Raw genomic sequence first — 113,175 nt, forward strand, 5'->3', positions numbered from 1 at the left:
GGGCGGTCTATGGATGGTTCTTCGGTGTGGCGATCGCGGGCGCGGTTTATTATGTGCTGCGTGTCACGATGTCGAGTCCCGTCGCGAAAGCCGCCTGACAAGTCGAGAATCGACAGCGTTGCTTCCGGCCTGCTCACGGGCAAGGCCGCCATTTGTCGGCATCATGGGTCCGCTCCGCACATTCGCAAGCTCGCATTAACGCTTCCGTCACCCTTTTCGCCAAAATGGCACCGTTCCGGCCGCGCCCTTGCTCGCGGGCCGGCGCCTTGCGTGGTGAAATCGAGCTTTCGGTTCCGAGTGGTGTCATGCGTAACATTATGATCTTCGCGGCCATCATGATCGGCCTGGGCACCTTCATGGCGCAGATGGCGGACAAGATGAGCTCCGCGTCCGCGACATCCGCGCCGCGCACGACGGTTGCCCTTGCAGCCACCCCGCCGGCCAGTAGTCGCAGCCTCACCATCCCCCGCGACGCGCGCGGCCATTTCCAGACCGAAGGGCGGATCGACGGACAGCGTATCGGCTTCATGGTCGATACCGGCGCCTCCGTGGTGGCGCTGAACGAGACTTCGGCCGCCCGCTTCGGTCTGCGGCCTTCACGCAGCGACTACAACGCGACCGTCTCTACTGCCAACGGGACCATCAAGGCCGCGCGTACCCGCATCGCCATGCTCGAAGTCGGCGGCCTCATCGTGCGCGACGTCGATGCCATGGTGCTGCCGGACGAGGCGTTGTCCGAAAACCTGCTCGGGCTCTCCTTCCTGTCCCGCCTCAAGCGCTTCGAATACGCCAACGGACAGATGGTGCTGGAGCAGTAAGCGGGCTTGAACGCCTGCCGTAGCGCGGGGACGTACAAGTCCAGTCAGCGATGTCGACTTGTTGCTCGACGGTGTCGGAGCGCCTAGCAGCCAGAATCGACCCCGGGTAACCTTTTTGCGCGTTACCAAACTGCCGCAATTATAAGCCATAAGCTGGCAATCCCGCCTTTCGCTGCGGCCCGGCATTCGCTAAGGCTGCAGCGATTTTCCTGCCCCGTTCCACGAGACCCGCTCAATGTTTCCCAAGCCGAAGTCCGTATTGTTGCCCAATACCTACGCCTTCGAATCCGAGCCGATGGTGAAGGCCACGGGCTTCCGCGAATACGACGCCCGCTGGCTGTTCAACAAGGAAATCAACCTGATGGGGGTGCAGGCGCTCGGCATGGGGCTGGGCGCGCTGATCGCCGAACTCGGCGTCAGCCAGGAAATCGTCACCGGTCACGACTTCCGCGGCTATTCCGCCTCGATCAAATATGCGCTGATCTCGGGCCTGATGGCTGCGGGGTGCAAGGTGCACGACATCGGGCTCGCGGTGACGCCGATGGCCTATTTCGCGCAGTTCGACCTCGACGTGCCCTGCGTCACGATGGTCACGGCTTCCCACAACGACAATGGCTGGACCGGAGTCAAGATGGGCGCCAACCGTCCGCTGACCTTCGGCCCCGACGAGATGACGCGGCTGAAGCAGATCGTGCTCAATGCCGAATTCAACAACAAGGCCGGCGGCTCCTACCAGTTCCACGAAAACTATCCGGCGCGCTACATCGCCGATCTCACCAACCGTCCGAAGCTGAAGCGCAAGCTCAAGGTGATCGCGGCCTGCGGCAACGGCACCGCCGGCGCGTTCGCGCCGCAGGTGCTGGAAGCGATCGGTTGCGAGGTGATCCCGCTCGACACCGAGCTCGACCACACCTTCCCGAAATACAATCCGAACCCGGAAGATCTCGAGATGCTGCACGCGATCCGCGATGCGGTGCTGCATCACAAGGCCGACGTCGGCCTCGGCTTCGACGGCGACGGCGACCGCTGCGGCGTGGTCGACAACACCGGCGAGGAGATCTTTGCCGACAAGGTCGGCGTGATGTTGGCGCGCGACATGTCGGCGATCCACAAGGACGCGCAATTCGTCGTCGACGTGAAGTCCACCGGCCTCTTCATCACCGATCCGGTGCTGCAGAAGCAGGGCGCGAAGGCAGCCTATTGGAAGACGGGCCATTCCTACATGAAGCGCCACACTAACGAGATGGGCGCGCTCGCCGGCTTCGAGAAGTCCGGCCACTTCTTCTTCAACAAGCCGTTTGGCCGCGGCTATGACGATGGCCTCGTCTCGGCACTTGCGATCTGCGACATGCTCGACCGCGCGCCCGGCAAGTCGATGGCCGATCTGAAGAACGCGCTGCCGAAGACGTGGTCGTCGCCGACGATGTCGCCGCACTGCGCCGACGAGGTCAAATACGGCGTCATCGACGCCGTGGTGAAGCATTTCGAGGCGCTGCAGAAGAAGGGCGAGAAGATCGGGGGACAATCGATCCGCGATCTCGTCACCGTCAACGGCGTTCGCGTCACGGTGCAAGACGGAAGCTGGGGCCTGGTGCGCGCCTCCTCGAACAAGCCCGAGCTCGTGGTCGTCGTCGAGAGCCCGGTCTCCGAGCAGCGCATGCGCGACATGTTCGAGATGGTCGATAGCGTGCTGCGCACCCATCCCGAGGTCGGCGAGTACAATCAGAAGATCTGAGGCGGCTGCGATAGCGGCGAACCGATCACCGGAACGCCGCCGTTGATGCGTTGCGAGGGCGGCTCAGGCCGCCTGGAGCGAGCCGAGAAAAGCGGCGACCTCGGATTTCAGGCGATCGGACTGCGACGAAAGGCCATTCGCGGCATCGAGCAGCCGCGCGGTCGCCTGGCTTGCCTCTTCGGAGGCGTGGCTGACGCTGATGATGTTCTTGTTGACGTCCCTTGTACGGTCGGCCGCCTGTTGCAGGTTTCCGGCGATCTCACGCGTCGCGCCGCCCTGCTGATCTACAGCGGCTGCAATCTCGCCGGAGATCCGATCGATCTCGGCGATCGTGCCGCCGATCGCCGAGATCGCGCTGACGGCCTCGCCGGTCGCGGCCTGAATCTCCTGGATCTGCGCCGAAATTTCCTCGGTCGCCTTTGCCGTTTGATTGGCCAGGGCCTTGACCTCGCTCGCGACGACTGCAAACCCGCGGCCGTGTTCGCCGGCGCGGGCCGCCTCGATGGTCGCATTCAAGGCCAGGAGGTTGGTCTGGCTCGCGATGCTCTGGATCAGCGTCACGACCTCCCCGATCTTCTGCGTGCCGGCAGCAAGCATTTCCACGACGGTGTTCGTGCGACGGGCTTCGTCGGCTGCCTTGGCCGCAATCTGGGCGGAGCGCGTCACTTGCTCGGCGATGCTGTTGATCGAAGCCGTGAGCTCTTCTGTCGCTGCTGCAACGGTGTCCACATTTGCCGAGGCTTGCGTCGAGGCCGCGGTTGCCGCAGTCGTCTGCTGGATTGCTTCGGCATTGCTGCCGTTCATGGACGCCGAGAGTTGCCGCATCTCGCTTGCTGCCAGCGCAACCGCCTCGACGACGTCGCTGATCCTCTGCTCGAAGCCGGCTGCGAGTTTGCGCCTGCCTTCGTCCCGGTTTCGCTTGGCCTGTTCAGCCTCATTTCGCTCGGCGTTGGCGCGGGCCTCGGCAGCGCTTGCGGCTGTAGCTTCCGCTGTCTTCCGTGCTGCCATCTCGAACAGTTGCGTGAGCGTGTGCGCGAGCCAGATCAGGATGCCGGCCTCGATCACGAGAATCACGGCATGGAGGACGACCCGGCCGAAATCGGCGCCGCCCGGGTAGATGGCCGCGGGCAAAAAGAAGTTCAGCGTCAGATGGTGCAATGCAACGGCGACCGTGCCTGCGACGATCGGCCGATAGTCGCAATAGGCGACGAGACATGCGAGCGCCGCGAAGAAATACATGTGCATGTCGACCTGCCACGCATGACCTTCGAACTGGAAGACCAGCATCGACACGCCGGCCATCAGGGCGACGGCAACGATCATGCGGGTCGAAGCCTCGTTCCCCGCGAGATACCATGACGCGGTCGACGCCAGCGCCATCGCGGCCATAAACGCTGCCGGCATGAGCCAGCCGGTCCCGAGCGTCAGGCCGACGACGACGGCGATCGGGACATGCAACCAGAGTACCGCGAACAATATCTTGCTCGCCGTTTCGCGCAGGATTGCCAGCTCATCACCTTCGAAGGTCATTCCCCAATCCCCAATGATTTGTTTTTGAAACAGGCATCGATCGCTTGCGGGTCGAGGGCCAGCCAGGCCCCCGCCTCGCGCAGCTTTTTCAATCCGTCGTGGCCGTCGGGGCGCAGCACCAGGACGGAAGGCACAGCCGTCATTCGCACGAACGCGGCATTCGCCGATGCGGCGGCCAGCAACGCCCGCTGGGTATTCCACCATGGCGGGAATGCCACGGCCACCACCTCGGCGTCCGGTCGCACCTGCAACGAAAATGCTGCGACCGCAACCCAGCTCACCAGCAGCAACGCTGCTGCGGGAAGCCATGCGGGCAGCCATGTCCTTCTGACGACGTTCCCCGACTCCATCAGCGAGGATCATATCGTCACGAAGCTAACCGCGCGTAAATCTCTGGTTGAAGAAAGGTCGAACTCTCGCCGGCCCTGGCGCGCTTACGTCGCCACCACCGCCGGGATCGGCAGCGCGGTGACCGACTTGATCTTCTCCATCGCAAAGCGCGAAGTGACGTTCTTCAGCGGCACGGCACTGATCAGCTTCTTGTAGAAGACGTCGTAGCTCTGCATGTCCGCCACCACGACGCGCAGCATGTAGTCGACGTCGCCGGCCATCCGGTAGAACTCCATCACCTCGGGCATGGCGCTGACAGCCTCGGCGAACTTCTTCAGCCAGGCGTCGGAATGGTCGGAACTCTCGACCGAGACGAATACGGAGATACCGAGCCCGATCTTGTTCTGGTCGACCAGCGCCACCCGCTTCAGGATCACGCCGTCGGCCTCGAGGCGCTGGATGCGCTTCCAGCAGGGCGTCGAGGACAGCCCAACCCGGTCCCCGATCTCGGCAACCGACAAGGAGGCGTCTTCCTGGAGCACCATCAGGATCTTGCGGTCGATGGCGTCGAGGCGGCGGCTGGTCTCGGGGATCGGGACGGCGAAGTCGGTCATCTGAAGAACTTTGTTCCATTTCAAGGGTCAATTTCCCTGATATAGAGAAAATCCTTCTATAGCAAGCCTATATTCTTGGCGACGGGCCGGGGTCGAGTCCCCGCGGTGCGCGCAAAAACTCTTCAACTTCAATACGTTGCGGGGCGGCCAGGCCGCCGCCGAGGCGTGTGCATTTCAGCGCGGCCGCAGCCGCGGCAAATCGCAGCGCTTCGCGCACGTCCTCTCCCTCGGCGAGGCGCAGCGTGAAGGCACCATGGAAGATGTCGCCGGCGCCGAGCGTGTCCACGGCCTGGACGGGAAAGGCCGGTGTCTCCTCCAATGCGCCGGCCTCGTTCAGCCAGACCGTGCCGTGCGGGCCGCGGGTGGCGGCCAGGAAGGCCGGCGTCAGCTTCGCCAAGATCCGCAGTGCCTCCTCGTCGTCGGCAGCGCCTGCAGTCTCCTGCACTTGCTCGCTCGCGAACAGGAGATGTGAGGCGGCCGTGAGCAGGCTGTCGCTCAGCGACATCGCGCGATCGACGCCGACGATGACGGGAATGTCGCGCCGGTGCGCCTCGGTGCAGAGATCGCCGCAGAATGCAGCGCAGCGGCTTTCGACCAGGATCGCGCGACAGTCGGCGAGCAGCTCATCGGCATCGGGCAGTCTCACCGTCCACAGAGCCGGGTCGCGATAGATGACGAGCGTCCGCTCGCCGGAGGGCTCGATCATGATCGCCGAGACCGGCGTGGTCAGGCCCGGCATGCGGATGACGTGTCTGGCGTCGATTCCCTCAACGGCCATCCGCTCGAGAATGAAGCCGCTGGATGTCTCCCGCGTATCGCCCATGGGACCTGCGAAGGCGACGCGGCCGCCGAGCCGCGCGATCGCAATCGCGGCATTGAGCGCGTTGCCGCCGCAGATTTCCGTGAGATCGTTGGCGTTGGCCTTGCTGCCACGCTTGGGCACGCCCTCGACGCGAAAGCTGAGGTCGCGCACGGGAATGCCGACGCAGAGGATGCGCGGCGCGATTCTTGTTGAAGCCATCGACCCGTGCCGCTAGTCGCCGCTGGCGTCGTGCACCCAGCGTCCGAGCAAATGATGCGCGATGGCGAAGGGGTGCGGGCCAGCGAGCCCGTCGGGATGGGTTCGCGCCAGCATCAGGCGTGCTTCGTCGCGCGTGAACCAGCGTGCGTCCTCCAGCTCCGTCCGGTCGACGACGACGTCCTCATTGAGCGCCCGCGCGCTGCAGCCGATCATCAGCGACGAGGGATAGGGCCAGGGCTGGGTCATGTAGTACTGGACGTCGGTGCAGCGGATTCCGGACTCCTCGAGGATTTCGCGGCGCACGGCGTCCTCGATGGTCTCGGCCGCCTCGACGAAGCCGGCGAGGCAGGAATACATGCCCGGCGGAAAGTGCTTCTGGCGGCCGAGCAGGCATTTGTCGCCGGAGGCTACCAGCATGATCACCACCGGATCGGTGCGCGGGAAATGCTCCGCCTTGCAAGCAGGGCAATCGCGCTTCCAGCCACCTTCTTTCATCGCGCTGCGCGTGCCGCAATTGGCGCAATAGCCGTGGCGCTGGTGCCAGCTCACCATCGATTTCGCCATCGCGACCGCTGAGAGTTCATCGGGCGGGATCGCGCCCTGCATCGCCATGCCGCGCAGCTCGGTGACGGTGTAGTCGTCGCGGCCGACCATCTTCTCGGCCGCGGCCTGCGACAGGCCCATGCCGAACACCGCCGCGCCGTCGCGCAGGCCCAAGAAGATCGTGCCGGGGTTGGCGCCGCATTTCAGCGCCTCGTCGATCGACAGCAGCGCGCGCACGCGCTCGCCCTCGCGCTTCACCAGCAGCGAGTCGCGGTAGACGACGTAGGCGCGCGACGACGGCTTCTGCTCCATCGCAAACAGCTTTTCATCATCGCGGCGCAGATGCGCGGCACGATCGAGGACGTTGGTGACGAAGGCCGGTTGCCCCAGCGGAAACGAACTGAATGCTGACATTTCTTGTTCTTTCAACCCAACCAGATCTTGCGGCGAAGCGCGCTGATGAAATTCTGCACCTCGGTGGCGTCATGTGCCAAGGGCGGCATCACGCCCCACACCGGCCGCGGCCAGGCGGCATCGCCGGTTCGTCGCGCTATGATGTGAACATGAAGCTGCGGCACGAGATTGCCCAGCGCTGCGACATTGAGCTTGTCGCATTTGGTGATCTCCTTCAGCGCGCGCGAGACGCGCGAGATCTCCGTCATGAGCTGGGCCTGCTGCACCTCATCGAGATCGATGATCTCGACCGTGTCAGCGCGCCGCGGCACCAGCAGCAGCCAGGGGTAATGAGCGTCCTTGATGACGAGCACCTTCGACAGCGGCAGATCGCCGATATCGATGGTGTCCTCTTTCAAGCGGGAGTGCAGCGACCAGGCGGGTTCGGGCATGAAGGGTTTCCGGATGGCCCGACGGAAGCGGGCGGAGAGGCAAGGCCTCTGATTGGTTGGTCCCGACCATACGATACCGCTTCCGATAGGGGAAGGATCGCGCTCTGCGCAGCCCGCATACTCAATCATCGTCGCGGGCAAGCGTAGCGCTGTCCCGTAGCGAAGCGCCGATCCGGGACCCCCGCGCGAGCGCTTGCGCGCGTCGCGATAACCACAGGATTGAGTTGTCGAGCACGCTGGCGGCCACCAGCCGTCGCAACGACTTCTCGGGGTCTGCGCTTACGCCTGCCCAGGACGACGATTGAGTTTGCGGCAACTCCGGCCGCTATGCCGACACGCCTTTACGCCTCCACCAGATCGGCGGCGAAATCCAGATCGGCGATCGAGAGCGAGAGGGGAATCGTATCACGCACGCGGCCGCCGAGCAGGTCGGCAACCGAAAGCCCGGACGATTTCCCGACGATATCGAGCAGCGCCATCTCGATCGCGACCGCTTTCGGTGAGGCCAGGAAGGCGATGATCTCGGCCACTTCGTCCGGGCGTCCGCGATGGCGCATCGGGATCAGCGCTTCCGTCGCTGCGATCTGCTCGGGCGAAAGTCTGCTCTCGCTCGGCTTGTCCTTGACGATGAGGCCGGGCGCAACCGCGTTGACGGTGATGCCGTCCTTGGCGAGCTCGACCGCGGTGAGGCGCACCAATGCTTCCAGCGCCGAGCGGCGCGGCAGTGACAGCGCGGCATCGACCGGCCGCGTGAAGGTCAGCGCGGATTCGTCCATCGCGCGGCGGAACTCGTCCGGAGGCGTGCCGATGGCGCTGGCGGCGCCGGTGACGAGATAGACGCGATTAATGTCGGGCATCACGATGCCGTTGTGCCCGGCCGCAGCGCGCCGGTGCGGTGGAAATAGCTGAGGAACGCGCGCGTCGCGATCCCGCGCGGCGCGTCAATCACCTGCCGCGACGGACTTTCTCGACCACGACGCCGTCGCACACGCACAACCTATCGGCTGGGCAGACCGGGAATTGCCCGGATGCTGGGCAAGGCGAAAGGCCAAAGCCCTTATCAGGCGATACCCCGCTTGCTTTCCGAGCCTTTTAGCTCCAAATAGGGACCGGGAGATTGGCGGTGGACGAGCCACTCGCCAACCGGGTCAGGTCCGGAAGGAAGCAGCCCTAACGAGGTCTGGATCGGGTCGCTCGTCAGTCTCCTACCTGTTTTTTCGAGCGAATTGCGCTGGCGGCAATAGCCGCCCGCGCGCTCCTTTCCGCAAAAGCCAGCCGAGAGACATTTCATTGCGGATCGACCGATGACCGATGCTGGCGCCCCTCCCAATAACGACAGCGCCGCGCCTTACCGGGTGCTGGCGCGCAAATACCGCCCCTCCAGCTTCGAGGACCTGATCGGCCAGGAGGCGGTGGTCCGTACCGTCTCCAACGCGTTCGAAACCGGCCACATCCCGCAGGCCTGGATCCTCACCGGCGTCCGCGGCGTCGGCAAGACCACCACCGCGCGCATCCTCGCCCGTGCGCTCAACTACGAGATGCCGGACGGCTCGGTGAAGGGCCCGACCATCCATATGCCGACGCTGGGCGTGCATTGCCAGGCGATCATGGAAAGCCGGCACATGGACGTGCTGGAGATGGACGCCGCCTCGCACACCGGCGTCGACGACGTCCGCCAAATCAATGACAGCGTGCGCTATGCGCCGGCCAGCGCCCGCTACAAGGTCTACATTATCGACGAAGTCCACATGCTGTCGACGGCGGCGTTCAACGCGTTCCTGAAGACGCTGGAAGAGCCGCCGGAGCACGCCAAGTTCGTGTTCGCGACCACCGAGATCCGCAAGGTTCCGGTGACCGTGCTGTCGCGCTGCCAGCGTTTCGACCTGCGCCGGGTTGAGGCCGACGTGCTGATGAAGCACCTCGCCAACATCGCGGCGAAAGAGAGCGTCGAGATCGAGCCGGAGGCGCTCGGCATCATCGCGCGCGCGGCGGAAGGTTCCGTGCGCGATTCCTTGTCGCTGCTTGATCAGGCGATCGCGCATGCGGCGGGCCAGGTGAAGGCCGATGCCGTCAGGCAGATGCTGGGGCTCGCCGACCGCACCCGTGTCATCGACCTCTTCGATTCGCTGGTGCGCGGCGACATCGCGGCCGCCTTCAAGGAGTTCCGCGACCAGTACGACACCGGTGCCGATCCGATCGTCGTGCTCTCGGAACTCGCCGAATTCGTCAACTTCGTCACCCGGGTGAAGATCGTGCCGGCGACCGCCGATAACGTCGCCTATGGCGAGACCGAGCGGTTGTGCGCGCGCGATTTCGCCGCGAAGATCTCGATGCGGGTGCTGTCGCGGATGTGGCAGATGCTGCTCAAAGGCATCACCGAGGTGCAGGCCGCGACCCGGCCTGCGGCCGCCGCAGAGATGGTGCTGGTGCGCATCGCCTATGTCGCGGACCTGCCGACCCCGGACGAAGCGATCAAGATGCTGGAGCAGAATGGCGGCGGATCGCTAGGCGCCGGCGGCGGAAGCGCGACGCGCAGTGCGCCGGCAGCGCCGGTGGCCTCCGCTGCTCCGGTCCGCATGCCGACCTCGCCGCCGTCATCGTTCGGCGGCGGTGCCCGGCCGCAGATGGCGGCTCCCGCGCCCGATCCGCAGGGCGCCGCGCCCGCGCTGCGCATCACGAGCTTCACCCAGCTCGTCGCGCTCGCCGGGCAGAAGCGCGATCTCATGACCAAGGGCGCGCTTGAAGGCGATATGCGCCTCGTCCGTTTCGAGGAGGGGCGGCTGGAGGTTGCGCTCGAACCCAACGCCTCCAAGACGACAATCACCGAGCTTGCGCGCAAGTTCGAGCTCTGGACCGGCCGCCGCTGGACAGTGATCGTCTCGAACGAGCAGGGCCAGCCGACGCTGCGTTCGGTCAACCAGGCCGCCAAGCAGGAGCATGCGCGTACCGCCGAGGCCGATCCGCGCGTGCAGGAGGTGCTGTCGCGCTTTCCCGGTGCGAAGGTCGTCGAGGTTCGCAGGCTTGCCCCCGAGGCGCCGGAATCCAATATTAACTCGGACTATGGCAGTGATGATCCGGTCGACGGTTCCGACAGCGACGATCTCTGAGCCAGCTTTCCAAGGACATAACCGATGGCTGATTTTCTCGGCATGATGAAGCAGGCGGCGCAGCTCCAATCCAAGATGCAGGAGATGCAGGAGCAACTCGGCAATGTCGAGGTCGAGGGCATCTCCGGTGGCGGCCTGGTTGCGGTGCGCATGACCGCGAAGATGGACGTGAAGGGCGTCAGGATCGATCCCTCGCTGATGAAGCCGGAAGAGCGCGAGGTGCTCGAGGACTTGCTCGTCACCGCATTCAGCGATGCGCGCCGCAAGGCGGAGACGGCGATGCAGGAAAAGATGCAGTCGCTCACCGGCGGGCTCGGCCTGCCGCCGGGGCTGTTCGGCCAATAAACATGGGCGCAGTTGCAGGTCCCGAGATCGAGCGGCTGGTCCAGCTTCTCGCGCGGCTGCCGGGCCTCGGTCCGCGCTCGGCGCGGCGCGCGGCGCTGCATCTGATCAAGAAGCGCGAGGCGCTGATGATGCCGCTGTCGGGCGCCTTGCAGGTCGCGCTCGACAAGGTCCAGGTCTGCAAGACCTGCGGCAATATCGACACCCAAAATCCCTGCACGGTCTGCACCGATCCGCGGCGCGATCCCTCAATCATCGTCGTCGTCGCCGACGTCGCCGATCTCTGGGCGCTGGAACGGGCCAACGCGACGCAGGGCCGCTATCATGTGCTTGGCGCGACATTGTCGCCGCTCGACGGCGTCGGCCCGCAGGATCTCACCATTGATGCGCTGGTCGCCCGCGCGCATGATGCGCAGGTGCACGAAATCATCCTTGCCCTGAACGCGACGGTCGACGGCCAGACCACCGCGCATTACATCACCGACCTGCTCCAGGACGCCAACGTCAAGGTGACGCGGCTCGCCCATGGCGTGCCGGTCGGCGGCGAGCTTGATTATCTCGATGAAGGTACGCTATCGGCCGCGATGCGGCAGCGCACCCTGTTCTAGCAATCCCACGGAAGTTACGGAACGGACGACATGACGAAACGATTCGCCAAACGGCTGGCCTTGGTCGCGACGATGATGACGCTGGTGACACCCGCCGTCGCCGCGCAGCCCGGCGACGAGGCACCGCCTCCGCCGCCGAAGCCCGGCAAGCCGATCAACACCGGCGACGTGCTCTCTGGCGAGCTGAACGCCATGCGCGTGCGCGACGTCAAGAACGGCGGCAAGAGGGTTGCGACCTACCTGATCACGTCCGAGCCGCGCCGCCTGCCGCCGCCGAGTGGTCTGTGCAATCTCGAGACGGGACCCGAGACCTTCCAACTCGTCACCTCGAGCGACGCGCAGGCCACGCAGTTGAAATCGCTCGTCGGCAAGGAGATCTCGGTCAAGGTCGACGAGATCGCCTGCGCCAGCGATGCCGGCCAGATGAGCGAGGCCGTGATCACGAAGTGGAGCCTGATCAAGAAGCAGTAGGGAGGCAAGGACCTCTCCACGACTTCAGTGTCATCGCCCGGCTCGACCGGGCGATCCAGTACGCCGCGGCCTCTCGGTCAATCACTACTGTCTCTGGAATACTGGATGCCCCCCTTCCGCGGCGCATGACAGCGAGCGGTGATCAAACCCGCACCGGCCCCAGCGTCTCGAAATGCCTGCGCTTCTGCAAGTACGCGAGCAGGATCAGGCTGGGCACCGCGACCACGACGCAGATCATGAAGAACAGCGGCCAGCCCGTCAGCTTCGCGACGAACCCTGCGCCCGAAGACAGATATGTGCGTCCTACGGCGGCGAGCGCGGTGAGCAGTGCATATTGTGTCGCGGTGTGCAGCGGATTCTGGCACAGCGCCGAGAGGTAGGCGACGAAGATCACGGTGCCGATAGCGCTGGTGAAATTCTCGCAGGTGATGGCAAATGCGAGCGCCCATTGGTTGGTGCCGACCAGCGCGAGCCAGGAGAAGGACAGGTTCGCGATCGCCTGCACCACGCCGCCGATCCACAAGCTCGTCGCCAGCGAATAGCGCCGCGCGACGAAACCGCCGGCGAAGCCGCCGATCAGCGTTGCAGCAAGGCCGACACCCTTCACGATCGCCGCATAGTCGTTGCGGGAAAAGCCGAGATCGATCACGAACGGCGCCGTCATGGTGCCTGAGAATGCGTCGGTGAATTTGAACAGTACAACGAAGGCGAGCGCGGCGAGCGCATCCTTGCGCGACAGGAATTCCGAGAAGGCGCCGATCGCGGCATGCAGCACGCGCGCGATCGCGGTTTCGGCTTGCGTCGCGGCTTCGGCCCGCACCGATTGCTCGGGCTCGGTCGCGATAAGCGCCGTGATCGTGCCGATCAGCACCATCGCCGCCATCACCACATAGCCCCACATCCAGGCGGACGACCTCGCAATGCCGGTGCCCTCGAAGCCGGAGACGATGAACAGCGCGCCGGCTGTCGAGACCAGCATGCCGATGCGGTAGGCTGCGACATAGGACGCCATGCCGGCGGCCTGCTCGCTTTCAGGCAGGCTCTCCACGCGAAAAGCGTCGACCACGATGTCCTGCGTCGACGATGTCGTCGCGACGAGCAGCGCGCCGACCGCGACGAAGAATGGCGAGCGCGCCGGATCGGTCAGCGCCAGCAGCAGGATCGAGACGATCAGCAGAAGCTGCGAGAACAAGAGCCAGCCGCGCCGGCGGCCGAAGGCGCGCGTGAATAGCGGCACATGCAGCGCATCCACCAGCGGCGCCCACAGGAACTTCAGCGTGTAGGGCGTGCCGACCAGCGCGAACAGCCCGATGGTCCCGAGATCGACCCCGGATTCCCGCATCCACACCAAAAGCGTCGATCCCGATAGCGCCAGCGGCAGCCCGGAGGAAAAGCCGAGAAATAGCACGATCAGCACCCGCGGTTGCAGGTACACGGCAAGGCTATCGCGCCAGGAGGCGGCGGAGGCCTCAGTGCCGGCGGTCGCCGGGGCAGTTCCGGAAGTCGCGTCGGGTGCGGTCATGGGGAGGTGTTAGCAGATTCTGGCCGCCACAAGCGAGGTGTCGTCGCCCGGCTTGACCGGGCGACCCAGTATTCAAGAGGCCGAAGTTATCGGGGACCCGCTATTCCCGAATAGAGATCGTTCCAGTCTGGGTTGTCCTTCTCGATCAGCGCGATTTTCCACGCGCGCTTCCACTTCTTCAGCCGCTTCTCCCGCTTGATCGCATTCTCGGGATCATCGAACTGCTCGAAGTAGACGAGCCTTACGACGTCGTAGTCCTTCGTGAAGCTCTCAATCAGTTTCAGCTTATGTTCTGCCACCCGGCGGATGAGATCGTTGGTCACGCCGATGTAGAGCGTGCCACCAATCTTGCTGGCGAGAATGTAGACGTAGTAGCTGCGTGCGCCCATCTGCCGTCTCTGGAATACTGGGTCGCCCGGTCAAGCCGGGCGACGACAGCGAAATTGGGGCGACAGCGTACCGGACCTGGGAGGAGAATCACTCCCCCGCCTGGAGCTTGCGCGGGAACAGCTCGGGCGCGCTTGTCACCAATCGCGGCCCCTCAGGCGTGTCGCTCTTGCTGAAATCGAGCTCTTCGATTCTTCCGGCGCGCTTTTCGATCTTGTCGGCGGAGATCAGCACCTGCCGCACGTCCTCGTTCACGTCGGAAAAATGCTTCTGCAGCTTCAGCACGCGGTCGCGCAGGCGGCCGAGATCGTCGCCGAGCTTGATCACTTCGGTGCGGATCTGGTCGGCGGCGTCGCGCATGCGCGCGTCCTTCATGATCTGCTGCATCACCTGGATCGCCAGCATCAAGAGCGAAGGCGACACCAGCACGACGCGGGCGCGATAGGCCTTCTGGATCACGTCGTCAAAGCCGTCATGGATCTCGGCGTAGACCGATTCCGACGGCACGAACATCAGCGCCATCTCCTGGGTCTCGCCGGTGACGAGATATTTTTCGGCGATGTCGCTGACATGCTTCATGACGTCGCCGCGCAGCCTCTGCGTGGCAATTCGCCGCTCTTCATCGCTGCGCGCATCGTGCAGCGCGGTCATGGCTTCCAGCGGAAATTTCGCGTCGATGCAGAGCGGCCGCTGATCCGGCAGGAACACCACGCAGTCCGGCCGCTTTCCGGTCGAGAGCGTGAACTGGAACTCGTAGGAGCCCTTCGGCAGTCCGTCCTGGACGATCGCTTCCATCCGCGCCTGGCCGAACGCACCGCGCGACTGCTTATTGGCGAGCACGTCGCGCAGGGTGGTCACCTGCGTGGTGAGGTCGGTGAGGTTCTTGTGCGCGCTGTCGATGATGCCGAGCCGCTCGTGCAGTGCGCGCAGGCTCTCCATGGTGTTGCGGGTCGAGTGCTCCATCGACTGGCCGACGCGATGGGTCACCGAATCCAGCCGCTCGTTGACCGCGCGCGCCATCTCGGCCTGGCGGCCGGCGAGCGCCTGGGTCATGGCATCGACCCGGCCCGAGGCCTCGCTCTGGGCTCGCAGCATCTCGCTCAGCCGCTCCTCGAGCTCGTCGGCCCGGATGGTCTGGGCCATCGCAAGTTCCGCGCCGCGCCGGGAAGAGCGTGCGATGATGGTGGCGATCGCCACGAGCAGGATGATGACCAGCGCGCCGAAGCCAATCAACGCATCGATGGTGCGCACCGGCCAGTCGCCAGCCATGAAAATGATCTCGTTCATGCAGCCCTTCTAGCCGATTCGCACACAGAGGCGAACGAAGAGGGAACGCGTTCGGTTAACAGTCCGCTAATTTTTTATGGTTAACGAGACCCTAAGTTTTATGGTTACCGGACCGTTAACGGGGTTCCCAGCGCATTGACCGCATCCGGCGCGCGGCTTAAATCGCCGCCATGGCCCTCAGAGAAATCATCATCCTGCCCGACAAGCAGTTGCGTCTGGTCTCCAAGCCGATCGAGAAGGTCACGCCGGAGATCCGCAAGCTTGCCGACGACATGTTCGAGACCATGTATGACGCGCCCGGCATTGGCCTGGCGGCGATCCAGGTCGCGCAACCGCTGCGCCTGATCACCATGGATCTCGCCAAGCGCGACGAGAACGGCGAGACCAAGCACGAGCCGCGCGTCTTCATCAATCCCGAGATCCTTTCCGCGTCCGAGGAGCTCTCGGTCTACGAGGAGGGCTGCCTCTCGATCCCCGAATATTACGAGGAGGTCGAGCGGCCCGCGAAGGTGCGCGTGCGCTTCACCGATCTCGACGGCAAGGTGCACGAGGAGGACGCCGAGGGGCTCTACGCCACCTGCATCCAGCACGAGATCGACCATCTCAACGGCGTGCTGTTCGTCGACTATCTGTCGAAGCTCAAGCGCGACCGCGTGTTCAAGAAGTTCGAGAAAGCCGCCAAGCGCGCCGGAGAGTGAGTTTTCGTGCTGCCCCGTACTTCCTGCACTCCCTCCCCCCTTGCGGGGGAGGGGCGGGGAGGGGGTGGCCCAGGAAATGGTGTATCTGGGGCGAAGAACTAGTTCGCTCTCGAGCCGAGCGTGCATGCCGTGTGGCACCCCCTCCCTAGCCCTCCCCCGCAAGGGGGAGGGAACGTACCGAGTCCTTGTCATGTCCCTCCGCCTGATCTTCATGGGTACGCCCGATTTTTCCGTGCCGACGCTGCTCGAGCTGGTGGCGCATGGCCACGAGATCGCGGCGGTCTATACCCGCGCGCCGAAGCCGGGCGGGCGGCGCGGCCTGCAATTGCAGCCGACGCCGGTCGAGGAAGCGGCGCGAAAGCTCGGCGTGCCCGTGCTGACGCCGAAGACGCTGAAGACACAGGAAGCGCTCGACGCGTTTCGCGCGTTCGACGCGGACGCGGCCGTCGTCGTCGCCTACGGCATGATCCTGCCGCAGGCGATCCTCGATGCGCCAAAGCTCGGCTGCTACAATCTGCATGCCTCGCTGCTGCCGCGCTGGCGCGGGGCGGCGCCGATCAATCGTGCGATCATGGCCGGCGACGCCGAGACCGGCGTCATGGTGATGAAGATGGACGTCGGCCTCGACACCGGCGATGTCGCCATGGCCGAGCGTCTTGCAATTACCGACAACATGACCGCTGCCGATCTGCACGATCGCCTCGCCCGCCTCGGCGCCGATCTGACGGTGCGCGCGATGGCCGCGCTCGACCGCGGCGGCCTCCAGCTCTCAAGGCAGAGCGAGGACGGCGTCACCTACGCCGCCAAGATCGACAAGGCCGAGGCACGCATCGACTGGAGCAAGCCCGCGCGCGCGGTGCTGCGCCACATCCATGGCCTGTCGCCGTTTCCCGGCGCCTGGGCCGAGCTCGCCGGGCTGAACGAGAATGCGCGCGTAAAGATCCTGCGCTGCAAACTGGCGAAGGGCGCGGGCGCGCCGGGCGATGTCCTCGACGACCAGCTCACCATCGCCTGCGGCGAGGGCGCCATCCGCATCATCGAGCTGCAGCGCGAAGGCAAGGCGCGGATGCAGGCCGCGGACTTCTTGCGCGGCGTGCCGCTGAAGGCGGGCACGAGATTCACCTAACACTGTCATACCCCGCGAAGGCGAGGTATCCAGTACGCCGAGACCCCTCGGTTGAACGGATAGGCTGCGGAGTACTGGATCGCCCGCACAAGGCGGACGATGACACCACCCGGATTGAGATGCCCCGCTACAAGCTCACCATCGAATATGACGGCGCGCCGTTCTGCGGCTGGCAGGTGCAGGAGACGCTGCCCTCGGTGCAGGGCGCGCTCGAGAAAGCTGTGAAGGCGATGACCGGCGCGGATGTGCGGGTGCATGGCGCCGGCCGCACCGATGCCGGCGTGCACGCGCTCGGGCAGGTCGCGCATGTCGACATCGAGAAGCCGTTTGCGCCGGACCGCATTCGCGACGGGCTGAATGCGCATCTGCGCCCGAATCCGATCGCCGTGCTCGATGCTGAGATCGTGCCCGAGAGTTTTGAGGCGCGCTTCTCGGCGATCAAGCGCCATTACCGCTACCGCATCGTCAACACCCGCGCCAATCTCGCGCTTGATGTCGGTCACGCCTGGCGCGTGCCGCGCAGGCTCGACACCGATGCGATGCATGGGGCAGCCCAGCGCCTGATCGGCAAGCACGATTTCACGACGTTTCGCGATACCGAATGCCAGGCCAAGTCGCCGGAGAAGACGCTCGATCAGCTCGACGTGCTGCGCGACGGCCGCGAGGTAACGATTCTCACCTCAGCGCGCTCGTTCCTGCACAGCCAGGTTCGTTCGATGGTCGGCTCGCTGGTCTGGGTCGGCGAAGGCCGCTGGACCGCAGACGATCTCTCCGCCGCCCTCGAAGCCCGCAACCGCGCCGCCTGCGGCATCGTCGCCCCGCCGGAGGGGCTGTATCTGGTGCGGGTGGATTACTGACGCGAGGGCGCGCTCTCGCCACACCCACCACTGTCATGCCCCGCGAAGGCGGGGCATCCAGTACGCCGCGGCTTCTCCGTATTCGTCGCAGTCTCTGGAATACTGGATCGCCCGATCAGGTCGGGCGATGACGGCAGAACGTGTGGCGCATCAGAGTTTAAGCGAAATACCGCGCAAGTATCCCGCGATAGACCTTCGTCAGCTTCTCCAGATCCACCACCGGCACGCGCTCGTCGACCTGGTGCATGGTCTGGCCGACCAGGCCGAACTCGATCACCGGGCAGTAGCTCGAGATGAAGCGCGCGTCCGACGTGCCGCCGCTCGTCGATAGCTCGGGCTTGCGCCCCGTCACCTCCTCGATCGCGGCGACGGCGAGGTCGGTGAACGGGCCGGGCTTGGTCACGAACACGTTGGAGTTCGAGGGCTCCCAGACGATGCGGGCGCGGATGCGGTTGCCGCAGGCTTTTGCCAGCCGCGCCTCGACCAGCTCGCGCAGGCTCGCCTGGGTGTGGTTGTCGTTGTAGCGGATGTTGAACTTGGCGCGGGCCTGGCCGGGGATGACGTTGGAGGCGCTGTTCCCGACGTCGACCGAGGTGAATTCGAGATTGGAAGCCTGGAACTGCGCGCTGCCATGGTCGAGCGGCTCGTCGGAGATTGCCACGATCAGCCGCGAGATGTCCGGCACCGGATTGGACGCGCGGTGCGGATAGGCGACATGGCCCTGCACGCCGTCGACGTAGAGCGTGCCGGATTGCGAGCCGCGGCGGCCGACCTTGATGGTGTCGCCGAGCACCTCGACATTGGAGGGTTCGCCGAGCACGCAATGATCGAATTTTTCGCCGCGCTCGGCGGCCCATTTCAACAGCTTGATCGTGCCGTTGATGGAGACGTCTTCCTCGTCGCCGGTGATCAGGAACGAGATCGAGCCCGAGCCTGATTCTTGGCCGTCCGCGCGCGGCTTGCCGCCGTTCGCGGCGAGATGCTCCAGCACCGCGGCAACCGAGCAGGCGATCCCGCCCTTCATGTCGACCGCGCCGCGGCCGTGCAGGAAGCCGTCTTTCACCTCGCCGGAGAACGCACCGACGCTCCAGGCGCTCTCGTCGCCGGGCGGCACCACGTCGGTGTGACCGGCAAAAGTAATGTGCGGACCTTCGGTGCCGATCCGCGCGTAGAGATTGTCGACGTCGGCGGTGCCTGCCTCCGAGAAGGTCACGCGGTGGCAAATGAAGCCGGCCGTCGTGAGCGCTTTTTCAAGAACTCCCAGCGCACCGGCATCGGCCGGGGTTACCGAGGGACAGCGGATGAGATCGCGGGCAATGGAGAGAGCATCGGTCATGTGCTCCGCTTAACATGCATGCTGCCGGGCGGGCTAGAGGCCGCCCGGTGATTGGCGCGATGGAGGGATGGTGGGTTCGATTGAGTGGGCTGGCGCCGCAGTTCACCTCGCCCCGCTTGCTGGGAGAGGTCGGTCGCGAAGCGACCGGGTGAGGGGGACTCTCCGCGAGGGCAACACCCACCGTCTTTGCGGATGTGCCCCTCACCCCAACACTCTCCCCGTAAGAACGGGGAGAGGGAGAGGATCGAGTCTCAATCCCGCAGCAATTCGTTAATGCTGGTCTTGGCGCGGGTGCGCTCGTCGACGCGCTTGACGATCACGGCGCAGGCGGTGCTCGGGCCGATCTGGCCGTTCTTCATCGGCTTGCCGGGAAGGGCGCCAGGCACCACCACCGAATACTCAGGCACTTCGCCAATGAAGACTTCGCCGGTTTCGCGGTCGACGATCTTGGTCGAGGCGCCCAGGAACACGCCCATCGCCAGCACCGCGCCCTTGCGCACGATCACGCCCTCGGCGACCTCCGAGCGCGCGCCGATGAAGCAGTCGTCCTCGACGATGACAGGCTCGGCCTGCAGCGGCTCGAGCACGCCGCCGATGCCGGCGCCGCCGGAGATGTGGACGCGCTTGCCGATCTGCGCGCAGGAGCCGACGGTGGCCCAGGTGTCGACCATGGTGCTCTCATCGACGAAGGCGCCGAGATTGACGAAGGAGGGCATCAGCACGACGTTCTTGGCGATGAAGGCCGAGCGGCGCACCACCGCGCCCGGCACCGCGCGAAAGCCGGCATCGCGAAAGCGGTTCTCGCCCCAGCCTTCGAACTTCGAGGGCACCTTGTCCCACCAGGTCGCCTTGCCCGGGCCGCCGGGAATGACGCCCATGTCGTTGAGGCGGAAGGAGAGCAGCACCGCCTTCTTCAGCCACTGATTGACCTTCCACTTGCCGTCGGTCCCGCGCTCGGCGACGCGCGCCTCGCCCTTGTCCAGGATCTCCAGCGCCTGATCCACGGCCTCGCGGACCTCGCCCTTGGTCGAGGTCGAGATGCCGTCGCGCGCGTCGAAGGCGCTGTTGATGGTGGATTCGAGGGCTTGGAGGGACATCGGGATTTCCTCTCGGGAAGGCAGGGTCTGGCGATGGATTGGGGGGCTTTTTCGGGATTTGGGTGGGAGGAGTCAAGCTTGGTTCGCCGTCATCACCCGCGAAAGCGGGTGATCCAGTACGCCGCGGCGGTCGTGATGAATCGAGACAGCAGTGACTACTGGATACCCCGCCTTCGCGGGGTATGACGCCTCATTGGGGCTTCATCTCCGCTACGGCGTCACCGCGACAGCCTCGCCAAAAACCCCGTCAGGTCGTCGGTGACGTGGTCGACATGGGCGGCGTCCCGGCCCTCCAGTTCCCAGTCTTCGCGCACCACCTCCTGCGTGCCGTCGGGCACCACCAGAACGGTGGTCATGCCGAGCGTGTGCGGGACGGTGAGGTTGCGCGCGAGGTCCTCGAACATCGCGCTGCGGGTCGGATCGACGGCATGGTCTGCGAGAAATTTCCGGTAGGTCTGCGGCGCCGGCTTCGGTTCGAACTCGGCGGCGATGATGTCGAACACGCCGTCGAAATGCGAGACCAGGCCAAGCCGCGCCAGCACCGCGTCGACGTGGTCGACCGAGCCGTTGGTCAGGATCAGCTTGCGTCCCGGCAGCTTCGCGATGGCTTCGCCGAGCGCCGGGTTCGGCTCCAGCGGCGAATGGTCGATCTTGTGGACATAGGCGAGATAGTCGTCGGCGCGCACGCCATGCAGGGTCATCATGCCGCGCATGGTCGTGCCGAAGCGCAGGTAATAGTCCTTCTGGATTTTGCGCGCTTCCTCGGGCGTTACGTTCAGCCAATTGCACACGAACTCCCCAATCCGCGCGTCGACCTGCTGCCATAGGTTGACGTGATGCGGATAGAGCGTGTTGTCGAGATCGAACACCCAGGTGTCGACGTGCGCGAAGGTGCGGGGTTGGTTCATCACAATACTCTATCCGTCTATTGAGGCGGTGGCCCCGCCCTCAATCGTCGTCGCGGCGAAGGCCGGGACCCATAACCCCAGGGAGTGGTTTGGCGAAGACTGACAACCACCATCTCGCATCACAACCAAATCCTGTGGCTATGGGTCCCGGCCTTCGCCGGGACGACGGCGGTGTTTGTGGCGCCAGCGTTCCGATCATTGCAGCAGCGATCATGGCTTCAGCCATCACGGCATCGCAAAGCGCAGCGTCTTGCCGCCGCTCGACATGTCGACCGCAGCAAAGCCCGTGGCAGCAAAGCCGCGTGCGGGACAATCGTTCTGCTCGTGGGTTTCGAACTTGCTGTCGCGCGTGCAGAGCTGCCTGTCGCCGCCCCAGTTGAGCGGGCGGTCCTTCAGCTTGATGGTACGGTTGTCGCCATCGACGGCCTCGGCGAAGCTGAAGAGCTGCTTCGGCTGGCCGGTCACGTCGGGATGCAGGCATTTGCCGGGATCGATGCGATACCAGCCACGGCTCGTCACGGACTTGCCGTCATCGGTGGCGACCGCCGCCATCACCTTGTGGGGCGTGTCATTGCACCAGGTCAGACCGCTTGCCGAGGGCGTCTGCACCGCATCCACCATGGTCTTGAAGAAGTTCGGCGATGACACGATGTCGGACGAAAGCCCGCGGCTCTTCAGGAACGCGGCAAGTGCTCCTTGCGTCTTCGGCCCGTCGACACCGTCGATCGGCGCGGCGTCATAGCCCGCGATCACCAAGAGCCGCTGGATGCCGGCGAGCCGTGCCTGCTCGTCGTCATATTCGGAATCCTCGGCGAGATAGGCGACGAAATTGTCGTCGTCGCCCCGCGTCGGCGTCACTTGCGTGAAGGCGGCCTGGGTCTGACCGCTGCGGCATTGCCGCGCCGCGGCGATGACGAAATTGTCCTGCGCCACGCAGAGCATGTCGCGGCCGTTCTGCGGGATGGGCGAGGTGCCGTAAACGCCGAGGGCGCGGGCGTTGAGCAGGATGCGGTCGGCGGTCAGCGTGCCCTGCACCACCACGCGGCAGGTGGCGGGATCGATTCTGAACCAGCCGCGCGTCGCTGTCGCGGCTTTGTCGTCGATGCCGATCGCGGCCTCCACGACGTAGGACATGCGGTTGCAGATCTTGAGATCGGCGATGGCCGGTGCGGAGGAGAAGAAGAACGAGACGGCTGCGGCCGGTAACGTCATCAGGAAGCGGGTGAAGGCCGAGCGGCGGTGCCGCCTCGCTCTCCGCTCGTCATGGCCGGGCAAAAGCGCGGAGCGCGTCTCAACCGACAAGTCCCGGCCATCCAGGTGCGCCCGCGCGTGCGGAGAGGCGTGGATGCCCGGGTCATTTGAGCGAAGACGCGCTTCGCGCTCTTGCCCGGGCATGACGACCTTTTTCCGCTGCTCGCGTTCCCGCATCACTTATGGATCAGCGTACCCGTGCCCTGATTGGTGAAGAGCTCGAGCAGCACGGCGTGCTGCATCTTGCCGTCGATGATGACGACGCCCTGCACGCCCTGTTCGAGCGCATAGATGCAGGTCTCGACCTTCGGGATCATGCCGCCGGAAATGGTGCCGTCGGCGATCAGCTTGCGCGCGTCCTTCACCGAAAGCTGCGGGATCAGCTTCTTGGACTTGTCGAGCACGCCCGGCACGTCGGTGAGGAGCAGCAGGCGCTTGGCCTTGAGCGCGCCGGCCACGGCACCTGCAAAGGTGTCGGCGTTGACGTTGAAGGTCTGGCCCTCCTTCGAGGTCGCGAGCGGCGCCAGCACCGGGATCAGCTCGTAGCCGATGAGCTGATTGAGCAGCGTCAGGTCGACCTTCTCCGGTTCGCCGACGAAGCCGAGATCGACCACCTTCTCGATGTTGGAGCCGGGATCGATCATGGTGCGCGTCGCCTTGGTGGCGCGAACCATGTTGCCGTCCTTGCCGCAGAGGCCGACGGCCTTGCCGCCGGCTTCGTTGATGTAACCGACGAGCTGCTTGTTGATGGAGCCGGCCAGCACCATCTCGACGATCTCGATGGTCGCGGCATCGGTGATGCGCAGGCCGGCGGCGAACTCCGACTGGATGCCGAGGCGCTTCAGCATGGTCGCGATCTGCGGCCCGCCGCCATGCACCACCACCGGATTGATCGCGGTCTGCTCGAGCAGCACGATGTCGCGGGCAAAGTTCTTCGCAGTCTCCTCGTCGCCCATGGCATGACCGCCATATTTGATGACGATGGTCTCTTCGTCATACTGCTGCATGTGCGGCAGCGCTTCGGACAGGATGCGGGCCTGGTCGAGCGGGGAGATGTCGGTCATGGGCGGATCTCGCTGGCGGGACTGTCGGGCCGCGTTCTATCCGATTGGCGGGGCTGGCGCAAAGCGTTGTGCTCTACCCTCTGGTCTCTAACCGCGGAGACAGACCCCTCATCCGGCGCTGCGCGCCACCTTCTCCCACAAGGGGAGAAGGAAGACGGCGCTAATTCCGCCGCCACACCGCCGCCAGCGTCACCGCCAGCCAGCTCACGATCATCAGCGTCCCGCCCGTCGGCGCGGCGTAGGGAAACAGCGAATGGCCGGCGTATTGGCGCAAGCTGAGGTCGCCGGCGAACAGCGTCGCCGCGATCACGAAGCCGAACGCGGCGGTAAGGCCAATTCCGCCGTGCAGAAGTCCGCGTGCGACCAGTGCGACTGAGGCGAGTATGGCGGTTGCATGAAACAGCAGCATGGCGCTCGCGGAGGCGAGCCGGCCGGCATCGGCGCCGTGGGCGGACGCGGCCGCCAGCGCCACGCCGGCGGCGCCCATCAGGCCGGCAAGCCCGATCAGCACGCGCAAGGCTGCCATCACGAGCCCCGCTCGTCCAGGAGCCGCGCCATCGCGGCACGCAGCTCCGCCATGCCGGCCGAGCTGCGCGAGGAGGTGGCAAGCACGTTCGGGAAGGCGGCCGGGTGTTTGGTCAGCGCGGCTTCGGTCTCGGCGATACGCGCGGCAAGCTCGGAGGCCTTCACCTGGTCGGCCTTGGTCAGCACGATCTGGTAGCTGACGGCCGAGCGGTCGAGCGTCTTCAGGATCTCGAGATCGACGTCTTTCAGCCCGTGCCGCGCATCGATCAGCACGTAGACGCGCGCGAGGCTGGCGCGCCCGAGCAGGAATTTGTGGATCAGGCCGGTCCAGGACGCGACCTGCGTCTTCGGCGCCTTGGCGTAGCCATAGCCGGGCATGTCGACGAGCCGCAGGTCGGACCTTCCCGGGACTTCGAAGAAGATCAGCTCCTGCGTGCGGCCCGGCGTATGCGAGGTGCGCGCGAGGTTGTTGCGGCCGGTCAGCGCGTTGATCAAGCTCGACTTGCCGACATTGGAGCGACCGGCAAAGGCGATCTCCAGCCCCGCCATCGGTGGCAGCGTCGCAATCGAGGGCGAGGCCCAGATGAACTGCCAGTCGCGGGCGAACAGCTTTCGCCCGGCTTCGATCAGCTTCGCATCTTTATCGTCGTTCATGCGAAGGCTCGCTGTTTCCTCACGTCATTGCGAGCGAAGCGAGGCAATCCAGACTCTCTCCGCGGAAACAGTCTGGATTGCTTCGTCGCTTCGCTCCTCGCAATGACGGTTACGTCGCCTTCCTTGCGAACGTCGCCTTGAGATTGTCGAACAGCTCCACCTTCACGCCGTTGCGGCGCATGATGAAGCTCTGCTGGACCACCGAGAGCGTGTTGTTCCAGGCCCAGTAGATCACGAGGCCCGCCGGGAAGCCCGCCAGCATGAAGGTGAAGATCAGCGGCATCCAGTTGAAGATGATCTGCTGCGTCGGATCCGGCGGCGTCGGGTTCAGCTTCATCTGGAACCACATCGTGATGCCCATGATGATCGGCCAGATGCCGAGCGCGAGATAATGGCCGAACACCGGGATCGTGGTCGGATCGAATGGGATCAAGCCGAACAGGGTAAACAGGTTGGTCGGATCGGGCGCCGAGAGATCCTTGATCCAGCCGTAGAACGGCGCGTGCCGCATCTCGATGGTGACGAACAACACCTTGTAGAGCGAGAAGAACACCGGGATCTGGATCACTACGGGAAGACAGCCGGCGACCGGGTTGATCTTCTCCTTGCGGTAGATCTCCATCATCTCCTGCTGCTGCTTCACCTTGTCGTCGGGATAGCGCTCCTTGAGCGCCTGAAGCTGCGGCTGGATCGACTTCATCTTCGCCATCGAGGCGTAGGACTTGTTCGCCAGCGGGAAGAACAGCAGCTTCACGATCACGGTGACAAGCAGGATCGAGATGCCGAAATTGCCGAAGAAGCGGTAGAAGAAGTCGAGGCCGAGGAACATCGGCTTGGTGATGAAGTAGAACCAGCCCCAGTCGATCAAGAGATCGAAGTGGTTGAGGCCGAGCTCCCTGTTGTAGCCGCCGAGGCCCGCCAGTGGGAAGTTGATGCCGACGACACCGGCTTCCTTGGCGCCCGCGAACAGCCGCGCCTTCGCCGTCGCCGTGCCGCCGATCGCAACGGTGACGGGATCGAGCAGATAGTCGGTCTGGTAGGTGTGTACGTTGCCGGTGGGGTTCGACGAGAAGCGCGCCTGAAGCTGCGCGCTGGTGTCGGGCAACAGCGCCGAGGCCCAATACTTGTCGGTGATGCCGAGCCAGCCATTGGTGGCCTTGAAATTCACCTGCTTGGCTTCGTCGATCTTCTTGTAGGCATATTCCTGCAGGCCGTGCTCGCCGAGATAGCCGATCAGGCCTTCATGCAGGATGTAGTAGCCCGAGACCTGCGGCGTGCCGTGGCGCGAGATCAGCGCGAACGGATAGAGCGTGACCGGCGCGTTGCCGACATTGCTCACCTCGTCCTTGACCGTGAAGAGATAGTGGTCGTCGACCGAGATGGTCCGGCGGAAGGTGAGCCCCTCGCCATTGTCCCATTTCAGCGTCACCGGCGTCGACGGCGTCAGGTTGCCGCTGCCGTCCTGCTGCCAGACGGTCTGGGCGTCTGGCATCTTCGCCGTCACGCCCGTCGCTGCTACCCAGCCGAACTCCGCGTAATAGGGTTCGGCCGTGCCGGAAGGAGAATAGAGGATGATCGGCGGCGATTTCGGGTCGACCGTCTCGCGGTACTGCACCAGCGCGAGGTCGTCGATGCGGCCGCCCTTCAGCGAGATCGAGCCGGCAAGCCGCGGTGTGTCGATCTTCACGCGCGGAGCCGCGGCAATCGCGGTCTCGCGGCTGACGGCCGGCTGCGCCTGCTGGCTTGCACCTGGCGTCGCGGCGGGCTGTGGCGCGTTGCCCGACTGCGGCGTGGCGCCCGGCGTCGGAGAGGCCGCCGGCTGGGGCGCGTTCTTCTGCAACTCGGCCTGCACCTGCTGCTGGGCGCGCTGCTTCTCCATCTGCGGCACGTTGTAGAAATACTGCCAGGCGATCAGCACCAGGCCGGACAGAATGACGGCGAGAATGGTGTTGCGGTTGTCGGTCATCTCTTGTGTCTCGTCATCAATCCGGTTTGCGGCTGGTCGCGGAGGACGGGGCGGGCTTCACGCCGCGTCCCTTCGACGGTCCCTTCGGCAGTCCCTTGGGCGCCTGCCGCGCGGGCTTCCTGAACGCGGCGCGGAGGTCGTCGAGCATCGTCGCGAAGTCGCGCGTGAGCGCCTCCCTTCGGCCGACTAGTACATAGTCATGATGGGGGAGCATTGACACCGGCTCGAGCCGCTTCACCAATTCGCGAAGCCTGCGCCGAATGCGATTGCGCTCGGTGGCGGTGCCGTTCTTCTTGGTAACGGTAAAGCCGACCCGGATCGGGCCGCTGTCATCACGGCGACGGCTTTGCAGGATGAACGCGCTGGCGTTCACCCGCGCGCTATTGGCAACGGCGAGGAAATCCGCCCGCTGCCTCAGCCGTTCCATGATGAAATCCCAAAAGGGTCCGGCTCAGGCGCTCAGACGCTTGCGGCCGCGGGCGCGGCGGGCGGCGAGGACCTTGCGGCCGCCGGCGGTGGCGAGACGGGCGCGGAAGCCGTGACGGCGCTTGCGCACCAGTTTGCTGGGTTGATAAGTCCGCTTCACGGGTTGTTCTCCGCTGACCGGGCAATTTGCCTGTAGAATTGATGGTAAAGTCCGGAAGATGCGGCCCAAAGCGGCCCTTTCCGGCCCCAAGAGAGCCGCTCCCGACCAAGCCGGGTCATCGCGGACAATTCGGCGCGGCTTATATGCGAGCGCCTCCTTTTCGTCAACGCCGCAGGTAGGCGCAGGTCGAGTGAATATCGCTGTTTCGGCGGTGTTTTTAACCGAAGAGGTAGCGACTCGCGGCTTCCGGGCTTACATCCGACCCCGGGAGATTAGCGATCCGTAATTTGACCGGGGCTGGCAGCGGACCGCATTCTTCACAAGCGAAGGCAGTGAGGGCGAATTTCGTGGCAGCGACAGACCTCCAGCCGACCCAGGAGATGGATCAGCCGGACCGGCCGGCGCCGCGGCCGCGTGAGCCGCGCCGGCTCGGCTTGTCCGGCAAGCTGCTGGTGCTGACCGTTCCCCTGGTGATGATCGCGGCCAGCCTGCTCTACGTGCCGGCGATCGCGAATTTCTGGGTCAACCGCCTGAACGACCGTGTCGCCGCAGCCAACACCGCAGCTCTCGTGCTCGACGCGGCGCCGCTCGGCATGGTTCCCGATTCGCTGTCGCGGCAGATCCTGAAAAGCATCAATGCGCGCGCGGTCGCGATCAAGATGGGCCAGCAGCGCCGGCTGCTCGCCAGCGACAACCTGCCGGCCGCGATCGAGCACGACATCGACCTGCGCGACATGACGGCGTGGCAGGCGATCACCGGCTCGTTCGAGATGATGCTGGAGACCGGCAACCAGGCCATCCGCATCGTCGGCCCCGGCGTGGGCAATGCCCAGTTCATCGAAATCGTCACCGACGAGCAGCCGCTGCGGCAATCGATGTACCGCTTCTCCCGCAATGTCGTGGTGGTCGCGCTGATCATCGCGGCCCTGACCGCGGGCCTGGTCTACCTCGCGCTCCACTATCTCTTCGTGCGGCCGATGCGGCGGCTCACCGCGAGCCTGGTCGGTTTCCACGAGAATCCCGAGAGCTCGGCGCGCATCATCGTGCCGAGTCAGCGCGGCGACGAGATCGGGGTGGCCGAGCGCGAGCTGTCGGACATGCAGCGCGACCTGATGTCGATGCTGCATCAGAAGAGCCGGCTCGCGGCCCTCGGCCTTGCCGTCTCCAAGATCAACCACGACCTGCGCAATCTGCTCGCTTCGGCGCAGCTTTTGTCGGACCAGCTCGCCAGCGTGCCCGATCCGCGGGTGCAACGCTTTGCGCCGAAGCTCGTGCGCTCGCTCGAGCGCGCCATCGCCTTCTGCCAGTCGACGCTGTCCTACGGCCGCGCTCAGGAGGCCGCGCCCGACCGCCGCATGATCCTGATCGAGCCGGTGGTCGCCGAGGTGCGCGAGACCGCGGGCCTCGTCACTGACGCATCAATCGCCTGGGTTGCCGCGATCGAGCGTGGGCTCGCGATCGATGCCGATCCCGATCAGCTCTTCCGCGTGCTGCTGAATCTCGTGCGCAATGCCGCCCAGGCACTGGAGACCCATTCGTCCGGCGACGGTGGCGTGCAGCAGATCCGGATCACCGGCAAGCGCGAAGGCGCGGTCGCGATCCTGGAAGTCTCCGACACCGGCCCGGGCGTGCCCGAAAAGACCCGGGAGCACCTGTTCGAGGCGTTCCAGACGTCGGGGCGCCCCGGCGGCAGCGGTCTCGGTCTTGCGATCGCCGCCGAGCTCGTCCGCGCCCATGGCGGCGACATTCATCTGGTCGAAGGCACCATCGGCGCCACCTTCCGGATCGTCATCCCCGACCGCCCCGTGGAACTCCTCTCCATCCGCAACGAGCGGGCGAGGGCGTAAGGCTAGGCCAGCGGCCGAGTGCTTTCCCAGTTGTCATTTTGGAGTTCGCATACTCCACACGTGTCATTCCGGGGCGCGACGAAGTCGCGAGCCCGGAGCCTGCCATCGGGCCGGCCGAAGGCCGGACCCGATGGGGCCATCCCGGAATGACCAGGAGGAGGCGGAAAATGCCCCAAATACCCTCATCCCGGACCTTGCCAACCGAGGAAAGAGCGGTTAGTCAGAGCGCTCTTTCGCACCGCTTCCGGCTCCGTCCGGAAGATGCGGGCCATGCCCGCAATCGCTGTTTGCGAAACACGCGCCCGTAGCTCAGCTGGATAGAGCATCAGACTACGAATCTGAGGGTCGGACGTTCGAATCGTTCCGGGCGCGCCATTTCGTCAGAGCACGCATTCATAGCCGCAAGCCACCAATAATACGGCACAATACGACAGACGCCGCCGTGCACAGGGCGACCCGAGTATGCGTCGGGTCTCAGGCGGCGCGTTCGATCCTGTAGGGCCGGACCGGCAGGTTGGCCGGAATTTTCCACGCCTCGCCGATCTTGTGAATCAGATCTACCGTAAGCGCGCGCCGACGCGAAAGAATCTCCGAAGCGCGAGAGCGCGAACCTAAAAGCTCAGCCAGCTCGGCCCTGAGTATGTCCGAGCTCCTCGATTGCATAGCTGAGCACGTCGATCGGATCAAAACGCTTGCCGCTCTCGATCGGCCATCGCTTCGCCTCGTATATTTCGACGAGCGCGAGGAGGTCATCGAGCCGGTCACCCTTCTCGGTGCCTTCAGCAGCCCCCCAATATGCATCGATCTCGGCGAGCGCCGCATGATGATCTTTATCGCTCTTGATCGGTCGGATTTCCATGGATCGTTCGCTTTAAAACTGCGGGACGGTCAGCGCATCGATGCTGTCGTATTCGGCATGGGTTCCGACGACCTTTACAAAGGCCACTTGTCGGCGGAAATCGAAAGCCACCTTCCCGCAACTTCGAACCTGACGCGCTCGCGGTTCAGAACCTTCGATTTCGGAGCTGCCCTCTGGACCTCATCCGTCGAAGCCCAGTGTGCCGCCTTAACCGGCGTGGCGCCGGATGTCGTGTCTACCACGAGTAGCGCGCGCCGAAGTCGCCCCTGACGCCGTCACGCCTGCTGCCATCGGTGCCGCTCACTGCGAACTGATAGCCTGCCTGGGCATAGAGGGTGAGGCCGGGCAGCAGCTTCGCGCTCAGGCCGCCGGCAAACTCCAGCCGCGTCGCCTGCTCGGCCAAGAGCACCGACTCGGGGCCGAACATCGTGTTCACGTCGGCACCCCAATCGTGCCAGACGTTGGCGAGCACGTAAGGCTGCCACACTCGTCCGGCCGGGTCGTCGATAGTCCACTTGCCACGCAGGCCAAGCCGCCCGCTGGCGCCGGACGTGGTGCCGAGAGCGACCGGGCCCAAGCCGTCGTCGGCGTCGCCGAAGGAAACCCGCTGCCAGATGATCTGGCCCTCCGGCTCCAGCACGAAACCGGGCCCGAACCATGGTAGCGGAATCGGATAGCCCGCCTCCAACGACGAGGTGAAGCCCGTGCCATTGGTTGGCAGGTTGGCGAACTGGGTCGCCGCATTGCCGTTGTAGAACGAGCCCTGCAGCACCGCGTCGATGTACCAGCCGGCGGGACCATAGTGGGTCCAGTAGCCGCCAAACGAATAAGCATTGAGGTTCAACGAGCCGGTGTGTTGCAGGATATAGGCGGTCGCGGCCGCGTTGGTGACGAGGCCATCCACGCTCACATTGCCATTGCCATAGGCGAAGTAGACGCCGGCGGTGTCGCGGTGGCCCGGAATCAAGCTGCCGCGCCAGACATCGATGCCGGTCTGGATGCCGGCCACCTGGCCGGTCGCGCGCGGGTCGGCGAAGGCCTGGTAGTGATTGTTGATCTGCTGACCGAACAGGCGGCCCCATACGGCCGGCCGACAGTTGGCTTCCGGAGCGGCTGGGGTCTTGGTGATGGCTACGCTGTCGTACGTGGCGTTCAAGCACGCGGCATCCGCCGCTGCATCGCCGACGCGCTCATGCAACGTGCCGAGTGTGGTGAGCCCCATCTGCCGGGCAATCGGCTGCACAACACCATAGGTCGCGATCTCCGGCCCGATGATCGGCCAGATGCCCGGAGGCGGCGGCTGTCCGTTGTCGGGTGCAGGCACATCGGGCAGCTCGCCCGGCGGCGTGACCGGGCCGTTGCCGCCGTTCCCACCATTGCCGAGGAAGTCCGAACGCAGGAACCAGTTATCGGGGCTGCTACCGTCGGGGGCGCCACGGAAAAGACGGTAATCAAAGAAGCCGGCGCGCACCTCGCCCGCGAGCGTGAACGCACCGAGGTCCGTCGTGCCGCCGGGTGTTGTCACGACCACCGGGATGCCAATCGTCGTATAGTCGCCTGGGCCCGTCGTGTTGTGGATTGTGAGCGTGGTCGAGCCGATCGCACTGCCATTGATGATGAGCTGGTCGGATGGGGAATTATCGCCACCGAGAAAGGTGTTAAGCGTGATCCCGCCACCCAAGCCAGTGTAGTTCGCAACGGTCAGCGTTTTATAACTGCTCAGTAGCGTTGGATCGCCGGAGGGCGACGTGAAAGTGATTTGGCTGGCATCGTTAACGAGCGTCGTCAGATTCGAATTGCCAGTCATCCTCCAGATTGTGCCGTTCTGCAGCGTCACACTGGACGTGGCGCCGGCTTCCGTGATCGCCGCGCCGGTGAGCTTGGAAAAGTCGGCAGTCAAATTGAGGAGGCCCGAATTGGTTGGAGCCGGCCCCCTGACGTCGAGCCAGACACCGCTCTCGGATGACACGGCAGTGTTTTGGCGCAGCATGACATCGGCCGTGCCGCTGAGAACGGAGATCGCCGGCGCTGCTGTGCTAGTCAGCGTACTTCCGGACACGTTGGCCGTCTGCAATGTGCCCGCAGCACCTGCCATAAACAGGGCGCTCGCGCCAGCTCCGGTCGCAGTCACGGAGACACTCGTGGCCATAACCGTGCCCCCGTTTTCGACGTCCACGCCATGCGCCCCGATACCGGCGGTCGTGATGAAAACGTCCGTGGCCGCAAAATTGGCGGCCGCTCCGGATGCGAACAGGCCGCGCGAAGAATTGCCGGACGTCGTGATACTGCCTCCGGTCATTGTCAGGAGGCCATCTCCGTGAACGCCATCCGCGTTGCTTCCGGTCGTCGTTATGCGGACATCACTGGCAACGAGAGGAGCCGTCGGCGAGTCCGCGTCCAGGCCGGTTGTACCCGCCGCGAAGACCTGAACGCGCTTGAGGGTCATCGGATTTACGGCACTGGCGGTGAGCCGTATTGCCGCGTCGCCTGAAACGCCTGCTGCCCGGACTACGGTATCCGTCGCCGTGAGCAGCCCTAGGCCCTGCTGCTGGAGGGCGGCAGTACCACCGCTGCCGCTCGTGGCAACAACCGTTCCGCCGTTCAGGACGATCGTGCCGGGTAGCGTTGCGGCGCCCGCTATCACGGTGTTCGTGGTCGCGGTGAACGTAATGCCGGTAGCCGTAACGCTGGCACCAGCGCCTCGCGCCACCAGGGCTTGGGTGCCAGCGGTATAGGACAGCGACGGGTTCGCCACACTCGGCAAGGCCAGCACTTCGCCCGGTCCGGCGGTACAACTGACTCCAGGGTTACAGCCCGCTTCGGCGTAATTTGTACCCAGGGTTACCGTAGTGGGCAACGCGGCCAGCGCGATCGCCGATCGCGCCCCAATCCTCGAAAATGCGTCTGACAAGAGCGTCCGCAATCGGCCGACCGCCCGCAGTTTGCCGCACCTACGTTGGACTACCGGCTGCCCGAGCTGAGCGTCTCGGGCCAGCTTCTCCGCCTTAGCAACTTTGATCATGAGAACCTGCTCCGCCGTCAGCCAATGGATGACACGGTGAAAGATGGGCAGCAATCTCAGCTTGTATGTAAGAAAAAATACTCGCAGATTGCGCCACAATCATGGCGCGCATGGCGCACCGAAATCAGACGGTTCAAGTTTCTCAATGCTTGTGGCTAACGAGCTACGCAGTGGACGGCGAGGCTGACTAATTGCGAAATTTCGATCGCCTCTCGGCTCGGCGAGCGCGTTCCAGCCATACCCACCTCCAATGCAGTAGAGCCGGTAATTCGTCCGGACGGGACCTGCCCGAATTGATCAAGCGCAATGCTATGTACCCGGGCTACTACGTTTCCCGCATGCAGCCCTGAAGCGCGCCCGAACCCGCATTCCGCCGGCCGGGGTGCGTACCTCAACTCAATCGCGCACCGCGACGAGGGGCTTCTTTGCTTGGATTAACCCAATTGGGTCATGCCCGATCAGAGCCGAAAGATTATGAGCAGCAAGGTATCGGGGTGCATACTTTTGGGGTTTTAAATGATGTTGCGCGGCCTGGGGGCTCTGAGTCTGGGATTGATCATCGCCGGTTCCGCATCGGCACAGACCTTCAATCAGCTAGTTGGATTTGGCGATAGTTCGCTCGATAGCGGATATTTTCGATACACCAGCACCGGCTGGTCGAATGAAGCCCGATTTGTAACAGCGCGGGCCAACGGTGCGTCGATTACGCCGTCCGCTGGACTCATGAACACTGATTTCCTGGCCGCCTCCTTCGGGCTGACGCTGGCGCCGAGCAATGCGCCAGGCGGAGGAACGAATTTTGCGGTCTCCGGCGCGGAGAACAATTCGCCCAACATCGGAGGAGGTACCAGCCCTTCCACCGTGCAGCAGATTGGCAATTATCTTGCGTCGACGGGCGGGCAGGCCAATCCAGACGCCCTCTACATCATCCGCTCCGGTGGTAATGACCGCACCGCCTTCGTCAACGCTTATAAGGCCACCCACGGCGGCGCCTCACCGCCGGCCGGCTTGTTCAACGTTGCCGTGCAGCCCAGCTTGGCCGCTCTGGAGGCATCGATCAGGCAACTGAGCGCAGCCGGCGCGCGCTACATCATTTTGCCGACCTACTTCACGACCAATTCTGATCTCGTGGCCTACCACCAGCAGCTTTGGGGAGACCTCTCGGCCGCCGGCGTCAAATTCATTCCCGCGGATTCGGGCGCGCTTCGACGATTCGTCGTTGCGAACCCGGCGGCGTTCGGCCTTACATCGGTTTTGCCGACAGCAAGCGGCGGCGTTTCCGCCTGTAACACGCCAATTGGCGCGCCCGGCGCGCAAGGCTACGGACTAATCTGCGTTCCTTCGACCACGCCAGCCGGTGCCGGTATCAACGGCACGGCGTACCTCAACTCGCAGAATTCCTTGCTGACGAGTTTGTTCTCGGATGACCAGCATCTTTCACCGACCGGATATAAAATCGAAGCGGACTATTTCTACGGCCTGATTGTCGCGCCAAGCCAGATATCGTACCTGGCCGAGGCGCCGGTGAAAACGCGAACCGCTGTGGTCAACGCGATCACCAACCAGATCCCGCTGTCCTTCAGCACCCCGGGCGCGTTCCACGGCTGGGTCAGCGGCGACGTCTCCTGGCTGAAGATAACGAACAGCTCTCCAGGTTTTCCGGACGATCCCGGAACGCCGGTGGCGGCGACGGCCGGATTTGACTACGCAGTCACGCGCGACTGGCTGGTCGGCGCGGCCTTCTCCGGCGGCACCACCAAGCAGAGCTTCAGCCTTGGCGGCGATTACCGGCAGACCGAATACGCGATCAGCGTCTACAGCGCCTATCGCAAGGATGCGTTCTGGCTGAACGGCATCGCGACTTGGGGCGCGTTAAGCGATGGGATCAATCGCGTGGTCCCGCTCGGCATCACGACGCAGTCCAATGGAGGAAGCACCAGCGGTACCAACATCTCGGTTGCGGCCGAGACGGGTTATCACTTCCGGACCGCTGTCGGACCTCTTCCCGATGGAGCTGGCAGGGCTCTTAAGGCACCGGCGGCCACGCCGGTCTATCTCACACATGGGCCCATCGTCGGAATCATCGCCCAGCAGGTTCACATCAACCCGTTTGCGGAAACCAATGCGAGTGGCGCTCCGACCAACCTGGCGTTCGCAAGCCAGCTTCGCAATTCGGCGGTGAGCGAGCTTGGCTATCAGGCGAGCTTGAACCTCGGCATCTGGGAGCCTTACGCCAGGGCGGTGTGGAATCACGAACTCGCGGGCAGCGGCCGGCTCGTTACGGCCTCACTGCTCAGCATCACGGCCCCGAGCTATTCGCTGCCGGCAGTGTTGCTTGGAAAGGACTGGGGCTCGGGTACGGTTGGCACGCGCGTCAAGTTCGCGCCGAATACGACCGCCTTCGCGGCGCTCTACTCTCAATTCGGCCAGAACAATGTCGCCACCTATGGCGCGCAGTTCGGACTGAACGTTGCGTTCGAATCCTCTGCAGTTCGTGCCAAGTACTGAGATTGGCACGAACTGCTGATGCGATCCGGTTTGGTCATGCCAGCTGCGATACCAGGCTGACCAATTCTGCCTGGCGGTGCGTACCCGTCTTGGAGAACGCTGATTTCAGCTGATTCCGTGCTGTCTCTCGCGCAATCCGTAGCTGTTGTGCCGCTTCCTCCAGAGACCTGCCGCTCGCCAACAGCGATACCAGCCGGGATTCAGCCGAGGTGAGATCGAACGCCTGCGAAATCAACGCGGGCTCGGGCGTGCGTGGAGTCAGGTTGGACAAGACAAGCATCACCCGCGCTCCGAGAAAGACGGTGCGGGCCGCACCATCGACGGGCAACATGCGGATGACGACCGGTGGCTTTGCCGTGCGACGGACCACCACCGGGGCGGCAGGCAGTGCGGCGGTATCAGGCGTCGATCGGATCATGTCGATAAGTTGATCAAGCTCGGCGGCCGCCTTCTTGTCACGTACGACCAGTTGTCGATCTCTAATCCGGATTTCCTCGTCAAATCCGGCATCGGCCGCAGCGTTCGTGCTCAGCACCATGCCCTGCCGATCGATGACCAGTGCAGGCTGGCGGACCCTGCTCAGCACGTCCGTCATGGAGGTGAGGGCGACCCGGCCTACTGCGGTTGAAAGGGTGGCCGTCTCCGTCAATCGCGGCGCAAGCCGTGCAAGCAAGCGCTTGTCCCGCGCCTCGAACGGACCCTCGCGCCCGGTCCGCTGGATGGCCAGCGCCCAGGCGGCGGACCCGGCCCAAAAGCCGACACCCGCGAACCATTGCAACCCGAACGGATAAAGGACCTCGTTGTACATGGGGTCGGAGCGAATCTGCTCCGGTGTCAGGATATCGTGGTCGGTGACGATCTCGCCGGACATCATGCGCGGAAATCCAGCGGCTCGCGGATCACTCAGGTGCCAACCTTCCTTGAAATAGACCTGGGTACCCTCATCCATCGATTGCGTCCGCGGGACGTCCGGCGTCCGAACGTCGCTCTGGAGAAGGACGGCAGCCGATGCGCCGACCGCCCTGCAGATGTCGTCCATGATGGCGGGCCAAGCGGCGGGATCCACCGCAGCTTCCCCAAATCGATCGATGACTTTCGACAATTGATCGTTATCAATTCCATTTGTCCCCAAGAGCGGGCCCCTTTCCGCTTATTCCTGTGGCGTCCGTTTCCTCCAACGGCTGCACAGACATTTCGTTTTCCGACGCAGCAAGCCCCACCAGACATAAGAGCCTGCGTGCCGGCCCGGCTCATACCCTGCTCCAAAAGGTGGGCCGGCAACTTGGAAATCTCTCGCGAGAGCACGGCGAATTGCAAGCGTCTTAGGAGATCTTGCGGGAGAATCTGGAAGGGCCAGTTCGCAACGGTTTTTGTATTTTACAAGCGCCGGCCGTCAGCGGTCGCGCCAAGCCTTGGCCGAAATTATAACGAGATTTCAATCATATACGAGTTCGCGGTTTTATTCCGAATGGCGCGCCAGTTTCCGTCGTTCACAACTGAACTGCGACGTGCGCTTTCTGTCTTGTGCGCGTTCTTGGCACGCCCCTGGCGGTCGCCCACGCTATTCGCCGCCGCCGCTGCTCATCGAGCCGGGCGGTGCTTGCTCAGGTTCGCGACGGCGCTCGATATTCGGCCGCGAGAGTCTCGTCGGCCGAAGCGCCGCTCATGAGATTGAACAGCGGCGTGAGGACGAGTGTCAGAACGAGGTTGAGCACCACTGCGTATAGCGCCGAATAGCCTGGAAAAGTGAAGGCGCCGACCGCGAGAGCATAGGTCGGGGTGAGGTTCGCGGCGACGAACATTGCGGTGCCGGCGACGATTCCCGCGGCCCATCCGGTGAGTAGCGCCCAATCGTTGAACCAGCGCGTGTAGACGCCGAGCATCACGGCGGGCAGCGTCTGGATGATCCAGATCCCGCCAAGGAGCTGAAGGTAGATCGCATATTTCGATGGCACGAAGACGATGAAGGCAAGTGCGCCGAACTTCACGATGAGCGACACCCACTTTGCCATCTGCGCTTCCTGCCTGTCGGTGGGCGCGCCGTTGATGAACTCGCGGTGAATGTTGCGTGTGTAGAGATTGGCGGCGGCGATCGACATGATCGCGGCCGGCACCAGCGCTCCGATGCCGACGGCGGCAAAGGCGATGCCGACAAACCATGACGGGAAGCTGTGAAGGAACAGGGCCGGCACCGCAAAATTGTTGCCGAACTGTTTGAAGCCGGCCGCATATTCGGGAAGGTTGCCGACGCCTGCAGCAATGGCGAAGAAGCCGACGAGCGCGAGCAGCCCAAGCATGAATGAATAGGCCGGCAGAAGCGCCGCGTTGCGTCGAACGGCGTGTCCGCTGCTGGCGCTCAGGATGCCCGTGATCGAATGGGGGTAGAGGAAGAGCGCAAGCGCCGATCCGAGCGCCAACGTTGCGTAGGATCCGTACGCCCCGGTCGTGTTGGCGCCGGGAGCGGCCAGCAGGAGTTTCTGGGCCGGTACGGCGGCGAAGATATTTGCAAAGCCGTCAAGCTGTATTGGAACGACGATGACGGCGGCGAACGCCGTGATGTAGATCAGGATGTCCTTGACGATGGCGATCGAGGCTGGGGCCCGCAGTCCGCTCGAATAGGTGAAGGCGGCGAGAATGATGAACGCGAAGAGCAGCGGCAGGTCGCCAGCGTAGCCTTCGCCGGAAACGCCCATCCCGCCGATCACGACCTGAAGTCCGACAAGCTGGAGCGCGATATAGGGCAACGTCGCGACGATGCCGGTGACCGCCATCGCCAGGGCGAGCCAGCGATTGCCGAAACGCCCGCGGACGAAGTCGGCGGCCGTGATGTAGTTGTGCCGGTGGCAAACGTACCAAAGCCGCGGAAAAACCAGGAAGAGAATAGGATAAGCGACGATCGTATACGGTACCGCGAAGAAGGCGACCGCACCGGCCCCGAACGCCAGCGCCGGAACGGCAATGAATGTGTAGGCCGTGTAGAGGTCGCCGCCGATCAGGAACCAGGTGATGACGGTGCCGAAACGGCGTCCGCCAAGCCCCCATTCATGCAACAGGTCGAGGTCGCCTTTGCGCCAGTGCGCCGCGGCGAAGCCGAGCCATGTTATCAATGCAAACAGCACCAGGAAGATGATCAAGGCAGTCCAGTTTACATCCTGCACGGCACTCCTCCCGATTGGCCCTCCCTTGCTATCGTCTCCTCTTGCGTGATCGTGCGCCGCCGGCGGGCTAGTCCTCCGTCGCGAAATAGACCACTGCGGTCAGCATGGCTCCAATGATGACCCAGAGAAGCTGGTACCAGTAGAAGAATGGGATGCCGATGAGATCAGGCTCGGCCATGTTGTAGAACGGCGGCCAGAGAACGGCGATGAATTGAATGAGGAAGAGCAGGTACCACCAGCTCCATCCGGCGCGTTTTTCGTTCTGCCGGCCGGTGGCTGCTTCCTGAATGCTGTATCTCGAACCGACGTCATTTGACATGGAGACCTCTTTCACCGAGGTGCGCCAGTGCCGGTCAATGATGCGGAGGGTAGCAGAGCTACTTTCGATGATCCGGCGGCGAAAGCTGGGGCTCGTCACCTTCCCACCCAGCTTTCTCATTCGCGCCGTGGTCGCAACGCGGCACCTGTTCCCGGGTTCCATGCGCCTTTCGGCTAGGGGGCCGGCGGCGCAGCCCGAGATCCGGCGCAGTGAAAGCAGTGACTTGTCACAAGCACTGCGCGCCATAGGACGCATCGAAGCCGGGACGGTATGGGTCAATCGCTACGGGCGCTCCCGCGATCACATTCTGCCGACGGGAGGCTATAAGAGTTCGGGTATCGGCAAGGATCTGGGGAAAGAGGCGTTCGAGGCGAACCGCCGGCGGAAGAGCGTTCTCATTGAGCTGTGAGAGGAGCTTAAGCGGTCGTGCCGTCGATCGAGCGGCGGATCACGCGCTGCACTTCCGCATTCGATAGAAACAGATCGTGATTGATGATGCCCCAGCCTTCCTGGGACGCATCGACCACGCGCACGCCGAGCCGCTCGATGACGGCCTTCTCGGCGGCGCCGACCCTGGTCATTCCGCCTGCGATTTGCCCCGACAGCGCCAGCGCGCGATCGTTCGTCGCGGCGATCACGGTGATCTTGCCGGCAAGCGGACCGATGCGGTGGATCGCCGACGAGAACACGTCCATGTCGATATCGGGCGCGGCAAACACCACCGCCCCGATCTTGCTCGTGACGGTGTCGCCGTATCGCGCATAGAGCTGACGCAGGCTTTCGAGCGTCAGCATGGTTCCCATGCTGTGCGCAACGACGTGCACACGGCCGCCGCCTGGAGCCGACACCAGGGACGAGAGCACGCGTTCGAAATCGTCGCGGGACCACATCGCGCTGTCGCGGTCATAGGCGTAGTCGAACAGGCCGGCCTTGGAGGGCCAGGAGAACACCATGGTCCGGCCGCGGAACCTGATCCCGTCGGAGAGATGGGCGGCATCGAGTGCCGCCGTTTCGAATGTCTGCTTGAAGCCGTGCACATAGATCAGCACGTCTCCTCCCGCGCCGCCCTGTGCAACGAGATCGCCAATGTCGCCCGGCACCGGTTCGACCCGATCAAGGCGCCAATCGCCAAGTCCGACCGAGGCGAGAGAAAGTCGGCTCTCGTCCGGCGCCACCAGCTTTGCCCGCGCGACCGTCATTGCGGTCGCGCGCTCCGGCCCGAACCAGGGTTTCGCGCGACCGCCGTTCACGGGCTTGCGCGTGGTGGCGACAAGCAATGTGGGGTCAACGGAGAGGGACGACGCGTCGAAGCGCGCGCCGGTCGCGCCCAAGCCGGCACATCCGCCGAGCGCGAGGGCACTGCCCGCCGACGCAAGCCCGCCCAGGAGCGCGCGGCGCGAAAGAGAATGATGAGGGTCGCGTTGCAGAAGACGTCGGACGATCACACGGAACCTTTGGGAACTTTGCCCAGCCTAGCGCCGCCCCGCCTAGCTCCCTGAATGACAATGGGGGCGAGAAGACGGCGGAGCGGCGGCAGGTTGCGTGATCATTGCGTCCGCGTTCGCCGCAGCCGACAAAGTTCCGGAACCGGCCGGCGTTTGCCCTCAATGATGATGGGCCGACACACCCTTGACGCACTGGGTCAACAGATCAGCGGTGGCGGATCGGCCGACATCACCCAGGCTGATCATGCCGACCATCCGCTTGCTCTTGTTGATCACAGGCAACCTGCGAATTTTCAGCGTCTCCATGTGATGTACGGCCTTCGCCAGATCGTCGTCTTCCCGGCAGCAATGGATGCCTTCGGTCATCACGTCCCGCGCCGTCGTGCGCGCGGCGTTGAAGCCGTTACTCGCAAGGCCTTTGCAAACGATGTCGCGATCCGTCACCATCCCGATCAAATGGTCGTCTTCGCCGATCGGAATGCAGCCGATGTCGTGCCCTTGCATCAACTTCGCGATCTCGGTGATCGGGGTGTCGGGGCTGACCCAATCGACGCCCTTGTGCATCACGTCCTTGACTTTCATGGAGGACCTCCGTTGCGAACGCAGCCCCCGCGACGTGACTATACAACGAACCGGGCGCGACCGCACGCGTCGCCGGAACGAAGGGGCACTGGAAATTATCCCGCCGTCATGCCGCGTCAGTCATGCATACTGAAGCGTCCATGCGGTGCGTTGGCCGTCAGGCGCGCGAACTGTGCTTGGGTGAGCTGAAGCAGCGTCTCGTGATCGCCGGCTTCGATATAGACTTCGGGTTGGGCCCGGATGCTCTCATCGACGATGAGATCGAGCCCGTAGCACCGGCCGACCGCCGGAACTGCTCCGTGCGCACAGTCCGCGAACAGCCGGTTGATCTCGGTTTCGTTGGCCATGACGAGATCCTCGCCAAGCCTTTCCTTCAAGTCCGGCAGGTTGAGATGGTGCGATGCCGGCACGACCGCGAGCATATAGCCGCCGTCATGCCGCAGCACGACGGCCTTGGCGAGACGATCGCCCGAGACGTGGCAGGCCTGCGCCGTGCGCGTTGATGACATGGTGAGATCGTGCGGGATCTCGGCACACTCGATGTTCTCGGCAGCCAGATATCGCTGCAGGGTGGGGGCAATAGACATGGCGTGGCCTCCGGATGGGTATGCGAGCCATCCACCGTAGGGCTGCCCCCGCCGCACGATGAGCGGCCGCGTGATTGCCGGACTTCAGCATAGGCCTTGCTCTCGAATGCCGCAATTGGGTCGGACGTTCGAATCGCTCCGGGCGCGCCACTCAGAGAGCTTCTGCCATGGCGTTGGCACGAGCACGCGGCAGCGCTTTCACTGCTTCGTCAACAGCATAGCGATCAAACCCCGCGTTCCTTCGTCCACGACCTCGAACTGTTGCTGCACGGATTTTTGGGTTGGCGACGTCCGGTCGCAAACTGTAATGACATCGGCCCGGAACCAGGCGCGGGATAACCGTATTAGTCTTGCAGTGGAATCAGTTACTTATCAGGCCCAGCGATGCTGCACGCGACACCAATCGCAGGGGCGGGATCGCCATATGTCATCGTCATCGGCAACGAGAAGGGTGGCTCAGGGAAGACGACGATAGCCATGCATCTGGCCGTCGCACTCCTCAAAGAGGGCCACCGGGTCGGGACGATCGATCTCGATAGTAATCAGGGAGCTCTGACGCGCTACATCGAAAACCGGCGCATCTGGGCCTGGCATCGGCGGATCGAACTAGAACTGCCGCCGCATCGCCTGGTCCGGCGCGCCGAGGGCGCGAACCTCGAGGACAACGAAGTCGAGGAACTCGTCGCCTTTCAGGCGGCTGTTTCCGACATCAAAAAGTCCGTCGATCTCGTCGTGATCGACACCCCCTCGACGGATACTTATCTGATGCGCCTTGCACACTTGGTGGCCGATACGCTCGTGACGCCCGTAACTGATAGCTTTCTTGATTTCGGCACGCTGGCCTCGGTCGACCCCATCACGCACGAGGTGACGGGGATCGGCCACTACGCCGAGATGGTGTGCGAAGCTCGCAGGCATCGGCGCGAGTTCGACCAATGCCAGACCGATTGGGTCGTCCTCCGTAATCGCTCAGCGCGGGGCCGGCTGCTGCATCCCAACATTGCCGAACTCGGTATAAGGCTGGGGCTCAGAGATATCCGAGGCTGTGCCGAGCGAAGCGTGTATCGCCAGCTTTTTCCCTCCGGCCTCACTGCCCTCGATGCGCTGGACGAAGCGACCTTCGGCGCCAGACCAGGTCAGTCACACCGGTTGGCTCAACAAGAGATGCGCGATCTGGTCGGCCTTCTGAACCTGCCGATCACGGAGCGCGCCTGCCGCAGGGCTGCCGCCCGAAAAGAGTGGTTTGCGTCGGCGCGCGCGCCACTCGGCACCAATGAAGTGTTGCTTGATTGAGCAGTCGTCCGGCGGGAATGCCTCGGAGCGCGAACCGAAGCACCCCGCTCACGCGAGCGAGGTCGCACGCTTGGTTGGCGCAAAAGCGGTGAGCCTTCACGCGACACTTAGCCCGCAGCGTGTTTGATCGCCGTTTCGAAGGCCTTTGCGTCGAAGGCCGGCATAGTTTGAATCCGCCCTAGACCGTGGGTCGCATACCAGACGGAGAACGCGAGCATCGCCTCCGGGTTCGGGGCATCGACGACGTCGACGAAATCGTAGTAGCCCTGCGTGTAGTGGATCGACTCGATCTTGATGCCCAGCTTGTCGAGCTTTGCCTTGGCCTTGCCGACCCTATCCGCCTGCTTACCCGCCCACTCCGGGTTCAGATTGCCAAGCAGCACATATTTCATGGCCACCTCCACGGGATATTGATCGTTCTGCACCAATGGAATTATACGCCTTCCGGTGACGCGCAGCAACGCAGGCCAGTGCCGCGATCGGATGTAGCGGCCAAAGAGCGCGACCAGCTTACGAGCCTGCATACCAATCGTAACCTCGGTCTTCCCAATAGCCACCGTTGCCGCCGGCGATCTTGGCGAAGCTGTCGACGATTTCGATTGCTCGGATGTACTTAGCCATCTTGTAGCCGAGCTGCTGCTCGATGCGTACACGCAATGGCGCGCCGTTGGCAATCGGCAGCGTCTGCCCGTTAAGTCCGTAGGCGAGGATCGTCTGCGGATGATAGGCACTGATGAGATCGATGCTCTCGTAGTAAAGAGTCGAGTCGTCGCCGAGCGTGTCGTCCATCGAATCATAGCAGTGGAAGACGACGTAGCGCGCGGCCGGCTTGATCCCCGCCCGGTCGAGGACGCGCGATAGCTGCACGCCCGTCCATTGGGCGATGCAGCTCCAACCCTCGACGCAATCGTGCCGTGTGATCTGGGTGCGCGACGGCATTTGCCGCAATTCGTTGAGGCTGAGCGACAACGGCTTGTCGACAAGCCCCGTGACTTGCAGCCGGTAGCCGGCGAAATCGTCTTTCTGGACGGCGAGATAATCGTCAGTCTGCGGATCGGTCGAGCCGTTCGGGCGCTGGTCTTGCCGGATGGCGCTGGGTGGATATTCGCGCGCCATCGTCGCCGGTCCTTGAATCGCGCGTTGCGCTCCCATGGTAAGAGCGTTCGCCTTTCGCAGAAAGCCGAGCGCAGGATGGCCAAGTCCGAGCACGCCGTCGAAAGCATCACAGCCGCCGAGCGTCACCAACGACGCACCAGCGCCGAGCTGGCCAAGAAACCGGCGGCGGTTGGACATGATCTTGATCTTGCTCATATCAAGCTTCCCCGCTGGTCGGCTCGGGCTGGTCGCTGCGATACCAGCCCGTGATCATCGAGCGCATCTCGTTGATCGGTCCTGCGGCGATCACCATGATGATGTGAACGACGAAGAATAGGACGATGACCAGCATGCCGCAGAAATGCAGCAGACGCGCCGTCTGGCGGCCGCCGAAAACGTCGAGCAGCCAGGGCCAGGCCGAATCGACACCGGGCGACATCGTGAGGCCGGTGGCGATCATGCCCGGGATGACGAGGATGAGAATCACGGCGTAGCTGAGCTTCTGTAAGACGTTGTAGGAGCGCCGGTGCGGAAATTTGAGGCGCAGATGGCTGACGATGTCGCGTGGCAGAAGCCGAAAATCGCGCAGCCTGGGGACGATGTCGTGCCAGAAATGACCGTTGATCAGGCTGGCGAACAACCAGACAAACCACGTCGGGACGAGGATCCAGGCGAAAAAGAAATGGATCACCCGCCCGGTCGCGAGGTCGTAGTAGGAGGGGATCGTCGCCCACTCGGGGAAGGCCTGGTAGACCGGCTGGTCCTTCGATCCGCTCTTGCCCAATAGTCCGGTGGTATCGAAGTCATGACCCAAAATGCTTGTTACGCCGACGATCCTGCCGTCGTGCATTTCCGCATGAATGTCGAGGACCGTATTGTCGAATTGCTTGCTGCCGTATCCTGCCTGCGGACCCAGATATTGCTTGTCGCCGAAGCCTGACTGTCGCCCAAGATAGAGGATCGGATGTGCGTTGAAGATCTGCAGCCCGCTCGTCACCATGAAAAACAGCGTCACGGCCCATACCCAATGAGTCACGCGCGTCCAGACCGATTGACGATAGAGAAGCTGTGTCTCCTTTGTATCTTTCAAGTCGGCCATCACTTATCCCTGTCGTCGCGAAAAATGGGCGACGCACGATGATAAAGTGTCAGTCCCTGGCGCAGGGTGCGATCAGAACTCTGTCTGCGCGTGGCGCAAGCCATCGACTGCGCTGTGGTCCGTTCGATACGTCGCTAAAAGTCGCTGCACGCGGTCTATCGGCAGATTGGGAACTTACAGAACCGCCTCTGTTCGACGCCCATCGACGAAGCGATAACCAATGATCGAACGCGCGCGCCGAATCGAGGTTCCGAATGAAGGCAAGGCGCGGCGCAAATCTTACGGCGTCCGTGCCCAGCGCGTCGGCCGCGGGCCCGGATATTGCGCGGGCGCGAACTGGAAATCGAAACCTAACTCCTATTTCAGAAATTGGCTCATTTGTAATTGGCGTGGGCAATCATCGTTGGGAACGCGTGATTGGTGACCTGCGTTCGACCTTCGACCACCGTCCCTCGCGGGCCTAGCAGAGAGCCAGGCGAAGGCAGACGAGGAAGAAGGAGTAACGCGATGCAACGCTTGACCAGGAATATGCTTGCTCTGATGGCAATGCTGGGCGCTGCAGCACTTGCTGGCCCTCATGCTTCGGCGCAAATGAGGGGTGGCATGGGCGGAGCACCTAGCGCCGGTGCTGCAGGTGGCGGCCACGCCGCTGGGGCTCCTGTCGGCGGGACAGCAGCTCCGGCAAGGAGCGGGATGAGCGGAGCGACGGGGCCCGGCGTCACCGGTGGCAGGGTCCATCCGCAGTTCAACACCGCGTTCCGAGACCGTGACGACCGATTCGCCTTCCGAAGTCGCTCCGCGTTTCGAGCTCGTGATGACCGATTCGCATTCCGGAATCGCTTCGCGTTTCGAGACCGTGATGACTTCGCATTCCGTCACCGCTTCTTCAGGCACCGCTTCGCGTTCGCGGCGATCGGAGACAACGGATGCTTCCGCGTGAGACACGTCTGGACCCCGGTTGGCTGGAGGTGGCGCCGGATCTGGGTTTGCGGCTGACGCTAGTTGACATCCGCGGAAATTCGGACAGCGACGGCGAGCGAAGAGTAAACCAAAGGACCGAACAATGAGCAGAATGAGCAGTCTCTCAGCGGCACCGCTCGCCGGCGCAGCCATTATTGGAGTGGTGGCCGCCGCGGTCGCGGCCGAGCAACCGGCACGCATTCGCGGGGAAATTCAATCGCTGAGCGGTAACACGCTAAATGTCAGGTCATATGACGGGAAGCCGCTAGAGCTGATGCTGGATTCCCAAACGCAGTACAAGATGGTCGTTCCGGCCCACCTGTCCGATATCAAGCAGGGAGATTTTGTCGGGGTCGGCGCTACAGGACCAGAAGACGGTCTCGAAGCGCTAGAGGTCGTCATATTTCCCGCTTCAATGCGCGGCACTGGTGAAGGCCATTATGCATGGAGCGTACCTGCTGCCGTCGCCAATGCCGATCGGCATGCGGCAAGCACGGCACCGGGCGCACCAGCGGTCCAAGGTACCATGACGAATGGCACGGTGGGCAGAAGCTTGTCAGAACCGGCGGCACCCGTTCAGGGCACGATGACGAACGGAACGGTTGGCCTCAGCAGCGGAAAGGACGGGAGCAAGAAGCTGACACTGTCATACAACGACGGAAAGCAGACGCAGATATCGGTTCCGTCGGATGCACCCGTGGTACGATTCACGCCTGGGCAACGCTCTGATTTGACGTCGGGCGCCAAGGTCTTTGCCCTCGCGAGCGAAGGGAACGGCAGCACACTGGTCGCGAAGTCGATCGCGGTTGGCCAAAACGGGTTAATGCCGCCGATGTAAAGGAGCCGAACTCCCGCAACCTCACGCGGCATCGCGCCCGAGACTCACACGGCCGTAGACATTCGAAAGATGTCGCCCTCTAGTCTAGCTCGGGATTGCCGGTTTCTTGCCGCGTCCGAGCGCGAATTGACCGACCGGGCCTTCGACGTGGAATTCGAGCCCCGTCATTCTTGCAAACAGATCGATGTTGCCGGTGCCAATGGCGCAGCCACCAAGGCCCATCTCGGTCGCCGCCAGGTAGAACGTCTGGATCAAATTGCCGACATCCTTCAGGATCAGCGAATATGCGATTGAGCTGTATTTCCAGGAGATCCGCCCAAAGCGCGCGGCGATCGTGATCAGGACCTGCGGCGGACCGGATGCGTCCATGGCAAATTCGGCCGCCATCGAGAGCGCCTGGAGCTGCGCTGCGGAGACGTCGATCGCGACCAGCGCGTGGCTGCCCGCGTCGTAGTGGTAGAGCCCACGTGCAAGCCCCTCGCAGTTCGAAACCGCCAGGTACAATTCAAGCTCATACGCGCTGCCTGCCGACGGATAGGGTCTTGCGCTGTAGGTGACCTCCGGACCGCGGTCAAAATTCGCGCGGATCTTCCATTCCGACAGCACGCGGGCTGTCGTGCCGAGAAATTGCGCGAGCTCGGCGAGCGTGACCGGATGCTGGTCGTCGAAATCCCGTATTGAATGGCGTTCGCGCAGCAGCTTCGCGAGGGGCGAGGCTGGCTTCGTGAAGAATTTGCCGAGGTCGATCTGCTTGCCGGGCCAGGGCGGACGCACCGCTGGCAGCGGTGGAACGACGCCCGCATAGGTGAACGAGCCGCCGACTGGATTGGCATGCCGGCCCTCCGTGCTCCGCGTGTGAAACACGAGATCATGGAAATCCCAGAGAACGAGATTGCCGTCGCCTTCATTCTCCCGAAGGCCGTCGCCGTCTTTCGCAGTGAGCTTGATCAGCATCTGGCAATGAAGCAGCAATCCGAGCAGATTGAGGTTCAACGAGGCCGCGTGGCGGCGAAGCGTGCTGATCTTCCAAGGCCGCGACAGGGCCGCGAGGGTGGCCGCGATGGCGGGATCGCAGATCCGAAACAGCGCGCCGGCGCGCGGTGATTCCAGCACCATCTCGTTGCCGCGCCGGCGCAGATAGGCGAAGCGCGACAACACGATGGTATCACCGTTCCCCAGCTTTGCGGGTTGCGGCCAGTATTCGGCGACCTGCGGCTCGATGACCACGAGATCCTGTTCGTCGCGCGGAGAGGATAGGCGGTATTCGACAAGTCCGTGCCGCGCCAGTCGCTGCACCAGGGCATGAACCTGCTTCGCGAGGGCGCCCTTGCCGGCAAAGGAGACGAGCGGCAGGCCAGTGGCGAGCTGTCCGGCACGGGCGATCGCCGCCGTGCTGAATTGTCCCAGATTGATCGAATAGCCGCCCAAGGCAGCGGCGAGGCTTCCGTCCGCCTGCAGGTGAAGGGAAAAACGACCGTTCAGACGGGCGGAGATGACGGGCGCGATCTTCCTGGCCGGCTTTTTCCGGAAGTTGCGCAACGAGGCCAACCTTCAGGTGTGCGGAAGGAACGGCGTGAGTTCGCTTTCCAGCCGCGGGCGATCCAATAATCCGAGCTTCACCGGTACATCGTAAAGCCGGCCGGGCGCGAAGCGGCGATAGAAATGCCGCAAGCCCGGAACGAGCACCCTGACCACGGGGACCTCGACGTCGGGCCGCGTCTGGTCGAGCACGAGGAAATCATAGCCCGCGTCGGTGGCGATCTCGATGCAGGCATTGACCTGGTCGCGCGTATTGTCGTGAACCTTCAGGCTCGGTGCCGGCGGGACAATCGGATTGTCGCTGGGGATCAAGAACGGATAATCGTCCAGTCGCAGCGGCGTGACGCCGTCGAGCGTCGGCTTCTCGCCACTTCCGCCGCCCATCATGCCAATCGACATGAACTGGGTCAGCTCGGTGAGGGACCGCAAGAGGGCTATGCGGCGATCGAAGTGCGAGCCGGAACCGAACTCGATATTTTCGTGTCCGTTCTGCATCCAGTGCGTGATCGCCACGTAAGAGGGAATGCCGAGATCGCTGGTGATGTCGAGCACCCAAAGCCTGCGCCCTGCATCGGCAAGCTGGGCCTGCAGATCCCGCACATAGGAATCGTCGAATTGCGTGAGGTCGACTTCGGCACGCTGCAGCTGGTTGTACCACCAGATGGCGTAGGCATCGCGTTCGACCAGTTCGAGGAAGCCTTGAACGATGGCTTCCTCGCGGGTGTTGCCGGCCGCGCATCCGTTGGAATCAGTATGGAAGCCGCCATAGAAGAAGTACAACAGGCCAGTCGGAAGATATTTGAAACGCTTGTCGCGAAACGACCAGACCGGCGACCACTCGGTCCTAGTCGATGGATCGAACGGCTCAGGAACCGGATGTGAATCGTCCGGCTGCGGGGCATACCTGTTTTGAAACTGCGCGTCGCTGAAAAACTGGATGTCGTTGGGAAGAAGAGCATCACCGGGAGCGAAATCGGCAAAGCGGCGCTTCGTCCTGATCTCGTCACCCTGGAAAATGCCCGAATAGCGTTCGATCGCCTCCATCAGCGCGCTGGCCTCGCCCTGCTCGGCTGTGGAACCCTTGCCGAAGCTGCCGCCGCTCAGTCCGGATCTGAGCTGGTCGACGTTCCAGGCCGGCGCGGAGAAGTTATGGTACGCAAAAAAATTGGTGTTCATCGGCAGATCGGCCTCGATCCGCTCGAGCCGCGAAACGACGCCGGTCAACGGACTCACGTGTTTGCGGAACCGCGCTACGGTGGCTCGTGACGTCACGGTGCGGTACCCGCCGCTCGTCATGACGAGCTTTCTGCCCTCCGCAATTTCGATCGGTGCCGCCGCCCGGCGCGGATTCTGCAGCCTCTTGGCTCCGCAGGTCGGACACTGCGGGCGTTTCGCGACGTAGTGCTTGGCGATGACCGCCCCGGTCAGGTCCAGGCTCGCGATGTGGTCGCGCAGATCGGTGCGAAATCCCGAGGCGATCGCTTTGGCGATTTCAACAGCAGCGAAGTGGATGGCGATCTGTCCCACTGTGTCGCTGACCAGGGGCGATACGGCGACCGCTTGCGCCGGTCCGCGGTCGAGAAATCCCTTGATCTCCCGATTGCGTATCATGCGATCGAACAGGCAGGTCCAGCAGGCGCTCTCGCCCGGCTTGAACACAGGCCCCACCAACGGAAACACGCCGGACGGCTGGACCAGCAGCCAGGGCGCCGCATCGCCCACGCGCTCCCCGTTCACCTCGGCGAGCCGCCGGTCGAGATAGTCGTTCACCAGCGTGATCGTGAGTTTGGGTGACCGCTTGGTGATTTGAACGCCGAGCTTGCTCAAGGCCGCGGCAAGTTCTTTGGCACCCTTGACATCGATCGATTCCACCCGCACGGGGCAATCGCGGAGATTCTGTTCCGCGATCTCGGCAGGCAGGCCGAGGCTCGCCCAATATCCATCAACGGTGCCATCGAATGCGCGCGATGCTCCTGTTACCGTTACGACGTATCGGCGCTCGAGCAGCCGCCTGATCGCTTCCTCGATCTTGTCGGCGGGAAAATTCTTCGAGAGCTGGCGAACGATCTCTGGCGCTTCTTTGCCATTTTTTCCGATCGCCGTGGCCACCGCGCAATAGAGATCGCCGTGCAGGAAGAACTTGCGGTTCTCGGAGTAGAGACAGACCGCATCGGGAGGAATGAGATAGGCGGTGAAGTTCGGTGCGAATCGCAAAATGCCCTTGCGGGTCTGCCTCGCTGCGCGGCTCTTGCCATTGACTGTCATCGGGTCAGCACGCTGATCCTATTGCTGTCACGTCCGATTGCCGGCACGGGGCGAACCATTGGTCCCGCCCGACTTGTACGCCGAGCTCGACCACCGGCATTCTTCGAAGAAGTTGGATCACACTCGCTCGCCATCGGCAAGCCGACCGGCCAGGCCCGGCGAACGTTGCAACGAAAGCAAAAAAAATGGCCGGGGCGTTCGTGGCCCGGCCAATGAAATCGCGACGTGTCGACACACAGTCAGCAGGCGTTAGCACCAGCGGCAGCGGCCCCACGATGCACAGCACCCTGCGCAGGAAACCCAGGGCACGCCTATGCCTATCCAACCAACGCCACAGCCGCCGCATCCACCGCAGCCGAAGCCGCAGCGGCAACCTCTGCACGCCCTGCATCCGCCGCAGCCTCTGCAGCCTCCGCAACCTCTGGCGCCTCCGCAGCCATGGCAACCACCGCATCCGCGCGCGAGCAGCACGCTGCCAGCGACGCTGCCATTGTCGATGAGATTGAGATGGAAGGTGGCGAGACTGACGTCGGCGAGTTCTTCCTCACTGAGCGTAGTCATGTGGCCGGGCGCGAAGTTCGGCCTTTGCTGCACGTCGCCGGTCGGCACGGCCGACGCCGCTGCGCTTCCAGCCAGCGAAAAAGTCAGGCCGGCTACTCCCAGCGCCGGTACCGCCGCTTTGGTCACTCGCCTCTTTTTCGAAGCTTGCTTCGCCCGCTGCATGGCCGCATCCTCCAGTTGGAAGAAGGATCTCTGAGAAGATGATCCTACGCCGGGCGACCAGGGCAGGCAAGATTCACGGATACACGAAATGTAATGAAGCTCGTTCAGATTGCATTCATCTTCATGAACGATGTCGCCGCAATTTCATCAACTGCACCGAGGATCCGCGCGCGTGAGCGGATTGCAACGGATGCGATTTGATGCGGTGCGCAATGGTCTGCCCGCTTGAATGGGGAAACGAGCTTGGTCGATCAACTCGGACGCTTCGCCTGGTATGAGCTGCTGACGACGGACATGCCGGCAGCGGCGGCCTTTTATGGCAAGGTCGTCGGCTGGGCCGCGACGGATGCGTCTAGCCCGGAGCTGGCCTACACGCTGCTCAACGCAGGCGGCGCTCCGGTCGTTGGGCTCATGGAGCTTCCCGAAGAGGGGCTGCGAATGGGCGCAACGCCGAGATGGATCGGCTACGTCGCCGTCGATGACATGGATGCGAAGGCCGCGCAGATCCGCCGTCTTGGGGGCGCCATCCTGGTATCACCGACCGATAGCAATATCGGCCGAATTTCAGTGGCCGTCGATCCGCAAGGAGCGACGTTTGCGCTTGTCACCGGACTGACATATGGCGAGCGGCAACCCGGCGGCTTGGACGAGCCCGGGCGCGTGGGCTGGCACGAGCTGCTGGCTGAAGACCGGACCAGGATCTTCCCGTTTTACGGCGAGCTTCTCGGCTGGCAGAGGGCCTCCGCTGAAGCCGATCCGGCAGACCTTTATGAAGTGTTTTCGGCGGCCGGGCAGACGATCGGCGGCATGCTCACCAAGCTTCCGAGCGTGTCGCAGCCCTGTTGGCTCTACTACTTCAATGTCGACGACATCGGCGCGGCCGCCGAGCGCGTCAATGCTGGCGGAGGCCGGGTCCTCCAGGGTCCGATCGCCTTGCCCGATGGCTGCTGGATCGTGCGATGCGCCGATCCCCAAGGCGCCCTGTTTGCGCTGCAGGGGCCTTGGGACCAGAAAGGCACCGAAGCCTCGGAAGTCAATTGGTCCGCAAGGTGGGGTTGTGTTGCTTCACAGGGCAGGGTGGTCCTTCACAAGACGAAGCGATAGTGGCTGGATCTCCCGAGGGTGGCGCACTTCCTCGAGCAAAATGTGGGTCGCTCTTGAGCCGGTTGCTTAGGTCGATCTGTCCTAACCGCGCACATTCTTCACCCGCCCAACCGCGGACATGCCGTCGCCTGGACATTCGCGTGCGACGCACCAACTCCAAGCCATGAATGCCAAGCTATGGATGGCCGTAGAGCGGGAGCCGTGAGATGAACTCGTCAGCCGTACTTCTGCTTCGCGCCGGCCAAGTGCTCGAGATCAAGTTCCCAAAATTCACGCCGCGGATCACTTTCCACTCTGAACGCGAGCTAACCGTGGAAACAGTGCCGGGCGATGACATCGGCTTCGCCGATACGGTTGAATATGAGGCAACCGTCATTCGCGATGGGCTCGTCATGCTCTCGTGGCAGGAACACATCGGAAGCACGATCGTTCACGTGCTCGATTTCACGTCAGGCATGGCACACACCGCGGTGACGCCGGCAAAAGGCGGGCTTATGCGTCTAACCGGTCCGATCGAAATCAAATCCTGATTGCGATCCTGCTGCAGCGAAGGATCTTCGCCTTCCCGGATAGTTCATCATGGCGTCGCGGCGAAGCCGTATTGCCCACCTTCATCGGTCGCGGTGCGCCATTGCACTGATCTTGCCTCCGCTGCAGCACAGGCTCAACGACCGCCTCACCGCCACCCAAGCGCCGGCGCGACATGCGTCAGAATCGCTTCGATCGCATGCGCGCAGTAGGCGACGCCGAGCTGGTTGGGCACGGTCAAGAGCAAGGTGTCGGCCTCGGCGATGGCCTCGTCCTTGCGTAGCTGCTCGACGAGCACATCGGGCTCGGCGGCATAACTGCGGCCGAAGATTGCCCGCGTGCGCGGATCGATGAAACCGATCTGATCTTCCTCTTCGCGCCCGCCGCCGAAATAGGCGCGATCGCGATCGTCGACCAGCGCGAAGATGCTGCGGCTGACCGAGACCCGCGGCTCGCGGGCATGGCCGGCTTCCTTCCAGGCGGCACGATAAGCGCGGATCTGGGCGGCCTGCTGCACATGGAAGGCTTCGCCGGTCTCGTCGTTCTTCAGCGTCGAGCTCTGCAGGTTCATGCCGAGCTTGGCCGCCCAGACGGCAGTGGCGTTCGAGCCCGCACCCCACCAGATCCGCTCGCGCAGGCCTTGCGAATGCGGTTCGAGCCGCAGCAGTCCCGGCGGATTTGGAAACATCGGCTGCGGATTGGGCTCTGCAAATCCTTCGCCGCGCAGGAGGTCGAGAAAGACTTCCGCGTGGCGCCGGCCCATGTCGGCGTCGCTCTGGCCGTCGGCCGGCCGGTAGCCGAAATAGCGCCAGCCATCGATCACCTGCTCGGGGGAGCCGCGGCTGATGCCGAGCTGCAGCCGGCCGCCGGCGATGAGATCGGCGCTGCCGGCATCCTCCACCATGTAGAGCGGGTTCTCGTAGCGCATGTCGATCACGGCCGTCCCGATCTCGATGCGGCTGGTCCTCGCGCCGACGGCGGCGAGCAGCGGAAATGGCGAGGCAAGCTGGCGCGCGAAATGATGGACACGGAAATAGGCGCCGTCCGCGCCGAGCTCTTCCGCTGCCACAGCGAGCTCGATCGATTGCAGCAGCGTGTCTGCAGCCGAGCGGGTCTGCGACTGTGGCGAGGGCGTCCAGTGTCCGAAGGAGAGGAATCCGATTTTCCTCATGAGGGCAATCTATGGATGTTCGGGAGGGGGTAGCGCTGCAAGGTTGTTTGGACTGTCTTGGTTTGTCAGATTCACCCTCCAGGAGTGGTAGCCGGCACGTTCATACCTTCGCATGTGCTCCCGCGAAGAATAGGATCATACCCAATCTGGTACTTGTCGGCTTTCCGATTCATTGTAATCTCGGATCATGCGGCACTCGCATGGCTGTTGCCCAAAAAGGGCAGGCATCACCATAACAGGAGCGAACCAACGCGCCGGTTTTTGGGATCGAGACCGACATGGCCGGTGGCGGATCGTTTGACACGTTCCCCAAATTGCTGCTGCGAAACGCCGCGCAGTTTGGCACGCGTCCGGCGTTTCGCCACAAGGATCTCGGCATCTGGCAGAGCTGGACATGGGCTCAAGTTGCCGAGATTGTGCGTAGCTATGCCGCGGGCTTGCATCGGCTTGGCTTGCGAGCGGGCGACACGATCGCCGTAGTCGGGTCCAATCGGCCGAAGCTTTACTGGACCATGATGGCAGCGCAGGCGCTGCGCGCCGTTCCTGTTCCGGTTTACGCGGATGCCGTGGCCGACGAGCTTGCTTTTGTGCTCGCTCACGCCGAGACGAAGTTTGTCGCAGCGCAAGATCAGGAGCAGGTCGACAAGGTCTTGTCGGTGTCCGATCGACTGCCGCAACTCGACAAGATTGTCTATGACGAGTCGCGCGGCCTTGATCGGTACGATCACAGCCAATCGATCGCCATCGCCGATGTCATCGAGGACGGCCGTGCGGCGCTTGCGGCTGATGCCGCGCTAGGTGAACGGATTGATGAATTCGTTCGAACGGGCAACGGTTCGGACATCGCGGTCGTCCTCTACACTTCGGGAACGACCGGCGCGTCGAAGGGCGTCATGCTGTCGACACGGGGCTGCATTGACGCCGCAACCGATACCACGAGGTTCGACGGACTAACGCACGATGACGTGGTGCTTGCCTATCTGCCGCTGGCCTGGGTCGGCGATCATTACCTCAACTATGTGCAAGGCCTTGTCGCCGGATTCTGCACGGCGTGTCCCGAGAGCGCAGACACGGTCGAGCAGGATCGACGTGAGATCGGACCAACCTTTTACTTTGCCCCGCCACGCGGTTTCGAGGCCATGCTGACGCGGCTGATGATCCGCATGGAGGATGCAACGCCGATCAAGCGGCGAATGTTCAACTACTTCATCGACGTTGCACGTCGGTATGGCGAGCAGGTTTTGACCGGAAAGCCGGCGCCGCTGTCAGGCCGGTTGCGCTATGCGCTCGGGCGCTTGCTGGTCTACGAGCCTCTCAAGAACGTTCTCGGCCTGTCTCGGGTGCGCGTCGCCTATACCGCTGGCGAGGCCATCGGACCGGATCTGTTCGCGTTCTATCGCGCGATCGGACTAAATCTGAAGCAACTCTACGGTCAGACCGAAGCGTTCCTTTACGTGACCTGTCAGGCTGATGGTGAGATCTACTCCGATACGGTTGGTCCGGCGGCGCCGAACGTCGACATCCGCATCGCGGAATCGGGCGAAGTGCAGTTTCGCTCACCCGGCATGTTCATCGGCTATTTCAAGGATCAGGCAAAGACCGATGAAGCGATGACGTCCGACGGTTACGTCAAGACCGGCGATGCGGGCTTCTTCGACGAGAAGACCGGACATTTAAAGATCATCGATCGCGCGAAGGACGTCGGTCGGCTGGCCGACGGTACGATGTTCGCGCCGAAGTACCTTGAGAACAAACTGAAGTTCTTTCCCAATATCAAGGAGGCGATCACGTTCGGCGACTCAAGGGAGTTCGTTTGCGCCATGCTCAATATCGACCCGGTCGCCGTTGCGAATTGGGCGGAACGCAACAACGTCGCGTACGGATCCTATCAGGAGCTTGCCGGGCATCCGCTGGTCTACGACATGGTCGCGAAAGACGTTGCAGAGGTGAACTGCTCTCTCGTCAGGGAAAAGGTGCTTGCGGGCGCCCAGATTCGCCGCTTCCTGATCTTGCACAAGGAACTCGATGCCGATGATGGCGAGTTGACCCGCACGCAGAAGGTGCGCCGCCGGTTCGTCGCCGAACGCTATGCACCGCTGCTCTCGGCGCTCTACGACGGCTCGCCTGAGGCCGACATTTCCACTGAAGTCACCTTTGAGGACGGCCGCAAGGGTGCGATCGCGGCGCGGGTCAAGATTCGCGACATGCAGGCCACTGGCGCGGCGGAGTCTCTGGGGAAGGCCGCATGAGAGCGCCGGACACAAACGAAATCCTGTTGCAGGTCGAGGGCGTGGCCCTTGCCTTCGGCGGCGTCAGGGCACTGAGGGACGTTTCGTTCAACGTCAGAAAGGGTGAAATTCGAGCCATCATCGGCCCCAACGGCGCCGGCAAGACCTCGATGCTCAACGTCGTCAACGGTTTCTATCATCCCGATCGTGGCGCCATCACTTTCAAGGGACGCACCCGGACCAGGATGCAGCCCTTCGAGGCGGCCCGCGGCGGCATCGCGCGCACCTTTCAAAATGTCGCCCTGTTCAAGGGAATGAGCACGCTCGACAACATCATGGCCGGCCGCACCCTAAAGGTACGTCGGGGCCTGTTCTGGCAAATGCTGCGTTACGGCCCTGCGCAGGCAGAGGAACTTGAGCATCGGCACCGGGTCGAGGAGATCATCGACTTCCTGGAGATCGAAGCGATCCGCAAGGTACCGGTTGGACGTTTGCCCTACGGCTTGCAGAAACGCGTCGAACTTGGTCGCGCTCTCGCGATGGAGCCTGACCTCCTTCTCCTCGATGAGCCGATGGCAGGAATGAATCTTGAGGAAAAGGAGGACATGTCGCGGTTCATCGTCGGCCTGAACGACCAATACGGCACGACGATCGCGCTGATCGAACACGACATGGCCGTGGTCATGGATCTCTCGGATCGCGTTGCGGTGCTCGATCACGGCGTCAAGATCGCCGACGGCACGCCCAACGAGGTCAAGAACAGCCAAGCCGTCATCGACGCCTATCTTGGCGTTGCACACTGAGGAGCGCCCGTGATCGCATTGGGCCAATTTCTCGAAGTTCTGATCGGCGGGTTGATGTCCGGCGTGCTCTATTCGCTGGTCGCGCTTGGCTTTGTGCTGATCTTCAAGGCATCCGGTGTGTTCAATTTTGCCCAGGGCGCAATGGTGTTGCTTGCAGGGCTGGCGCTGGTTCGCACCCTGGATCTCCTGGTTGCCAACGGCTTTCCGCTTTGGGCGGCGATCGTCCTCGGCATCGGCTTTGCCGCAGGGATCATGGCGGCAACGGCCTGGCTGATCGAGCGGTTCGTGATCGGACCTCTTGTCAACCAGGACGGGCTCACGCTGTTCATGTCCACGATCGGCGTGACATTCGTCATCGAGGGTGCGTCGGAGATGATCTTCGGGTCGGATGTCTACCCGTTGCGACTGTTCCCGACGGACGCCTGGTTTGTGCTCGAGGATCTCTTCCCGGGTGGAATTCTGATCAACAAGCTGGATGTCTGGGGCGCGTTGATTGCCGGCATCCTGGTCGCCGGTCTCGCGATCTTCTTCCAGCGCACCAAGACCGGTCGCGCACTCAGGGCCGTGGCCGACGACCATTTGGCCGCGCATTCAGTCGGGATCCCGATCAGTTGGATCTGGTTCGTGGTCTGGCTCGTTGCCGGTCTCGTTGCGCTGGTCGCGGCGACCGTGTGGGGTACCAAGCTCGGCGTGCAGTTCTCCATCACCTTCCTCGCGCTGAAGGCTCTGCCGGTTCTGATCATCGGGGGCCTCACCTCCATTCCGGGAGCCATCGTCGGCGGGCTCATCGTCGGGGCGGGTGAGAAGATTGCCGAGGTGTATTTGGGGCCGTCCATCGGCGGCGGCATCGAATATTGGTTTGCCTACGTGCTGGCGTTGGCGGTGCTGCTCATGCGGCCGCAAGGGCTGTTCGGCGAGCGGATCATCGAACGCGTCTGAGATGAGGAATTTGTTGTGCTTTATCGCGAGGCTGGACAGTTCAAGACGACCTACGCAGAGGACATGGCGATCTTCCCGATCCGTCAGGACCGAATTGCGCTGGCGATCTTGCTTGGTCTCGCGTTCATTGGCGTGCCGCTGTTGGCGACGCTCCATATCTGGCCGTTCCACAGCGACTATCTGCTGTGGGCCATCTTGCTGCCCTTCCTCATCCTGGCGCTCGCCGCCATCGGCACGAACATTCTCGTCGGGTATTGCGGCCAAATCTCGCTGGGCAGCGGCGCATTCATGGCCATTGGCGCCTATGCCGCCTACAAGCTGGCAACCGGCGTTCACATCCCGCTTGCCTGGCTCGGCTTCGCGATCTCGATCCCACCGTTGCCCGTGCTGGCATCCATTCTGCTTGGCGGGCTCATCGCGGCGGGGGTCGGAATCCTGTTCGGCATTCCCAGTCTGCGGATCAAGGGCCTCTACCTGGCGGTAGCAACGCTCGCCGCGCAGTTCTTCTTCGATTGGGCGTTCCTGCGGATCCCGTGGTTCACCAACTACGCCCCGTCGGGATCGGTCAATGCGCCGGAGCTGGAATTCTTCGGTCTGGTCGTTCGGACGCCGGTTGAGCGCTACCTGCTGTGCCTGCTCTTCGTGACCGTGATAGCGGTTTTGGCGAAGAATCTCGTTCGCGGCAATCTTGGCAGACAATGGATGGCGATCCGCGACATGGACATCGCCGCCGAACTGATAGGTATCCGGCCGCTGTATGCAAAGCTCACGGCCTTCGCGGTCTCTTCATTCATCATCGGCGTGGCGGGCGCACTCTGGGCGTTCGTCTACCTTGGCTCATGGGAGCCGCTTGCGTTCTCGATCGACCGTTCGCTGGAACTTCTGTTCATGGTCATCATCGGCGGACTCGGATCGATCATGGGTTCGTTCGTCGGGGCGGCCTTCATCCTCATCGTGCCGATCATGCTGAATGTGGTTCCAACTGAGCTCGGCGTGCCGCTGTCGACGGAAACGATCGCTCATCTCGAATTCATCATCTTCGGGTCGCTGATCTGCTATCTTCTCATAAAAGAACCCCATGGCTTCGCCCGGCTGATATCGATCGCCAAGGAGAAGCTCAGACTTTGGCCGTTTCCCTATTGAAGAAGCGATCGCGCCTCGATCGCAACGCGGGATGGCGGCCGTTGGAAGAGGAGGAAGAAAAAAACCCCCGGACTCAAGAAGAGGGGACTCAAAAGGAGGAGTATATCGAAATGGCAAGCATTGCACGCAATGTACTGATAGTGGCGGCCGTCCTGTCTGGCGCGTCGGTTAGCGCACCGGCCGCAGCGCAAAACGAGCAGTTCATCCCAATTCTCTCCTACCGGACCGGACCGTACGCCGTGAATGGCGCTCCTTACGCAAACGGTGTTGTGGACTATTACAACCTGATCAATGAGCGTGACGGCGGCATCAACGGCGTCAAGATCCTGGTTGAAGAATGCGAGACGGGTTACGCGACCGACAAGGGCGTAGAGTGTTACGAGCGTCTCAAGAGCAAGGGTCCAACCGGGGCGGCCTTCATCAATCCTCTGTCGACCGGCATCACCTTCGCCCTCACCGAGAAGACCGCGGCCGATAAAATCCCGATCATCACGATGGGCTACGGCCGTGCCGATTCCAAGAATGGTGCGGTGTTCGCCTATAATTTTCCAATGCTCGGCACTTACTGGTCCGCGGCGGATATCGCGATCCAGCACGTCGCCAAGGAACTCGGCGGCTTCGACAAGCTGAAAGGCAAGAAGATTTCGCTGCTGTACCACGACAGCCCCTATGGCAAGGAGCCGATCCCGATGCTGCAGGTACTGGCGCAGAAGTACGGCTTTGATTTCACGCCGATCCCGGTCACGCACCCCGGCGTCGAACAGAAGTCGCAATGGCTGGCGATCCGGCAGAACCGGCCGGACTATGTCCTGGTCTGGGGCTGGGGTGTCATGAACAGCACGGCAGTCAAGGAAGCGGCGGCCGTTGCCTATCCGCGCGAGAAGATGATCGGTGTCTGGTGGTCCGGCGCAGAGCCGGACGTGACGCCCGCGGGCGATCAGGCCATAGGCTACAAGTCGCTGATGCTTCAGCATGGCGCGGGCAAGTTTCCCGTCCATGCCGACATAGAGAAATACGTCTACGCGAAAGGCAAGGGTTCGACGGAGCCGGGCAAGGTCGGCGAAGTCCTCTACAACCGTGGCATCGTCAATGCCATGCTCGGCGTGGAGGGGATCCGCAAGGCGCAGGAAAAGTTCGGCCAGAAGCCGCTGACGGGCGAGCAGATCCGTTGGGGTCTTGAGAACCTCAACCTCTCCGAGGCACGCATCAAGGAGCTCGGCTTCGAAGGAATGTTGAAGCCGATCAGGATCTCCTGCTCCGACCACGAGGGCACGCGCGACGGGCGCGTCCAGCAGTGGGACGGCAAGCACTGGAAGATCATCTCTGACTGGTACACGGCTGACGAAGCGCTCATCGATCCGCTCGTCAGGGAAGTCTCCACGAAGTATGCCGCGGATAAGAAAATCCAGCCGCGCGAGTGCTCGAAAGAAAGCTGAGCCGTGTGATCGCTCCGGGAGCCGATGCGCGGCTCCCGGATTGCCACTGTTTGGAAAGGCCTGCGCGTGTCAATTGACAGGGTTTTCGCCACGGCAACTGAAACCGCCGCTCCGCTTCTGTCGGTCAACAATATCGAGGTCGTCTACGATCACGTTATCCTCGTGTTGAAAGGAGTATCGCTGGGGGTCTCGCGAGGCGGCATTGTCGCGCTTCTCGGCGCCAATGGTGCCGGCAAGACCACCACGCTGAAGGCGATCTCCAACCTGCTGCACGCGGAGCGCGGCGATGTTACCAAAGGCTCGATCCTGTTCGATGGCGTCGAGGTGCAGTCCCATTCGCCAAACGATCTGGTACGGCGCGGCTGCATTCAGGTGATGGAGGGGCGGCGCGCCTTCGCTCATCTCACGGTCGAGGAGAATCTCCGGACCGGTGCCTTTACGCGCAAGGACGGCAAGTCGGCGATCGCGCAGGATCTTGAACGGGTCTACGCCTACTTTCCCCGCCTCAGAGAGCGGCGCAATTCGACCGCCGGATATACGTCGGGCGGCGAACAGCAGATGTGCGTGATCGGCCGCGCGCTGATGTCGCGCCCAAAAATGATCCTGCTCGACGAACCGTCGATGGGCCTCGCGCCGCAGATCGTCGAGGAGATCTTCGAGATCGTGAAAGATCTCAACGTCAAGGAAGGTGTATCGTTTCTGCTCGCCGAACAGAATGCCAACATGGCGCTCAGATATGCGAGCCACGGCTACATCCTTGAAAATGGCCGCGTGGTGATGGACGGCGAAGCGCGCGCGCTCGCCGCAAACGAGGACGTCAAGGAGTTCTACCTCGGCGTCGCCGGCGACAAGCGAAAATCATATCGCGATGTAAAGCACTACAAGCGGCGCAAGCGCTGGCTCGCCTAGCCGATGACGCTGAGTGATCGGCCCCCCGCTGGTGCTGGGGACAGATGTAAGTCGGCATCTGCCAGCAGGTTCGGTCCGGCGTGCCCGTGCGCTAGTGGCGGTGATCTGGGCGGTGTCGGCGACGGATCACTCCTAAGCGGCAGAGGCTCGCGTCAAGATAACTCGCGGGCCTCTTGTTTCCGAAGCTTGGGGCCGGCGTTACTGTTAGCCGGCAATTCGCTACTTTCGTCTATCCGACGACCTGGAACGCGTCAGCCGCACGCAACACGGTGCCGTCCTCCCAGTGGCGTCCGATCAGCATCATGCCAACAGGGAGCCCTGCCGACATGCCTGCCGGAACCGTGGTGGCAGGGTGGCCAGTAACGTCGAACGGGCAAGTGTTGGAAATCATTTCGAGTGCTCGCGCAACGTAGTCCTCGCGGCTCGCATCCGGGGCGGGGAGTAGCGTAGCTTTCAAAGGTAACGTCGGCATGAGCAGGAGATCGACGCCGCCAAGCGCCTCATCATAGGCGGCGCGGAGCACGCGTGCGAGGTTTTGGGCTTTGGCGTAGTAGTGACCCTGGTAATTGTCCTGCATGTACTGGCCGAGCAGGATGACGAGCTTGACGGTCTCCGAGAGGTCATTGGCGCGCACCCGCCGGCTCCGGCCGTAGAAGTCCAGGAGCGAAGTTGTGTAATGCCCTTTCCAATTGGTTCCCATGCTGTTGCCGGCGACCATCAGCATCGTGGTGCCCTCGACGGCGATAGCGTTCCATATGTGAATGCCGTCGCGGTGGAGGGGGATCGATACCTCGATTACGGTTGCCCCCGCTCGGGTCAGGCGTTGCGCTGCCTCGCGTACCATGGCGTCGACATCGGGCTCGGAATTGGGCCAGCCAAATCCTTCCTTGACGATACCGATCCGCAAGCCGCGGGCGTGTCCCGTGAGCAGCTTGGTATACGCTTCGGTACGAAGTCCCGCCGGTTGGCGCGGGTCGAGGCCATCGGCACCAGCAAGCACCTCGAGTAGCTGGGCGGCATCGCCGGCGGTGCGGGCGATGGGCCCAGTGTGATCAAGCGTTAGCTCGATCGGAAAGACACCCGTGTATGGCACAAGCCCCTGGGTGGGCTTGTGGCCAACCGCTCCGCAGAAAGAGCTGGGAATCCGGATCGACCCTCCCTGGTCGCCCCCGATGGCCATGTCGCACTCGCCGGCGACGACGAGCGCGGCGCTGCCACTGGAGGAGCCGCCGGCCGATCGCTTTGGATCGTGCGGATTGAGCACGGGCCCGGTGTCGGAGGTATGGCTGCCGCCCGAGAAGCAGAGATGCTCGCACACGGCCTTGCCGATGATCTCCCCACCGGCATCGAGGATGCGGGTCACAATGGTCGCGTCCACGTCGGGCACATAGCCCTCCAGCACGTTGGAACCGTTCATCATCGGGATGCCGGCGACGCACACATTGTCTTTAATGGCGATCTTCTTGCCCGCGAGAGGCCCCGACGTTGCGCCCTTGATGGAGCACCGCCAGTACCAAGCGTTGAGTCGATTGTCCGAGGCGGATGGACGGAATCCCGCGTCCCGCGGGTAATTCACCGCCAATGTCGGCTCCGCGAACTGGTCCAGGCGACGGTACGACGCGAGCACACCATCCATGAGGTTTCGGAACGACGTCAGATCGTCGCGGCTGAGATCCAGGTTGTAGGATTTGGCGATGCGCTGCAGTTCGGGCAGCGGTGGCTTGCGCAGAATCCGCGGCGCCGTTGCCGTCGGGGGTGGCGCTTGCATGCCGGTCTCCGCCGCCGCACGAACAGGCGTTGCAGCGGCGACGACGGTTGCCGCTACCCCGGCCGTGCCGGCATGAAGGAAGCGACGACGCGAATAGTTTGACGATCCTCGCATGGCATATCCTCCTTCGATCAATGAGTTCACTTCTCGATCTGCTGCTCGCCCTCAAGTATCGGGACCGACCGTTGGTCGGCGACCGCGACGGCCACCAAGCGGAGGCCGCCGATGCTGCGGCTGTGGTACCAAGCCGCAACATCACACAGAGCGCTTGCATCTGGACAGGCTAAGGCGCAGCACCCGCAGGAGGTCGAGGTTGGGGCCGTAGAGCGTGACCGAGCTGATCGTTTGCGGCGATTAAAGCCGCTACTGGATACCTCAGGCATCCTCGTGCGGACTGCGAGCGGCGCGCTGTCCAGCAAGCGGATTATCGTGCAGCCACCGGCGATCTTCAAGGGATGCGACCCATGTGGCGCATATCTCGAGGTGAAAAAGATCTCTGACAAGGTTTCCAGGTGCGCCGCGGTTTGGACAAGCGATAGCGCAAGTCACCGCAATCGATCGAGCAAAGCCTTCGCTTCCTTCAGATCGTTCGTTTCAAAGCCCTCGGTACACCAGGTGTAGATGGGCGCGAGCAGTTCGAGCGCCTCCTCGCGCCTGCCCTGGTCGATCCATAAGGCTGCAAGGTCCGTTGCAGCTCGAAGTTCAAGGGCTTTAGCTTGTTGGCTTCTTGCCGTGGTCAATGCCTGATCGAGCCGTGATTGCGCCTCGGTGCTGGCTTCCGGCGCGCCGCGGACGAGCAGCGCGCGCGCTTTCAGTCGATACAATTCGGCCTCAAACACCCGTTCGCTATTACGGCTGGCGGTAGCGAGGCCCTGCTCGATCAGCTCCACTGCACCCTCGCATTGATTGCTCGACAACAGGGCCGGACACAAGAGCACGTACAGTGCCGTGATGCCCAGTTGATACCCTGCGCCACGATATTCATTCATCGCAGTCTGGATTTCCTCGAGTGCGCTGGATGAAGGGGCAAGAAAGGTCATGCATATCCCCCGCACGGCGAGCGCCAATCCTCGCCATTGCCGGAATCCGTGTTCCTCCGACAAGGTGAGACAGCGTTCGGCATAGCGGCGCGCAGTCAATACCTCGCCACGAAGAGCGTGGAGAACAGACGCATAATAGCAAGCATAAGCCTGCGAATGTGGATGACAGATGTCGTCTGCCCGCCGGATGGCGGCGTCCATTCGTGTGATTGCCGTGTCGGCGTCGCCGAGCAGCCAAAGAACCCAAGACATCAGGGCAAGGTCTGCCACTCCGGCATCCTGGCCGGCGGCACGGGCCGCCAATCTCTCGTCCTCGGTGCTTGCGTCAAACGCCTCAAGGGCCCGTTCGATCGCTTCGCGGGCACCGGGGAGATGCCCCATGAAAAGGCGAATCATGGCTTGCCCGCGCATTGCGTTGAGCAACGCTGGTCGATTGCCGCGCGCCTCGGCGAGATGAAGCAGGACTGCGACCATTTCCTCGGCAACCGGCAACTCACCGCGAATGACGCTCGCGGTGGCCAACCAAAACATGATTTGTAGCTGCTCGGGGGGATCTCCGAGGCGCTCGCACAACTCGCGAGCACGCGTGAAGGTCGCCACCGCCTTGTTCGAGGCAGGCCCCTGGGTAGCGATCAGGCAGGGGCCCAGAGCGAACTGGAAATCAAGCTCCAGCCTGTTCTTCGCTGCGCCGTCGGCCAAATGGACGGAAGCCTCGATACCTCGCTGCAGGTGGGCGATGGCTTCGAGGTTGGCGGAGCGCATCGCGGCTTTCTTGCCGGCCTGCAGCCAATATCCTCCCGCCTTTTCAAACAGTCCCGACACCGTGAGATGGTGCGCGAGAGTTTCGGGTTGAGCCTCCACAATTTCTGGGAACCGTTGCTCGAAGGCGTCTGCGATTCTGGCATGCAGTGCCGCGCGTCGGCCCTTCAAAAGTCCCGAGTAGGCGGCGTCCCGGACCAGCGCGTGTTTGAAGGTGTAAACCGCGTGTGGAATTTCGCCCCGGCAGAACAGCAGTTCCGAACGCACCAATTGGTCGAGCGCCTCGTCCAATCTCTGCTTCGGCAGCCCGGCGACGGCACTCACAAGTTCGTAGTGGAATTCGCGACCCGCGACGGCACCGATTTGGGCGACGTCCCGCACCGGTGACAACCGGTCAAGGCGAGCCATCAACGAAGCCTGCAGCGTGGTTGGGATCGCCAATGACGGCAGAGGTGTCTCGAGAACATATTCCCCGTCCCGTTCTCGCAACAAACCGCCTTCCAGCACCATCTTCGTCAATTCCTCGACGAAGAGCGGCACTCCATCGGTGTGTGCGAGAATGTGCTCCATTACCTCCCTGGGGAGTGTTTTCCCCCCGGTCACCCGCAGGACCAACGCTGTGCCGTCGCGTCGGCCAAGGCGGGTGAGCGGGATCGTTGTGGTGTGGGGATAGCTCGGCCAGGGCGAAGTGAATTCGGGCCTGGCCGTGATCAGCACCAGTACCCGAAGCTGCGGCACGTGCTCCACAGTAGCTGCGAGGAGCTCAAGCGAGGTTGGGTCAATCCAGTGTACATCTTCGAAAACAAGCAAAACCGGCCACTGCGCCGCTAACCCGTCGAGCTGGGCCAGCAATGCCGCAAAGGTCTTCTCTTTGCGTTTTTGTGGAGTGAGGTCCTGCAATCGGCAGCGGTCATCTGTCGGGAGCGCCAATAAGTTGGCCAGAACTGCCAGATGTTCGGGATCCCGTGTGGATTGCGCCAGCAGAGCCTCGAGCTTCGATAGCTTATCCTGAGGTGAGTCGCTGTGCCTGAACCCGGCAGCACGTTCGAGCTGGCCGATGAATGGGAACAATGCGCTGTGGGTATGATGCTCAGAGCAGAAATAGCGCAGCGTGACGTGTGATTCAGCGTGGAGCCGCTCATTAAGCGCCAACGCAATGTGTGATTTGCCAATCCCCGGTTCTCCCGCAAGCGTCACCACCCGGCCTTCTTCCTGGGTCGCTTGTCGCCAGCGGCGTAGCAGCAGCTCTATTTCCTCCTCACGCCCAAACAGCGGCGGCAGCTTGGTGGTGTGCATGGCCTCGAAGCGGCTCTCTACACCGCTCATTCCCAGCACCTGATAAACCCGGAGCGGCTCCGCCCAGCCTTTAAGCGCGACGGGACCGAGGTCGCGATAATGGAACTCTCCCCCGGTGAGACGGCGTGTGCCCGCGGAGATCAACACAGTCCCCGGCTCGGCCATCGTCTGCAGGCGCGCGGCGAGGTTCGGCGTCTCACCAACAACCGCTTGCTCCGCTGGAATATCCTCAATCAGCACCTCGGTTACAACCACAGTCCCCGTCGCAATGCCAATGCGAATCTGCAGCGGCGCGGCGACATTCCGGATGCTCGCTACGGCATCAATGAGTGCGAGCGCAGCGCGCACAGCCTGCTCGGCATCATCCTCATGGGCGTGCGGATAGCCGAAATAGTCCAATGCACCGTCACCCATATAGCGAGCAATCCTTCCCTGATAACGGCCTATGACTTCTGCGATGCAGATATGATACGCGTCAATCAGGGCTCGCATGTCCTCCGGATCCAACCGCGCCGAAAGGGCAGTGGAGCCAACCAAGTCGCAAAACATCACCGTCAGATGGCGCCGCTCGCCCTCATCCGGCCGCCCCGGTCCGGTCGCTGTTTTCGCCGGTTTAGGCACAGCCGCATCATCAAGCTCCGCGATGACACGGAGCATCTTGCGGCGATGACCGAGCAAGACGCCGAGGTCCTTGAGGTCCTGGTCCGTCAAGTCGCGGAGAACTGAGAGGTCAATGCCGTTTTCGGCGAAGCGCTGAGCGTACTTTGACAAGCCGATCGACTCGAGCCACTCCGCGACGCCTCTCATGGCAAATTTGACACCTCCCTCAGCTCAGTTCCCGCAGGTATCCAAGCACAATCGCCCTGCTCTGCACCCGAGGCCAGCCGGATCTCGGTTATGGTATCCCTCCGAAAGGTGCGGTGGTGAGGGTTACGGCAGGCGCCAGCTCACTTCTTCCGGACTGAATCAGCAGAAGAGCGACCACAGCACGCGACCGTATTGCAGCCGCGGGAACGACAAATCATGTCTTCGATACCGCTCGACATGGCGAGCCGTAAATTTCCGCTTAGAGGTTAGTCCTCGCGGCAAAAAAATGGTTCACTGAAGAAGGGCTCGTTCGAATGGGTTGTCGATTGCGCCGTTATCAGGGGCACAGCGGACCTGGTGCGCCCCCCAAACTGGGCACGCCCTAGCCAACGCGCCCCGATGATAGAATCGTGCGCCTGTTTTGCCCGACGTGTCAACGGCTTCGCAAAGTGCTTAAGTCATTGACACTGCGACTGCCGGCTACTTTGCATGGGGTTGTTTTCGACTTTTTTGTTTAGGGGGCGGGAAAGCATCAGGGCGAAGCTGATCGCATCTCGTTTGCCCGCTACTTCATCAACCGCACGCCCTTGGTCGTGAAGCGCTGTGTCCGGCCGCCGGGGCGCATCGGACGCTTTGTGCCGGCAGCCTTGCCGGTGCCGGGCGGCTGGTGCGCGGGCACGAGCTGGTCAGGACGGGAGCCGATCAGGTCGGCGCGGCCCATCGCTTTCAGCGCTTCACGCAGCAGCGGCCAGTTGTCGGGGTCGTGGTAGCGCAGGAATGCTTTGTGCAGCCGGCGCTGCCGAAGACCCTTGATCGCCTCGACCTGGTCGCTGCCGCCGCGCCGCACGCCGCGCAGCGGATTGACGCCGGTGTGATACATCGCCGTCGCCGTCGCCATCGGCGAGGGCAGGAAGGTCTGCACTTGGTCGGCGCGGTAGCGGTTCTTCTTGAGCCAGAGCGCGAGGTTCATCATGTCCTCGTCGGTCGTGCCCGGATGCGCGGCGATGAAATAGGGGATCAGATAGTATTTCTTGCCGGCCTGTTCGGCGGCGGCATCAAACATCCGCTTGAAGCGGTTGTAGGCGCCGATACCCGGCTTCATCATCTTGTCGAGCGGACCGCGCTCGGTGTGCTCGGGTGCGATCTTCAAATAGCCGCCGACGTGGTGGGTGACGAGCTCCTTGATGTATTCAGGGCTCTCCACCGCAAGATCGTAGCGCACGCCGGAGGCGACCATCACCTTCTTGACGCCTTTGACCTCGCGCACCTTGCGATAGAGCCGGATCAGATCGTCATGCGAGGTGTTGAGGTTCGGACAAATCTCGGGGAAGACGCAGGACGGCCGCCGGCACGCGGCCTCGACCTTCGGATCCTTGCAGGCCATCCGGTACATGTTGGCGGTGGGACCGCCGATGTCGGAGATCACGCCGGTGAAGCCAGGCGTGCGGTCGCGGATCTTCTCGATCTCGCGCAGGACCGAGCCTTCCGAGCGGTTCTGGATGATGCGGCCTTCGTGCTCGGTGATCGAGCAGAAGGTGCAGCCGCCGAAGCAGCCGCGCATGATCGTCACCGAGAATTTTATCATCTCCCACGCCGGGATCCTGGCGTCGCCATAGGAGGGATGCGGCGCGCGGGCATAGGGGAGGTCGTAGACCGCGTCCATCTCCTCGGTGGTGAGCGGGATCGGCGGCGGGTTCAGCCACAGATCGCGATCGCCATGGCGCTGCACCAGTGGCCGCGCATTGCCGGGATTGCTCTCCCGGTGCAGCACGCGCGAGGCTCTTGCATAGGCCTCGCGATCCTGTTCGACCTGCTCCAGGGCCGGCAGCCGGATTACGGTCGCGCCCCGCGTCCGCGATGCGCCCTCGTCGGCGGAGTCGAGGTCGTCGGCATGCAATTCGGTGTAGTCGTCGGGCACGCGGCGGAACAGCGCGACACCCCTGACGTCGTCGAGATCGCGCGGCGCTTCGCCGGCGGCGAGCCGGTTTGCCACCTCGACGACGGCGCGCTCGGCATTGCCGTAGAGCAAGAGGTCGGCCTTGGCATCGGCCAGCACCGAGCGGCGCACCTTGTCGGACCAGTAGTCGTAATGCGCGATCCGACGCAGCGAGGCCTCGATGCCGCCGAGCACGATCGGCACCTCCTTGAACGCCTCGCGGCAGCGCTGGGCGTAGACGATGGTGCAACGGTCCGGGCGCCGGCCACCCTCACCGCCGGCCGTATAGGCGTCGTCGTGGCGCAAGCGGCGATCCGCCGTGTAGCGGTTGACCATGGAGTCCATGTTGCCGCCGGTGACGCCGAAGAACACGCGCGGCTTGCCTAGCGCCTTGAACGGCTCGGCCGAATGCCAGTCGGGCTGCGCGATGATGCCGACCCGAAAGCCCTGCGCCTCCAGCAGCCGGCCGATGATCGCCATGCCGAAGCTCGGATGGTCGACATAGGCATCGCCCGTGACCAGCACGATGTCGCAGGCGTCCCAGCCGAGCGCCGTCATCTCGGCGCGGCTCATCGGGAGGAACGGCGCCGGCTTGCCGGGCCGCGCCCGGGCCATCAGGGGCCTTTCGGCGGTGATTTGGGTGTCCATGGCGCCTACGCATAAGACCCCGGCCAGGCGAATTCAACCGACGGGCGCGTGATAGATCGCGGTTCCCGCCTCGCGCCTGATTGGGCGGTGATGTCCCGATGGCAGGAATTCGGCCGCAGGAACCAACCGCTTCCGCGAACATTCTGGTCAGGGGGTCGACGCGGGGGCGCGCTTTACGCGATCGAGGCGCTGATGCCTGCAATCGGATTTGACCTGAATGTTCGTCTCGGGCGAGGGGGAGCTGTGAGTACGGTGATAGAGAACCTGCTGGCGCGAAAGCAGCAGCTCGTGGAGCAACTGGACAAAGCGCAGGCGGTCGAGGAACGCGACAGGATCGAGCACCAGCTCGAGCAGATCAACACCGCGCTCGATTTTCTGGATCGACCCGAACCGAACGGCGGGCACTAATTTAGCGGCCGCTCAGTCCACCTTCAACGCCCGCGCATAGGCCACGCCTGAATTGGTGATATGCGTCGTGACCAGCGTCTCGAACGCCGCGAGCTCGCCGTGTGCGAACAAATCGAGCAGCTTGCGATGCTCGTCGAACGATGTGCGGGTCCGCACGTCGATCGGGGAGGTCAGGTTGGTGCGCAGCGCCGCGACGCGGCCCGAGACGAGCTGATAGGATTCGACGAGATAGCGGTTGCCGCAATGCGCGAACAGCGCCTCGTGAAAGGCGGCATCGGCGCGGCCATAGGCGATGTTGTCCCTGGCCGCGACCGCGGGCTCCATCGCCGCGATCGCGGCGCCCATTGTCGCAATCGCGCCGTCGCGATCGTGACGGAACGCGAGCTCGGCCGCCTTGGGTTCGAGCGCGATCCGGAAGGTGCACAGCGCGGTGATGTCCTCGGCGCTCGGCGTGAAGACGAAGCTGCCGACCTGCGGCCTGATCACCACGAGCCCCTGCGCCTGCAACTGCCCCATCGCCTCGCGCACCGGCGTGCGGCTGACGCCGAAGGAGTTCGCAACCATCTCCTCGGAAATCGCCGCGCCAAGCGCGAAATCGCCGTCGATGATGGCCTGGCGCAGTCGCAGCATGACGCGCTGCGACAGCGATTTCGGCGCATCGAGCTTCAAGGCTCTCATCGGCGCTCCCATGGCGTTGCGGCAGTCAGATCACCTTGCCGGGGTTGAGCAGATGCTCGGGGTCGAGCGCGGCCTTCAGCGTGCGCATCAGCGCGATCTCGGCGTCACTCCTGGCATGCCCCAGCCACTGCTTCTTCAGCGTGCCGATGCCGTGCTCGGCGGAGACGCTGCCGCCCATTTCGCGTACCAGACCATAGATGATCGCGTCCATCTCCGCCTTCGGCTGGTGCTCGATGGCGCGGCCCGTGACCCAGGAGACGAGGTGCAGGTTGCCGTCGCCGATATGGCCATAATAGACGCTCTCGCATCCTTCAATGCCCTTCGCGAGCGCCGCCTTGCAGCGCGTGACGAACTCGTCCATCCGCGCCACGGCAAGGCCTATATCGTAGGAGATGTGCGGCCCCAGCACCTGGCCGAATTCGGCGCAGATGTCGCGCACCCGCCAGAACGCCTGGGTCTGCGCCAGCGATTGCGCTACGGCAGCATCCGCCAAGAGCCCGCGCTCCATCAGCTCTTCGAGCCAGCTCTGGAATCGCGGGGCATCTAAGCTCTCGTCGGTGCCCTGCGCCTCCACCAGCACGTAGAGACCGTGGCCTGCGGCGACCGGAGGCTTTACGCCGGCGCGCGCCGTGATCACCTCCCAATAGTCCGGCCACATCACTTCGAACGCCGAGAGCAGCGGGCCGAGCCCGCTTCGCGCGGCCCCGAGCAGCTCGATCACCGCGGCATAGTCCTTCAGCGCGCACAGCGCAGCCATGGTCGAGCGCGGCTTTGGAAACAGCCGCAGCACCACGCGGGTGACGATGCCGAGCGTGCCCTCCGAGCCGATGAAGAGATGCTTGAGATCATAGCCGGCGTTGTTCTTCATCAGCTTGTTGAGACTGGTGATGATCGCGCCGTCGGGCAGCACCACTTCGAGGCCGAGCACCAGTTCGCGCGTCATGCCGTAGCGGATCACGTGGTTGCCGCCGGCATTGGTGGAGAGATTGCCGCCGATGGCGCAGGAGCCGCGCGAGCCGAGATCGAGCGGGAAGAAGAAGCCGGCCTCGTCGGCGGCCTTCTGGATCGTCTCGAGCGGGGTACCGGCCTTCACCGTCATCGTTGCGGACGCACGATCGATCTCCTCGATGCCGACCATGCGCTCGAGCGAGATCGCGACCCAGCCTGGCTCGGGCGAGGCGCCGCGGCACAGACCTGTCAATCCGCCCTGCGGCACAAACGGCAGCCGCGCCTGCCGGCAAGTCGCGATCGCGTCGGCGACGCCTTGCGCATCGAGCGGACGGATCACCGCGAGCGGCGTTTGCGGCAGGCTCGCGCTCCAGTCGTTGCAATTGCGCGCGGGCACCTCGGCGCCAGTCAGCACGGCCGCGGCGCCGAGCTTGTCGCGGAGGGCGCTGAGCAATTGGTTGGGATGATCGGCCGGGGTCACCATATCCATGCAGCACCTCTTGAGGTCGCCCGCAGCCGACTGAGCGCGAGCGAACACGGGAATTGCCCCGAGCTTGTATGTAAGGTACAAGGGGAAAAGTAAAGCAAAAACAAGGCCCAATCGAGCCCCGAAGGTCGTTATGCATCAGGGGCTTACGCCGAGGCCGCAGCAATGGGTGGTGTGATGACGGAAGCGATTCGCGGATTCTGGGTGGCGGCAGCGACGCCGCTGACGTCGGACGGCGGCGTGGATCCCGTCCGGCTCGCGACGCATGCCCAATGGCTCTTCGGCAGAGGTGTCGACGGCGTCGTGCTGTTCGGCACCACCGGCGAAGGCACCTCATTCAACGTCGCCGAACGCATCGCGACCGTCGAGGCGCTGCTCAAGGCCGGCGTCGCGGCCGAGCGGATCGGGATCGGTGGCGGCTTTCCCGCCATCAGCGACAGCATCGCGCTGACGCGCGCCGTGCTTGGCCTCGGCCTGCGCCACGTGTTGCTGTTGCCGCCCTATTTCGACCGCAGCGTCACGCCCGAGGGTATCGAGGATGCCTTCGCGGCAATCATCGACGAGGTCGCCGACGATCGCGTGCGCGCCACGCTCTATCACATCCCGCAGGTCTCCGGCGTCGCGATTCCGACATCGGTGGCCGCGAACCTGCGCAAGCGCTACGGCAAGCTGGTCGCGGGCCTGAAAGATTCCAGCGGCGACTTCAAGCAATTCCGGGCGTTCCGCAGCGCGGCTCCCGAACTCGCCATCACCGTCGGCAATGAAGCCGACATCGCCCGCGCGATCGCGGAGGGCGGTGCCGGCACCATCTGCGGCATGGCCAATATCGTACCGGAGCTGGTCAAGGGCATGATCGACGGCGCCGATGTCGAAGCGCGCATGCAGGCCGCGATCGACATCGTGGTGAAGACGCCGTCCTTCCTCGCGACGCTGAAGGCCATCCTCGCAGCGCAGACCGCAGATGCAGGCTGGCTGCGCGTCCGACCGCCGCTGCGCCCGCTCTCCGACGGCGCCGCGCTCAAGCGGAAGCTCGACGAGCTGATGGCTCCTGTCGTCGCTTGAGATCGCGCAAAATCGCGACGCATTGCGGCACGTTGCGTGTCGCGATCGCTGCGAAAGCGACCGATGATTGCCGTGCGGCGTCCATTCGCGTTTAGAACGATTCAACACTAGAGGGATTCAAGTCGCTCTACGGTTCTCTCCATCTGCGACGACTGCTAGATGCGCACACTTCAATGTTCGTGACTTGAAGTGGATCGAAAGTGCGTGCCTATCTGGGTGGCCAGCGCGTCAGCGGCCATCGAAACTGCGCCGGCAAGAGCCGGGCGAGTGTTCTCATCGGCGCAGCCGTCCGGCTCGCCGAATGTCCCATCACCACGACGACCGTGAAAGCGCAAGCGGCGCTGCCGCCGGCGACGGTGAAGTTCTAGCGATGGCGGTGCAGTTGGGGCGCGCGATCAAGGTTGTCCTGCTTCAAGTCCATTCCATTGTGGGCCTGGTGCTCGCGCCGCTGCTTGCCTTGATCGCATTGACCGGCGCGATCATGGGTTTTGAGGACGAGCTCGTCGACCATCTGAACGCCGGGATCATGCAAGTCGCGCCGCGAACGGCACCGGCGCTGCTGCCGGACGAGCTGGTCGCACGGTTGAAGGCGGCGCAGGATGTCGGCAAAGTTGCCGCCGTCACGCTGTCGAGCGACCCGTCCGCAGCCGTCCACGTCCGCTTCGGGCGCGACGAGCAGGCCGGGCGGCCGGCTTCGCTCTATGTCGATCCCTATGACGCGCGCGTGCTGGGCATACCGCGCGGGGAGGAGTTCTTTGCGACCGTCCGCAGGTTGCATCGGTGGCTGCTGATCCCGGGCGATGCCAAGGGCTGGGGACGCCCGATCACCGGCATTGCGGCGCTCGGCCTCATCGTCATGCTCGTTTCGGGCCTCGTGCTGCGCTGGCCCCGCCGCGCGCGCAGCGTGAAGATGTGGCTGAAGCCGAATCTCGGGCTCAGCGGCCGCGGCCTGCACCGGTCGCTGCACGCCGTGATCGGCACCTGGGTGCTGCCGATCTATCTGGTGATGACGCTGACGGGGCTTTGGTTCTCGTTCGACTGGTACAAGGACGGCGTCGTCTGGTTGTTGGCGCGTCCAGAGGTCACTGCCACAAGCACGTTGCCGAAGCCACCGCCCGCGGCTGCCCTGCGCGAGCCGGGTCAACCGATGGGATTCGATCGGGCCTGGTCGACCTTCCTCCACGAGGAGGGCGATCGCTTTTCCAGAGCCTTGCTGACGCTGCCCGCCGCACCGGGCACGGTGATGCGGATCCGGTCGTGGGGGAAGGAGGCTACGCTCGAGGCCACACGCGACGAATTCCGCATCGACGCCGCCACCGGCCACATGGTCTCTGCGGAGCGCTATGCCGACAAGACGTTCGGCGAGAAGATTATCGCGAGCGTGTACGACCTTCACCGCGGCGCGATTCTGGGCTGGCCCGGCAAGCTCGCCTTCATGCTCGCCGCGGCGTTGATGCCGCTTTTCGCGGTCACGGGCATCCTGCTTTATCTGTCGCGCCGCCGGCTGCGACGTCCCGTGCAGCCGCCGGTCGGGCGCCTGGTTCCCGGCGAGTGAGCTGAAGCCGGAAAAGCTAGCCAACGCTTGCGCAATCGTCCAAAAGCTCCTGGCTCGTCCTTTCGAGGTTCATGCCATGATGCTCAAGCCCGTCACTCCCGCCGAGATCCGCCGTGCGCTGCTGTTGCGCGAGGAGCTCGCGCTGCTCGATCTCAGGCACGAGGCGGCCTTCGCTACCGGCCATCCGCTGTTCGCCGCCAACATGGCCGTCGACCGTATCGCCATCGAGGCCGAGGTGAGGCTGCCGCGCAAAGACGCGCCCGTCGTGCTCTATGATGACGGCGACGGGCTGGTCGCGGCCGGCGCCGAGCGGCTTGCGGGCCTCGGTTACGCCAATGTTCGTGCGCTCGACGGCGGGCTGAAGGCCTGGCGCGCGGCGGGCTTTGAGGTATTCGCGGACGTCAATTCCTATTGCAAGGCCTTTGGCGAGCTGGTCGAAGCGCGCCGGCACACGCCCTCGCTCAGCGCCGACGAGGTCGCAAAGCTGATCGCCGACAAGGCTGACATCGCGATCCTCGACGTCCGCCGTTTCGACGAATACGCGACCATGAACATCCCGGGCTCGGTCAGCGTGCCCGGCGCGGAGCTGGTGCTGCGGGCCGGCAGCGCGGCGCCCGATCCAGGCACCACCATCATCGTCAATTGTGCAGGCCGCACGCGCTCGATCATCGGCGCCCAGTCGCTGATCAATGCTGGCGTGCCCAACAAGGTGCGGGCGCTGCGCAACGGCACGATCGGCTGGACGTTGGCGCGGCACACGCTGGACCACGGCTCGAACCGCCGCGGCGCCATCGGGCCGTTCGAAAGCGGCCCGGCCAACGCCCGCGATGTCGCCTATCGCGCCGGCGTTCGCCATATCGGCGCGAGCGAGGCGGCGGCGCTTTACGCGCAAACCGGTCGGACGCTCTATCGTTTCGACGTGCGCGATGCGGAGGAGTATGCGGTCGGCCACCTCCCGGGGTTCCGCCACTATCCCGGCGGCCAGCTTGTTCAGGAGACCGACATGGCGGCGCCGGTGCGCGGCGCGCGCATTGTTTTGACCGACGGCAAAGGCGTTCGCGCCGACATGACGGCGTCCTGGCTCGCGCAAATGGGCTGGGAGGTCTACGTGCTCGATGGCGGCTATGACGGCGCGCTCGAGGTCGGTCCGCCGCAGGTCGTGCCGAAGCCCGACCCGGCGCATCGCTACCGCCGCCCCTATGAGGGCACTGACGTCGCCGCGCGCGCGATGCAGGCCTATCTTGACTGGGAGTACGGCCTCGTCGAGCAGCTCCGTCGCGACGGCACGCACGGGTTTTACGTCATCTGAAGCGCCGGCCAGGCGGCCCGGCTGCAGCAGCGGGACCGTTCATCCTTCGAGGCTCGCCCTGCGGTGCTTTCGCACCACAGGCCTCGCATCTCGAGCGACAACGGCTTCGCCGTTGCGCGGCGATGACGGGGCGCCTGTGACATCTACCGTCGCGCCTTCTTGTTCCCATATCCAAACCCTATTGTGTTGCATCTCGTCCGCGGTCTATGAGCGCCGGACAAAGCCGATCGTCATGGAGATCCTATGTCAGCCCCAGATCAAAGCCCCGAGCGGAATGCGAAGGCGCTGCTGCTCGAAGGTGTCAATGACAGCGCCGTGGACCTGTTCAGGAGCGCAGGCTTCACCAATGTCGAGCGCCTGACCAAGGCGCTGGACGGCGAGACGCTGCGGCAGGCGCTGAAGGGCGTGTCGCTGCTTGGCATCCGCTCGCGCACGCAGATCACTGCGGAGGTGCTCGAGGCCGCCGATCAGCTTCTCGCGGTCGGCTGCTTCAGCGTCGGTACCAACCAGGTTGACCTTTTGGCGGCGCGCAAGCGCGGCATTCCGGTCTTCAACGCCCCGTTCTCCAATACGCGCAGCGTGGCGGAGCTCGTGATCGGCGAGATCGTAATGCTGTTGCGGCGGATTTTTCCGCGCTCGGTGTCGGCGCATGAGGGCGGCTGGGACAAGTCGGCGACCGGCAGCCGGGAGGTGCGCGGCCGCACCCTCGGAATCATCGGCTACGGCAACATCGGCTCGCAGCTCTCGACGCTGGCCGAAGCCATGGGCATGCGGGTGATCTTCTTCGACCGCACCGACAAGCTCCGCCACGGCAACACCGAGCCGGTCGAGAAACTCGAAGAGCTCCTGGCGCAGAGCGATATCGTCAGCCTGCACGTGCCGGAGACACCGGAGACCGCCGGCATGATCGGCGAGAAGGAACTGCGGGCGATGAAGCCGGGCTCGTTCCTGATCAACAACAGCCGCGGCACCGTCGTCGATCTCGATGCGCTCGCCCGTACCCTGCGCGACGGTCACATCGCCGGTGCCGCCATCGACGTGTTTCCGGTCGAGCCGTCGTCGAATGCCGATCGCTTCAAGAGCCCGATGCAGGGCCTCGGCAACGTCATCCTGACCCCACATATCGGTGGCTCGACCGAGGAGGCGCAGGAGCGCATCGGCGGCGAGGTCGCGCGCAAGCTCGTCGACTATTTCATCACCGGCTCGACCATGGGCGCGGTGAATTTCCCGGAGGTGCAGCTACATCTGCGGCCCTCAGGCGCGCGCTTCAGCCACGTCCATCGCAACGTGCCGGGCATGCTGCAGCGGCTGAACGAGGTCTTCCTCCAGCGCGATATCAACATCGCCGCGCAATATCTGGAGACCGCCGGCGACCTCGGCTACGTCGTGCTCGATGCCGATCTGGGCGGCCAGGATTCGTCCACGCTGCTCGACCAGATCCGCGCCCTCGAGGGCACCGTCGGCGCACGGCTGGTCTTCGAACATTAGACGGCGGGACGTCACGTTCCGGTTGCATCAAGCGGCCACGGCTCTCTACACTGGCTCATCCTCGGCGTGGTACAAATCGCGTCGAATTTGAGCTTCAGTCGCGTGGGTGCCGATGGAACGGGACGCCGTACTGATTGATCTCGCACTTCAAGGCGGCGGCTCGCACGGCGCGTTCGCCTGGGGCGTGCTCGACCGTCTCCTCGAAGAAAAATGGCTCACGATCGCCGCCATCTCCGGCACGTCCGCCGGCGCGATGAACGCGGCCGTGCTGGCGGACGGCTGGACGGCCGGCGGTGCCGACGGCGCGCGTGATGCGCTCGAACAGTACTGGCAGCGCGTGTCGCGCGCGGCGGCCCTCAGTCCGTTGCAGCGCTCGCCGCTCGACCGGCTGATGGGGCGCTGGACACTCGATACCTCGCCGGCCTACATCCTCACCGATTTGATGTCGCGCGTGCTCTCGCCCTACGATCTCAATCCGACCGGCTACAACCCGCTGCGCGCTGTGCTGGCCGAGAGCATCGATTTCGAGCGCCTCGCACGCTCGCCGATCAAGCTGTTCATCACGGCGACGAGGGTGCGGACCGGGCGCGGGCGCATCTTCCGCAACGCGGAGATCACGGCAGACGTGCTGTTGGCGTCGGCCTGCCTGCCGACCATGTTTCGCGCGATCGAGATCGACGGCGAGCCCTATTGGGACGGCGGCTTCGCCGGCAATCCGACGATCACGCCGCTGGTGCGCGAAAGCGATGCCTACGACACCATTTTGGTACAGATTAATCCGACCGAGCGGCCGGAGGAGCCACGGACGGCGGCGGAGATCCTCAACCGCCTGAACGAGATTTCCTTCAACTCGCCGCTGATGAAGGAGCTGCGCATGATCGCGCTGCTGCGCCAGGCCGCCGATCCCGGCAGCGGCGAAGGTGCGCGCTGGGCGAAGATGCGGATGCACCGGATCAAGAGCGACATGCTGGCGAAGTTCGGCGCATCATCCAAGCTCAATGCGGAGTGGGAATTCATCTCGATGCTCCGGGCCGAGGGGCGGCTGGCCGCGCAAGCGTTTCTGGACGAGCACGGCATGGACATCGGCCGGCGCTCGACTAGCGATCTCGATGCCCTACTGGCGGAGTGCTGAGGCATGGGTCTTCTTGGCCTTCTCGTCGGGCTCGGCCTGCTCGTGGTGTTCGCCTTTCGCGGCTGGAGCGTTCTCCTGCTCGCGCCTTTCGCCGCGCTCGTTGCCGCGCTGTTCGGCGGCGAGCCGCTGCTCGCGAACCTGACGCAGGTCTTCATGGCGAGCGCGGCCGGGTTCCTGGCGCAGTTCTTCCCGATCTTCCTGCTCGGCGCCGTCTTCGGCAAGCTGATGGACGACAGCGGCGCCGTCACATCCGTCGCCGGCTTCATGGCGGCGCGTCTCGGCGAGCGGCGCGTGATGCTGGCGGTCGTGCTAGCCGGTGCGCTGGTCACCTATGGCGGCGTCAGCCTGTTCGTCGCGTTCTTTGTTATCGTGCCGATGGCCCGGTCGCTGTTTCGTGCCGCCGCAATTCCGCGCCGGTTGATCCCGGCCGCGATCGTGCTGGGGACGTCGACCTTCACCATGTCTGCGTTGCCGGGCACGCCGTCGATCCAGAATGCCATCCCGATGCCGTTCTTCGGCACGACGCCCTTTGCCGCGCCGGGCCTCGGCATCCTCGCCTCCCTGGTCATGCTTGCGACGGGATTGTGGTGGCTGCATCGTGCCGAAGCTGCCGCGCGCCGCGCCGGTGAAGGCTATGGCGAGGACACGAAGGATGCGACCGAGCGGGCTGCCGCCGATGAGCTCGTGCGCGAACGCGCCACTACGGCGCGCGAGTTCGATCCGGCGGAGCTGCAGCACGGCCATCGCAGCGGTACGCCGTCGCCGGTCGCAAGCGCCATCCTGCCGCTGATCGTCGTCGTGGCCGTCAATCTCGCGATGTCGCTGGTGGTGCTGCCGCGGCTCGACGTCGACTATCTCGCCGAGCCGCGCTTCGGCAGCACGTCGCTGGCCGCCGTGGCGGGCGTGTGGTCGGTCGCGGTCGCGCTGGCTGCCGCCATCGTCGCGACCATCGTGCTGAACTGGTCCCGGCTACCGGCGCTGCGGCAGACCATGGACGCCGGCGCCAATGCGTCGGTCCTGCCGGCGCTGAGCGTCGCCAGCCTCGTCGGCTTCGGCGCGGTCGTCGCCTCACTACCGGCGTTTACGGCGGTACGCGACTGGGTGCTCGCAATCGAAGGCGGCCCGCTGGTGTCGCTGGCGGTGGCAACCAACATCCTGGCCGCGTTGACCGGCTCGGCATCGGGCGGCCTGACCATCGCGCTCGATGCGCTCGGCCAGAACTATGTCGAACTTGCCGCACGCACCGGGATCGATCTTTCGCTGATGCATCGCGTGGCGGTGATCGGTTCGGGGACGCTGGACATACTGCCGCACAACGGCGCCGTGGTCAGCCTGCTCGCGATCTGCGGCCTGACGCATAAGGACAGCTATTTCGACATCGTGATGGTGGGCATCGTGACATCGTTGCTGGCGCTGGTGGTTGTCATCACACTGGGCGGCGCGCTGGGGTCGTTCTAGCTTGGATGCGGATGTCAATGAATTGACGGGCTATTGAAGGTCGCATTGAATGCCGCCCTCCTGTCGGATCGAACGAGAAACAAATAAGGGTGGAAACGATGGCGCGAATGGATGCGAGACTGCGTGCGTTGCTCGCGGGCGGGATGATCACGCTAGGCACAAACGCCGCATTCGCGGCGACATTGTCGGAAGATGCCGACGCAGTCTGCAAGAGCCTCGCCGGCGAAGGCGATGCGGTGAAGATCGATGCCGCGACGTTGCAGGCGCCGTCGCAACTCGCCGTGGCCGAGCGCGGGCCGACGCCTTCGGGGCGCATCACGCCGGCCAATCCCGCCTTCTGCAAGGTGCTCGGCCATATCGAGCCGACCGATCCGAAGGCGCCGCCGATCAAGTTCCAGGTCAATCTGCCGGTCGAGTGGAACGGGCGCTCCGTGCAGTATGGTGGCGGCGGCTTCAACGGCGTGCTCATCACGGGCCTCGCGCTGCCGCCGGCCTATCCCTTCGACAAGCCTTCGCCACTCGCCCGCGGCTTCGTCACCTACGGCACCCGACTCCGGCCACGAATCCAAGCCCGGCGAGCCGCCGCAGCTCTTCGCGCTCAACGACGAAGCGTTCGAGAATTTCTCTCATCGCGCCTACAAGAAAGTGCGCGATACCGCCGTTGCGCTGATGGAGCGCGCCTATGGCAGGAAGCCCGAGAAGATGTACTTCATGGGCTCCTCCGAGGGAGGCCGCGAAGGCCTCACCATGGCGCAGCGCTATCCGGACGATTTCGACGGCATTTTCTCGCGCGTGCCCGTGATCAACTGGGTCGGCCTGCAGCACGCCGGCACACGCTCGGGCCTCGTGACCATGGGTGACGGCTGGATCAATCCGGCGCAGGTGAAGCTCGTGGGCGATGCGGTGCGGGCGGCCTGCGACAAGGCGGACGGCTCCGACGATGCGCTGGTACAGGATCCCGTGGCCTGCAAGGCAGCGTTCAAGGTCGAAACGCTGCGCTGTGCGAGCGGCCAGGCCGGCGACAAGTGCCTCACCGACGCACAAATCAAGGCAATCGACACGCTGCATGCGACCTACAAATTCCCGTTCGCACTCGCCAATGGTCTAGACGATTATCCCGGCTGGGGCGTTTCGGGAGAGGATACGCCGGCCGTCGGTCCGACCGGCGGCTGGGTCGCATGGTGGCTCGGCACGGCACCGCCCGCGCAGCCGCCTGCGCCCAACAACGGCATCGCCTGGATCTACGGCGCGGGCGGCATCCAATATGTGTTCGCGCGCAATCCCAAGCTGGACGTCACCACTTATAAGGTGGAGGAGCACAAGGCGCGGCTGCTCGAGGTCTCGGACCTCATGGATTCGACCAATCCCGATCTCAGTCGCTTCCGCGCTCGCGGCGGCCGGCTGATCATGCTCGAGCACATGGCCGACTATGCGCAGAGCCCGTATGCCGGTATCCGCTATTTCGAGAGCGTCGAGCGCAAGCTCGGCAAGTCCGAGACCGCGGAGTTCGCGCGGCTCTACACCGCGCCGGGCGTCGACCATGTCGGCTCCGGGGCGCCGGCCAATGTCGACATACTGAGCGTGCTGGTGGACTGGGTCGAGAAGGGCAAGGCGCCCGGCGATCTCGAGGTCACCGAGCAGAAGCTCGAGGCGCCGTCATTCGCGGTGCTACGCGCGCTGCCGTTGTGCCGCTGGCCGGCCTGGCCGCACTACAAGAGCGGCCCGGTGACGGAGGCATCGAGCTTCACCTGCGCACTCTAAAGGGTGCTCAACCGGGCGGTCGTGGCCGCGGGGCTTCACCCCGCCGCCATCTGCTGCGCGCCGCCGAGAAGCCGCGCATTGAGCCGGCCGCCGGAGAACAGCATGTCGTCGAGCGCCTCGTCGATGTCGGCGGAGATGATGGAGTTGCCACCATCGCGCGCAAGGCTCGCCTGCGCCAGCCGCCGCATCAACTCCTTGATGAAGGCACAACTCGTACCCTCACTGCGTCGGGCGGCCTCAACGACGACCGCGTCTTCGAGCGGCAGTCCCTTGCCATAGAGCTGGACCAGCTTGCTGCGGCCGCTCTCGTCGGGAAGCGGCACTTCGATGGCCTGATCAATACGGCCGGGGCGGCCAGCGAGCGCGCCTTCGAGATCTTCGGGCCGATTGGTGGTCAGAACGAACAGGATGTCCGCATCCTCCTTCAGCCCGTCCATCTCGTTGAGCAGCTTGTTCAGCAGGGACTCCTCGCAGGGGCCCATGTCGTCGCGGTCGCGGGCGATGAGATCGACATCCTCGATCACGACCATCGAGGGCTGAAGCAAACGTGCGAGGCTCATGTAAGCGCCCAGAAGGCCCATTTGCTCCGCGGTGATTATAAGCGTCGTATGCCCAGGCAAGTGTGTCGCGAGATAGCGGATCGTGTGGGTCTTGCCGGTGCCCGGCGGCCCGTACAACAAGATGCCCTTGCGCGTCGATTGTCCGAGCCGGCGCAGTTGGTCGCGGGTGCCGACGAAATTCAGCACGTTGCGATCGAGCAGCCGCAAGGTCTGCTCCGGCAGGATCACCTCGCTTCGTGCGACCGGCGGCAAGCGGTGCACGGTGATGCCGCGTGAGCGGCCGCGATAGTCGGAATCGGCGTCGAGCGAGAGGATCTTGCCGCGATAGGTGCGTGCGGCTTGCACGGCCTCTTCCAGTTCACCGAAGCATTGCTGGACGAGGGCTGCGCCTGCGGAGCCCGAGGGCACCGCGATCTCGATCCGGATGCCGCTCTCACGGCTATATTCGCGATGTACACAGAGCAACACGGCATAGCGGAGATCACCCTGCGCGCACAGCCAGAGCCCGTTGTCGAGGCATTTGACCGGACTCTTCTCGCCGATCTCAAGATCGAAATACTGGAGCGGGGCGAGCGCCTGCGCATGGCGCCCTTCGCGGAGAAGTCGTGAAATCGACAGAGTCTCGTAACGTTGATCCTCGTTGATGCCGTACAGCCGGATCGCGGTGCTGAACAGTCGATCGATGGCCGCCTGGACGTCTGCCCGCATGTGGCCGGGAAACTGGCGGACCGTTGTCACGAGCTTGCTGCGCGGAACGTTGGTGAAGTGCCAGTCCAGAACGTCGCAGGCATAGTCGAACTCTTCTTCCGGTTCGTCCGAGGTGCTGTCTGCTGCACGAATGCAGTCGCTGCACAGCCAGATCGTGCGGCTGCCGAGCCGAACATCTGTCTGTCCCTCTGGCTTGCCGCACAGCTCGCATGGCGTCTTGATCTCTTCGAGCGTGATCTTCAGGCTATGGCGTGCGAGGCAAACGTATTGCTGGGCGGATTTGAACAGCGCTTCGGCGACGGATTGCGGGTAGGGTCCGCAGGCGGCTTTTTCCTCTTGCTCAATCCTCGTCACCAGGGCGATCGCCTCACGCTCCGACTTGCCGAAAACCCGGCGGAGCAGCTCGATGACAAACTCATCCGGAGTGTCATCATCATTGTGGATTACGAGCTGGGCTGGTTCGCGTTCGCTGCGCATATCGCTCATCGCCAAAACAACTCCGTTGATACAACCTTTACTTGAATGGAACAAATAAGGAACATAAAGTGAGGAGGCCGTCAAGTGCGACGGCCGCGCAAACTTTCAATCAGGGATATGCGGAGGACCGAAGCCCCTAATGCGCAGGTCCGCCGGCCGCCTTCACGCGCCGCGTCAGCAGCACGGCGATCGCGGCCAGCACAAGCACCACGCCGATGACGGCAAAGGTGTCGGAATAGCCCATCACCAGCGCCTGGCGCTTGACGGTCTTGCCGAGCGCGATGATCGCCTGCTCGCGTGCCGCGTTGGGATCGGGCACGCCATGCGCGATGAAGTAGTTCGTCATCTGTGCGATGCGGGCGCGGACTTCCTCGCGGCCTAGCGTGACGGATTGGCCGATGATGTTGGAATGGAACTGCTCGCGTTTGGTGATGATGGTCGCAAGCGTCGCCGTGCCGATCGCGCCGCCGAGATTGCGGAACATGTTGCTGATGCCGGAGGCGGCCGCCGCATCCTGTGGTGCAATGCCGCCGGAGAGAACCGACGTCAGCGGCGTCAGCACCATGGCCTGTCCCACGGCGCGCACGATGTTCGGGATCCAGAGCTGGTCGCCGGCATAGTCCGGCGACATCGCGGTGTTCATGAAGCAGCTATAGGCGAAGATCAGAAGACCGGTGATCGCTATATAGCGCGTGTCGAAGCGCTGCATCAGCTTCGGGATCAGCGGGATCAGCACGAGCTGCGGCAGACCGGTCCAGGCCAACACGTTGCCGATCTGCTCGGCATTGTAGCCCTGCGCCTGGCCAAGATAGGCCGGCAGGATGTAGACCGAACCGAACAGCGCGAAGCCGACCATCGTCATGGCGACGGTGCCGAAGCCGAAATTGCGCTGCGTCAGCAACCGCAGCCGGATCAGCGGCTTCTCGATCGACAGCTCGATCGCGACGAACAGCGAGAGGCTGATGGCTGCGATCACCGCCAGCCTGACGATGAAGGGCGATGAGAACCAGTCGTCCTTGTTGCCTTCCTCGAGCACGGCCTGCAGCGCCGACAATCCGATCGCCATGGTGACGATGCCGGCCCAGTCGCCTTCCCTCAGAAGGCCGAGCTGCATCTTCTGCCGCTCCAGCGTCAGATAAAGCGCGGCCACCATGACGGCGGTCGGGATCACGTTGACGAAGAAGATGGTGCGCCAGCCATAGGTCTCGGTGAGATAGCCGCCGATGGTCGGGCCGATCGCCGGCGCGAAGGTGACGGACAGCGCGAAGATCGCAAGGCCAATGGGCTGCTGCGGCTTCGGCAGCTTGGTCAGGACCAGCGTGAACGCCATCGGGATCAGCACGCCGCCGGCAAAGCCCTGCAGGCCGCGCATCGCGATCATCGACGGCAGGTCGTGGGTGAAGGCACAGGCGACCGAGAAGACGGCGAACAGTGTCGCGCTTGCCAGCATGTAGCGGCGGAACGAGAACACGCGGCTCAAATAATCGGTCAGCGGGATCACGATGATCTCGCCGATCAGGTACGACGTCGAGATCCAGGAACCGTTGTCCGCGCCGGTGCCGATGCCGCCCTCGATGTTGAGCAGCGAGGCGTTGGTGATCTGGATGTTCAGGATCGCCATGAACGAGCCGATCATGGCGGCGAGCACGGCGATCCAGGTGGCCGCACTCGCGCGGTCGGGATCAACGGCGGCGCGATCAGGCGTCGCGGCCGGCGTTGCGGCTGTCGGCGTCGAGATTGAGAGGCTGTTTGACATGGCACGACCCTCCGGAAACGAGCTTGGCCTTGATCTTTGCCTTGGGCGCGGTCGCCGCATCCGCGGTCGGCGCGCTCGAACGTGTTGCGATGGTCGGGATCACGGACATGCCGGGCCGCAGCGCGATCGCGGGCACGGTGTTGGCATCCAGCGCGATCTTGACGGGAATGCGCTGCACCACCTTGGTGAAATTGCCGGTGGCGTTATCCGGCGGTAGCAGCGCGAATTCCTGGCCGCTGGCTGGCGCGATGGAATCGACGTGACCGTGCACGATCTGGCCCGGGAAGGTGTCCACCTCGATCTCGACCGTCTGTCCCGCACGCACGTGGGTGAGCTGGGTCTCCTTGAAGTTGGCGACCACATAGGCCCCCTCGGCCGGCACGATCGACATCAACTGCGTTCCCGCCTGCACATACTGTCCGACACGGAGCGTGCGGTTGCCGATTACGCCGTCGATCGGTGAGACGATCGTGGTGTAGCTGAGGTTGAGCTCGGCCTGCTGCTGGATCGCCGCGGCCCGCGCGGCTGCGGCCTTGGCCTGCACGATCTCGGCCTTCAAGAGATCGACCTGCTTGAGGGCGGAGGTGAGATTGGCATTGTCGCGCTGGATCGCGGCGTCCGCGCCGGCATCGCGCGCCTGCGCCTGCTGCGCATTCTGCAGGCTGCCATAGCCGGTCGCGGCGAGGTCGGTGTAGCGCTTGTTCTCCTGGCTTGCGAATGTCTTCGCAGCGGTGTCGACGTCGATCGTCGCCTTCGCTGCCGCGATCACCGCCTGCTGAACCTCGAGCTGGGCTTCCTTGCTCGTCACCGTGGCGTTCGCTGCGGCGACATCGGCCCTGGCCTGGTCGAGCGCGACCCTGAAGTCGCGGTCGTCGATCCGCGCCAGCACCTGGCCGGCCTTCACATGCTCGTTATCTCCCACCAGGACGCGGTCGAGATAGCCGCTGACCTTCGGCGCGATGGTGGTGTTGTCGGCCTTCACGTAGGCGTCATCGGTGGAGACGAGGAAGCGGCCGACGGTCCAATAGTCGTAGCCATACCAGCTCGCCCCCGCCAGCGCGAGAACCGCCACCCCTGCCAGCAACAGCTTGCGAAGGTTCAGCTTTTGACGAAAGGCGGAGGGGGCCGGAGCGGGCAGAACGCCCTCCAGCGCACCCGTCGGGACGACGGCGGATTCGGTCTTGGACGGGCTGGTGTGGACGGTCATGGCCGGCTCCCCTGAATTAGGAAACTTGACGGTTTCCAAAATAGGATTAGCTTTGGGACTGTCAATGGAATGACAGGCATCATGTAAAAACATGGCTCAGGAAAAATCTGTCAGGGAATGCCGCCCCCGCGGGCGGCCGCAACTGCGCAGCGACGAGGAGACGAAGCAGATCGTGTTCGACGCCGCACGTCACGCCTTCGCCGTCGACGGCTATGCCGCCACCAGCACCGAAGAGCTGGCGCGCCTCGCCGGCATTTCCACCAGGACGCTCTACCGGCTGTTTCCGGGCAAGGCCGCGCTGTTCGAGGCCATGTGCGCGGACCGGCTCGAGCGGCTGCTCGCCGACGTCCATCTCAAGGCGAACGAAGAGATCGATATCGAGACGGGCCTGCGCGCCGCGCTGCTCGCCTGCACCGATCTCGCGCTCGATCCGGAGGTGGTGGCGTTGCAGCGCATGGTGCTGCAGGAATCCGCCGCGTTCCCCGAGCTTGCCGCAAACTTCTACAAGAATGGCATTGCCCGCACCGTTAGGGCGCTCGCGCACTGGCTCCGCGTCCAGGTGAAGAAGCAGCGCATCGCGCTCGATGACGTCGACGAGGCCGCCGGCATGCTGATCGGCATGGTCGCATCGGCACCGCAGCGCGCGGCGATCTATGGCGGCATAGCCTTGCCCTCGCGCAAGCAGATCGAGCGGCGCGTGCATAGCTGCGCGACCCTTTTTCTGAATGGCTGTCGCGCCGCATCGCCATAGCGATGGCCCTTTGACAACCGCCCGCGGCTTGGTTAGATGTTTCGCATGCGAAATAACTTGAAGCCCGCGTGAGCGCGGCGCGACATCACCGGCTGATCTATCTGCTGAGCGTCGCGCAGCGGCGTTTGCAGCGCTGGATGGCGTCGCAGCCCGAGAGTGAGGTGACGCCGGCGCAGGCGGGGCTGTTGTTCATCCTCGGCAAGCAGGACGGCATCCTGATGGGCGAGGCGGGTGCGGCGCTCGATCTCGGGCCGGCCGGCATTTCAGGCCTCGTCGACCGCACGGCCACGGCAAAGCTGGTCGAGCGGCGGGCCGATCGCGCGGACGGACGGGCCTGGCGCGTCTGGCTGACCCCGAAGGGCCGTACTGCGCTGGCGCAGGCCAAAGCCGCCGCGGCGGAGGTCAATGCGGCGCTGACGCAAGGATTCACCCGCGCGGAGATCGACATCGTCGCGCGCTGGCTGACGAGCATTCAGGACAAGTTTCCAAGAGATCCAGAGGAATAAGAGGAGCAGACCAATGACCGAGCATGTGCGGATCGAGAGCAACGGCGGAATTCTCACGCTGACCCTGGCGCGTCCCGACAAGAAGAACGCGCTGACAGACGCGATGTACGGCAAGCTCGCCGACACCATCGAATCCGCCGAATTCGACCCGTCGGTCCGCGTGTTGTTGATCCGCGGCGAGGGCGACATGTTCACCGCCGGCAACGATGTGGGCGAGTTCGCGGCAGTGGCCAGCGGCAAGTCCGAGGGTAGCCGCAACGTCGTGCGCTTCATCCAGTCGCTGGCGCGCTGCACCCGTCCGCTGGTCGCGGCTGTGCAGGGCCGCGCCGTCGGCGTCGGTACCACCATGCTGCTGCATTGCGACCTCGTCGTGCTCGCCGACGATACGCAATTGTCGACGCCGTTCGTCAGCCTTGCGCTGGTGCCGGAAGCCGCCTCGAGCCTGCTGATGCCGGCACGCATCGGCTACGCGCGTGCCTACGAGATGTTCGCACTCGGCGAGACCGTGCCGGCGAAGGCGGCGCTGGAATGGGGGTTGGCCAACCGGGTGGTGCCGCTCGACAGGCTCAATGCTGAAGCGCTCGCGCTGGCTCAGCGCCTGGCTCGCCAGCCGGCCGGCGCGCTGACCGCAACCAAGCGGCTGATGCGCAATGGCGAGGTGCTGATCGCGCAGATGAACGCGGAAAGCGAGCAGTTCGCGCAGCGCCTGCGCACGGCCGAGGCGCGCGAGGCTTTCACGGCGTTTGCCGAGCGCCGCCCGCCCGACTTCACGAAGGTCGCGTGAATCCGGTCTGCCCCGGAGGCAAATCGGGAGCTGTCCGCAATTCAATTAAAAGTTTAACGGAACTTTGGCATGTCGCGATGCAAGGTGGCCGCCATCGAAGCGGTGGCCCCCAGACTCATGGCAATGTTTAAGAAATCGGTAAGTACGCTCCTCCTGGTCCTGATGGCCTTGCTGGCGGTCGGAGCCCTGACCAGCACGGCGATCCAGATGGCCGGAGCCTTCGGCCGCTATCGCGACAGCCTCGAGACCGGACGCCTGGCCGCGGCCGACAAGGCGATCTTCCAGGGCGTGCTGTCACTGCGCAACAATCGCGGCGATGCCCAGAGCGCGCTGCTCGGCGACGACGATCCGCGCACCAAGCTCGGCGAAGCCGAGAAGGCCGAGCAGGCGGGTTATGAAGCGATCGCCGCGGCGCTTTCCACCATCGAGTTTGCCGGACGCGACGATCTCGCGAGCACGCTGAAGCAGCGCTGGAGCGACGCCGCGCCGCAGTTCCAGTTGTTTTATGACGAGGCAAAGCGGCCGCGCGCCGAGCGCAAGATCGAGCGCACCAGCGCCTGGTATGATGCCGTCACCAAGGTCATCGACACGGCGAACCTGGCGTCCACGGCGGTGTCGAACCGGGCCTGGACGAATGATCCCTTCATCGCCCGCATGATTCAGGTCCGCCGGCTCGCCTGGCAGGTGCGCGACCGCTACGGCATCCAGTGCTCATCTCTGCGTCCGAACATCAACACGAGCAAGCCGCTCGACGAGACCCAGAAGCAGACCGTTGCCGGCTGGAACGGCATCGTCACCGCCGGCTGGACGGGTATGGGCGAGCTTCTGGCTGCGCCTGACGTGACGGCAGAGCTGGTCAACGCGGCGAAGGACGCGCGGGCCAAGACCGACGGCGTTCTCAAGCAGATCGGCGAGCTGACCAAGAACCTCGACGGCAGCGGCCGCCCGGCGCTCCCCGCGGCGGAATGGAATGCGCTGTGCCAGTCTCCCTTCGCGCAGATCGTCGCGGTCGCGACCAAGGCCCTGGACCAGTCGATCGCGCGGGCGGAGACGGTTCAGGAGAGGGCCCTCACCAACCTCATCGTGCAGTCGTTCGCGTTTCTGCTTGCCCTGGCCGTGACCATCGCCGGCGTGTTCGTGGTGCGCAATCGCCTGGTTCGTCCGGTGCGCGCCATCCTGAATGCGATCGCGCGCATCGGCGCCCGCGATTTTGCGACTGCGGTTCCGCAGTCGAAATATCCCGACGAGTTCGGCACCATGGCAGCGGCGCTCGAAAGCCTGCGCGAGAGCGCGGCAACGGCCGAGCGTTTGGGGCAGGAGCGCGAATCGCAGCAGGCGTTGCAGCTCGCGCGTTCCGGCACCGTGGATGCCGCGTGCCGCAGCTTCGACGACACGGTGCAGGCCGTCATTCAGAGCGTCGCGGCATCGGCGAAGGAACTCGATGTGACCGCCACGGGCATGCGTTCGCTGGTCTCGGAGTCGAGCAGCCAGACCGCCGCGGTCTCCTCTGCCGCCGAGCAGGCCACCAACAATCTCGAAACCATCGCGGCCGCGACCGAAGAGCTCTCCGCCTCCGTCGGCGAAATCTCGGCACAGGTGCAGGCGAGCGCACACGAGGCGCGCCAGGCGGTGGCGCAGGCAGAGCAGACCAACGCGACGGTCGAGATCCTCGACCAGACCGCGAGCCGCATCGGCGAAGTCGTGAAGATGATCAACGCCATCGCCGGCCAGACCAATCTGCTGGCGCTGAACGCGACCATCGAGGCCGCGCGCGCCGGCGAGGCCGGCCGCGGATTCGCCGTGGTTGCCGGCGAGGTCAAGAGCCTTGCGGCGCAGACCGCGACGGCGACGGAAGAGATCTCGCGCCAGGTCGAGGAGATCCAGGGCGCGACGGGTCAGGCGGTCGCCGCCATCCGCTCCATCGGCGGTGCCATCAGCGGCATCGACGAGAAGATGACGGCGATTGCTGCGGCCGTGGAAGAGCAGCGCGCGGCCACCACCGAGATCTCGCGCAACTTCCAGCAGGCCGCGCAAGGCACCCGCGAGGTCACCGACACCATCGGCAGCGTCGCCAGCCTGAACCGTGAGACCGGCAATGCCGGAAACGTGTTGTTCGAGTCGGTCAGGAAGATGTCGGCCGATGCCGATCGTCTTCGCGTCGCGGTCGAGGGCTTCCTCGGAGCGGTGAAGACCGCATAACCCAACATCTTCTCCATTCCAACGGCGCGCGGATCGGCATTGCCGCCGGTCTCCGCGCCGAGTACATCTGTGATACCGCGCCACGGGCGCGCTGCGACAGAGTTACGAGAACATCAGGGATGGAGAGTTCGATGCCGGTCACGCCACAACCCAAGGCCCAACGCCCCTATCGCGGCGTGTTCCCGGTCGTACCCACCATCTTCGACGATCGCGGCGAGCTCGATCTCGAGGGCCAGCGCCGCTGCGTCGATTTCATGATCGACGCCGGTTCAAACGGCCTGTGCATCCTCGCCAATTTTTCCGAGCAGTTCGTGCTGACCGATGCCGAGCGGGAAACCGTGATGCATGCCGTGCTGGAGCATGTCGCGGGCCGGGTTCCCGTCATCGTCACCACCAGCCATTTCAGTTCGGCCGTCTGTGCCACGCGTAGCAAGCAGGCCGAGGCGGCGGGTGCGGCCATGGTGATGGTCATGCCGCCCTATCACGGCGCGACCTTCCGGGTGCCGGAGAAGGGTATCGTCGAATTCTTCCGCGTGCTCTCGGGCGCGATCACGATTCCCATCATGATCCAGGATGCCCCTGTGGCGGGCACGCCACTCTCGGTCGAGCTGCTCGCGCGGCTGTCGCGCGAGTTCTCCAATGTCCGTTACTTCAAGATCGAAGTGCCGTTCGCTGCCGCGAAGCTGCGGAGCCTGATCGAGGCGGGCGGCAGCGACATCGAGGGTCCGTGGGACGGCGAGGAAGCGATCACGCTGCTCGCCGACCTCGATGCCGGCGCCACCGGTGCAATGACCGGCGGCGGCTATCCCGACGGCATCCGTCAGATCATCGATCCCTATTTTGCGGGCAAGCGCGACGAGGCGAAGGCCGCTTACGAGCGCTGGTTGCCGCTGATCAACTACGAGAACCGCCAATGCGGCCTGATCGCCTGCAAGGTCATGATGCAGGCCGGCGGTGTGATCAAGTCGGATGCCGTGCGGCACCCGCTTCAACCGCTGCACCCGGCGACCCGCACGGGCTTGCTGGAACTGGCCAAAGAGCGCGATGCGCTGGCGCTGCGCTGGGGGAAGTAGGCGGGCCACTCACTCCGCTGTCGTCCGCATATCTCCCCTGTCGTCCCGGACAAGCGCAGCGAAGCGGAGCGCCGATCCGGGACCCATAACCACAGGGAGTAGTTTGGCGAAGACTGATAACCACTATCTTGCGCTGCAACTGCATGCTGGGGTTATGGGTCCCGGCCTTCGCCGGGACGACACTGAATGTAAGGCGGTCATCCACTCAGCCCTTTCGGCCGAAGGCGTCGAATTGGCGCGGTTCGGCCAGTTTTCGGCTGCTCGGCGATGACGTATTGTACGCCGGTCAGCCAGGCCCAGCGGAGCAATCTCAAGACATCGCGTAACACCTCTTCATTATACCGCTATCCCGAGCCAGGTTGGCGCAAACCGAGGAAACAGGGAGGCAGTGCCATGACGATGAGGCCGGATCCGACCTTTCACGCATCGCCCAAGCTTGCGATGGAAGCACCTGCTGAGAATTTTGCCTACACGCTGCTGCTCAGTCCGGATTTCTCAAAGCCGGATGCTCTCGCGGTCATCGACGTCAAGCCGGGATCGCCGACCTACAGCCAGATCGTCCACACCGTGACGATGCCCAACAAGGGCGATGAGTTTCATCACTTCGGCTGGAATGCCTGCTCCTCAGCACTGTCGCCGCTCGCCGGACACGCCTTCATCGAGCGGCGCTATCTCATCATCCCCGGGCTGCGCTCGTCGCGGATCTACATCATCGATACCAAGCCCGATCCGACCAAGGCCAAGATCCACAAGATCATCGAACCCGAGGAGGTCTTGAAGAAGACCGGCTACTCGCGGCCGCATACCATCCATTGCGGGCCGGACGGCATCTATGTGAGCACCTTGGGCGGCAGCGGCACCGACGGCACCAACGGGCCTCCAGGCGTCTTCATCATGGATTGCGAGACATTCGAGGTGCTTGGACGATGGGAGATCGACCGCGGTCCGCAAACGCTGCACTATGATTTCTGGTGGAACCTGCCGCGCGACTACATGGTGACGAGCGAATGGGGGTTGCCGCCGCAGTTCGAGAACGGGATCGTCCCGGAAGACCTGCTGTCGAACAAATACGGCCATCGTCTCCACTTCTGGGATCTCCGCGCCCGGCGTAACGTGCAGACCATCGATCTCGGCGCCAATCATCAGATGGCGCTGGAGGTACGGCCCGCGCACGATCCGGTTCGCGAATACGGCTTTGCCGGCGTGGTGGTCGACACCACCAATCTCGAAGGCTCGATCTGGACTTGGTGGCGCGAGGGCGGGAAATTCCATGCCGAGAAGACGGCGACCATCCCGCCGGAGCCCGCAGCCAAAGAGAAGCTTCCGCCGCTCTTGCAGGGTTTTGGTGCTGTACCGCCACTGGTGACCGACATCGATCTGTCGATGGACGACAGGTTCCTCTATGTCTCCTGTTGGGGCACCGGCGAGATGCGCCAGTACGATGTCAGCGACCCGAGAAAGCCCAAGCTTGCGGGCTCGGTGCGCACCGGAGGCATCGTGCACCGCGCGCCGCATCCGAACGGCAAGGCATATGCAGGTGGCCCGCAGATGGTCGAGATCAGCCGCGACGGCCGGCGCGTGTACTGGACCAATTCGCTCTATTCCACCTGGGACGACCAGTTCTATCCCGATGGGATGCCGGGCGTCGAAGTCATGGCCAATGTCGGCCACAACGGCGGCCTCGAGCTCGCCAAGGACTATTTCGTGAGCTTCCCCGACGGATATCGTGCGCACCAGATCAGGCTGGAGGGCGGCGATTGTTCGACGGATTCGTTTTGCTACCCGTCGGTCTAGATTGGGGGCACGCGAGCCCGGCGCTCGGCTGGCTGTGGCTCGCTCTCGTCGCGAGCGGTCTCTATCACGGCGTCAATCCGGGAATGGGATGGCCGCTCGCCGTTTCGGCAGGGCTCATGGACAAGAGTCCGCGCGCGCTCGTCCGTGCGTTGTGGGCTCTGTCGGCCGGACATCTCCTGGCAACACTTCTCGTGCTGCTGCCATTCGCGTTCCTGCTCGCGCTGGCCGAGTGGCAGCGTTCAATCCAGTTCAGTGCGAGCCTCCTCGTCATCGGCTTCGGCGTCTATCGGCTGATCGAGCGGCGCCATCCGCGGGCGCTGGCACGGATCCCGCCGACGCAGTTGGCGCTCTGGTCGTTTGCTGTCGCCATTGCTCACGGCGCGGCCTTGATGCTCGTGCCGATCTATCTCGGGCTCTGCCAGGCCTTTGAACTCGATGCCGGCCACGCGGCGGCCGGCGCGCTGATGAAGGCAAGTCTCGGGATGGCGGTGCTGGTGTCCGTGGTGCACGTTGCCGCCATGATCAGCGCCGGCGGATGCCTGGCTTGGCTGGTCTACCGCTATCTGGGACTGAGGTTCGTCTCGCGAAGCTGGTTTAATCTGGATGCAGTCTGGGCGACCAGCCTTGTCCTGGTCGGCGCCGTGGCACTCGCCTTCAATGTTGCGAGCTGGCGCTGACGGTTATCGCGTCAGAACCCACTCGCCGATGATGCGGAAGCGCGCGTTCGCATTTTCCTGCTTGAACAACGCGAGGCGATCGATTGTCAGCGTGTCGAGCTTTAACGCTGCAAACCGCGATCGCAGCATCTCGATAATCGTTCCGCGACGCTCCGCGTCCAGTCGCCCCGTCAGCGTCATGTGGAAGCGGAATTCTTCCATCACGTACGGGTAGCCCCAGCGGTCGAGATAATCGCGCTGCCGTTCGCTCAGCTTCTCGGGTTTGCGCCGCGCGCGGTCCTCCGTGGTCAGTGCTGCGCGAAAAGAGTCGAAATCGCGCGTGCAATCAGCGGCGAGCTGCTGGAGCGCGGCGACCGGCTCGGCCGGAATGACGGCAATGAAGCCGCTGATGGAATCGACAACGGGACGGATCACCGGAATGGGCCGCGCTTTCGCGGCGAACGTCGCGCAGGCGGCGGCGAGCTCGGCTTCGGTCTTTTCGGGCGCGAGTGCCATCGGCGCTTTCAGCGTGCCGTGAAAGCCGTATTTGCGAGGATCGGCGGTGACGTCGCGCCAGTCCGGCGCGACACGCCGTGCTTCCTCGGGGAAGGGCAGCTCGTTGCCGGTGTGAGCGTCATAGCCGAGCAGCTCGGCGCCAAAACGCGAGAGAGCGCTATGGGCGCTGGCTGCATGATAGATCGCGTAGCGGGGAAAACCTGTCATTGCCTGAGCATAACCGCTTTACGCCGCGACGACAGCCTCGCGCGGCGTGGCCGCGGGGCCGAGCAGCCGCGCCGCATCTGTCAGGTGCACGAGCCGCCCTGCTGCGATCACGGCGACGAGCCGCGGCCGCAGCGGTACGGTGTCGTCGACCAGGAGAATGTCGGCACGACGTCCTTCCGCCAGCGTGCCGCGATCGCCAAGGCCGGTGGCGCGTGCGGGCCCGGCGGAGACCAGATTCCAGGCTTCGGTGAGCGGCAGTATGCCATCGGCAGCGAGTCGGAACGCCGCGAGCAATTGCGCAGGATAATAATAGTCCGACGCCAGCACGGTGCAGAGCCCCTTGGCGATCATGTCGGACGCCCTGGTCCAGCCGGTGTGGCTGCCGCCGCGCACGACGTTCGGCGCACCGTAGACGATGGCGTCGCCGTTGGCGGCGGCATCCCGCGCCGTCTCCTCGTTGATCGGAAACTCGGCGATCATCGCACCCAGGGCGCGATATTCCCGGCGCATCGCCGGCGTTCCGTCGTCATGCGACAGCATCCGCACCTCGGCGGCGCGTGCCGCAGCGGCCAACCGCGAAATCGAGGCCGGCACCTCGGCGGCGCGCGAGACCACGCGATCGACCAGCCGGTCGAAGTCTTCGTTCGACAGCCCGGTGCGCTCCACCATGCGGTTGCGCTTGCGCGGCTTCGCCATGTCGGCAACGGTACCGTCCATGTGGTCGTTGAAGGCGAACAGGTCGATGCGACCCTCGGCCAGCCACTGGCCGATCTCGTCTTCGGCGTCGAGATTGTAGGTCTCGTGCCGCAGGTGGAAGCGGGTGTCGGCGGCGAATTGCGGGCGCTGGCGCTCGATCGCCTCCATCAGGCTCCTCGCATTGTCGCCGCTGCGCAGGCCCGGCTCCCACGAACAGGTCGTGGCGTGGAACACCGTGGTGATGCCGTTGCTGATCGCCTGGCGGTCGCTGTCGGCAAGCGCGACATCGATCGGGAAGTCGACGCCGGCGCGCGGCATCATCTGCCGCTCGAAGGCATCGCCATGCAGATCGACGATGCCGGGCAGGACCAGCAGGTTGCGCGCGTCGATCGCCAGCCGCGCACGGGCGCGAGGCGCATCGATCCGCGCAATGTCCTGTCCGGACACGGCAAGCGAAGTTTCGACGAGCTCGGAGCCGATCAGGGTCCGGCCACCTTCAAGGAAAATGTCTGTCACGCGACCGCGCTTCGTTTGCTGGCAGGAGAGCTCGTAAGGGAACTTGCCCGTGCTTCGTATGTCGACAGGAAATCTTCAATCCCGAGATTGCGGAAATCGGGCAGAGCTTCACGCAACTTGTCGTGATCCCAATCCCACCAGGCGAGCCTGGCGAGCCGTCCGGCGATCTCTTCCGAGAATCGCCGCCGGACGATCCGCGCCGGATTGCCGGCGACGATGGTATAGGCCGGCACGTCCTTGGTGGCGATGGCGCCGGCCGCGATCACCGCGCCGGTGCCGATGTTGCGGCCAGGCAGCACGATCGCGCCGTGACCGATCCAGACGTCGTGGCCGATATGGACATGATGCTGACGTCGCCAGTCGAAGAAATCGGCGTCGTCGCTCTCGCCCGGGAAATAAGCGCTCGAGCGATAGGTGAAATGGGCCTGCGTGGCGCGATGCATCGGATGGTTTCCGGGATTGATGCGCGTCATCGCCGCGATCGAGCAGAACTTGCCGATCGTCGTGTAGGTGATCTGCGCGTCATTCATCACGTAGGAGTAATCGCCCATCGTCACTTCGTGCAGGATCGTGCGCGCGCCGACCTCGGTATAGGCGCCGAGCCTCGTCTCGTGCAGCTTTGCCGAGGGATCGATGGTCGGTTGGACCGAAAGCACTTTGGCGACCATGTTGCATCCGAAAGATCGAGGAGGGGCGCCTGTCTTCGAGCGGCTCGATGACAATGTCATGACGCCACAATGACAGGGGATGAGGTGTGTAGGATCGCCGCACGGCAACGCGCATGTCACACAAGTGTCAAGCGTCGGCGTTAGCGGTGGCAGCCAGTTACTCTGGAGCCCTGCATGCTGGTGGTGGAAGGTCTGACGTGCCGCTTCGGCGCAAAAGCTGCGGTGGACGACGCTTCGTTTCAAATTTCCCCCGGCGGCTTCGTCGGCGTGATCGGACGTTCCGGTGCCGGCAAGTCGACCTTGCTGCGGACCATCAATCGCCTCGTGACGCCGACGCACGGACGCATCCTGTTCGAGGGCGTCGACGTCACTGCGCTGCGCGGCAAGGAGCTGCGGCAATGGCGGGCGCGATCGGCGATGATCTTCCAGCAATTCAACCTGGTCGGTCGGCTCGATGTGCTGACCAACGTGCTGATGGGACGTCTGGCCGTCATTCCCGCCTGGCGCTCGCTCGCGCAAGTGTGGCCCGAGCAAGACAGGGCGCTGGCGATGTCGGCGCTGGAGCAATTTGACATTGCCTCGCTCGCCGCCCAGCGCGCCGACCAGCTCTCCGGCGGCCAGCAGCAGCGCGTTGCGATCGCACGCGCACTGGTCCAGCAGCCCGACATCATTCTCGCCGACGAGCCGATCGCCTCGCTCGATCCGCGCAACACCAAGATCGTGATGGATGCGCTGCTCCGCATCAACAAGCACTTCGGCATCACCGTGCTCTGCAACCTGCATTCGCTCGATCTGGCGCGCACCTATTGCGACCGCCTGATCGGCATGGCGGCGGGCCGCGTGGTTTTCGACGGCGCGCCGTCCGCGCTGACCGATCACGTCGCGCGAGAGCTGTACGATCTCGAAGCCGCCGACGTCATGGGCGGCATGCCCGTGCCCGCGCCTCAAGGCGTTCCGGCGCTCGGGACTGCGGCAGCCGCCTGAGCCAGCGCCTGCGTTTTCAGTTTTGCGTCAACCGACCCCAACCGATGAAGAGGGTACCATGATCACTCGCAGATTAGTCCTTGCCGGCGCCACCATGCTGGCCTTTGCCGGATCCGCTTACGCCGATGACTGGAAGGCCAAATATCCCGAACTGACCTTCGCGGTGGTTCCGGCCGAAAACGCCTCCGGCGTCACCGAGCGCTGGACGCCCTTCGTGGAATACCTGTCGAAGCAACTCGGCGTGAAGGTCACGCTGCGCATCGCCAATGACTATGCCGCGGTGATCGAGGGCCAGCGCGCCGGCAACATCCACATCGCAAGCTACGGCTCGGCCTCGTTCGCGCGCGCTCGCCTGACCGGCGTCAAGACCGATGCCTTTGCCAACGACATCAACGCCGATGGCTCGACCGGCTACTACTCGGTGTTCTTCGTTAAAGCGAGCAGCCCGTACAAGAGCGTCGATCAGCTCAAGGGCAAGAACCTCGGCCTCGTCGACCCGAACTCGACCTCCGGTAACAACGTGCCGCGCTTCGAGCTCGACAAGATGGGCATTCCGGATGCCGACGGCTATTTCAGCAAGGTCGTGTTCACGGGCAGCCATGAGAACGCGATGCTGGCGCTGGCGCAGGGCACGGTCGACGTCGCGGCCAACCAGTGGACCAGCGACGACGATTCCACGCTGGCGCAGATGCTGACCAAGGGCATGCTGAAGAATGCCGACGGTTCGGCGATGAAGAAGGACGATTTCCGCATCATCCACAAGTCGGCGCCGATCATCAACGGGCCCTACGCCTACAACTCTGACCTGCCGGAAGACGCCAAGGCGGCGATCGCGAAGGCGTTCTTCGATGCGCCGACCAAGGACAAGGCCGCGTTCGAGCGCCTCTCCGACGGCCAGAAGAAGGGCTTTCATCCCGCGACCACCAAGGATTGGGATGGCACGATCGAGCTGATCAAGTTCGTCGATGCTCTGCGTAAGAAGAAGGCGTCCTGAGTTTTCGGGACGATGCACTGGAGCCGGGTCGAGGGACCCGGCTCCTTCTCTTTTGACGGGTCACGCTCCCTGATCAAATGACGCTCGCGGTTTCGATCCTTCCCGAACAGCAATTGGCCGCGCTCGATGCCGCCTATCGCCAGGCAGTGACGCGCAAGCGGCTTCGTCTCCTGCTTGGGATTGCACTATTCATTTCCGCTCTGGTCCTGTCAGCGATTGGCGCGGAAGTGAACCTGCGCACTCTCTTCACCTATTTCGGCAACTTCGTCAGCTATTTCGATCGCATTCTCACGCTCGACAGCGGCCAGCGCGTCTGGACCGATGTTGGCGAGTGGCTGTGGGGCTGGCGCAAATGGTTGAAGATGTTGGCGGAGACCCTGCTGATCAGCTATGTCGGCACGCTGATCGGCGCGACCCTCGCCTTTGCCCTGAACTTCGTCGCGGCGGAGAACACCTCGCCGGCGCCCTGGCTGCGCTTCGTGGTACGGCGCCTGCTCGAATTCGCTCGCACCGTCCCGGGCATCGTGTTTGCCCTGGTCTTCGTCATCGCCTTCGGCCTCGGGCCGATGGCGGGTGTGCTCGCGATCGCGATCCACTCCACCGGTGCGCTCGGCAAGCTGTTCTCGGAGATCGTCGAGAACGCCGACATGAAGCCGGTCGAGGGCATCCGCTCGACCGGCGCGAGCTGGCTCTCCTGCATGCGCTTCGCCGTCGTGCCCCAGGTGACCGCGGGCTATGCCAGCTACGCGCTGCTGCGCTTCGAGATCAACGTCCGCGAAGCCTCCGTGATGGGCTTCGTCGGCGCCGGCGGCATCGGTCAGGAGCTCGTCGTCGCAATCCGCAAGTTCTACTATTCGGACGTCAGCGCGATCCTGCTCACCATCATCGTGACGGTCTTCATCATCGACATCACGACCGGCTGGCTGCGCAGCCGCCTGTTCGGCAAGGAGGCGCGGACGTGAGCAAGCCTCAGGAGGTCGACACCGCACAGCTTCGCGCGCGCTATCCCGATGTGTTCGAGCGGCCGGCTTCGGCGCGCCTTGCGACCCCGGCGATGATTGCCGCGGCGCTCGCGCTTCTGGTGTATGGCCTCGTCGATCTCGATTTCTCGCCGTCGCGCTTCGTCGCCGGTCTCGGTCAGCTCGGCTGGATCAGCCTGATGATGATCCCGCCGGATCCCGGCTCGTCTCTGCCGATCTATCTGCAGGCGCTGGGCGAGACGTTGTCGATCGCGCTGCTCGGTACCACGCTCGCCGCGCTGTTCGCGCTTCCCGTGAGCCTGCTTGCCGCGCGGAACGTGGTGCCGTCGAATATCCTGCGCTTTCCGGTGCGGCGCTTCCTCGATTCGATCCGTGGCGTCGATACGCTGATCTGGGCGCTGGTCTGGATCAATGTCGTCGGCCTCGGTCCGTTCGCCGGCGTGCTCGCGATCGCGGTGTCGGATTTCGGCGCCTTCGGCAAGCTGTTCTCGGAGGCGATCGAGGGTGCCGACCAGAAGCAGGTCGAAGGGATCCGCGCCTCCGGCGGCAGTGCGCTGCACGAGATCAGGTTCGGCCTGATGCCGCAGGTGCTGCCGGTGATCGCCGGCCAGGTGCTCTATTTCATCGAATCGAACACGCGCTCGGCCACCATCATCGGCATCGTCGGTGCCGGCGGCATCGGCCTCCAGCTCGCCGAGCAGATCCGCGTGCTGGAATGGCAGAAGGTATCGTTCCTGATCCTGATGATCCTGGTTGCGGTCGCCGCGATCGATTTCATCTCGGGAAAACTCCGCTTCGCCATCATCGGGCGGCGGGCGGTGGCTTAGCGTGTTTTCCTTCGCCTCTCCCCGCCTGCGGGGAGAGGCCGGATTGCATCGAAGATGCCATCCGGGTGAGGGGGAGCTTCCGCGAGTCTCACTCGCACCGTTTTCGTGGATAGAGCCCCTCACCCCAACCCTCTCCCCGTAAGAACGGGGAGAGGGAGAACAGGCACTTCACCCGTTCTCCACCAGAAACTCGACGCGCTCCGCGGCAAAACGCGAGTGCTTGGTCACCAGCGGCTTGCCGTCGAGATCGAGGTCGGTTGCGTCGACCACGAGGATCGGCCGGCCGAGCGCCAGATCGAGCCGCGCGGCGTCGGTCGCATCCACGATGCCGGCCGTGATCCGGGTCGCGCCGCGGTGATAGTCGCGGACGCCGTAATGCTCGAGCAGTTTTGTCATCGAGCGCGTGGCCGCGAACACGGTTCCTGCATTCGGAAACAGCTCTGCTGACAGCCAGGTGGTGGAGACGCAGATCGGCGTGCGATCGGCGAGGCGTATAGCCTCGATCCGGACCAGCGGTGCGCCGACCTTCAGGCCGAGCTCTCGCGCCAGTTCACGCGTTGCGACGTCCTGCGACGCCCCGATCAACTGACCGCGCGGCTCGCGACCGCCGGCGCCGACGATCTCGGAGAAGCGCGTGCGCGAACGCAGCGGGTAGGCAAGGCGCTGCGCCTCGACATAGGTTCCGCTGCCGCGCTCGGCCCGCACCAGGCCGCGCTCCGCAAGTGCCGCGAGCGCGCGCCGTACGGTGTGGCGGTTCACGCGATAAGTTTCAGCGATCTCCATCTCGCCCGGCAGCTTTTCCCCGGCGGCAAAGCGGCCGTCGGCAATGCCGCGCTCGATGCCGTCGGCCACGAGGCGCCACAACGCGACGCCGGAAGAGGCGGTGTCCTGCATACTCATGTCGCCGGGCAGGCTATCCCACAAATCATACACTTGTCACGAAACAGTCATGGCCTTCCCTTATCAAGTTGTCTATTATCATAGACAACTTGAATTCGGCAAGTTCGGTGGATCCGGTGACCCAGCACAACGACCAGCAAGCCCAGCGCAAGGCCGCGATGGCCGTGCTGGCGCACGCGGAGGCGGGCGAGATCGCCGCTCGCCTCCGTACTCTCGCCCTGCCGGACCATCAGGATCTGCGCGAGGCCGAAAACGGCCTTGTGATGCTGCGCGGCCGGGTCGGCGGTGACGGTGCGCCGTTCAATCTCGGCGAAGCGACGGTGTCGCGCGCGGCGGTGCGGCTTGCGAGCGGCGAGGTCGGCTTCGGCTACACGCTGGGACGCGACCGCGAGAAGGCGAGGCTGATCGCGCTGTGTGACGCGCTGGTGCAGTCGAGGGATTTCGGTGCGGCTGTTGAGCGGGACGTCATTGCGCCGCTGCGCGAGGATCTTCTGGCACGACGCAAGAGTGTGGCGGAGGAGACCGCCGCAACGAAGGTTGATTTCTACACAATGGTGCGCGGTGAGGGATGAGGCCATGACCAGGATTGCGGAATTGCCGCCGGGGTTCGCCGACAAGGTCTTGTCGGCGCAATCGACATTTCGCTCCGTCATGGATGCGATGGCGCGTCCGGGTTCGGTCCAGCGCATCGTGCCGGCGGCGGGGACGCCTGGCGCAATGATGCGCGGCACGGCCGCGATCGCGCTGACGCTGTTCGATCACGATACGCCGCTCTGGCTTGATGCACGGATGTCGGAAAGTTCCGACACGGTGAAGTGGCTGAAGTTTCACACCGGCGCGCCGGTCGTGCAGGATTCCTCGATTGCCGCTTTCGCGCTGATCGCCGACGGTTCGGCGCTGCCGCCGCTCGAGCGCTTTGCGCTCGGCTCCAGCGAGTATCCGGATCGTTCAACCACACTGATCCTTCAAGTCGACAGCCTCGACGCGGGGCGCGCTTTCGAGCTGCGTGGCCCGGGAATCGATGGGGTTGCGACGCTCCAGGCGGCGATCCGGCCTGCCGATCTGTTCGAGCGGCTGCGCATCAACGAGGCGCTGTTCCCGCGCGGCATCGACGTGGTGCTGGTCGCGGAAGAAGCCGTGGTTGCGATCCCGCGCACCACGCGTGTCGCGAACAAGGGAAACTAGAAGCATGTATGTCGCAGTCAAAGGCGGCGAACGCGCCATCGAGAACGCCCATCGCCTGCTGGCCCATGCGCGGCGCGGCGACCGGAGCGTTCCGGAGGTCACGCTCGATCAGATATCCGAGCAGCTCGGCCTCGCCGTCGACCGCGTCATGAGCGAGGGGTCGCTCTATGACCGCGAGCTCGCGGCGCGCGCGATCAAGCAGGCGCGCGGCGATCTGATCGAGGCGATCTTCCTGGTCCGCGCCTTTCGCGCCACCCTGCCGCGCTTCGGCGCGAGCGAGCCGATCGACACCGGCGCGATGCGGGTGCAGCGGCGGGTATCATCGACCTTCAAGGACATTCCGGGCGGCCAGATTCTCGGGCCGACCTTCGACTATACGCATCGCCTGCTCGATCCGACTCTGGCAGAGGGATTTGTACCGGAGGTGCCGGCGACGGCGGAAGCGTCGCCCGCGGCCACGCCGCGTGTGACCGACATTCTGGGCCGCGACGGACTGATCGAGTCCTCGCCGCAAGCCGAAGAGGGCGCAAGCGTCGGCGATCTCACGCGCGAGCCGCTGAACTTCCCGGCCGATCGCGACCTGCGCCTGCAGAATCTGGCGCGCGGTGACGAAGGCTTTCTGCTGGCGATGGGCTATTCAACCCAGCGCGGCTACGGCCGCAACCATCCTTTCGCCGGCGAGATCCGGTTTGGCGAAGTCGAGGTCGAATTCTTCGCGGAGGACGTCGGTTTCGCGGTGCCGCTCGGCGCTATCGAACTCACCGAATGCCAGATGGTCAACCAGTTCAAGGGTTCGGCCACCGAGGCGCCGTGCTTCACCCGCGGCTATGGCCTCGCCTTCGGCCAGAGCGAGCGCAAGACCATGTCGATGGCGCTGGTCGACCGTGCGCTCCGGGCGCGCGAGCTCGGCGAGGAGGTGGGGGCGCCGGCGCAGGACGAGGAATTCGTGATGTCGCATTCGGACAACGTCCAGGCGACCGGCTTCGTCGAGCATCTGAAGCTGCCGCACTATGTCGACTTCCAGTCCGAGCTCGGCCTGCTGCGCAAGCTGCGTCAGGAATTCGCAGAGGCCAATGCGGTCGAGCCGATGAAGGAGGCCGCGGAATGAACGCGCCTGCCTACAATTTCGCCTATCTCGACGAACAAACCAAACGGATGATCCGTCGCGCGATCCTCAAGGCGATCGCAATCCCCGGCTATCAGGTGCCGTTTGCCAGCCGCGAAATGCCGATGCCCTATGGCTGGGGCACCGGCGGCGTGCAGGTGACCGCGGCGATCCTCGGTCCTCGGGACGTGCTGAAGGTGATCGACCAGGGTTCCGACGACACCACGAACGCGATCTCGATCCGCAAATTCTTCGCCAAGACCGCCGGAGTTGCCACGACGACCGCGACGGAAGATGCGACCGTGATCCAGACCCGTCACCGCATCCCCGAGGCGGCGCTGCAAGAAAATCAGGTGCTGGTCTACCAGGTGCCGATTCCCGAGCCGCTACGCTTCCTCGAGCCGCGCGAGACCGAGACGCGGCGCATGCATGCGCTCGGCGAATACGGCCTGATGCATGTGAAGCTCTACGAGGACATCGCCCGCTTCGGTCACATCGCGACCGCCTACGCCTATCCGGTGAAGGTGAACGCGCGCTATGTGATGGACCCGTCGCCGACGCCGAAATTCGACAATCCGAAGATGGATAACTGCCCGGCGCTGCAGCTCTTCGGCGCCGGCCGCGAGAAGCGCATCTATGCGATCCCGCCCTACACGCAGGTGGTATCGCTCGATTTCGAGGACCATCCGTTCGAGCCCTACCGCTTCAACGCGCCTTGCGCGCTGTGCGGGGCGGAAAATTCCTACCTCGACGAGATCGTCACCGACGACAGGGGCGGACGCATGTTCGTGTGCTCGGACACCGATTATTGCGAGGGCCGCCAGGCCGCCGGCCATCACGGCAGCCTGAGTGCCGCGCCTTACAAGGAGAGGGCGCAAGGGGGATCAAATGGTTGACCAGGAGAAGGTCGAGAACGATCAGCCGCTGCTGATCGCGGAGGCCTTGAGCAAATCCTACGGCAGGATCGCCGCCTGCCGCGACGTCTCCTTTGCGCTCTATCCGGGCGAGGTGCTGGCGATCGTCGGCGAATCCGGCTCGGGCAAGTCGACGCTGCTGCAATTGTTGTCGGGCCAGCTCGCGCCGAGCGGGGGCTGCGTGTCCTACCGGATGCGCGATGGCGTCAGGCGTGACCTTGCGACGCTTGGCGAGGCTGAGCGGCGCTTTCTGTTCCGCACCGATTGGGGCTATGTGCACCAGGATCCGGCGCAGGGCCTGCGCATGGCGGTCTCGGCCGGCGCCAATGTCGGCGAGCGGTTGATGGCGGTGGGCTGGAATCACTACGGCCGTATCCGCGACACCGCGTCCGACTGGCTGACGCGGGTCGAGATCGACGTCGCGCGCATCGACGATGCGCCGCGTACCTATTCCGGCGGCATGCGCCAGCGCCTCCAGATCGCCCGCAATCTCGTTACCGAGCCGCGCCTTGTGTTCATGGACGAGCCGACCGGCGGCCTCGACGTCTCCGTGCAGGCCCGCCTGCTCGATCTGTTGCGCAACCTCGTCGCCGAACTGCACCTCGCCGTCGTCATCGTCACCCACGATCTCGCGGTCGCGCGGCTGTTGTCGCATCGCGTGATGGTGATGAAGGGCGGCCGTGTCATCGAGACCGGCCTCACCGACCAGGTGCTCGACGATCCGCGCGAGCCCTACACCCAACTCCTCGTTTCCTCGATTCTGCCGCCATGAGCCCGCCGATGACTGCCATGATCGACATCGCCGATGCCAAGAAGACCTTTACGATGCACCTGCAAGGCGGCATCGAGCTGCCAGTGGTCCGCGGCGTGACCTTCCACGTCGATCCCGGCGAATGCGTCGTGCTGTCCGGTCCGTCCGGTGCAGGCAAGTCGTCGATCCTGAAGATGATATTCGGGAACTATCGCTGCGACTCCGGCCGCATCGGCATTCGCCACCGCGGCGGGCTGATCGACCTCGCCACCGCCGAACCGCGGCAGGTCCTCAACGTCCGCCGTTCGACCATCGGTTATGTCAGCCAGTTTCTGCGCGCGGTGCCGCGGGTTGCCACCATCGACGTCGTCGCCGAGCCCCTGATCGCTGGTGGTATGGCGCGTGCCGACGCGCAGCAGCGCGCAGGCGGCCTGCTGCATCGGCTCAACATTCCCGAACGGCTCTGGCAGCTTCCGCCGGCGACGTTTTCCGGCGGCGAGCAGCAGCGCGTCAACATCGCGCGCGGTTTCATTTCGGACCTGCCGATCCTGCTGCTCGACGAACCGACCGCCTCCCTCGATGCCGCTAATCGCGCCGTGGTAGTCGAGCTGATCGGCGAGAAGAAGCGCCGCGGCGTCGCAATGGTCGCGATTGTCCATGACGACGAGATCCGCCATTTGATCGCCGACCGCATCGTCGACGTCACCACCTTTGCCGCCGCGGCCTGAAGGACGAGAAGGACATGAACGCCAAGCCGAATGAAACCGTGATCGCCAACGCCAGGATCGTGCTGGCCGACCGGGTGATCGAACGGGGCTGGGTTGCCGTTGCGGACGGGAGCATCGCCGAGATCGGCGAGGGCAGGGCGCCCGCGGGCGCGGAGGATGCCGGCGGCGATCTGCTCACGCCCGGCCTGATCGAGCTCCACACCGACCATCTCGAGGCGCACTACGTGCCGCGCCCAAAGGTGTTCTGGGATCCGGTCGCGGCTGTCCTCTCCTATGACGGCCAGCTCGCCACTTCGGGCATCACCACCGTGCTCGATTCGCTGCGGGTCTGGCGCGAGGACGGCGCCGAGGAGGTCGATGGCCGAGCGGGCACGCTCGCGGCGGCGATCTCGGTCGCGCGCGAGAACAATCTGCTGCGCGCCGATCACTTCCTGCATCTGCGCTGCGAAATCCCGATGCCGAGCGTGGTCGAGGAGGCCAAGGAGCTGGTCGACCGCCCCGATGTGCGGCTGATGTCGCTGATGGACCACACTCCCGGCCAGCGCCAGTTCCGCGACGAGGTCAAGCTGCGCGACTATTATCGCGGCAAGGGCGGCGGCAAGACCGATGCCGAGCTCGACGCGCTGTTCGCGCGGCGCTTCGAGTACCAGAAGGCCTACGCCACGACCAACATGCGCGCGATCGTGGCGCTGGCGCATGAACATGGCATCCCGTTGGCGAGCCATGACGACACCACCGAGGAGAACGTCGCGGACGCCGTGCGCGACCGCGTGGCGGTGGCGGAATTCCCGACCACGATCGAGGCCGCGCGCGGGCTCCATCGGGCCGGCATCGATATCCTGATGGGCGCGCCCAACGTCGTGCGTGGCGGCTCGCACTCCGGCAACATCGCTGCGGTCGACCTCGCGCGCGAGGGTCTGCTCGACATCCTGTCGTCCGACTACATCCCCTCCAGCCTGCTGATGGCGGCACTGCAACTGCCGGAGCATGTGCCGGCGATCGATCTGCCCGCGGCGATCCGCACCGTGACCAAGGCCCCGGCGGACGCGGTCGGGCTCTCCGATCGCGGCGAGATTGCGATCGGCAAGCGCGCCGACCTGATCCGTGTACACCTTGCCGGCCGCGTTCCCGCGGTCCGCAGCGTCTGGCGTGAAGGAAGCCGCGTCGCATGAGCGAGATAGTGGCGATTGCGCAGGAGCAGGCGTCCGCGATCGGGCCGGGACGGCTTGTCCTCGTGGTCGGTCCGAGCGGCGCAGGCAAGGACACGTTGCTGCGGCTCGCACAAGCAGCCTGCATCGACGATCACAACGTCGCCTTCCCCCGCCGTGTCGTGACGCGGGAATCGTCGGTGGCCGAAGACAATTTGGCTGTCAGTCCCGACGAATTCCGGCGCGCCCTCGACCACGGCGATTTCGCCGTGCATTGGCAGGCGCACGGGCATTGCTACGCCCTGCCGCGCGAAATCAACGACGACATCCGTGCGGGTCGGACGGTCGTCATTAATGTCTCGCGCACGGTGATTGGCGAGCTGCGCGGCGCTTATGCCAATGTCGTGGTGGTCGCGATCACGGCGCCGCCGGACGTGCTGGCCCAGCGGCTCGCCGCGCGGGCACGACTCAGCGATGGCAACATCGCGGAGCGGCTCGCCCGCAGCGTCGAGGAGACGGCAGCGCAGGCAGATGTCACTATCGTCAATGCCGGCAGCGCCGAGTACCACGGCCGCCAGCTCGTGCGCGTGATCAGGAACGAAGGCTGGCACGAGTAGCGGCCGGCGCAACCAGGAGAATGGAATGTCGGTGATTGAAACGGTCGAACAACTCGAAGCCATCTACGGTGTCACCAACGACGCCTCGACCGTGAAAGTCGCCGACCATGTTACGCCGCTTTATCGCATCTTCATCGAGAAGGCGCCGTTCGCGGCACTCGCGACCATAGGGCCGGAGGGCATCGACTGCTCTCCGCGCGGCGATCTGCCCGGCTTCGTCCGGATTCATGATCCGAAGACACTGATGCTGCCGGATCGCCGCGGCAACAATCGGGTCGATTCCCTGCGCAACATCGTGCGCGATCCGCGCGTCGCGTTGATGTTCCTGATCCCCGGCTCGGGCAACGCGATCCGCGTCAACGGCCGTGCCCATCTCTCCGTCGATCCCGAGCTGCTGGCCTCTTTCAAGGTCGACGGCAAGGCGCCGCGCAGCGTCATGGTGATGACGGTGGAGGAGATTTATTTCCAGTGCGCCCGAGCCATCGTCCGCTCCGACCTCTGGAATCCCGACAGGCGCGTCGATCCGAAGACGCTGCCGACACCCGGCCAGATTCTCGCCGAGATGAGCCAGAACAAGGTCGGCGGCGAAGAATACGACCGCATCTGGCCCGAGCGCGCCGCGGCGACGATGTGGTAGTTTCCCTCTCCCCTTGTTGTGGGAGAGGGTGGCTCGCCGCAAAGCGGCGAGACGGGTGAGGGGTTTGTCGCCGCGCTTGACCTCTCGCGATCGAGTTCGCCGATAGAGACCCCTCATCCGGCGCTTCGCGCCACCTTCTCCCACAAGGGGAGAAGGGAAGAGAGATCGCAAATCGGCTCAATTAAACGCCATCCCGCCGCTGAGCGCGACCGTCTGTCCGGTCATGTAGGCGTTGTCGACCAGCAGCATCACGGCCTTGGCGACCTCGTCCGCGGTGCCGAAGCGGCCGAGCGGGATGCGGCTGACGAGTTGCGGCTGACCGCTCATCATGTCGGTCTCGATCAGCGAGGGTGCCACCGCATTGACGGTGATTCCTTCCTTCACCAGGCGTGCTGCATAGCCGCGCGTCAGACCCTCCACGCCGGCCTTCGACGCATTGTAGTGCGGCCCGATCGCGCCGGCGCCTCGCGCCGCACCGGAGGAGATGTTGACGATGCGGCCCCATTTCCGCGCGCGCATCGCCGGTAGCACCGCCTGCGTGCACAGGAAGGCGGATTTCAGGTTGACGAGCATCGTGCGGTCGAAATCGTCTTCGGTGAGATCATCGACGCCGCGCGTGATGGCGATGCCGGCATTGTTGACGAGGATGTCGACGGGGCCGAGCACCGCCGCTACGTGCTCGATCATTCCGGCGACGGCCTCGCGCTGCGACACGTCGGCGGCCACGGCGATTGCGCGACCGCCACGTTTGCTGATCTCGTTCGCCAATTGCTCGGCCTGTCCGATCCGCTCGCGGCAGTTGATTGCCACGGCCGCGCCGGCCTCGGCCAATGCGCGGCAGACCGCCGCGCCGATCCCGCGCGAGCCGCCGGTGACGAGCGCGGTATGCCCTTTCAAATTGTCCGCCATGTCCCGACCGTCCTTCTCGTTCGTCGCCTGCCGGTCAGACCGTACCACGCCGGTGGCTCGCCCGAATTGAACTCATCGCGAGATGAATCCAATTGCCGCCGTTTGCGCCGAGAGAAGCACCGATATGTGCGGGGTGCAAATATGGATAGCCATTTCATTGACCAATCGCGCCGATCGCTCGATATTCGAGGCATCGAAACTGCTCCCAGAGCCGAAGCCGCGACATGAGAAGCGATCACCAGCGTATTTGGGGCGACATGCATGAGTGCATGACGCGACGCTGTTTCTCCGCGGCGACCGGCGCCTGTTGTTGCTGACCGCAGCCGCCTAGCAATCCCCACCGCAAACAACCGACAGGAACGTCGCATCCGCGACGAACGAGCAGCCATGTCCCAAGCCCAGTCGAACGCCTACATCATCGAAATTCACGATCGCGCCGCCGGCATCATTACCCGGGATGCGCGCGGCTTCCGCTTCTTCTCATCCGAGCGCCTGTTCGACAGCCTCGAAGGTCGCCAGTTCCGCTCAGCTCGCGAGGCCGAGCGCGCCGCTCGCGCGGTGTTCTCGGAACGGCGTCAGCGGGCGAACTCTTCATTTCTCGCCATCTGAGCCGCCGGCTCGGGGCGTCTGGCGCGTGAGCCGGTGCACCTGCTCAACGCCGGCGGCGTGCCCTGGTGCGTGCCGCCTTCTTCGCGGCGGTGGAGCGGGCCTTGGCGCCCTTGGTGCGGCTGGCCTTGCGCGCGGCGGCCGAACGCGACGCGGCGCTGCGATGGCTCGCGGCGCGCTTGCCTTGCTTCGACAGCGCGCGGCGCGATGCGGCTGATCGCGGCTCCTTCTTCAGGACTCCTTCCACCGCGCGCGACACGCGCGGTCGCTTCTTCGGATGCCGCTTGCCCTGGCCGGCCTCATAGGCGTATTTGGCGCTGCGGCGCGTAGCCTTCTTGGTCCGCCCTTTGCGTGGCGGCGGCAGATCGACGCCGGCGCGCCGCGCCTCGGAGAGACCGATGGCGATGGCCTGGCGCGTCGAGCGCGCGCCATGCTTGCCCTTCCTGATCTTGTCGATCTCGTCCTTGACGAATTCGCCGGCCTGCGTGCTCGGCGACTTGCCCGTGCGCTTGTCCTGCTTGGCTTTGCGAACGACTTCCTGTCTTGGCATGGGTCGAGTTCCCCTTTGGATTTACAGGGATATCTGACCGCAACGCATCAGACGGAAGATTGATCCGTCTCAGTTCCTCAGCGCCGCCAGCAATTCGTCGGGACGCTCGGCCATGATCATGTGGCCTGCGCCCGGCACCACGACGGTCCTCGCATGCGGGATCGCCGCCGCGAGCGCCTTGCCGGCCTTCGCCGGCGTCATCATGTCCCGTTCGCCCAGGATGAGCGTGGTCGGCACCTTGACGCTGGCGGCAGCGGTGAGGGCATTCGTATAGGAATTGCAGGCGGATAGGTCCCTGAACAGCACGTCCGGCTCGCAAGCTTTAAGCACCGCCTGCGCGCCGCCATGCATCCACAGGCCCGGCGCGAGGCTGCCGCCGAGCTCGGCCTTGAAGCCGAGACCCCAGATCGAGACCATGTCGATGGCATCCTGATCGTTGGCTTCGGCGGCCTTTAGGAGATCCGGTCCGACCGTCATGGTCGCGGCGGTGCCGATCAGGCTCAGCGCGGAGACCCTGTCGGGATGCCGCGCGGCGGTCTCCAGCGAGATCAGCGATCCCATGGAGTGGCCGATCAGATGCGCCTTGGCCGCGCCGGCGGCGTCGAGCAGCGCAGCCGTCCAGTCAGCCATCTCCGCGATGCCTGGGAGCGAGGGGCCGGCCGAACGGCCATGGCCGGGCAGGTCAGGCGCCAGCACGCCAAACCCATGGTGCGCGAACCAGCGCGTGTGCAGCGCCCAGGTCGAATGGTCGAAGCCTGCGCCATGGATGAACACCACCGCGGGCAGGGACTTGTCGAATTCGCGGCCGCCGGTCGCGACAAACACCTCGGCGCCGTTGACGGAGAGCTTCATGGCTTCAGACCTTTTGCGAGATGCGCAGCGCTTGGGCGAGATCGTCAATGATGTCGGAGGCCGTCTCGATGCCGACCGACAACCGCACCAGCTCCTCGCCGACGCCGGCGGCCTTGAGCTGCTCGGCATCCATCTGCTGATGCGTGGTGCTGGCGGGATGGATCACCAGCGTCTTGGCATCGCCGACATTGGCGAGATGGCTGATCATGCGCAGCGACTCGATGAATTTGCGGCCGGCGGCTCGCCCGCCCTTGATGCCGAAGGAGACGATCGAGCCGGCGCCGCGCGGCAGAAGCTGCTTGGCAAGCCGGTAGTCGGGGTGATTCTCCAGCGAAGGGTGCAGCACCCAGTCGACCGCCTTGTTGGCCTTCAGCGCCTCCAGCACCAGATGCGTGTTCTGCATGTGGCGGTCCATGCGCACGCCGAGCGTCTCCACGCCCTGCAGGAGCTGGAACGCATTGGTCGGCGACAGGCAGGCGCCGAAATCGCGCAAGCCCTCCGTGCGTGCGCGCATGATGAAGGCGGCGGTGCCGAATTGCTCGTCGAAGACGATGCCGTGATAGCCGCCATAGGGCTCCGTCAGCACGCCGAACTTGGCCGACGCGCGCCAGTCGAAGCGGCCGCCGTCGATGACGGCGCCGCCGATCGCGATGCCGTGTCCGCCGATCCATTTGGTCGCCGAATGCATGACGATGTCGGCCCCTAGCTCGATCGGGCGGCTGAGATAGGGCGTGGCAAAGGTGTTGTCGATCAGCAGGGGGATTTTCGCATCATGCGCGATGGCCGCGACCTTCGGAATGTCCAGCACCTCGAGCCCGGGATTGCCGATGGTCTCGCCGATCACGAGTTTTGTGTTCGGCTTGAGCGCCGAGCGGAAGGCGTCGAGGTCGCGTGGCTTCACGAATGTCGTGGTGATGCCGAAGCGTGGCAGCGTGTGCGCGAGCAGGTTGATCGTGCCGCCATAGAGCGAGCTCGACGCCACGATGTGGTCGCCGGCATTGAGGAGCGTGGCGATGGCCAGATGCATCGCCGCCTGACCGCTTGCGGTGCAGATTGCGCCAACGCCGCCTTCCAGCGCCGCGAGACGCTCCTCGAGCACGCCCGTGGTCGGATTGGAGATGCGGGTATAGATGTGGCCGGCCCGCTCGAGGTTGAACAGCGCCGCCGCGTGATCGGAATCCTGGAACACGTAGGACGTGGTCTGGTAGATCGGCACCGCTCGGGCGCCGGTCACTGGATCCGGATG

Annotated in this window: 102 protein-coding genes, 1 tRNA gene, 1 other RNA gene and 4 pseudogenes (2 of these 108 running past the window's edge); 56 read left to right on the forward strand and 52 right to left on the reverse strand. The window is 64.2% G+C overall.

What is annotated here, in order from left to right:
* The 3 genes from MTX21_RS28455 to MTX21_RS28465 all read left to right on the forward strand — a co-directional run.
* Positions 1 to 98: the end of an NCS1 family nucleobase:cation symporter-1 gene (locus MTX21_RS28455; protein WP_280967961.1), read on the forward strand. 1,354 nt of this gene lie to the left of the window's left edge; the window shows 98 of its 1,452 coding nt (coding positions 1,355-1,452); its start codon lies off the left edge, out of view; the stop codon is at positions 96 to 98.
* A 207-nt stretch (positions 99 to 305) separates the two neighbouring features.
* Complete coding sequence (locus tag MTX21_RS28460; RefSeq protein WP_280967962.1) at positions 306 to 818, forward strand: TIGR02281 family clan AA aspartic protease; 513 nt, start codon at positions 306 to 308, stop codon at positions 816 to 818.
* A gap of 235 nt (positions 819 to 1,053) precedes the next feature.
* Positions 1,054 to 2,553: a phosphomannomutase/phosphoglucomutase gene (locus tag MTX21_RS28465; RefSeq protein ID WP_280967963.1), complete on the forward strand. Its 1,500-nt coding sequence runs from the start codon at positions 1,054 to 1,056 to the stop codon at positions 2,551 to 2,553.
* Positions 2,554 to 2,616: 63 nt separating this feature from the next.
* On the opposite strand, the gene MTX21_RS28470 is transcribed toward MTX21_RS28465, so the two are convergent.
* From MTX21_RS28470 to MTX21_RS28505, 8 genes and pseudogenes are all read right to left on the reverse strand, one after another.
* Positions 2,617 to 4,083 (reverse strand): methyl-accepting chemotaxis protein, encoded by a 1,467-nt coding sequence (locus MTX21_RS28470; RefSeq protein WP_280967964.1) that lies wholly within the window; start codon positions 4,081 to 4,083, stop codon positions 2,617 to 2,619.
* Positions 4,080 to 4,433, reverse strand: a complete 354-nt coding sequence (locus MTX21_RS28475) for a hypothetical protein (RefSeq protein ID WP_280967965.1) — start codon at positions 4,431 to 4,433, stop codon at positions 4,080 to 4,082. Before MTX21_RS28475 ends, MTX21_RS28470 begins: the two co-directional genes overlap by 4 nt.
* 84 nt (positions 4,434 to 4,517) lie before the next feature.
* Positions 4,518 to 5,027, reverse strand: coding sequence for an Lrp/AsnC family transcriptional regulator (locus MTX21_RS28480; RefSeq protein ID WP_280971181.1), 510 nt, complete (start codon positions 5,025 to 5,027; stop codon positions 4,518 to 4,520).
* A 67-nt stretch (positions 5,028 to 5,094) separates the two neighbouring features.
* A complete protein-coding gene (locus tag MTX21_RS28485; RefSeq protein ID WP_280967966.1) occupies positions 5,095 to 6,048 on the reverse strand; it encodes a sugar kinase in 954 nt (317 codons plus the stop codon).
* Between the two features lie 12 nt (positions 6,049 to 6,060).
* Positions 6,061 to 7,005, reverse strand: a complete 945-nt coding sequence (nudC, locus tag MTX21_RS28490) for an NAD(+) diphosphatase (RefSeq protein WP_280967967.1) — start codon at positions 7,003 to 7,005, stop codon at positions 6,061 to 6,063.
* 11 nt (positions 7,006 to 7,016) lie between these two features.
* Entirely contained in the window at positions 7,017 to 7,436 is a 420-nt protein-coding gene (locus MTX21_RS28495) for an HIT family protein (RefSeq protein WP_280967968.1), read from the reverse strand.
* Between the two features lie 344 nt (positions 7,437 to 7,780).
* Positions 7,781 to 8,293, reverse strand: a pseudogene (locus MTX21_RS28500) (SDR family oxidoreductase); the annotation flags it as partial.
* Positions 8,293 to 8,441: pseudogene (locus tag MTX21_RS28505) on the reverse strand (amino acid ABC transporter ATP-binding protein); the annotation flags it as partial. The pseudogenes MTX21_RS28500 and MTX21_RS28505, both read right to left, overlap by 1 nt.
* A gap of 107 nt (positions 8,442 to 8,548) precedes the next feature.
* Here MTX21_RS28505 and ffs point away from each other — a divergent pair.
* From ffs to MTX21_RS28530, 5 genes are all read left to right on the forward strand, one after another.
* Positions 8,549 to 8,645: signal recognition particle sRNA small type (ffs, locus tag MTX21_RS28510), an RNA gene on the forward strand.
* 95 nt (positions 8,646 to 8,740) lie between these two features.
* Complete coding sequence (locus MTX21_RS28515; RefSeq protein WP_280967970.1) at positions 8,741 to 10,543, forward strand: DNA polymerase III subunit gamma/tau; 1,803 nt, start codon at positions 8,741 to 8,743, stop codon at positions 10,541 to 10,543.
* Positions 10,544 to 10,567: 24 nt separating this feature from the next.
* Positions 10,568 to 10,888 carry a YbaB/EbfC family nucleoid-associated protein gene (locus tag MTX21_RS28520; RefSeq protein WP_280967971.1) on the forward strand — a complete coding sequence of 107 codons (321 nt, stop codon included), beginning with the start codon at positions 10,568 to 10,570 and terminating at the stop codon, positions 10,886 to 10,888.
* A 2-nt stretch (positions 10,889 to 10,890) separates the two neighbouring features.
* Positions 10,891 to 11,493: a recombination mediator RecR gene (recR, locus tag MTX21_RS28525; protein ID WP_063678502.1), complete on the forward strand. Its 603-nt coding sequence runs from the start codon at positions 10,891 to 10,893 to the stop codon at positions 11,491 to 11,493.
* Between the two features lie 30 nt (positions 11,494 to 11,523).
* Entirely contained in the window at positions 11,524 to 11,964 is a 441-nt protein-coding gene (locus MTX21_RS28530; RefSeq protein WP_280967972.1) for a hypothetical protein, read from the forward strand.
* 142 nt (positions 11,965 to 12,106) lie between these two features.
* Here MTX21_RS28530 and MTX21_RS28535 read toward each other — a convergent pair whose 3' ends face one another.
* From MTX21_RS28535 to rmuC, 3 genes are all read right to left on the reverse strand, one after another.
* The gene (locus MTX21_RS28535) at positions 12,107 to 13,486 is read right to left on the reverse strand and encodes an MFS transporter (RefSeq protein WP_280967973.1); all 1,380 of its coding nucleotides are present in this window, start codon (positions 13,484 to 13,486) and stop codon (positions 12,107 to 12,109) included.
* Positions 13,487 to 13,572: 86 nt separating this feature from the next.
* Positions 13,573 to 13,875, reverse strand: coding sequence for a GIY-YIG nuclease family protein (locus MTX21_RS28540; protein ID WP_280967974.1), 303 nt, complete (start codon positions 13,873 to 13,875; stop codon positions 13,573 to 13,575).
* 88 nt (positions 13,876 to 13,963) lie between these two features.
* A complete protein-coding gene (gene rmuC / locus MTX21_RS28545; RefSeq protein WP_280967975.1) occupies positions 13,964 to 15,160 on the reverse strand; it encodes a DNA recombination protein RmuC in 1,197 nt (398 codons plus the stop codon).
* 170 nt (positions 15,161 to 15,330) lie between these two features.
* Between rmuC and def the strand changes: the two genes are divergently transcribed.
* The 3 genes from def (at position 15,331) to truA (ending at position 17,841) form a co-directional block, all read left to right on the forward strand.
* Positions 15,331 to 15,858: a peptide deformylase gene (gene def / locus MTX21_RS28550; RefSeq protein ID WP_280967976.1), complete on the forward strand. Its 528-nt coding sequence runs from the start codon at positions 15,331 to 15,333 to the stop codon at positions 15,856 to 15,858.
* 190 nt (positions 15,859 to 16,048) lie between these two features.
* Positions 16,049 to 16,984: a methionyl-tRNA formyltransferase gene (fmt, locus tag MTX21_RS28555; RefSeq protein ID WP_280967977.1), complete on the forward strand. Its 936-nt coding sequence runs from the start codon at positions 16,049 to 16,051 to the stop codon at positions 16,982 to 16,984.
* Between the two features lie 119 nt (positions 16,985 to 17,103).
* Positions 17,104 to 17,841 carry a tRNA pseudouridine(38-40) synthase TruA gene (truA, locus tag MTX21_RS28560; protein WP_280967978.1) on the forward strand — a complete coding sequence of 246 codons (738 nt, stop codon included), beginning with the start codon at positions 17,104 to 17,106 and terminating at the stop codon, positions 17,839 to 17,841.
* A 157-nt stretch (positions 17,842 to 17,998) separates the two neighbouring features.
* Here the strand turns inward: truA and dapE are convergent, their stop codons facing one another.
* From dapE to rpmH, 10 genes are all read right to left on the reverse strand, one after another.
* Positions 17,999 to 19,177: a succinyl-diaminopimelate desuccinylase gene (dapE, locus tag MTX21_RS28565; protein ID WP_280967979.1), complete on the reverse strand. Its 1,179-nt coding sequence runs from the start codon at positions 19,175 to 19,177 to the stop codon at positions 17,999 to 18,001.
* Positions 19,178 to 19,428: 251 nt separating this feature from the next.
* Positions 19,429 to 20,274: a 2,3,4,5-tetrahydropyridine-2,6-dicarboxylate N-succinyltransferase gene (gene dapD, locus MTX21_RS28570; protein WP_280967980.1), complete on the reverse strand. Its 846-nt coding sequence runs from the start codon at positions 20,272 to 20,274 to the stop codon at positions 19,429 to 19,431.
* 218 nt (positions 20,275 to 20,492) lie between these two features.
* The gene (locus tag MTX21_RS28575) at positions 20,493 to 21,182 is read right to left on the reverse strand and encodes a pyrimidine 5'-nucleotidase (protein WP_280967981.1); all 690 of its coding nucleotides are present in this window, start codon (positions 21,180 to 21,182) and stop codon (positions 20,493 to 20,495) included.
* A 225-nt stretch (positions 21,183 to 21,407) separates the two neighbouring features.
* A complete protein-coding gene (locus MTX21_RS28580; RefSeq protein WP_280970815.1) occupies positions 21,408 to 22,394 on the reverse strand; it encodes a DUF1036 domain-containing protein in 987 nt (328 codons plus the stop codon).
* 215 nt (positions 22,395 to 22,609) lie between these two features.
* Positions 22,610 to 23,497 (reverse strand): acetylglutamate kinase, encoded by an 888-nt coding sequence (gene argB / locus MTX21_RS28585; protein WP_279374515.1) that lies wholly within the window; start codon positions 23,495 to 23,497, stop codon positions 22,610 to 22,612.
* A 160-nt stretch (positions 23,498 to 23,657) separates the two neighbouring features.
* Complete coding sequence (locus MTX21_RS28590; protein ID WP_280967982.1) at positions 23,658 to 24,023, reverse strand: DUF423 domain-containing protein; 366 nt, start codon at positions 24,021 to 24,023, stop codon at positions 23,658 to 23,660.
* Positions 24,023 to 24,676, reverse strand: a complete 654-nt coding sequence (gene yihA, locus MTX21_RS28595; RefSeq protein WP_280967983.1) for a ribosome biogenesis GTP-binding protein YihA/YsxC — start codon at positions 24,674 to 24,676, stop codon at positions 24,023 to 24,025. The genes MTX21_RS28590 and yihA overlap by 1 nt, the downstream gene beginning before the upstream one ends.
* Before the next feature lie 109 nt (positions 24,677 to 24,785).
* The gene (gene yidC / locus MTX21_RS28600) at positions 24,786 to 26,642 is read right to left on the reverse strand and encodes a membrane protein insertase YidC (RefSeq protein ID WP_280967984.1); all 1,857 of its coding nucleotides are present in this window, start codon (positions 26,640 to 26,642) and stop codon (positions 24,786 to 24,788) included.
* A gap of 16 nt (positions 26,643 to 26,658) precedes the next feature.
* A complete protein-coding gene (gene rnpA, locus MTX21_RS28605; protein WP_280967985.1) occupies positions 26,659 to 27,069 on the reverse strand; it encodes a ribonuclease P protein component in 411 nt (136 codons plus the stop codon).
* A gap of 24 nt (positions 27,070 to 27,093) precedes the next feature.
* Complete coding sequence (rpmH, locus tag MTX21_RS28610) at positions 27,094 to 27,228, reverse strand: 50S ribosomal protein L34 (RefSeq protein WP_008542748.1); 135 nt, start codon at positions 27,226 to 27,228, stop codon at positions 27,094 to 27,096.
* 380 nt (positions 27,229 to 27,608) lie between these two features.
* On the opposite strand from rpmH, the gene MTX21_RS28615 reads away from it, so the two are divergent.
* Positions 27,609 to 29,075: a HAMP domain-containing sensor histidine kinase gene (locus MTX21_RS28615; RefSeq protein WP_280970816.1), complete on the forward strand. Its 1,467-nt coding sequence runs from the start codon at positions 27,609 to 27,611 to the stop codon at positions 29,073 to 29,075.
* Positions 29,076 to 29,373: 298 nt separating this feature from the next.
* Positions 29,374 to 29,450: transfer RNA gene (locus tag MTX21_RS28620), tRNA-Arg, on the forward strand.
* A gap of 244 nt (positions 29,451 to 29,694) precedes the next feature.
* On the opposite strand, the gene MTX21_RS40120 is transcribed toward MTX21_RS28620, so the two are convergent.
* The 3 genes from MTX21_RS40120 to MTX21_RS28635 all read right to left on the reverse strand — a co-directional run bounded on the left by MTX21_RS40120 (position 29,695) and on the right by MTX21_RS28635 (position 32,956).
* On the reverse strand, positions 29,695 to 29,934 hold the full coding sequence (locus tag MTX21_RS40120; RefSeq protein WP_341510234.1) for a hypothetical protein: 240 nt from the start codon (positions 29,932 to 29,934) through the stop codon (positions 29,695 to 29,697).
* Positions 29,935 to 29,946: 12 nt separating this feature from the next.
* Positions 29,947 to 30,045, reverse strand: coding sequence for a type II toxin-antitoxin system HigB family toxin (locus MTX21_RS28630; RefSeq protein WP_341510235.1), 99 nt, complete (start codon positions 30,043 to 30,045; stop codon positions 29,947 to 29,949).
* Positions 30,046 to 30,169: 124 nt separating this feature from the next.
* Positions 30,170 to 32,956 (reverse strand): autotransporter outer membrane beta-barrel domain-containing protein, encoded by a 2,787-nt coding sequence (locus tag MTX21_RS28635; protein WP_280967986.1) that lies wholly within the window; start codon positions 32,954 to 32,956, stop codon positions 30,170 to 30,172.
* Positions 32,957 to 33,475: 519 nt separating this feature from the next.
* Between MTX21_RS28635 and MTX21_RS28640 the strand changes: the two genes are divergently transcribed.
* The gene (locus tag MTX21_RS28640) at positions 33,476 to 35,464 is read left to right on the forward strand and encodes an autotransporter domain-containing protein (protein WP_280970818.1); all 1,989 of its coding nucleotides are present in this window, start codon (positions 33,476 to 33,478) and stop codon (positions 35,462 to 35,464) included.
* Between the two features lie 34 nt (positions 35,465 to 35,498).
* On the opposite strand, the gene MTX21_RS28645 is transcribed toward MTX21_RS28640, so the two are convergent.
* The 3 genes from MTX21_RS28645 to MTX21_RS28655 all read right to left on the reverse strand — a co-directional run bounded on the left by MTX21_RS28645 (position 35,499) and on the right by MTX21_RS28655 (position 38,851).
* Positions 35,499 to 36,566, reverse strand: coding sequence for a hypothetical protein (locus MTX21_RS28645; protein WP_280967987.1), 1,068 nt, complete (start codon positions 36,564 to 36,566; stop codon positions 35,499 to 35,501).
* Between the two features lie 502 nt (positions 36,567 to 37,068).
* A complete protein-coding gene (locus MTX21_RS28650; protein WP_280967988.1) occupies positions 37,069 to 38,622 on the reverse strand; it encodes a sodium:solute symporter in 1,554 nt (517 codons plus the stop codon).
* Between the two features lie 67 nt (positions 38,623 to 38,689).
* Positions 38,690 to 38,851 carry a DUF3311 domain-containing protein gene (locus MTX21_RS28655; RefSeq protein ID WP_280970819.1) on the reverse strand — a complete coding sequence of 54 codons (162 nt, stop codon included), beginning with the start codon at positions 38,849 to 38,851 and terminating at the stop codon, positions 38,690 to 38,692.
* A gap of 310 nt (positions 38,852 to 39,161) precedes the next feature.
* On the opposite strand from MTX21_RS28655, the pseudogene MTX21_RS28660 reads away from it, so the two are divergent.
* Positions 39,162 to 39,350: pseudogene (locus MTX21_RS28660) on the forward strand (aldehyde dehydrogenase family protein); the annotation flags it as partial.
* Positions 39,351 to 39,357: 7 nt separating this feature from the next.
* Here MTX21_RS28660 and MTX21_RS28665 read toward each other — a convergent pair.
* The 3 genes from MTX21_RS28665 to MTX21_RS28675 all read right to left on the reverse strand — a co-directional run bounded on the left by MTX21_RS28665 (position 39,358) and on the right by MTX21_RS28675 (position 41,555).
* Positions 39,358 to 40,386 (reverse strand): alpha/beta fold hydrolase, encoded by a 1,029-nt coding sequence (locus MTX21_RS28665; protein ID WP_280967989.1) that lies wholly within the window; start codon positions 40,384 to 40,386, stop codon positions 39,358 to 39,360.
* A gap of 159 nt (positions 40,387 to 40,545) precedes the next feature.
* A complete protein-coding gene (locus MTX21_RS28670) occupies positions 40,546 to 40,968 on the reverse strand; it encodes a CBS domain-containing protein (protein ID WP_280967990.1) in 423 nt (140 codons plus the stop codon).
* 116 nt (positions 40,969 to 41,084) lie between these two features.
* Entirely contained in the window at positions 41,085 to 41,555 is a 471-nt protein-coding gene (locus MTX21_RS28675; RefSeq protein WP_280967991.1) for a YbaK/EbsC family protein, read from the reverse strand.
* A 384-nt stretch (positions 41,556 to 41,939) separates the two neighbouring features.
* Here MTX21_RS28675 and MTX21_RS28680 point away from each other — a divergent pair, with 384 nt between their 5' ends.
* Positions 41,940 to 42,848 carry a division plane positioning ATPase MipZ gene (locus MTX21_RS28680; protein ID WP_280967992.1) on the forward strand — a complete coding sequence of 303 codons (909 nt, stop codon included), beginning with the start codon at positions 41,940 to 41,942 and terminating at the stop codon, positions 42,846 to 42,848.
* Positions 42,849 to 42,955: 107 nt separating this feature from the next.
* Here the strand turns inward: MTX21_RS28680 and MTX21_RS28685 are convergent, their stop codons facing one another.
* From MTX21_RS28685 to MTX21_RS28695, 3 genes are read right to left on the reverse strand one after another with little or no spacing between them, the layout of a single operon-like run.
* The gene (locus MTX21_RS28685; protein WP_280967993.1) at positions 42,956 to 43,405 is read right to left on the reverse strand and encodes a GYD domain-containing protein; all 450 of its coding nucleotides are present in this window, start codon (positions 43,403 to 43,405) and stop codon (positions 42,956 to 42,958) included.
* Complete coding sequence (locus MTX21_RS28690; protein WP_280967994.1) at positions 43,359 to 44,159, reverse strand: molybdopterin-binding protein; 801 nt, start codon at positions 44,157 to 44,159, stop codon at positions 43,359 to 43,361. Before MTX21_RS28690 ends, MTX21_RS28685 begins: the two co-directional genes overlap by 47 nt.
* A 1-nt stretch (position 44,160) precedes the next feature.
* Positions 44,161 to 45,042 carry a cytochrome b/b6 domain-containing protein gene (locus MTX21_RS28695; RefSeq protein WP_280967995.1) on the reverse strand — a complete coding sequence of 294 codons (882 nt, stop codon included), beginning with the start codon at positions 45,040 to 45,042 and terminating at the stop codon, positions 44,161 to 44,163.
* A gap of 1,063 nt (positions 45,043 to 46,105) precedes the next feature.
* Between MTX21_RS28695 and MTX21_RS28700 the strand changes: the two genes are divergently transcribed.
* Positions 46,106 to 46,840, forward strand: coding sequence for a metal ABC transporter permease (locus MTX21_RS28700; RefSeq protein WP_280967996.1), 735 nt, complete (start codon positions 46,106 to 46,108; stop codon positions 46,838 to 46,840).
* Positions 46,841 to 46,924: 84 nt separating this feature from the next.
* On the opposite strand, the gene MTX21_RS28705 is transcribed toward MTX21_RS28700, so the two are convergent.
* Positions 46,925 to 48,298: a SagB family peptide dehydrogenase gene (locus MTX21_RS28705; RefSeq protein ID WP_280970820.1), complete on the reverse strand. Its 1,374-nt coding sequence runs from the start codon at positions 48,296 to 48,298 to the stop codon at positions 46,925 to 46,927.
* 93 nt (positions 48,299 to 48,391) lie between these two features.
* A complete protein-coding gene (locus MTX21_RS28710) occupies positions 48,392 to 50,644 on the reverse strand; it encodes a TOMM precursor leader peptide-binding protein (RefSeq protein ID WP_280967997.1) in 2,253 nt (750 codons plus the stop codon).
* A gap of 438 nt (positions 50,645 to 51,082) precedes the next feature.
* On the opposite strand from MTX21_RS28710, the gene MTX21_RS28715 reads away from it, so the two are divergent.
* From MTX21_RS28715 to MTX21_RS28725, 3 genes are all read left to right on the forward strand, one after another.
* Positions 51,083 to 51,409: a hypothetical protein gene (locus MTX21_RS28715; RefSeq protein WP_280967998.1), complete on the forward strand. Its 327-nt coding sequence runs from the start codon at positions 51,083 to 51,085 to the stop codon at positions 51,407 to 51,409.
* A gap of 201 nt (positions 51,410 to 51,610) precedes the next feature.
* Entirely contained in the window at positions 51,611 to 52,471 is an 861-nt protein-coding gene (locus MTX21_RS28720) for a VOC family protein (RefSeq protein ID WP_348637451.1), read from the forward strand.
* 206 nt (positions 52,472 to 52,677) lie between these two features.
* Positions 52,678 to 53,001 (forward strand): hypothetical protein, encoded by a 324-nt coding sequence (locus MTX21_RS28725; RefSeq protein ID WP_280968000.1) that lies wholly within the window; start codon positions 52,678 to 52,680, stop codon positions 52,999 to 53,001.
* 146 nt (positions 53,002 to 53,147) lie between these two features.
* Here MTX21_RS28725 and MTX21_RS28730 read toward each other — a convergent pair whose 3' ends face one another.
* Complete coding sequence (locus MTX21_RS28730) at positions 53,148 to 54,170, reverse strand: LLM class flavin-dependent oxidoreductase (protein ID WP_280968001.1); 1,023 nt, start codon at positions 54,168 to 54,170, stop codon at positions 53,148 to 53,150.
* A 278-nt stretch (positions 54,171 to 54,448) separates the two neighbouring features.
* On the opposite strand from MTX21_RS28730, the gene MTX21_RS28735 reads away from it, so the two are divergent.
* From MTX21_RS28735 to MTX21_RS28760, 6 genes are all read left to right on the forward strand, one after another.
* Positions 54,449 to 56,419 carry an AMP-binding protein gene (locus MTX21_RS28735; protein ID WP_280968002.1) on the forward strand — a complete coding sequence of 657 codons (1,971 nt, stop codon included), beginning with the start codon at positions 54,449 to 54,451 and terminating at the stop codon, positions 56,417 to 56,419.
* Positions 56,416 to 57,201 (forward strand): ABC transporter ATP-binding protein, encoded by a 786-nt coding sequence (locus MTX21_RS28740; RefSeq protein WP_280968003.1) that lies wholly within the window; start codon positions 56,416 to 56,418, stop codon positions 57,199 to 57,201. Before MTX21_RS28735 ends, MTX21_RS28740 begins: the two co-directional genes overlap by 4 nt.
* 9 nt (positions 57,202 to 57,210) lie before the next feature.
* Positions 57,211 to 58,140, forward strand: coding sequence for a branched-chain amino acid ABC transporter permease (locus MTX21_RS28745; RefSeq protein ID WP_280971317.1), 930 nt, complete (start codon positions 57,211 to 57,213; stop codon positions 58,138 to 58,140).
* Positions 58,141 to 58,155: 15 nt separating this feature from the next.
* The gene (locus MTX21_RS28750; protein ID WP_280968004.1) at positions 58,156 to 59,283 is read left to right on the forward strand and encodes a branched-chain amino acid ABC transporter permease; all 1,128 of its coding nucleotides are present in this window, start codon (positions 58,156 to 58,158) and stop codon (positions 59,281 to 59,283) included.
* A 110-nt stretch (positions 59,284 to 59,393) separates the two neighbouring features.
* A complete protein-coding gene (locus MTX21_RS28755; RefSeq protein WP_280971415.1) occupies positions 59,394 to 60,719 on the forward strand; it encodes an ABC transporter substrate-binding protein in 1,326 nt (441 codons plus the stop codon).
* Between the two features lie 66 nt (positions 60,720 to 60,785).
* Positions 60,786 to 61,628, forward strand: a complete 843-nt coding sequence (locus MTX21_RS28760) for an ABC transporter ATP-binding protein (RefSeq protein ID WP_280968005.1) — start codon at positions 60,786 to 60,788, stop codon at positions 61,626 to 61,628.
* 229 nt (positions 61,629 to 61,857) lie between these two features.
* On the opposite strand, the gene MTX21_RS28765 is transcribed toward MTX21_RS28760, so the two are convergent.
* From MTX21_RS28765 to MTX21_RS28775, 3 genes are all read right to left on the reverse strand, one after another.
* Positions 61,858 to 63,396 carry an amidase gene (locus tag MTX21_RS28765; RefSeq protein ID WP_280970823.1) on the reverse strand — a complete coding sequence of 513 codons (1,539 nt, stop codon included), beginning with the start codon at positions 63,394 to 63,396 and terminating at the stop codon, positions 61,858 to 61,860.
* A 545-nt stretch (positions 63,397 to 63,941) separates the two neighbouring features.
* The gene (locus MTX21_RS28770; protein ID WP_280968006.1) at positions 63,942 to 67,298 is read right to left on the reverse strand and encodes an adenylate/guanylate cyclase domain-containing protein; all 3,357 of its coding nucleotides are present in this window, start codon (positions 67,296 to 67,298) and stop codon (positions 63,942 to 63,944) included.
* Positions 67,299 to 67,863: 565 nt separating this feature from the next.
* On the reverse strand, positions 67,864 to 69,882 hold the full coding sequence (locus MTX21_RS28775) for a YgiQ family radical SAM protein (protein WP_280968007.1): 2,019 nt from the start codon (positions 69,880 to 69,882) through the stop codon (positions 67,864 to 67,866).
* Between the two features lie 192 nt (positions 69,883 to 70,074).
* Between MTX21_RS28775 and MTX21_RS28780 the strand changes: the two genes are divergently transcribed.
* Positions 70,075 to 70,290, forward strand: coding sequence for a hypothetical protein (locus MTX21_RS28780; RefSeq protein WP_280968008.1), 216 nt, complete (start codon positions 70,075 to 70,077; stop codon positions 70,288 to 70,290).
* A gap of 12 nt (positions 70,291 to 70,302) precedes the next feature.
* Here the strand turns inward: MTX21_RS28780 and MTX21_RS28785 are convergent, their stop codons facing one another.
* Positions 70,303 to 70,968 (reverse strand): GntR family transcriptional regulator, encoded by a 666-nt coding sequence (locus tag MTX21_RS28785; RefSeq protein ID WP_280968009.1) that lies wholly within the window; start codon positions 70,966 to 70,968, stop codon positions 70,303 to 70,305.
* 25 nt (positions 70,969 to 70,993) lie between these two features.
* Positions 70,994 to 72,406 carry an FAD-binding oxidoreductase gene (locus MTX21_RS28790; protein ID WP_280968010.1) on the reverse strand — a complete coding sequence of 471 codons (1,413 nt, stop codon included), beginning with the start codon at positions 72,404 to 72,406 and terminating at the stop codon, positions 70,994 to 70,996.
* A 174-nt stretch (positions 72,407 to 72,580) separates the two neighbouring features.
* Between MTX21_RS28790 and MTX21_RS28795 the strand changes: the two genes are divergently transcribed.
* The 8 genes and pseudogenes from MTX21_RS28795 (at position 72,581) to MTX21_RS28830 (ending at position 82,168) form a co-directional block, all read left to right on the forward strand.
* Entirely contained in the window at positions 72,581 to 73,465 is an 885-nt protein-coding gene (locus MTX21_RS28795; RefSeq protein WP_280968011.1) for a dihydrodipicolinate synthase family protein, read from the forward strand.
* A gap of 200 nt (positions 73,466 to 73,665) precedes the next feature.
* The gene (locus MTX21_RS28800) at positions 73,666 to 73,833 is read left to right on the forward strand and encodes a hypothetical protein (RefSeq protein WP_280968012.1); all 168 of its coding nucleotides are present in this window, start codon (positions 73,666 to 73,668) and stop codon (positions 73,831 to 73,833) included.
* Between the two features lie 2 nt (positions 73,834 to 73,835).
* On the forward strand, positions 73,836 to 75,020 hold the full coding sequence (locus MTX21_RS28805) for a PepSY-associated TM helix domain-containing protein (protein WP_280968013.1): 1,185 nt from the start codon (positions 73,836 to 73,838) through the stop codon (positions 75,018 to 75,020).
* A gap of 76 nt (positions 75,021 to 75,096) precedes the next feature.
* On the forward strand, positions 75,097 to 76,329 hold the full coding sequence (locus tag MTX21_RS28810; protein WP_280968014.1) for a rhodanese-like domain-containing protein: 1,233 nt from the start codon (positions 75,097 to 75,099) through the stop codon (positions 76,327 to 76,329).
* A gap of 243 nt (positions 76,330 to 76,572) precedes the next feature.
* Entirely contained in the window at positions 76,573 to 77,817 is a 1,245-nt protein-coding gene (gene serA / locus MTX21_RS28815) for a phosphoglycerate dehydrogenase (protein WP_280968015.1), read from the forward strand.
* A gap of 112 nt (positions 77,818 to 77,929) precedes the next feature.
* The gene (locus MTX21_RS28820) at positions 77,930 to 78,949 is read left to right on the forward strand and encodes a patatin-like phospholipase family protein (RefSeq protein WP_280968016.1); all 1,020 of its coding nucleotides are present in this window, start codon (positions 77,930 to 77,932) and stop codon (positions 78,947 to 78,949) included.
* A 3-nt stretch (positions 78,950 to 78,952) separates the two neighbouring features.
* Positions 78,953 to 80,407: a GntP family permease gene (locus MTX21_RS28825; protein ID WP_280968017.1), complete on the forward strand. Its 1,455-nt coding sequence runs from the start codon at positions 78,953 to 78,955 to the stop codon at positions 80,405 to 80,407.
* Between the two features lie 98 nt (positions 80,408 to 80,505).
* Positions 80,506 to 82,168, forward strand: a pseudogene (locus MTX21_RS28830) (tannase/feruloyl esterase family alpha/beta hydrolase).
* Between the two features lie 35 nt (positions 82,169 to 82,203).
* Here MTX21_RS28830 and MTX21_RS28835 read toward each other — a convergent pair.
* The 3 genes from MTX21_RS28835 to MTX21_RS28845 all read right to left on the reverse strand — a co-directional run bounded on the left by MTX21_RS28835 (position 82,204) and on the right by MTX21_RS28845 (position 86,876).
* On the reverse strand, positions 82,204 to 83,922 hold the full coding sequence (locus MTX21_RS28835) for an ATP-dependent Clp protease adaptor ClpS (RefSeq protein WP_280968018.1): 1,719 nt from the start codon (positions 83,920 to 83,922) through the stop codon (positions 82,204 to 82,206).
* Positions 83,923 to 84,049: 127 nt separating this feature from the next.
* Complete coding sequence (locus MTX21_RS28840) at positions 84,050 to 85,669, reverse strand: MDR family MFS transporter (protein ID WP_280971318.1); 1,620 nt, start codon at positions 85,667 to 85,669, stop codon at positions 84,050 to 84,052.
* A complete protein-coding gene (locus MTX21_RS28845) occupies positions 85,611 to 86,876 on the reverse strand; it encodes an HlyD family secretion protein (RefSeq protein ID WP_280968019.1) in 1,266 nt (421 codons plus the stop codon). Before MTX21_RS28845 ends, MTX21_RS28840 begins: the two co-directional genes overlap by 59 nt.
* 91 nt (positions 86,877 to 86,967) lie before the next feature.
* Here MTX21_RS28845 and MTX21_RS28850 point away from each other — a divergent pair, with 91 nt between their 5' ends.
* The 7 genes from MTX21_RS28850 to MTX21_RS28880 all read left to right on the forward strand — a co-directional run bounded on the left by MTX21_RS28850 (position 86,968) and on the right by MTX21_RS28880 (position 94,660).
* On the forward strand, positions 86,968 to 87,627 hold the full coding sequence (locus tag MTX21_RS28850; RefSeq protein WP_280968020.1) for a TetR/AcrR family transcriptional regulator: 660 nt from the start codon (positions 86,968 to 86,970) through the stop codon (positions 87,625 to 87,627).
* A 137-nt stretch (positions 87,628 to 87,764) separates the two neighbouring features.
* Entirely contained in the window at positions 87,765 to 88,133 is a 369-nt protein-coding gene (locus MTX21_RS28855; RefSeq protein WP_280970825.1) for a MarR family winged helix-turn-helix transcriptional regulator, read from the forward strand.
* A gap of 13 nt (positions 88,134 to 88,146) precedes the next feature.
* Complete coding sequence (locus MTX21_RS28860) at positions 88,147 to 88,917, forward strand: enoyl-CoA hydratase (RefSeq protein ID WP_280968021.1); 771 nt, start codon at positions 88,147 to 88,149, stop codon at positions 88,915 to 88,917.
* Positions 88,918 to 89,034: 117 nt separating this feature from the next.
* Complete coding sequence (locus tag MTX21_RS28865) at positions 89,035 to 91,116, forward strand: methyl-accepting chemotaxis protein (RefSeq protein ID WP_280968022.1); 2,082 nt, start codon at positions 89,035 to 89,037, stop codon at positions 91,114 to 91,116.
* A gap of 131 nt (positions 91,117 to 91,247) precedes the next feature.
* A complete protein-coding gene (locus MTX21_RS28870) occupies positions 91,248 to 92,189 on the forward strand; it encodes a dihydrodipicolinate synthase family protein (protein ID WP_280968023.1) in 942 nt (313 codons plus the stop codon).
* Between the two features lie 393 nt (positions 92,190 to 92,582).
* Entirely contained in the window at positions 92,583 to 93,983 is a 1,401-nt protein-coding gene (locus MTX21_RS28875) for a selenium-binding protein SBP56-related protein (RefSeq protein WP_280968024.1), read from the forward strand.
* A gap of 83 nt (positions 93,984 to 94,066) precedes the next feature.
* Positions 94,067 to 94,660 (forward strand): hypothetical protein, encoded by a 594-nt coding sequence (locus MTX21_RS28880; protein WP_280970826.1) that lies wholly within the window; start codon positions 94,067 to 94,069, stop codon positions 94,658 to 94,660.
* 3 nt (positions 94,661 to 94,663) lie between these two features.
* Here MTX21_RS28880 and MTX21_RS28885 read toward each other — a convergent pair whose 3' ends face one another.
* Genes MTX21_RS28885 through MTX21_RS28895 form a run of 3 tightly spaced genes read right to left on the reverse strand, consistent with a single transcriptional unit; the run spans position 94,664 to position 97,242 of the window.
* Entirely contained in the window at positions 94,664 to 95,362 is a 699-nt protein-coding gene (locus MTX21_RS28885) for a DUF1045 domain-containing protein (protein WP_280968025.1), read from the reverse strand.
* 18 nt (positions 95,363 to 95,380) lie between these two features.
* The gene (locus tag MTX21_RS28890) at positions 95,381 to 96,574 is read right to left on the reverse strand and encodes an alpha-D-ribose 1-methylphosphonate 5-triphosphate diphosphatase (protein WP_280968026.1); all 1,194 of its coding nucleotides are present in this window, start codon (positions 96,572 to 96,574) and stop codon (positions 95,381 to 95,383) included.
* Positions 96,571 to 97,242, reverse strand: coding sequence for a chloramphenicol acetyltransferase (locus MTX21_RS28895; protein WP_280968027.1), 672 nt, complete (start codon positions 97,240 to 97,242; stop codon positions 96,571 to 96,573). The genes MTX21_RS28890 and MTX21_RS28895 overlap by 4 nt, the downstream gene beginning before the upstream one ends.
* Positions 97,243 to 97,416: 174 nt before the next feature.
* Here MTX21_RS28895 and phnC point away from each other — a divergent pair, with 174 nt between their 5' ends.
* The 4 genes from phnC (at position 97,417) to phnE (MTX21_RS28915) (ending at position 101,027) form a co-directional block, all read left to right on the forward strand.
* On the forward strand, positions 97,417 to 98,226 hold the full coding sequence (gene phnC / locus MTX21_RS28900; protein ID WP_280968028.1) for a phosphonate ABC transporter ATP-binding protein: 810 nt from the start codon (positions 97,417 to 97,419) through the stop codon (positions 98,224 to 98,226).
* 58 nt (positions 98,227 to 98,284) lie between these two features.
* Positions 98,285 to 99,220, forward strand: a complete 936-nt coding sequence (gene phnD, locus MTX21_RS28905) for a phosphonate ABC transporter substrate-binding protein (protein ID WP_280968029.1) — start codon at positions 98,285 to 98,287, stop codon at positions 99,218 to 99,220.
* A gap of 77 nt (positions 99,221 to 99,297) precedes the next feature.
* Positions 99,298 to 100,182, forward strand: a complete 885-nt coding sequence (gene phnE, locus MTX21_RS28910) for a phosphonate ABC transporter, permease protein PhnE (protein ID WP_280968030.1) — start codon at positions 99,298 to 99,300, stop codon at positions 100,180 to 100,182.
* The gene (gene phnE, locus MTX21_RS28915) at positions 100,179 to 101,027 is read left to right on the forward strand and encodes a phosphonate ABC transporter, permease protein PhnE (protein ID WP_280968031.1); all 849 of its coding nucleotides are present in this window, start codon (positions 100,179 to 100,181) and stop codon (positions 101,025 to 101,027) included. Before phnE (MTX21_RS28910) ends, phnE (MTX21_RS28915) begins: the two co-directional genes overlap by 4 nt.
* Before the next feature lie 168 nt (positions 101,028 to 101,195).
* Here the strand turns inward: phnE (MTX21_RS28915) and phnF are convergent, their stop codons facing one another.
* A complete protein-coding gene (gene phnF, locus MTX21_RS28920; RefSeq protein ID WP_280968032.1) occupies positions 101,196 to 101,927 on the reverse strand; it encodes a phosphonate metabolism transcriptional regulator PhnF in 732 nt (243 codons plus the stop codon).
* A 107-nt stretch (positions 101,928 to 102,034) separates the two neighbouring features.
* Here phnF and phnG point away from each other — a divergent pair, with 107 nt between their 5' ends.
* Genes phnG through MTX21_RS28965 form a run of 9 tightly spaced genes read left to right on the forward strand, consistent with a single transcriptional unit; the run spans position 102,035 to position 109,012 of the window.
* Entirely contained in the window at positions 102,035 to 102,499 is a 465-nt protein-coding gene (gene phnG / locus MTX21_RS28925; protein WP_280968033.1) for a phosphonate C-P lyase system protein PhnG, read from the forward strand.
* Positions 102,500 to 102,503: 4 nt separating this feature from the next.
* Positions 102,504 to 103,112 carry a phosphonate C-P lyase system protein PhnH gene (gene phnH, locus MTX21_RS28930; RefSeq protein ID WP_280968034.1) on the forward strand — a complete coding sequence of 203 codons (609 nt, stop codon included), beginning with the start codon at positions 102,504 to 102,506 and terminating at the stop codon, positions 103,110 to 103,112.
* Between the two features lie 4 nt (positions 103,113 to 103,116).
* Positions 103,117 to 104,220, forward strand: a complete 1,104-nt coding sequence (locus MTX21_RS28935) for a carbon-phosphorus lyase complex subunit PhnI (protein ID WP_280968035.1) — start codon at positions 103,117 to 103,119, stop codon at positions 104,218 to 104,220.
* Positions 104,217 to 105,113: an alpha-D-ribose 1-methylphosphonate 5-phosphate C-P-lyase PhnJ gene (locus MTX21_RS28940; protein WP_280968036.1), complete on the forward strand. Its 897-nt coding sequence runs from the start codon at positions 104,217 to 104,219 to the stop codon at positions 105,111 to 105,113. The genes MTX21_RS28935 and MTX21_RS28940 overlap by 4 nt, the downstream gene beginning before the upstream one ends.
* Positions 105,106 to 105,903 (forward strand): phosphonate C-P lyase system protein PhnK, encoded by a 798-nt coding sequence (phnK, locus tag MTX21_RS28945; protein WP_280968037.1) that lies wholly within the window; start codon positions 105,106 to 105,108, stop codon positions 105,901 to 105,903. Before MTX21_RS28940 ends, phnK begins: the two co-directional genes overlap by 8 nt.
* An 8-nt stretch (positions 105,904 to 105,911) precedes the next feature.
* Positions 105,912 to 106,610 carry a phosphonate C-P lyase system protein PhnL gene (gene phnL, locus MTX21_RS28950; protein WP_280968038.1) on the forward strand — a complete coding sequence of 233 codons (699 nt, stop codon included), beginning with the start codon at positions 105,912 to 105,914 and terminating at the stop codon, positions 106,608 to 106,610.
* Between the two features lie 14 nt (positions 106,611 to 106,624).
* Positions 106,625 to 107,782: an alpha-D-ribose 1-methylphosphonate 5-triphosphate diphosphatase gene (locus MTX21_RS28955; protein WP_280968039.1), complete on the forward strand. Its 1,158-nt coding sequence runs from the start codon at positions 106,625 to 106,627 to the stop codon at positions 107,780 to 107,782.
* Positions 107,779 to 108,375 carry a phosphonate metabolism protein/1,5-bisphosphokinase (PRPP-forming) PhnN gene (phnN, locus tag MTX21_RS28960; RefSeq protein WP_280968040.1) on the forward strand — a complete coding sequence of 199 codons (597 nt, stop codon included), beginning with the start codon at positions 107,779 to 107,781 and terminating at the stop codon, positions 108,373 to 108,375. The genes MTX21_RS28955 and phnN overlap by 4 nt, the downstream gene beginning before the upstream one ends.
* Positions 108,376 to 108,400: 25 nt before the next feature.
* Positions 108,401 to 109,012 carry a pyridoxamine 5'-phosphate oxidase family protein gene (locus tag MTX21_RS28965; RefSeq protein ID WP_280968041.1) on the forward strand — a complete coding sequence of 204 codons (612 nt, stop codon included), beginning with the start codon at positions 108,401 to 108,403 and terminating at the stop codon, positions 109,010 to 109,012.
* Positions 109,013 to 109,189: 177 nt separating this feature from the next.
* On the opposite strand, the gene MTX21_RS28970 is transcribed toward MTX21_RS28965, so the two are convergent.
* Positions 109,190 to 109,921 carry an SDR family NAD(P)-dependent oxidoreductase gene (locus MTX21_RS28970; protein WP_280968042.1) on the reverse strand — a complete coding sequence of 244 codons (732 nt, stop codon included), beginning with the start codon at positions 109,919 to 109,921 and terminating at the stop codon, positions 109,190 to 109,192.
* 387 nt (positions 109,922 to 110,308) lie between these two features.
* Here MTX21_RS28970 and MTX21_RS28975 point away from each other — a divergent pair, with 387 nt between their 5' ends.
* A complete protein-coding gene (locus MTX21_RS28975) occupies positions 110,309 to 110,530 on the forward strand; it encodes a hypothetical protein (RefSeq protein WP_280968043.1) in 222 nt (73 codons plus the stop codon).
* Between the two features lie 43 nt (positions 110,531 to 110,573).
* On the opposite strand, the gene MTX21_RS28980 is transcribed toward MTX21_RS28975, so the two are convergent.
* From MTX21_RS28980 to MTX21_RS28990, 3 genes are all read right to left on the reverse strand, one after another.
* Positions 110,574 to 111,077 carry a DUF6496 domain-containing protein gene (locus tag MTX21_RS28980; protein WP_280968044.1) on the reverse strand — a complete coding sequence of 168 codons (504 nt, stop codon included), beginning with the start codon at positions 111,075 to 111,077 and terminating at the stop codon, positions 110,574 to 110,576.
* Positions 111,078 to 111,146: 69 nt separating this feature from the next.
* Positions 111,147 to 111,929, reverse strand: a complete 783-nt coding sequence (locus MTX21_RS28985) for an alpha/beta hydrolase (protein ID WP_280968045.1) — start codon at positions 111,927 to 111,929, stop codon at positions 111,147 to 111,149.
* A gap of 4 nt (positions 111,930 to 111,933) precedes the next feature.
* Positions 111,934 to 113,175 carry the 3' portion of an O-acetylhomoserine aminocarboxypropyltransferase gene (locus tag MTX21_RS28990; RefSeq protein WP_280968046.1) on the reverse strand. 54 nt of this gene lie beyond the right edge of the window, so only the last 1,242 of its 1,296 coding nucleotides appear in the window; its start codon lies off the right edge, out of view; the stop codon is at positions 111,934 to 111,936.

This window comes from Bradyrhizobium sp. ISRA430 (assembly GCF_029909975.1).
In the GTDB taxonomy this organism is placed as follows: domain Bacteria; phylum Pseudomonadota; class Alphaproteobacteria; order Rhizobiales; family Xanthobacteraceae; genus Bradyrhizobium.

Excerpts from the sequence above, each read along its gene's own strand:
- MTX21_RS28895 (WP_280968027.1), bottom strand. The coding sequence starts at position 97,242 with ATGGTCGCCAAAGTGCTTTCGGTCCAACCGACCATCGATCCCTCGGCA.
- MTX21_RS28845 (WP_280968019.1), bottom strand. The coding sequence starts at position 86,876 with ATGACCGTCCACACCAGCCCGTCCAAGACCGAATCCGCCGTCGTCCCG.
- phnL (WP_280968038.1), top strand. The coding sequence starts at position 105,912 with ATGACTGCCATGATCGACATCGCCGATGCCAAGAAGACCTTTACGATG.
- MTX21_RS28470 (WP_280967964.1), bottom strand. The coding sequence starts at position 4,083 with ATGACCTTCGAAGGTGATGAGCTGGCAATCCTGCGCGAAACGGCGAGC.
- MTX21_RS28855 (WP_280970825.1), top strand. The coding sequence starts at position 87,765 with ATGGCGTCGCAGCCCGAGAGTGAGGTGACGCCGGCGCAGGCGGGGCTG.
- rmuC (WP_280967975.1), bottom strand. The coding sequence starts at position 15,160 with ATGAACGAGATCATTTTCATGGCTGGCGACTGGCCGGTGCGCACCATC.
- MTX21_RS28785 (WP_280968009.1), bottom strand. The coding sequence starts at position 70,968 with ATGAGAGCCTTGAAGCTCGATGCGCCGAAATCGCTGTCGCAGCGCGTC.
- nudC (WP_280967967.1), bottom strand. The coding sequence starts at position 7,005 with ATGTCAGCATTCAGTTCGTTTCCGCTGGGGCAACCGGCCTTCGTCACC.
- phnE (WP_280968030.1), top strand. The coding sequence starts at position 99,298 with ATGACGCTCGCGGTTTCGATCCTTCCCGAACAGCAATTGGCCGCGCTC.
- MTX21_RS40120 (WP_341510234.1), bottom strand. The coding sequence starts at position 29,934 with ATGGAAATCCGACCGATCAAGAGCGATAAAGATCATCATGCGGCGCTC.
- MTX21_RS28590 (WP_280967982.1), bottom strand. The coding sequence starts at position 24,023 with ATGGCAGCCTTGCGCGTGCTGATCGGGCTTGCCGGCCTGATGGGCGCC.
- rnpA (WP_280967985.1), bottom strand. The coding sequence starts at position 27,069 with ATGGAACGGCTGAGGCAGCGGGCGGATTTCCTCGCCGTTGCCAATAGC.
- MTX21_RS28690 (WP_280967994.1), bottom strand. The coding sequence starts at position 44,159 with ATGAGCAAGATCAAGATCATGTCCAACCGCCGCCGGTTTCTTGGCCAG.
- MTX21_RS28575 (WP_280967981.1), bottom strand. The coding sequence starts at position 21,182 with ATGAACCAACCCCGCACCTTCGCGCACGTCGACACCTGGGTGTTCGAT.
- MTX21_RS28850 (WP_280968020.1), top strand. The coding sequence starts at position 86,968 with ATGGCTCAGGAAAAATCTGTCAGGGAATGCCGCCCCCGCGGGCGGCCG.
- MTX21_RS28835 (WP_280968018.1), bottom strand. The coding sequence starts at position 83,922 with ATGAGCGATATGCGCAGCGAACGCGAACCAGCCCAGCTCGTAATCCAC.
- MTX21_RS28640 (WP_280970818.1), top strand. The coding sequence starts at position 33,476 with ATGTTGCGCGGCCTGGGGGCTCTGAGTCTGGGATTGATCATCGCCGGT.
- MTX21_RS28935 (WP_280968035.1), top strand. The coding sequence starts at position 103,117 with ATGTATGTCGCAGTCAAAGGCGGCGAACGCGCCATCGAGAACGCCCAT.
- MTX21_RS28865 (WP_280968022.1), top strand. The coding sequence starts at position 89,035 with ATGGCAATGTTTAAGAAATCGGTAAGTACGCTCCTCCTGGTCCTGATG.
- MTX21_RS28970 (WP_280968042.1), bottom strand. The coding sequence starts at position 109,921 with ATGGCGGACAATTTGAAAGGGCATACCGCGCTCGTCACCGGCGGCTCG.
- MTX21_RS28860 (WP_280968021.1), top strand. The coding sequence starts at position 88,147 with ATGACCGAGCATGTGCGGATCGAGAGCAACGGCGGAATTCTCACGCTG.
- MTX21_RS28485 (WP_280967966.1), bottom strand. The coding sequence starts at position 6,048 with ATGGCTTCAACAAGAATCGCGCCGCGCATCCTCTGCGTCGGCATTCCC.
- MTX21_RS28530 (WP_280967972.1), top strand. The coding sequence starts at position 11,524 with ATGACGAAACGATTCGCCAAACGGCTGGCCTTGGTCGCGACGATGATG.
- MTX21_RS28975 (WP_280968043.1), top strand. The coding sequence starts at position 110,309 with ATGTCCCAAGCCCAGTCGAACGCCTACATCATCGAAATTCACGATCGC.
- MTX21_RS28540 (WP_280967974.1), bottom strand. The coding sequence starts at position 13,875 with ATGGGCGCACGCAGCTACTACGTCTACATTCTCGCCAGCAAGATTGGT.
- MTX21_RS28680 (WP_280967992.1), top strand. The coding sequence starts at position 41,940 with ATGCTGCACGCGACACCAATCGCAGGGGCGGGATCGCCATATGTCATC.
- MTX21_RS28755 (WP_280971415.1), top strand. The coding sequence starts at position 59,394 with ATGGCAAGCATTGCACGCAATGTACTGATAGTGGCGGCCGTCCTGTCT.
- MTX21_RS28460 (WP_280967962.1), top strand. The coding sequence starts at position 306 with ATGCGTAACATTATGATCTTCGCGGCCATCATGATCGGCCTGGGCACC.
- MTX21_RS28805 (WP_280968013.1), top strand. The coding sequence starts at position 73,836 with ATGGCGGTGCAGTTGGGGCGCGCGATCAAGGTTGTCCTGCTTCAAGTC.
- MTX21_RS28615 (WP_280970816.1), top strand. The coding sequence starts at position 27,609 with ATGGATCAGCCGGACCGGCCGGCGCCGCGGCCGCGTGAGCCGCGCCGG.
- def (WP_280967976.1), top strand. The coding sequence starts at position 15,331 with ATGGCCCTCAGAGAAATCATCATCCTGCCCGACAAGCAGTTGCGTCTG.
- MTX21_RS28820 (WP_280968016.1), top strand. The coding sequence starts at position 77,930 with ATGGAACGGGACGCCGTACTGATTGATCTCGCACTTCAAGGCGGCGGC.
- phnC (WP_280968028.1), top strand. The coding sequence starts at position 97,417 with ATGCTGGTGGTGGAAGGTCTGACGTGCCGCTTCGGCGCAAAAGCTGCG.
- serA (WP_280968015.1), top strand. The coding sequence starts at position 76,573 with ATGTCAGCCCCAGATCAAAGCCCCGAGCGGAATGCGAAGGCGCTGCTG.
- phnD (WP_280968029.1), top strand. The coding sequence starts at position 98,285 with ATGATCACTCGCAGATTAGTCCTTGCCGGCGCCACCATGCTGGCCTTT.
- MTX21_RS28840 (WP_280971318.1), bottom strand. The coding sequence starts at position 85,669 with ATGTCAAACAGCCTCTCAATCTCGACGCCGACAGCCGCAACGCCGGCC.
- MTX21_RS28985 (WP_280968045.1), bottom strand. The coding sequence starts at position 111,929 with ATGAAGCTCTCCGTCAACGGCGCCGAGGTGTTTGTCGCGACCGGCGGC.
- MTX21_RS28810 (WP_280968014.1), top strand. The coding sequence starts at position 75,097 with ATGATGCTCAAGCCCGTCACTCCCGCCGAGATCCGCCGTGCGCTGCTG.
- MTX21_RS28670 (WP_280967990.1), bottom strand. The coding sequence starts at position 40,968 with ATGAAAGTCAAGGACGTGATGCACAAGGGCGTCGATTGGGTCAGCCCC.
- MTX21_RS28695 (WP_280967995.1), bottom strand. The coding sequence starts at position 45,042 with ATGGCCGACTTGAAAGATACAAAGGAGACACAGCTTCTCTATCGTCAA.
- dapE (WP_280967979.1), bottom strand. The coding sequence starts at position 19,177 with ATGACCGATGCTCTCTCCATTGCCCGCGATCTCATCCGCTGTCCCTCG.
- fmt (WP_280967977.1), top strand. The coding sequence starts at position 16,049 with ATGTCCCTCCGCCTGATCTTCATGGGTACGCCCGATTTTTCCGTGCCG.
- MTX21_RS28870 (WP_280968023.1), top strand. The coding sequence starts at position 91,248 with ATGCCGGTCACGCCACAACCCAAGGCCCAACGCCCCTATCGCGGCGTG.
- MTX21_RS28955 (WP_280968039.1), top strand. The coding sequence starts at position 106,625 with ATGAACGCCAAGCCGAATGAAACCGTGATCGCCAACGCCAGGATCGTG.
- MTX21_RS28775 (WP_280968007.1), bottom strand. The coding sequence starts at position 69,882 with ATGGACACCCAAATCACCGCCGAAAGGCCCCTGATGGCCCGGGCGCGG.
- MTX21_RS28740 (WP_280968003.1), top strand. The coding sequence starts at position 56,416 with ATGAGAGCGCCGGACACAAACGAAATCCTGTTGCAGGTCGAGGGCGTG.
- MTX21_RS28770 (WP_280968006.1), bottom strand. The coding sequence starts at position 67,298 with ATGAGAGGCGTCGCGGAGTGGCTCGAGTCGATCGGCTTGTCAAAGTAC.
- MTX21_RS28495 (WP_280967968.1), bottom strand. The coding sequence starts at position 7,436 with ATGCCCGAACCCGCCTGGTCGCTGCACTCCCGCTTGAAAGAGGACACC.
- MTX21_RS28780 (WP_280968008.1), top strand. The coding sequence starts at position 70,075 with ATGCCTGCAATCGGATTTGACCTGAATGTTCGTCTCGGGCGAGGGGGA.
- MTX21_RS28940 (WP_280968036.1), top strand. The coding sequence starts at position 104,217 with ATGAACGCGCCTGCCTACAATTTCGCCTATCTCGACGAACAAACCAAA.
- dapD (WP_280967980.1), bottom strand. The coding sequence starts at position 20,274 with ATGTCCCTCCAAGCCCTCGAATCCACCATCAACAGCGCCTTCGACGCG.
- recR (WP_063678502.1), top strand. The coding sequence starts at position 10,891 with ATGGGCGCAGTTGCAGGTCCCGAGATCGAGCGGCTGGTCCAGCTTCTC.
- MTX21_RS28725 (WP_280968000.1), top strand. The coding sequence starts at position 52,678 with ATGAACTCGTCAGCCGTACTTCTGCTTCGCGCCGGCCAAGTGCTCGAG.
- MTX21_RS28635 (WP_280967986.1), bottom strand. The coding sequence starts at position 32,956 with ATGATCAAAGTTGCTAAGGCGGAGAAGCTGGCCCGAGACGCTCAGCTC.
- MTX21_RS28535 (WP_280967973.1), bottom strand. The coding sequence starts at position 13,486 with ATGACCGCACCCGACGCGACTTCCGGAACTGCCCCGGCGACCGCCGGC.
- MTX21_RS28880 (WP_280970826.1), top strand. The coding sequence starts at position 94,067 with ATGGGATGGCCGCTCGCCGTTTCGGCAGGGCTCATGGACAAGAGTCCG.
- MTX21_RS28675 (WP_280967991.1), bottom strand. The coding sequence starts at position 41,555 with ATGTCTATTGCCCCCACCCTGCAGCGATATCTGGCTGCCGAGAACATC.
- phnH (WP_280968034.1), top strand. The coding sequence starts at position 102,504 with ATGACCAGGATTGCGGAATTGCCGCCGGGGTTCGCCGACAAGGTCTTG.
- MTX21_RS28515 (WP_280967970.1), top strand. The coding sequence starts at position 8,741 with ATGACCGATGCTGGCGCCCCTCCCAATAACGACAGCGCCGCGCCTTAC.
- MTX21_RS28715 (WP_280967998.1), top strand. The coding sequence starts at position 51,083 with ATGGCAACCACCGCATCCGCGCGCGAGCAGCACGCTGCCAGCGACGCT.
- MTX21_RS28980 (WP_280968044.1), bottom strand. The coding sequence starts at position 111,077 with ATGCCAAGACAGGAAGTCGTTCGCAAAGCCAAGCAGGACAAGCGCACG.
- MTX21_RS28765 (WP_280970823.1), bottom strand. The coding sequence starts at position 63,396 with ATGCAAGCGCCACCCCCGACGGCAACGGCGCCGCGGATTCTGCGCAAG.
- MTX21_RS28730 (WP_280968001.1), bottom strand. The coding sequence starts at position 54,170 with ATGAGGAAAATCGGATTCCTCTCCTTCGGACACTGGACGCCCTCGCCA.
- MTX21_RS28520 (WP_280967971.1), top strand. The coding sequence starts at position 10,568 with ATGGCTGATTTTCTCGGCATGATGAAGCAGGCGGCGCAGCTCCAATCC.
- MTX21_RS28480 (WP_280971181.1), bottom strand. The coding sequence starts at position 5,027 with ATGACCGACTTCGCCGTCCCGATCCCCGAGACCAGCCGCCGCCTCGAC.
- MTX21_RS28795 (WP_280968011.1), top strand. The coding sequence starts at position 72,581 with ATGACGGAAGCGATTCGCGGATTCTGGGTGGCGGCAGCGACGCCGCTG.
- MTX21_RS28965 (WP_280968041.1), top strand. The coding sequence starts at position 108,401 with ATGTCGGTGATTGAAACGGTCGAACAACTCGAAGCCATCTACGGTGTC.
- phnF (WP_280968032.1), bottom strand. The coding sequence starts at position 101,927 with ATGAGTATGCAGGACACCGCCTCTTCCGGCGTCGCGTTGTGGCGCCTC.
- MTX21_RS28790 (WP_280968010.1), bottom strand. The coding sequence starts at position 72,406 with ATGGATATGGTGACCCCGGCCGATCATCCCAACCAATTGCTCAGCGCC.
- MTX21_RS28885 (WP_280968025.1), bottom strand. The coding sequence starts at position 95,362 with ATGACAGGTTTTCCCCGCTACGCGATCTATCATGCAGCCAGCGCCCAT.
- MTX21_RS28735 (WP_280968002.1), top strand. The coding sequence starts at position 54,449 with ATGGCCGGTGGCGGATCGTTTGACACGTTCCCCAAATTGCTGCTGCGA.
- MTX21_RS28700 (WP_280967996.1), top strand. The coding sequence starts at position 46,106 with ATGAGCAGAATGAGCAGTCTCTCAGCGGCACCGCTCGCCGGCGCAGCC.
- yidC (WP_280967984.1), bottom strand. The coding sequence starts at position 26,642 with ATGACCGACAACCGCAACACCATTCTCGCCGTCATTCTGTCCGGCCTG.
- MTX21_RS28465 (WP_280967963.1), top strand. The coding sequence starts at position 1,054 with ATGTTTCCCAAGCCGAAGTCCGTATTGTTGCCCAATACCTACGCCTTC.
- MTX21_RS28875 (WP_280968024.1), top strand. The coding sequence starts at position 92,583 with ATGACGATGAGGCCGGATCCGACCTTTCACGCATCGCCCAAGCTTGCG.
- MTX21_RS28475 (WP_280967965.1), bottom strand. The coding sequence starts at position 4,433 with ATGGAGTCGGGGAACGTCGTCAGAAGGACATGGCTGCCCGCATGGCTT.
- MTX21_RS28825 (WP_280968017.1), top strand. The coding sequence starts at position 78,953 with ATGGGTCTTCTTGGCCTTCTCGTCGGGCTCGGCCTGCTCGTGGTGTTC.
- MTX21_RS28710 (WP_280967997.1), bottom strand. The coding sequence starts at position 50,644 with ATGACAGTCAATGGCAAGAGCCGCGCAGCGAGGCAGACCCGCAAGGGC.
- argB (WP_279374515.1), bottom strand. The coding sequence starts at position 23,497 with ATGACCGACATCTCCCCGCTCGACCAGGCCCGCATCCTGTCCGAAGCG.
- MTX21_RS28580 (WP_280970815.1), bottom strand. The coding sequence starts at position 22,394 with ATGACGTTACCGGCCGCAGCCGTCTCGTTCTTCTTCTCCTCCGCACCG.
- truA (WP_280967978.1), top strand. The coding sequence starts at position 17,104 with ATGCCCCGCTACAAGCTCACCATCGAATATGACGGCGCGCCGTTCTGC.
- phnK (WP_280968037.1), top strand. The coding sequence starts at position 105,106 with ATGGTTGACCAGGAGAAGGTCGAGAACGATCAGCCGCTGCTGATCGCG.
- phnN (WP_280968040.1), top strand. The coding sequence starts at position 107,779 with ATGAGCGAGATAGTGGCGATTGCGCAGGAGCAGGCGTCCGCGATCGGG.
- yihA (WP_280967983.1), bottom strand. The coding sequence starts at position 24,676 with ATGAACGACGATAAAGATGCGAAGCTGATCGAAGCCGGGCGAAAGCTG.